Annotated in this window: 74 protein-coding genes and 1 riboswitch (2 of these 75 cut by a window edge); of the genes, 19 read left to right on the forward strand and 55 right to left on the reverse strand. The window is 48.4% G+C overall.

Annotation, left to right across the window (positions count from 1 at the left end; all coding sequences use genetic code 11):
• The 4 genes from ACOZB4_RS09040 to ACOZB4_RS09055 form a co-directional block, all read right to left on the reverse strand.
• Nucleotides 1-805, reverse strand: the 5' portion of a protein-coding gene (locus tag ACOZB4_RS09040) for a LacI family DNA-binding transcriptional regulator (protein WP_379413561.1). The gene continues 203 nt to the left of window position 1, outside the view; the window shows 805 of its 1,008 coding nt (coding positions 1-805); its start codon is at nucleotides 803-805; the stop codon falls past the left edge of the window.
• Between the two features lie 337 nt (nucleotides 806-1,142).
• Nucleotides 1,143-1,979 carry an aminoglycoside phosphotransferase family protein gene (locus ACOZB4_RS09045; RefSeq protein ID WP_379413559.1) on the reverse strand — a complete coding sequence of 279 codons (837 nt, stop codon included), beginning with the start codon at nucleotides 1,977-1,979 and terminating at the stop codon, nucleotides 1,143-1,145.
• A 19-nt stretch (nucleotides 1,980-1,998) separates the two neighbouring features.
• Nucleotides 1,999-2,655: a hypothetical protein gene (locus ACOZB4_RS09050; protein ID WP_379413556.1), complete on the reverse strand. Its 657-nt coding sequence runs from the start codon at nucleotides 2,653-2,655 to the stop codon at nucleotides 1,999-2,001.
• A gap of 121 nt (nucleotides 2,656-2,776) precedes the next feature.
• Complete coding sequence (locus ACOZB4_RS09055; protein WP_379413554.1) at nucleotides 2,777-4,657, reverse strand: beta-L-arabinofuranosidase domain-containing protein; 1,881 nt, start codon at nucleotides 4,655-4,657, stop codon at nucleotides 2,777-2,779.
• A 192-nt stretch (nucleotides 4,658-4,849) separates the two neighbouring features.
• On the opposite strand from ACOZB4_RS09055, the gene ACOZB4_RS09060 reads away from it, so the two are divergent.
• Nucleotides 4,850-5,710 (forward strand): helix-turn-helix transcriptional regulator, encoded by an 861-nt coding sequence (locus ACOZB4_RS09060; protein WP_379413551.1) that lies wholly within the window; start codon nucleotides 4,850-4,852, stop codon nucleotides 5,708-5,710.
• 26 nt (nucleotides 5,711-5,736) lie between these two features.
• Here ACOZB4_RS09060 and ACOZB4_RS09065 read toward each other — a convergent pair whose 3' ends face one another.
• The 3 genes from ACOZB4_RS09065 to ACOZB4_RS09075 all read right to left on the reverse strand — a co-directional run bounded on the left by ACOZB4_RS09065 (nucleotide 5,737) and on the right by ACOZB4_RS09075 (nucleotide 8,827).
• Nucleotides 5,737-6,531, reverse strand: coding sequence for an SDR family NAD(P)-dependent oxidoreductase (locus ACOZB4_RS09065; protein ID WP_379413547.1), 795 nt, complete (start codon nucleotides 6,529-6,531; stop codon nucleotides 5,737-5,739).
• A gap of 119 nt (nucleotides 6,532-6,650) precedes the next feature.
• On the reverse strand, nucleotides 6,651-7,496 hold the full coding sequence (locus ACOZB4_RS09070) for an aldo/keto reductase (RefSeq protein ID WP_379413543.1): 846 nt from the start codon (nucleotides 7,494-7,496) through the stop codon (nucleotides 6,651-6,653).
• A gap of 125 nt (nucleotides 7,497-7,621) precedes the next feature.
• Nucleotides 7,622-8,827: an MFS transporter gene (locus ACOZB4_RS09075; protein ID WP_379413541.1), complete on the reverse strand. Its 1,206-nt coding sequence runs from the start codon at nucleotides 8,825-8,827 to the stop codon at nucleotides 7,622-7,624.
• A gap of 192 nt (nucleotides 8,828-9,019) precedes the next feature.
• On the opposite strand from ACOZB4_RS09075, the gene ACOZB4_RS09080 reads away from it, so the two are divergent.
• Both ACOZB4_RS09080 and ACOZB4_RS09085 read left to right on the forward strand, forming a co-directional pair.
• On the forward strand, nucleotides 9,020-9,424 hold the full coding sequence (locus ACOZB4_RS09080; protein ID WP_076321900.1) for a winged helix-turn-helix transcriptional regulator: 405 nt from the start codon (nucleotides 9,020-9,022) through the stop codon (nucleotides 9,422-9,424).
• Nucleotides 9,425-9,664: 240 nt separating this feature from the next.
• Nucleotides 9,665-10,294: a dihydrofolate reductase family protein gene (locus tag ACOZB4_RS09085; RefSeq protein ID WP_379413535.1), complete on the forward strand. Its 630-nt coding sequence runs from the start codon at nucleotides 9,665-9,667 to the stop codon at nucleotides 10,292-10,294.
• 121 nt (nucleotides 10,295-10,415) lie between these two features.
• On the opposite strand, the gene ACOZB4_RS09090 is transcribed toward ACOZB4_RS09085, so the two are convergent.
• The 4 genes from ACOZB4_RS09090 to ACOZB4_RS09105 form a co-directional block, all read right to left on the reverse strand.
• Nucleotides 10,416-11,414 (reverse strand): ABC transporter substrate-binding protein, encoded by a 999-nt coding sequence (locus ACOZB4_RS09090; protein WP_379413533.1) that lies wholly within the window; start codon nucleotides 11,412-11,414, stop codon nucleotides 10,416-10,418.
• A gap of 33 nt (nucleotides 11,415-11,447) precedes the next feature.
• Nucleotides 11,448-13,163, reverse strand: coding sequence for an ABC transporter ATP-binding protein (locus tag ACOZB4_RS09095; RefSeq protein ID WP_379413529.1), 1,716 nt, complete (start codon nucleotides 13,161-13,163; stop codon nucleotides 11,448-11,450).
• A 90-nt stretch (nucleotides 13,164-13,253) separates the two neighbouring features.
• Nucleotides 13,254-14,288: a FecCD family ABC transporter permease gene (locus tag ACOZB4_RS09100; protein ID WP_213644398.1), complete on the reverse strand. Its 1,035-nt coding sequence runs from the start codon at nucleotides 14,286-14,288 to the stop codon at nucleotides 13,254-13,256.
• Nucleotides 14,288-15,343 carry a FecCD family ABC transporter permease gene (locus tag ACOZB4_RS09105; protein ID WP_379413823.1) on the reverse strand — a complete coding sequence of 352 codons (1,056 nt, stop codon included), beginning with the start codon at nucleotides 15,341-15,343 and terminating at the stop codon, nucleotides 14,288-14,290. The genes ACOZB4_RS09100 and ACOZB4_RS09105 overlap by 1 nt, the downstream gene beginning before the upstream one ends.
• A 232-nt stretch (nucleotides 15,344-15,575) precedes the next feature.
• Nucleotides 15,576-15,636, forward strand: a riboswitch (Fluoride riboswitch).
• Nucleotides 15,637-15,709: 73 nt separating this feature from the next.
• Here ACOZB4_RS09105 and ACOZB4_RS09110 point away from each other — a divergent pair.
• A complete protein-coding gene (locus ACOZB4_RS09110; RefSeq protein WP_379413522.1) occupies nucleotides 15,710-17,032 on the forward strand; it encodes a voltage-gated chloride channel family protein in 1,323 nt (440 codons plus the stop codon).
• A 16-nt stretch (nucleotides 17,033-17,048) separates the two neighbouring features.
• On the opposite strand, the gene ACOZB4_RS09115 is transcribed toward ACOZB4_RS09110, so the two are convergent.
• Genes ACOZB4_RS09115 through ACOZB4_RS09125 form a run of 3 tightly spaced genes read right to left on the reverse strand, consistent with a single transcriptional unit; the run spans nucleotide 17,049 to nucleotide 18,987 of the window.
• Nucleotides 17,049-17,732: a hypothetical protein gene (locus ACOZB4_RS09115; protein ID WP_076321907.1), complete on the reverse strand. Its 684-nt coding sequence runs from the start codon at nucleotides 17,730-17,732 to the stop codon at nucleotides 17,049-17,051.
• The gene (locus ACOZB4_RS09120; protein WP_379413519.1) at nucleotides 17,729-18,619 is read right to left on the reverse strand and encodes an ABC transporter ATP-binding protein; all 891 of its coding nucleotides are present in this window, start codon (nucleotides 18,617-18,619) and stop codon (nucleotides 17,729-17,731) included. Before ACOZB4_RS09120 ends, ACOZB4_RS09115 begins: the two co-directional genes overlap by 4 nt.
• Nucleotides 18,619-18,987 (reverse strand): GntR family transcriptional regulator, encoded by a 369-nt coding sequence (locus ACOZB4_RS09125; protein ID WP_009591066.1) that lies wholly within the window; start codon nucleotides 18,985-18,987, stop codon nucleotides 18,619-18,621. The genes ACOZB4_RS09120 and ACOZB4_RS09125 overlap by 1 nt, the downstream gene beginning before the upstream one ends.
• Nucleotides 18,988-19,220: 233 nt before the next feature.
• Here ACOZB4_RS09125 and ACOZB4_RS09130 point away from each other — a divergent pair, with 233 nt between their 5' ends.
• The 3 genes from ACOZB4_RS09130 (at nucleotide 19,221) to ACOZB4_RS09140 (ending at nucleotide 23,089) form a co-directional block, all read left to right on the forward strand.
• Complete coding sequence (locus ACOZB4_RS09130; RefSeq protein WP_379413516.1) at nucleotides 19,221-20,354, forward strand: phosphodiester glycosidase family protein; 1,134 nt, start codon at nucleotides 19,221-19,223, stop codon at nucleotides 20,352-20,354.
• Nucleotides 20,355-20,658: 304 nt separating this feature from the next.
• A complete protein-coding gene (locus tag ACOZB4_RS09135; protein ID WP_379413512.1) occupies nucleotides 20,659-22,668 on the forward strand; it encodes a restriction endonuclease fold toxin in 2,010 nt (669 codons plus the stop codon).
• 19 nt (nucleotides 22,669-22,687) lie between these two features.
• Nucleotides 22,688-23,089: an immunity 7 family protein gene (locus tag ACOZB4_RS09140; RefSeq protein ID WP_379413509.1), complete on the forward strand. Its 402-nt coding sequence runs from the start codon at nucleotides 22,688-22,690 to the stop codon at nucleotides 23,087-23,089.
• Between the two features lie 155 nt (nucleotides 23,090-23,244).
• On the opposite strand, the gene ACOZB4_RS09145 is transcribed toward ACOZB4_RS09140, so the two are convergent.
• From ACOZB4_RS09145 to pxpB, 4 genes are all read right to left on the reverse strand, one after another.
• The gene (locus ACOZB4_RS09145; RefSeq protein WP_339265786.1) at nucleotides 23,245-23,883 is read right to left on the reverse strand and encodes a pyroglutamyl-peptidase I; all 639 of its coding nucleotides are present in this window, start codon (nucleotides 23,881-23,883) and stop codon (nucleotides 23,245-23,247) included.
• Nucleotides 23,884-23,948: 65 nt separating this feature from the next.
• The gene (locus ACOZB4_RS09150; protein WP_379413506.1) at nucleotides 23,949-24,707 is read right to left on the reverse strand and encodes a LamB/YcsF family protein; all 759 of its coding nucleotides are present in this window, start codon (nucleotides 24,705-24,707) and stop codon (nucleotides 23,949-23,951) included.
• A 6-nt stretch (nucleotides 24,708-24,713) separates the two neighbouring features.
• The gene (locus tag ACOZB4_RS09155) at nucleotides 24,714-25,715 is read right to left on the reverse strand and encodes a biotin-dependent carboxyltransferase family protein (RefSeq protein WP_379413503.1); all 1,002 of its coding nucleotides are present in this window, start codon (nucleotides 25,713-25,715) and stop codon (nucleotides 24,714-24,716) included.
• Nucleotides 25,712-26,431 (reverse strand): 5-oxoprolinase subunit PxpB, encoded by a 720-nt coding sequence (gene pxpB / locus ACOZB4_RS09160; protein WP_339265792.1) that lies wholly within the window; start codon nucleotides 26,429-26,431, stop codon nucleotides 25,712-25,714. The genes ACOZB4_RS09155 and pxpB overlap by 4 nt, the downstream gene beginning before the upstream one ends.
• Before the next feature lie 234 nt (nucleotides 26,432-26,665).
• Between pxpB and ACOZB4_RS09165 the strand changes: the two genes are divergently transcribed.
• The gene (locus tag ACOZB4_RS09165) at nucleotides 26,666-26,842 is read left to right on the forward strand and encodes a hypothetical protein (RefSeq protein WP_179090610.1); all 177 of its coding nucleotides are present in this window, start codon (nucleotides 26,666-26,668) and stop codon (nucleotides 26,840-26,842) included.
• 270 nt (nucleotides 26,843-27,112) lie between these two features.
• Here ACOZB4_RS09165 and ACOZB4_RS09170 read toward each other — a convergent pair whose 3' ends face one another.
• Both ACOZB4_RS09170 and yqeK read right to left on the reverse strand, forming a co-directional pair.
• Nucleotides 27,113-27,844 (reverse strand): metallophosphoesterase family protein, encoded by a 732-nt coding sequence (locus ACOZB4_RS09170; protein WP_379413497.1) that lies wholly within the window; start codon nucleotides 27,842-27,844, stop codon nucleotides 27,113-27,115.
• Nucleotides 27,845-27,866: 22 nt separating this feature from the next.
• Nucleotides 27,867-28,502 carry a bis(5'-nucleosyl)-tetraphosphatase (symmetrical) YqeK gene (gene yqeK, locus ACOZB4_RS09175; RefSeq protein ID WP_379413819.1) on the reverse strand — a complete coding sequence of 212 codons (636 nt, stop codon included), beginning with the start codon at nucleotides 28,500-28,502 and terminating at the stop codon, nucleotides 27,867-27,869.
• Nucleotides 28,503-28,940: 438 nt separating this feature from the next.
• Between yqeK and ACOZB4_RS09180 the strand changes: the two genes are divergently transcribed.
• The 3 genes from ACOZB4_RS09180 (at nucleotide 28,941) to ACOZB4_RS09190 (ending at nucleotide 32,451) form a co-directional block, all read left to right on the forward strand.
• Nucleotides 28,941-30,197: an ABC transporter substrate-binding protein gene (locus ACOZB4_RS09180; protein ID WP_422759532.1), complete on the forward strand. Its 1,257-nt coding sequence runs from the start codon at nucleotides 28,941-28,943 to the stop codon at nucleotides 30,195-30,197.
• Between the two features lie 456 nt (nucleotides 30,198-30,653).
• Nucleotides 30,654-31,613, forward strand: coding sequence for a carbohydrate ABC transporter permease (locus tag ACOZB4_RS09185; RefSeq protein ID WP_098746367.1), 960 nt, complete (start codon nucleotides 30,654-30,656; stop codon nucleotides 31,611-31,613).
• 16 nt (nucleotides 31,614-31,629) lie between these two features.
• Complete coding sequence (locus ACOZB4_RS09190; protein ID WP_379404231.1) at nucleotides 31,630-32,451, forward strand: carbohydrate ABC transporter permease; 822 nt, start codon at nucleotides 31,630-31,632, stop codon at nucleotides 32,449-32,451.
• A 228-nt stretch (nucleotides 32,452-32,679) separates the two neighbouring features.
• Here the strand turns inward: ACOZB4_RS09190 and ACOZB4_RS09195 are convergent, their stop codons facing one another.
• Complete coding sequence (locus ACOZB4_RS09195) at nucleotides 32,680-34,260, reverse strand: MDR family MFS transporter (protein WP_379404830.1); 1,581 nt, start codon at nucleotides 34,258-34,260, stop codon at nucleotides 32,680-32,682.
• Nucleotides 34,261-34,426: 166 nt separating this feature from the next.
• Here ACOZB4_RS09195 and ACOZB4_RS09200 point away from each other — a divergent pair, with 166 nt between their 5' ends.
• Nucleotides 34,427-35,656: an aminopeptidase gene (locus ACOZB4_RS09200; RefSeq protein ID WP_379404233.1), complete on the forward strand. Its 1,230-nt coding sequence runs from the start codon at nucleotides 34,427-34,429 to the stop codon at nucleotides 35,654-35,656.
• 107 nt (nucleotides 35,657-35,763) lie between these two features.
• Here the strand turns inward: ACOZB4_RS09200 and ACOZB4_RS09205 are convergent, their stop codons facing one another.
• The 11 genes from ACOZB4_RS09205 to fabD all read right to left on the reverse strand — a co-directional run bounded on the left by ACOZB4_RS09205 (nucleotide 35,764) and on the right by fabD (nucleotide 87,609).
• Nucleotides 35,764-40,986 carry an S-layer homology domain-containing protein gene (locus ACOZB4_RS09205; protein ID WP_379404235.1) on the reverse strand — a complete coding sequence of 1,741 codons (5,223 nt, stop codon included), beginning with the start codon at nucleotides 40,984-40,986 and terminating at the stop codon, nucleotides 35,764-35,766.
• An 812-nt stretch (nucleotides 40,987-41,798) separates the two neighbouring features.
• Nucleotides 41,799-42,362: a DUF1697 domain-containing protein gene (locus tag ACOZB4_RS09210; RefSeq protein ID WP_379404237.1), complete on the reverse strand. Its 564-nt coding sequence runs from the start codon at nucleotides 42,360-42,362 to the stop codon at nucleotides 41,799-41,801.
• On the reverse strand, nucleotides 42,359-43,756 hold the full coding sequence (locus ACOZB4_RS09215) for a protoporphyrinogen oxidase (RefSeq protein ID WP_379404239.1): 1,398 nt from the start codon (nucleotides 43,754-43,756) through the stop codon (nucleotides 42,359-42,361). The genes ACOZB4_RS09210 and ACOZB4_RS09215 overlap by 4 nt, the downstream gene beginning before the upstream one ends.
• A 542-nt stretch (nucleotides 43,757-44,298) precedes the next feature.
• A complete protein-coding gene (locus tag ACOZB4_RS09220) occupies nucleotides 44,299-45,042 on the reverse strand; it encodes a GTP pyrophosphokinase (protein ID WP_379404241.1) in 744 nt (247 codons plus the stop codon).
• Between the two features lie 349 nt (nucleotides 45,043-45,391).
• On the reverse strand, nucleotides 45,392-46,372 hold the full coding sequence (locus ACOZB4_RS09225) for an acyltransferase domain-containing protein (RefSeq protein ID WP_076321929.1): 981 nt from the start codon (nucleotides 46,370-46,372) through the stop codon (nucleotides 45,392-45,394).
• Nucleotides 46,373-46,389: 17 nt separating this feature from the next.
• On the reverse strand, nucleotides 46,390-47,067 hold the full coding sequence (locus ACOZB4_RS09230; RefSeq protein ID WP_372238791.1) for an MBL fold metallo-hydrolase: 678 nt from the start codon (nucleotides 47,065-47,067) through the stop codon (nucleotides 46,390-46,392).
• A gap of 72 nt (nucleotides 47,068-47,139) precedes the next feature.
• Complete coding sequence (locus ACOZB4_RS09235) at nucleotides 47,140-52,374, reverse strand: SDR family NAD(P)-dependent oxidoreductase (RefSeq protein ID WP_422759533.1); 5,235 nt, start codon at nucleotides 52,372-52,374, stop codon at nucleotides 47,140-47,142.
• A gap of 23 nt (nucleotides 52,375-52,397) precedes the next feature.
• Nucleotides 52,398-65,147 (reverse strand): SDR family NAD(P)-dependent oxidoreductase, encoded by a 12,750-nt coding sequence (locus ACOZB4_RS09240; protein WP_379404243.1) that lies wholly within the window; start codon nucleotides 65,145-65,147, stop codon nucleotides 52,398-52,400.
• The gene (locus tag ACOZB4_RS09245; RefSeq protein ID WP_379404835.1) at nucleotides 65,144-75,478 is read right to left on the reverse strand and encodes an SDR family NAD(P)-dependent oxidoreductase; all 10,335 of its coding nucleotides are present in this window, start codon (nucleotides 75,476-75,478) and stop codon (nucleotides 65,144-65,146) included. Before ACOZB4_RS09245 ends, ACOZB4_RS09240 begins: the two co-directional genes overlap by 4 nt.
• Nucleotides 75,479-75,493: 15 nt before the next feature.
• Entirely contained in the window at nucleotides 75,494-85,207 is a 9,714-nt protein-coding gene (locus ACOZB4_RS09250; RefSeq protein WP_379404245.1) for an SDR family NAD(P)-dependent oxidoreductase, read from the reverse strand.
• Nucleotides 85,208-85,227: 20 nt separating this feature from the next.
• Nucleotides 85,228-87,609: an ACP S-malonyltransferase gene (fabD, locus tag ACOZB4_RS09255; RefSeq protein ID WP_379404247.1), complete on the reverse strand. Its 2,382-nt coding sequence runs from the start codon at nucleotides 87,607-87,609 to the stop codon at nucleotides 85,228-85,230.
• 466 nt (nucleotides 87,610-88,075) lie between these two features.
• On the opposite strand from fabD, the gene loaP reads away from it, so the two are divergent.
• Nucleotides 88,076-88,651 (forward strand): antiterminator LoaP, encoded by a 576-nt coding sequence (gene loaP / locus ACOZB4_RS09260; protein WP_076321935.1) that lies wholly within the window; start codon nucleotides 88,076-88,078, stop codon nucleotides 88,649-88,651.
• Between the two features lie 77 nt (nucleotides 88,652-88,728).
• On the opposite strand, the gene ACOZB4_RS09265 is transcribed toward loaP, so the two are convergent.
• Nucleotides 88,729-89,631, reverse strand: a complete 903-nt coding sequence (locus ACOZB4_RS09265; protein WP_379404249.1) for an EamA family transporter — start codon at nucleotides 89,629-89,631, stop codon at nucleotides 88,729-88,731.
• A gap of 169 nt (nucleotides 89,632-89,800) precedes the next feature.
• Entirely contained in the window at nucleotides 89,801-91,549 is a 1,749-nt protein-coding gene (locus tag ACOZB4_RS09270) for an RNA polymerase sigma factor (RefSeq protein ID WP_379404251.1), read from the reverse strand.
• Between the two features lie 486 nt (nucleotides 91,550-92,035).
• Here ACOZB4_RS09270 and ACOZB4_RS09275 point away from each other — a divergent pair, with 486 nt between their 5' ends.
• Both ACOZB4_RS09275 and ACOZB4_RS09280 read left to right on the forward strand, forming a co-directional pair.
• Complete coding sequence (locus ACOZB4_RS09275; RefSeq protein WP_127593650.1) at nucleotides 92,036-92,608, forward strand: thymidine kinase; 573 nt, start codon at nucleotides 92,036-92,038, stop codon at nucleotides 92,606-92,608.
• A gap of 50 nt (nucleotides 92,609-92,658) precedes the next feature.
• Nucleotides 92,659-92,871, forward strand: coding sequence for a hypothetical protein (locus tag ACOZB4_RS09280; RefSeq protein ID WP_071220380.1), 213 nt, complete (start codon nucleotides 92,659-92,661; stop codon nucleotides 92,869-92,871).
• A gap of 199 nt (nucleotides 92,872-93,070) precedes the next feature.
• Here the strand turns inward: ACOZB4_RS09280 and ACOZB4_RS09285 are convergent, their stop codons facing one another.
• Together ACOZB4_RS09285 and ACOZB4_RS09290 are read right to left on the reverse strand one after the other, a co-directional pair.
• Complete coding sequence (locus ACOZB4_RS09285; protein WP_076321941.1) at nucleotides 93,071-93,937, reverse strand: YitT family protein; 867 nt, start codon at nucleotides 93,935-93,937, stop codon at nucleotides 93,071-93,073.
• A 108-nt stretch (nucleotides 93,938-94,045) separates the two neighbouring features.
• On the reverse strand, nucleotides 94,046-94,654 hold the full coding sequence (locus ACOZB4_RS09290; RefSeq protein ID WP_379404254.1) for a TetR/AcrR family transcriptional regulator: 609 nt from the start codon (nucleotides 94,652-94,654) through the stop codon (nucleotides 94,046-94,048).
• A gap of 123 nt (nucleotides 94,655-94,777) precedes the next feature.
• On the opposite strand from ACOZB4_RS09290, the gene ACOZB4_RS09295 reads away from it, so the two are divergent.
• Entirely contained in the window at nucleotides 94,778-95,044 is a 267-nt protein-coding gene (locus tag ACOZB4_RS09295) for a hypothetical protein (protein ID WP_379404256.1), read from the forward strand.
• 188 nt (nucleotides 95,045-95,232) lie between these two features.
• The gene (locus ACOZB4_RS09300; protein ID WP_076321944.1) at nucleotides 95,233-95,886 is read left to right on the forward strand and encodes a TVP38/TMEM64 family protein; all 654 of its coding nucleotides are present in this window, start codon (nucleotides 95,233-95,235) and stop codon (nucleotides 95,884-95,886) included.
• A gap of 87 nt (nucleotides 95,887-95,973) precedes the next feature.
• On the opposite strand, the gene ACOZB4_RS09305 is transcribed toward ACOZB4_RS09300, so the two are convergent.
• The 7 genes from ACOZB4_RS09305 to ACOZB4_RS09335 form a co-directional block, all read right to left on the reverse strand.
• On the reverse strand, nucleotides 95,974-96,855 hold the full coding sequence (locus ACOZB4_RS09305; protein ID WP_379404259.1) for a GNAT family N-acetyltransferase: 882 nt from the start codon (nucleotides 96,853-96,855) through the stop codon (nucleotides 95,974-95,976).
• Nucleotides 96,856-97,056: 201 nt separating this feature from the next.
• Entirely contained in the window at nucleotides 97,057-97,452 is a 396-nt protein-coding gene (gene mnhG, locus ACOZB4_RS09310; RefSeq protein ID WP_379404261.1) for a monovalent cation/H(+) antiporter subunit G, read from the reverse strand.
• Nucleotides 97,436-97,729: a Na(+)/H(+) antiporter subunit F1 gene (locus tag ACOZB4_RS09315; RefSeq protein ID WP_379404263.1), complete on the reverse strand. Its 294-nt coding sequence runs from the start codon at nucleotides 97,727-97,729 to the stop codon at nucleotides 97,436-97,438. The genes mnhG and ACOZB4_RS09315 overlap by 17 nt, the downstream gene beginning before the upstream one ends.
• Complete coding sequence (locus ACOZB4_RS09320; protein WP_379404265.1) at nucleotides 97,726-98,205, reverse strand: Na+/H+ antiporter subunit E; 480 nt, start codon at nucleotides 98,203-98,205, stop codon at nucleotides 97,726-97,728. Before ACOZB4_RS09320 ends, ACOZB4_RS09315 begins: the two co-directional genes overlap by 4 nt.
• Before the next feature lie 5 nt (nucleotides 98,206-98,210).
• Complete coding sequence (locus ACOZB4_RS09325; protein ID WP_379404837.1) at nucleotides 98,211-99,692, reverse strand: Na+/H+ antiporter subunit D; 1,482 nt, start codon at nucleotides 99,690-99,692, stop codon at nucleotides 98,211-98,213.
• Entirely contained in the window at nucleotides 99,685-100,023 is a 339-nt protein-coding gene (locus tag ACOZB4_RS09330; protein WP_071220369.1) for a Na(+)/H(+) antiporter subunit C, read from the reverse strand. The genes ACOZB4_RS09325 and ACOZB4_RS09330 overlap by 8 nt, the downstream gene beginning before the upstream one ends.
• A 2-nt stretch (nucleotides 100,024-100,025) precedes the next feature.
• Nucleotides 100,026-102,884, reverse strand: coding sequence for a Na+/H+ antiporter subunit A (locus tag ACOZB4_RS09335; protein ID WP_379404267.1), 2,859 nt, complete (start codon nucleotides 102,882-102,884; stop codon nucleotides 100,026-100,028).
• A gap of 242 nt (nucleotides 102,885-103,126) precedes the next feature.
• On the opposite strand from ACOZB4_RS09335, the gene ACOZB4_RS09340 reads away from it, so the two are divergent.
• Nucleotides 103,127-103,336: a hypothetical protein gene (locus tag ACOZB4_RS09340; RefSeq protein ID WP_339265844.1), complete on the forward strand. Its 210-nt coding sequence runs from the start codon at nucleotides 103,127-103,129 to the stop codon at nucleotides 103,334-103,336.
• Nucleotides 103,337-103,354: 18 nt separating this feature from the next.
• On the opposite strand, the gene ACOZB4_RS09345 is transcribed toward ACOZB4_RS09340, so the two are convergent.
• From ACOZB4_RS09345 to ACOZB4_RS09355, 3 genes are all read right to left on the reverse strand, one after another.
• Complete coding sequence (locus tag ACOZB4_RS09345; protein WP_379404269.1) at nucleotides 103,355-103,981, reverse strand: DedA family protein; 627 nt, start codon at nucleotides 103,979-103,981, stop codon at nucleotides 103,355-103,357.
• A 121-nt stretch (nucleotides 103,982-104,102) separates the two neighbouring features.
• Nucleotides 104,103-104,378: a hypothetical protein gene (locus ACOZB4_RS09350; RefSeq protein ID WP_379404271.1), complete on the reverse strand. Its 276-nt coding sequence runs from the start codon at nucleotides 104,376-104,378 to the stop codon at nucleotides 104,103-104,105.
• 28 nt (nucleotides 104,379-104,406) lie between these two features.
• Nucleotides 104,407-104,610, reverse strand: coding sequence for a hypothetical protein (locus ACOZB4_RS09355; protein WP_379404273.1), 204 nt, complete (start codon nucleotides 104,608-104,610; stop codon nucleotides 104,407-104,409).
• Nucleotides 104,611-104,833: 223 nt separating this feature from the next.
• Between ACOZB4_RS09355 and ACOZB4_RS09360 the strand changes: the two genes are divergently transcribed.
• A complete protein-coding gene (locus ACOZB4_RS09360) occupies nucleotides 104,834-105,862 on the forward strand; it encodes a hypothetical protein (protein WP_379404275.1) in 1,029 nt (342 codons plus the stop codon).
• Between the two features lie 109 nt (nucleotides 105,863-105,971).
• Here the strand turns inward: ACOZB4_RS09360 and ACOZB4_RS09365 are convergent, their stop codons facing one another.
• The 9 genes from ACOZB4_RS09365 to ACOZB4_RS09405 form a co-directional block, all read right to left on the reverse strand.
• Nucleotides 105,972-106,817 (reverse strand): M23 family metallopeptidase, encoded by an 846-nt coding sequence (locus tag ACOZB4_RS09365; protein ID WP_379404277.1) that lies wholly within the window; start codon nucleotides 106,815-106,817, stop codon nucleotides 105,972-105,974.
• A gap of 247 nt (nucleotides 106,818-107,064) precedes the next feature.
• Nucleotides 107,065-107,541, reverse strand: a complete 477-nt coding sequence (locus ACOZB4_RS09370; RefSeq protein ID WP_422759534.1) for a hypothetical protein — start codon at nucleotides 107,539-107,541, stop codon at nucleotides 107,065-107,067.
• A gap of 224 nt (nucleotides 107,542-107,765) precedes the next feature.
• On the reverse strand, nucleotides 107,766-108,782 hold the full coding sequence (locus ACOZB4_RS09375) for a hypothetical protein (RefSeq protein ID WP_379404283.1): 1,017 nt from the start codon (nucleotides 108,780-108,782) through the stop codon (nucleotides 107,766-107,768).
• Nucleotides 108,769-109,131, reverse strand: a complete 363-nt coding sequence (locus ACOZB4_RS09380) for a PadR family transcriptional regulator (RefSeq protein ID WP_076321959.1) — start codon at nucleotides 109,129-109,131, stop codon at nucleotides 108,769-108,771. The genes ACOZB4_RS09375 and ACOZB4_RS09380 overlap by 14 nt, the downstream gene beginning before the upstream one ends.
• A 255-nt stretch (nucleotides 109,132-109,386) precedes the next feature.
• Entirely contained in the window at nucleotides 109,387-110,187 is an 801-nt protein-coding gene (locus tag ACOZB4_RS09385; RefSeq protein ID WP_379404285.1) for a Cof-type HAD-IIB family hydrolase, read from the reverse strand.
• Between the two features lie 174 nt (nucleotides 110,188-110,361).
• Nucleotides 110,362-111,783, reverse strand: a complete 1,422-nt coding sequence (locus tag ACOZB4_RS09390; RefSeq protein WP_379404288.1) for a sucrose-specific PTS transporter subunit IIBC — start codon at nucleotides 111,781-111,783, stop codon at nucleotides 110,362-110,364.
• Nucleotides 111,780-113,285, reverse strand: coding sequence for a glycoside hydrolase family 32 protein (locus tag ACOZB4_RS09395; protein WP_379404290.1), 1,506 nt, complete (start codon nucleotides 113,283-113,285; stop codon nucleotides 111,780-111,782). The genes ACOZB4_RS09390 and ACOZB4_RS09395 overlap by 4 nt, the downstream gene beginning before the upstream one ends.
• Nucleotides 113,286-113,464: 179 nt before the next feature.
• Nucleotides 113,465-114,457 (reverse strand): LacI family DNA-binding transcriptional regulator, encoded by a 993-nt coding sequence (locus ACOZB4_RS09400; protein WP_379404292.1) that lies wholly within the window; start codon nucleotides 114,455-114,457, stop codon nucleotides 113,465-113,467.
• Between the two features lie 315 nt (nucleotides 114,458-114,772).
• Nucleotides 114,773-115,343 carry the 3' portion of a bifunctional 5,10-methylenetetrahydrofolate dehydrogenase/5,10-methenyltetrahydrofolate cyclohydrolase gene (locus ACOZB4_RS09405; RefSeq protein WP_379404294.1) on the reverse strand. Its footprint extends 278 nt past the window's final position, so 571 of the gene's 849 nt are visible here — the last part of the coding sequence; its start codon lies beyond the right edge, outside the window; it ends in the stop codon at nucleotides 114,773-114,775.

Raw genomic sequence — 115,343 nt, forward strand, 5'->3', positions numbered from 1 at the left:
GAATCTTTAGTCCACTGCGTACAATCTCAAGCAATACGCCAAGACTCATTCGGTTATTCAGAGATATAATCGCAGTGGGCCGATGCTCCAGCCCCAGAAAATGCCGTACCGCCCGGATTCCGTCCTCTGTAGAGAAGTCGCCATTATACACCATCGGTTCCTCGTGCAGTCCGTATTCCTCCATCGCCTTCCGAACACCGTCAAGACGCTCCCTGCCCGTGCTGGATCTCGTCGGGCCGTTTACCACCCCAATGACCGTATGCCCATCCTCTAACAGTTTTCTGGTTAGACGGGTTGCGCCTTCGGTATTGTCCTCGGCTACCAGATCGAGTCGAAATCCTATTTCAGGCGAGTCCAGTTTTCTGTCTATGAGGATGATCGGCATTTTAGAATCTGCCAGCTGCTTGATCGCCGGATCATTTCCGCCTGACGTCGCCAGTACGACGGCGTCCACGCGCTTTTCCTGCATAAGCTTAAGCAATCGTTTTTCCTTATCCGGATTCTCGTCCGAGCTGCAGAATATGAGCTGAAAGCCCTCTTTGCCTACAATATCCTCAATACCTCTGGAGATTCCCATGAAATAAGGGTTGGAAATATCGGGAACGATGACCCCGATCATATACGTACGGTCCTGCTTAAGACTTCGGGCGATGGCGCTTGGCCGGTAATTCAACTGGTTCACCGCCGCCATTACGCGCTCTTTAATTTCATCGCTTACATAATCGCTGTCGTTCAGCACTCTTGAAACGGTTGCCGTAGATACTTCTGCTGCCGCTGCTACTTGTTTAATCGTTGCTCTTGCCAAACATTGTTCACCTCAAAACGTTATGATTCCCTTATGTAATCGATTACGTAAACGATTACAATCACAGATTACAAGATCGGATATGCTTCTGTCAACCCTCTTTTTTTAATTTTTGGTAAGAAGATTATCCGGCGTTGTCGGGGCTTTTATGACTTAGTGGGCGCACTTCTCCCTGTGCGGCTCGGTGCGTGATCCCGGCTTTGGTGCATCCCGCTGCTTCATAAAAAAGCCCCCTTACCATCTTGTTGGATGGTTATAGGGGGGCTGAATGTACTGCTGTAAATTTCCCAATTCGATCTAACTCTGATCTGAGGGGCGGCTATGTATTTTTGTTGGATCAGACTAAATCAAGCTTGAGCTTTAAATAGTTGCTGCGCAACAATATTGACCTGACCCTTGCGATCGTATCCTTTCTAATGGGGAGGCGGGCCACTTTACTAAGCAAAACCCAGCGCAGACAGGCTATAGCTTCAAAAAGCTCGAGCTCATCCGCTTCGTAACGGTTCTCGGTACAAAATACAGCACGGTAGAAAGAAGCTCGCTTCTCGCTCACATATATCCACATTAAGAATATCGACCAAGCGATGTCATACCTGGGATCGCCCATTTGGACATTCGTCCAATCGATGACGGTCAACTCGTCTTCCATCTCAAGAATATTGCCCAGATGGTAGTCGCCATGGATGACACAATCTTGTTTCATGTTCGCACGCTGAACAAGCTCCATCAATGGCTGTTTGATATCGGGAAACTCATCAATTCGAGGATAAAAATAGGAGATGAAATCATATCTCTTCAACCCAGAGCCTCTCTGGCTATCCAGGGGAAGCTTATGTATATCCATTAGCATCTTAGCAAGTTTCATTAGTTTAGGCTGATTCACATTTTGAACGGGAGTACCATCGTAACTGGTCAGCAAAACTGGGTTGCCATTCCGGTCTGTCCCCCAGCCTAAAGGTTTCGAAACCGCGCTTCCATGCGTGCACAATGCATTCAATATGTGATATTGCATCTGAACGTTGGGCTTGGAATCTTTATTCCAAACCTTTAGTACATAGTCTGCCGTTAATGTGGTGATCATCATCACTTCTGCCTCCATCCCGGAATCTAATGGGACAGCATGGAATGAAGTTTCATGCTTGAGCAATGACTCAAGCGTCTCGTTTTTCTCCAACCAATTTATTTCTCGCAAATTACGTTCCTCCGTCATTATGCAACGACTCGATGGTCGCAAAAATATGGGAATAGACAGCTTGGATATTGGTCTCATTCATTACACCGTTGTATAAACCGTAACCCCAATGCGACGCATCCTTGCCGTAATATCCTGTTGCGTACATATCCGATGAAAGATCCGGAACCTCATCGTAGGACAGTTCCTCGATCGTGAAGGGGACATGAGATTTTTTAGACTCGATATAGAAAAAAGGCACTTCAGCCTGATGATAAACTTTTGTATACTTGGGCTCAGAAGCTTCCACCAGATGTTCTTTGGTTATGAAAACAGCATCAAGCTCCGCGGAAAGGTCTAGATCCTCTAGCTGCTGAAACGTAACCTCCCTAAAACCCACATGCCCCTCCTCCCTAACTTGCGGTGTTTCTCCGATCACACCAATTACGAGGCTTCTGCCCTCATAAAGGGGCATATCGATCGAATCTCGTTGAGCATTGCCATTTATCAGAATAACAAATACAAGCAATAGGACCACTATTATTTTTCTCTTCATGAGATCTCCTTCGGCAAATTTCCCTTTCTCACCAACGCATTCCATGTCCCTTATCCCATTACTCTTTATTTTTTTATGCTTCTTCCTAGCGATAATAACATGCGCAGTATCCAATAACTCCATATTATGTGTGTTTCTGATCTTCGTAAACACTTATATTAAAGTTAAACACATATCTGTATAACTCTGTATAACAAAAAAAACCGCGATCCACGCGGTTTTTCGATGGTTCAATCCATCTTGCTTATTTCTTAGCGCCCCTTCTCCGCTCCCCGATCAGAGGAAATTCACCGATCCGAAGCCTGGCGCTTCCGTACGGAACTAACTCCAATTCCGTAATGGGCTGTCCGTCCGTGTTCGGATGCAGCGGAGGGTTTCCGGCATTATTGCCTTCCATTTTCCAATCCCGAATCAGTTGACCGTTAACCTTCACCCTGACAGGTGCATCCTTCGCCAGGAACGGCTGGCGGACCATATCCTGCTCAAGTACCTCGAATGACGTATCGGCGACCAAACCGTATTTCCAGGGTGAAGCGGGATATACCTCCCAATCGTGGAACATGTCGCGCTGCCGGATCATCTGCCAGTTCTCCTTCACGGGCAGCACATACACCAGTGGCCCTCTTTCAATGCTGGTAGCGTACATGCTGCGTGACACAGTCTTCACTTCCATGGGCAAATGAATGTCCAATCGGTCGCCGTTCTGCCAGTTCTGCACGATTCTTGCATAACCGGACTCCACCTGGAATGGCAATTCGCGCCCATTCAGAGTTATGAGTGGATCGTCGCACCAAGCCGGGATGCGCAGCGAAAGAGGAAACGATGCCGCGGATTCCAACGACAATTTAATTTGAATCCGATCCTTGAACGGATATTCGCCGGTTACCTCGACGACAGCAGGAACATCTTGACGACCGGCCGTGGTCCTCACCGTGCATGGGGCATAGGAAACCGCAACAAGCCCATCCTCCTGATCCTTCATCCACAGGTGCGATGTCAGCTTGGGCCAGCCTTGATGCATATTGGCCGTGCAGCATCCGAAGTTCGGCTCCAGACCGAAGACGTTGGCGTCCGGACTGTTGCTCCAGGCCCGTGGAGCGACATTGCAGATCATCTGGTTGACTTGCTGATCATACTGATGTGAGGTCCAATCCGGGGAGATGGCGGCGGGCAGTGCATTAAATGCAACCTTCTCCAAAATATCCCCGAAACGTCCGTCCCCGAAAATACGCGTTAGCTGCTCCATCGAGAACATATACTCTACAACGGCACATAATTCCACACCTTGGCTCGGGTGGGTGCCGGATAACCACTCGTCCCCGGAGAACATGCCGTGCGCTTGACCATGGTACGTCATCAAAGAATCGATACCCCGATGTACACTTTCCCGCTCCACCGGATTTCCGTTTAATTCATACAGCACGCCCGGCGTTTTGATTCCCATCGCCACATTCACGACATGGGTTGTCCAATCCCATTCTTCAACCTTGCGCCAGAACGGAAAATCATGAAAGATATCGGTCCAGTCCGTTGTTTGTCCGGCAACGATATCCGCAAGCTCTAACAGAAAGGGTTGCGCCGTACGTTTATGCAGCCACACGATGCACAGCAGCATCTCCGCTCCCCTTGTTTGGGCCCAGCCCCGCAGCGGCTGTTCCTCGATAACCGAATGGACATAAGTAAAAAACTTCGTCAGAAAAGGGACGATCCGTTCATCGCCCGTTGCTTCCTCATGCTGCATCATCACTTTCAGCATGATCATGTAATGCCACCAGTCCTGCTCCTTATCGATATCCTGGTTCACGGAGGTAATGCGCACCGGACCGAACATGCCATTCTCCTGCTGGCTCGCAAGCGACCACTCGATCCACCGATTCGCTTTGGCAATCAAAGACTCATCTTCGAGCAAATAAGCTAACGGAAGCAAGCCGTCGACATAATACGGTCCCCGTTCCCAGCTCTCTCCCTGGCCTCCAAGCCACCCGTTCTCATTCCCTACGTCTTTCCACTGTTCTTCCAAATGTCCGGTAAACCCGCTTGCTTGAATCTCCAACTGACTCTTAAGCCAGCCAGCCGGTTTAATTGCTCCTAATGGCAAGCTGTTAAACGCAGTCTCATGCAGCATCAACTTCCACGCTCCTTGTTTCTGTCTTGTTGGTGCACACTCTGGTAGAAATATACCATCTGGGCCAGGCGTTACCCTATACACAGAAACAACATCTTTTTATCCGATTACAACATGCTGTCTTATTGAATCCGGAACAGTAAAACGATTATCATAGAGAAGAGTTCGTTTGAGGAGGAGGCCTGGTCGCAGATGATCTTCCAGTTCACAGCGCCACCGCTACCGCACTATATGATTTGTGGAGAAGATACCTATCAGGTAGGAGACCAACATCCGGATCGCTATAACATTGGGGTCTTTGATCTGATTCTGGTGACAAAAGGGGCGTTATTTCTGGAGGAGAACGGAGTTGCTTACAGGGTAAAGAGCGGCTGTCACTTGATTTTAAGACCCGATGCTGCGCACCGTACGTATCTGCCCTGTCAGGAGGAGACCCACTTTTATTGGCTGCATTTTCAGACGTGCGGTCGTTGGATTGAAACGGAGGAACTGACCCTTTTTGCCTTATCGCAAACCGATCAGCCTATTGTACAGATCGAGAGTTTCTCTTTTTATATACCCAAGTACGGAGAGCTACCTTCGATAGAGCAAGCGAGACTCCTGATAGATCAATTGCAGAACCTTCAGCCATCGTCTTCTTCGGCGGCACGCTGGAAGCAGCAGCAGCTGCTGCATGAGCTGCTCCTGCTGTTTCAAGCCGAAGAGGATGGAATCCAGTATCAGAATCCTCAATATGCCATAGCCGAACGAACCGCCAACTATTTGAGACAACATTACAAAGAACCGGTTAGCTATCAGAGATTATCCGATGCCATGCACTTCCACCAGAACTATCTGTCGATCTGCATGAAAAAAACGTTCGGCTGCACGCCCCTGGAATATCTGACACGGCATCGGATCGAACAAGCCAAGCGATTATTGATCCACACTAACGATCCGATCGGACGCATTGCGGAAGAATCCGGATTCGGCTCTTTTCCGTATTTCATTCGCTGCTTTATTCGTTATACAGGCTTCAAACCCAAATCCTTTAGGCAGAAATACCGTTCCTAACAGAGCGTTCACAACACCTCGGTTGCTTAGAATACGCTTCGTACCAAGCCCCCGTCGATTCGAAGCGCTGAACCGTTAATCGCCGAGGATTTGGGACTGCTGAGATACGTAACAAAATCCGCAACCTCCTCCGGTCGAATCAATCGCTGAATAATGGAAGTCGGCCGATTCTCCTTCATAAACCGCTGCTCGGCTTCTTCGATCGATAGATCCTCATCCGGATATAGCGTATTCAGCATCGTTTCAACGCCTTCCGTAAGAGTGGATCCAGGCATGACGGTATTCACCGTGACGCGGGTTCCTGTCGTCAGCTCGGCCAAGCTCCGGGAAAGGGACAGCTGCATCGTCTTGGTTGCGCTGTAATGCGCCATCTCCTGAGACGGCATGACGGCTGCTTCACTCGCGATAAAAATAATTCGACCTTCATTGCGATTGATCATGTTCTTCAAATAGTGCCGGGTTAACCGAACACCGCTCATGATATTGGTCTCGAAGAACCTAAACCACTCCGCATCAGGGATATCGAAAAATTCAGCAGGCTCAAAGATCCCTAAATTGTTGATTAGAATATCGACGACCGGAGCAGCTTCCCTGACCTGATGACAGCCCTCCTCCGTTCCGAGATCCGCCACAGCAATACGCAGCTCGGCGTCCGGATGCACAGCGTGAATATCATGGATCGTCTGCTTTACTTTGTCCTCATGTCTTCCATTTATTATGACGGATGCTCCCTCTGCTGCAAGCGACATGGCAATCGCTTTGCCAATGCCGGATGTCGAACCCGTTACCAATGCGACTTTTTCCTTCAGATCCAAATTCATTATGCTCTCTCCTTCCGTTATGTAGGAATGGACCCTCCTGATTCCCGTCGTTACCGCCCGAGGTCCAGGAGAGTCACAATATTTATTACACCTACTATCCTTGCGTAAACGCAGATTTTTTAGAAATCAAAATGGTCCGGGTCCGGTCCCACTCTGTGATTTTGATTCAAGCTGTCGATGCGCTGCATCTCTTCATCGGACAATTCAAAATCAAAGATTGCCGCATTCTCGGCAATCCGATGTTCTTTGGTCGATTTCGGAATCGTGACAACGCCGTTTTGTAAATCCCAACGAAGAATGATCTGAGCGATGGATTTATGATGCTTCTCTGCAATGCGCTGAAGATCCTCTTGATCCAGCAGCTGTCCTTGCATTAATGGAGACCATGCTTCAAGCTGAATTCCATTCGTACGGCAGAACGCCTGCAGTTCTTTTTGCGTTAGTCTTGGATGATATTCGACCTGGTTCAACATCAGTTTAATTTCCGTTTCCTTCATTAACTTCTCCAGATGATGGATCTGGAAATTGCTCACGCCAATGGCTCTCACGCGTCCTTCCTTGTACAACGTTTCTAACGCCTTCCACGCATCTATATATTTCCCTTCAACCGGCCAGTGTATAAGGTACAGATCCAAATATTCCAGACCCAGCTTCCGAAGGCTCTCCTCGTAAGCCTTCATAGTCGATTCATAACCTAGATCGGCATTCCACACTTTGGATGTGACAAACAGATCTTCCCGCTTGATACCGGCAGCTTCCAAACCCTCGCGAATGCCTTGTCCGACGCCCTCTTCATTGCCGTATATGGCGGCCGTGTCCACGCTGCGATACCCATACTGGATGGCCGTACGGACGGCATTCACCAGCTCTGGTCCTTCTTCTACCTTAAATACGCCTAATCCAAACCAAGGCATGTTGACGCCATTATATAAAGTGGTTGTATCTTGTAAGTGTTGTGCTGTCATGTTGATAAACCTCCGAACATTTTTTTGGGTTGTGATGTTGTGATGAAAGTTAACCTATATTGAAGTATCTCCGATAAAACGCTTTGACATCACCTCCCTTCACCATAAAATAATCATTCAGGCATTCAGGCCGCTTGCTTTTCCGGCTTCTCCGAGTTCTTCCGTTCCAGCTTCAAGCTCCATCCGGTGAGAACGACCGCGCCGAGCACCATCAGTGCCCCGATCCATGCCGTATGAATCAGGCCCATGGAGTTCGTGATCAAGCCGCCCAGAAAAGCGCCGATGGCGATGCCGGCATTAAATGCGGCAATGTTCAGCGCGGAAGCCATATTCACTGCCCCGGGTGCAAACCGCTCAGCCAGCATTACGACATAAACCTGTAGTCCCGGCACATTCATGAAAGCCAGAAATCCCATGAGAATAATCGTGATCAATCCCGCCACTTGATACGGTACGGTAAACGTAAGCGTGAACAGCACCAGCGCTTGCGCGATGAACATATAGAATAGTGCTCGAAGGGGGTTGCGATTGGCTGCCTTCCCGCCGATCACATTACCGACCGCAATGGCAATCCCGTATACAAGCAGGATGATGGCCACCGTATTTTCCTTGAGGCCTGTTATATCCTGCAGCAATGGGGATAAATAAGTGAAGACCACGAAGGTCCCGCCATAACCGAGAGCCGTAATCAGGAGCATAAGCAGCAGTCTTCCATTCGTCAGCAATTTTGCCTGGTCACGGAATGAAGTTCGTTCTCCCCTAGGTAAGTCCGAAGGGACCAGGATACTGTTTGCGATCAGCGCAACAATACCGACCACAACAATGGCGACAAAAGCAAGTCTCCAGCCCCATTGTTGACCTATAAACGTTCCAAGCGGAACGCCGGTAACCGTAGCTACCGTCAGCCCCGTAAACATAATGGAGATTGCGGTCGCCCTGCGGTTCTCAGGCACCACGCTTGCGGCAATGATCGAGCCGATCGACATAAATACGCCATGAGAAAAGGCCGAAAGCACGCGTGCTGCAAGCAGGATACCAATGGAAGCTGCGCCCGCTGCCAAGCTGTTACCAATAATAAAAATGATCATGATCCAGAGCAGCAAAGTCTTCCTGGACATCCTTGATGTCAGCGACGTAAGGATCGGCGCACCGAAGGTAACGCCAAGCGCATACATCGAAACGGTTAATCCGGCGGTCGTCACGGATATATTCATATCCTCCGCAATCAACGGCAGCAGCCCTACGCTGATAAATTCCGTTGTTCCGATAGCGAAGGCACTGACGGCAAGTGCCAGCAGCGCCAGCAAACTTCTTCTCTTATCTATCATCATGGTGTTGATATTTCCCCCTATCCTATTCTCTTGCTTGTATATTGTAAAAATATTGAGTATGGTGTAATCCAGCTGGCAAATGCTATTATGATCTATATCGTTTCTTGTGTGAAGAACGTACTTTTTTGTAATGTAGGTACCTGACAGTACCCTAGATACTTTTTAGTGCCTATTAGAAATAGGAGGATGAATATGCAAACGAAGAAATACAACATCGCCGTCGAAGCAACATTGGAAGTGATCGGGGGCAAATGGAAATGCGTGATCCTCTGCCATCTGACCCATGGACGTAAACGAACCAACGAGCTGAAGCGTCTCATGCCGAATATTACGCAAAAAATGCTGACGCAGCAGCTGCGGGAGCTCGAGGACGATGGCGTGATCAATCGGATTATTCATAATCAAGTGCCGCCTAAAGTGGAGTATGAGTTGAGCGATTACGGCATGAGTTTGAGTGGAATTCTCGATATGCTCTGTGCATGGGGCGAAAAACATATCACGAAAGTATACGGGGACAAATTCAGCGTGCTTGAGGACAGTATCCTGAATGATAAATTGAAAGTCTCGGACGAGCCCACAACCACAGATACACGCTAGACCTGATTTATAAGCAATACTGATACAAAAACAATGGCAAGGTCCGTGATCACGGACCTTGCCATTTTCATATACACCCTCTTCTATGGCATCTTCGAAGATAGCAAATCATAAGAAATTTAGACATATCGTGAATGCTATACTGATCCCGGAATAAACGTTTCGTAAATACGAGTCAATACAGGGAACTAAAAAAATGTAGGCAACAAGGAAATTCCCGGATGGAAGGTGAACCAATCCATGTCTCAAGTTATTGCTGAAATGTCGATGTCATTGGACGGATATATTACAGGTCCGAATCATAGCGCACGGCTGCCCCTAGGCAAGGGAGGTAAACGACTGCACGAATGGATCTATGAGCTCACCAGCTGGCGCGAACTGCATGGCCTGGCCGGGGGCGAGTTTAATCAAGACGCGGAGTTGATCGCCGAATCCAATCGCAGAACGGGCTCTGTCATCCTCGGTCGTACGATGTTCGATCATGGCCATCCATTTTGGGGAGATACCCCTCCTTTTCATATGCCGGTGTTTATACTGACTCACGAAGCTCGCCCCGCAGAAATCAAGAATGGCGGCACGACTTATACCTTCGTTACGGATGGAATCGAACGCGCATTGGAACATGCCAAAGTTGCGGCGGGGAGTAAAGACGTTAAAATTGCCGGAGGCGCCAACGTGATACAGCAATATATCGGAGCAGGTCTGCTGGATGAGCTCCTGATCACGCTGGTACCGATCCTCCTCGGCAACGGTCAGAAATTGTTCGAACATATCCACTCGCCGAATATCGAATTTGTTCGGACCGCTGTCATCGAATCTCCGAATGTCACGCATCTGAGATTCCGACTGTTCCATCACACGAACGCATAATAGCGGCCCGTATTCCTGGCACTGAACTAATGTTCATGAGAACACAAATGGCAGACCGCTCTTGTTCAGGGTCTGCCATTGCCGTCCATCACTATCCGTGCGGTATCACCGAGCTCGCTGGTTATTTCGCGTTTTCCTTCTCTTTTTGGCTGACGATCATTTCCGTCACTTCCTCCGCCTGAGCTAGGACAGCAATCGGATCAAACGGCCAAAATCGTTTGGCATCGAGATAAAACACGCGATCCTGCTTCACCGCTTCAATCGAAGTCCACACCTTGTCCTTCTTATCCATCTCGGCGCCGTTAGACTCATCAAAGAAGATATAATCGCCTGCATAATCTTTGAGCACTTCCATGGAAACCTCTTTGTAAGTCACGTTGGCATCAATCAATTCTTTTTGGATCGTTGCCGGAGGCGTTAGCTGGAGCTCCTTGTAGATCGCCAAGCCTCCTCGATAAATGCCATCTCCGTAGAGATAGAAGGTTTTGCCGAATGCGCCAAAGATCGAGAACGTCTCTCCCTCTTCCAACACACCGCTCACTTTTGTGCGCAGCGCATCTATTTTTTCATCGAAACCGGCGAGCCATTCTTTTGCTTCTGTTTCTTTGCCCAGTATAGCACCGAGTCCCTCCACTTCTTCGTGCACGCCTCGATAGGTTTCGTAAGGGAGAATGACCGTCGGTGCGATTTTGGACAATTTCTCGTATAATTCCGGGTCCGAGTTAGCGCTGATAATCAGGTCTGGGTTCAATTCCACAATCTTTTCCGGAGCGCTTTCCCCCGTGTTCTCTATGCCCTCAATCATGTCTTGAATATGGATGTTCTCGAGATCCGTCGCTGTCGCGCCGACCGGCTTTTCTCCGAGCAGCAGCAGAGTTGGCAGGTAGGCATCAACTACAATTCGCTCGGGAGCGGCCGGAATTTCGATTTCTCCGTTAATCGTATCCACCTCTCTAGTCGTGGGCGCTGAGGCCTCAGTCTGGGGCTTGTCCGTGCCCGCAGCTGTTTCACCGGCAGAGCCGCCATTATTCACGGTATTCCCATTCCCGCTGCATGCCGAAATAAAGATCGAACATAAAACGAGCGTAGAGAGCATGATGCGTAATTTAGACTTGAACATGTTGATATCCTCCCAAAAAAATGATAGCTGGATTTAAGCCCCGAATTGGGCTCGATGTAATCGGCTGTATATGCCGTGCGCCGCGAGCAGTTCTTCGTGGATGCCTTGTTCGGCAATGCCTTTGTCAGCAACAACCACAATCCGATCTGCGTTCTTGATGGTAGCGAGCCGGTGTGCAATTATAAGTGTCGTCCGACCTTCCGACAATTCGGCCAATGCCTGCTGAATCGCCGCTTCGGTCTCCGCATCCAATGCGGACGTCGCTTCGTCCAGAATAAGAATCGGCGGGTTCTTGAGGAACATCCGGGCTATCGACAGGCGCTGCTTCTGTCCGCCGGACAGCTTGACGCCTCTCTCGCCAATTAAGGTATTCAGCCCATCCGGAAGCGAAGCGACCAACTCCTCAAGCTGGGCACGGCTCATGGCTTTCATAATATCGCTATCGGCAGCGTCAAGTCGGCCATAGGCAATATTTTCGCGAATGCTGCCGTCAAACAGGAATACATCTTGCTGCACGATGCCAATATGGGAACGAAGGGATTGCAGCGTCATGTCTCGGATATCGATCCCATCAATCGTAATCCGGCCACCGTCTGTATCATAGAAACGCGGCAGCAATGAACATAACGTTGTTTTGCCCGCTCCGGACGGCCCCACAAGCGCAACGGTTTCACCGGCACGTATGGACAAACTGACATCCTGCAGCACTTGATCTTTGTTCTCGTACCCGAAGGATACCCCGTGAAAGGCAATGTCTCCCCGCAGATCGTGAACCGGCTTCGCATTAGGCGTATCCGCAACGTCCGGTTCGCTCTCAAGCAGCTCCAAATAACGCTTAAAGCCGGCGATTCCCTTCGGATACATCTCAATGACCGCATTAATCTGTTTAATCGGGCCGAGGAAGACGTTGGACAGCATGACAAAAGCGATAAATTCCCCGTTGGTCATCCGGCCTTCGATCACGAACCAAGTACCGCACACCAAAACGAACAGGGAGATGAATTTCATCAGGATAAAGCTAATCGAAGAGTTCCACGCCATAATGCGGTAGGCAATCAGCTTTGTCACGCGGAAACGGTTGTTGTTCTCGGCGAAACGAGCCATTTCATGCTCCTCATTCGAGAAGGCTTGAACCACGCGGATACCGCTGACGTTGTTCTCCACCCTTGCGTTGTAATCGGCGATATCGGAGAACATGCGCTTGAACGCAGCCGACATTTTTCCACTGAAATAGAGTGATAAATAGACCATCAGAGGTACTATCACAAACGTCATCACCGCAAGCTCCCAGTTAATCCCGAGCATGATGCCCAAGGCACCGGCAAGCGTCATAAGGGCAATGAAGAGATCTTCCGGACCGTGGTGGGCAATTTCCCCGATATCCATCAGGTCGTTTGTCATCCGCGAGACGAGATGTCCCGTCTTGTTATTGTCAAAAAAACGGAAGGATTGCTTCTGAACCCGATCAAACAGCTTTTTGCGCATATCCGTCTCAATGTTGATGCCGAGTTTATGCCCCCAATAGGTGACCACGTAATGCAAGAAGGAACTGACAACATAAATGCCGAGAAGACCCAAACAAGCGTATAAGATCCACTTCCAGTTACCGCTCGGCAGCAAGTCGTCAATCACGCGGTTGACGGCAACCGGGAATATCAATTCAAGTAAAGCCGCAAAGATAGCGCAGCAAAAATCCAGGATGAACAGCCTTTTATAAGGCTTGTAATAGGAAAAAAATCGACGCAGCATAAGGACCTCCTTAATCCGTAATTCCATTATAGAAATGAGCAAGTCCTTTCCTTTAATAAAGCGCACATTTTAGATCAGTTACTTATCCTGTTACGCTCTCGACCTGGATAACAGGTACAGGAAATAGGGAGCACCAATCACCGCAACCACGATCCCCGTCGGAATCTCAGATGGTTGGATGATCCAACGTCCCAGAGTATCGGCTGTGATGACCAGCAGTGCACCGACCAGCGCCGTTACCGGCAGCAGCATCTGATGCTTCGCACCGACCAACCGTCTGGATAGGTGGGGCGCGATAAGTCCGACAAATCCAATTCCGCCGCTTACCGCAACGCACGAGGCTGCCAAGCCAACCGCCGCTGCCAACAGCTTCAGCTGCTCCCTTGTGACGGAAGCACCGAGTCCCGTCGCCATCGGTTCTCCAAGATTGAGCACGTTCATCACCTGCGCTTTATACATGACGAAGGGCAGAAGCACAAGGATCCATGGGAGCAATGCCAATACAAACTTCCAGCTGGAACCCCAAATGCTGCCCGCTAGCCAAGTGGCAACAAACTGATATTTTTCAGGACTCAAGCGCAGCGTTAGCACGATCATAGCCGCACTAATGCCCGCCGCAACGGCAATCCCTGTTAACAGGAGCCCCGTCGGCTTAAAACCCTGATTCTTCTTATAGGCCAGCACGCATATTAATGCAGCGGTTAAGCTCGCCCCAATCAATGCAAGCACCGGCAGTAGATAGACAGGGGCCGCCGTCGTGCTTGGGAAAAATGAAATGAACAGCATCACCATCAAGCCTGCTCCTGCATTAATCCCCAAGATTCCCGGATCCGCCAGCTCATTACGGGATATTCCCTGCATCACACATCCCGATATCGCTAGCCCGGCCCCAATAAGCAGCGAGATGACGATCCGCGGCAAGCGGAATTCGAACAGCACCAGCTCCTGCTTATCCGTCCCGCTGCCAAACAAGGTTTTGATGACCTCAAGCGGCGATAAACGAATGACTCCCGTATTCATACTGATCAGAAATACCAAAACGATCAGTGCAGCCAGCACAGACAGGGTTATGATTTTGCGCTTCCTGTCTTTTCGCCCATGCATGGTGTTTGTGATGGTCTCCATTACAGTTCCCTCCTTTCTTTGCGTGCCAAGTAGAGGAAGAAGGGCACCCCGATCAACGCGATGATCGCGCCCACCGGTGTCTCGTAAGGAGGGTTCACCATTCTTGCTGCTAGGTCGGCAATGACGACCAGCAAGCTCCCAAGAACGGCCGAGCAAGGAATGATGAGGCGATAATCCACACCGACCAGCTTGCGCGTGACGTGCGGAATCATGAGACCGACAAAGCCTACCGCACCGACAACCGAGACGGCAGCCCCTGCCAGCACCAGCACGATCACTGTTCCGGCCAGCTTGACGAGTCCCGTTCGCTGCCCGAGCCCGCGGGCGATCTCATCGCCGAGGCTGAGCATGGTAATGGAGCGTGACAATGCAATAGCTCCCAATATGGCAGCGACGATCCACGGCAGCATAATCTTCAGATGGACCCACTTAATCCCCGCGGTTCCGCCGGCATACCAGAACGCCATGTCCTGTCCGACCTGAAAATACAATGCAATGCCTTCGCTAAGCGCACTTAACAAAGCACTGAGCGCAGCACCCGCCAGAACAAGACGTACCGGTGTCAATCCGCCTTTTGCCATGGAACTGACACCATACACGAGTACAGCACCTAATCCTGCTCCAAGGAACGAGAACAGAATCAGGTACATATAAGGCAGCCCCGGAAAAAAGGAAAAACAGAGGGCAATGGCAAACCCCGCTCCCGCATTTAATCCGAGCAAACCTGAATCAGCGAGCGGGTTCCGAGTCATCCCCTGCATGATCGCGCCCGATACGGCAAAGCAGGCGCCCACCATCGCTCCACCGAGGACTCTCGGCAAGCGCAGTTCCTGTATGATCTGATGCTCCGTCACATCGGGATTAAAGAAAAACACCGCCTCCCATACATTTCGCAGATCAATCTCTGCCGCTCCGAGCGATATCGATAAAGCTATACCAAGCACCAGCGCTGCCACACCTCCGGTGAGAATCAGGGTTGCAGCCCATGGTCGCCCCTTGTGTTTAACGTGGGCCTCGGAATCTGTAAAACTTGGATTGGACGTGTTTGATGACATCATTTTCCCCTCAATACTTTGATATTGATTCTCATTATCATCTGTAACTATAAAATAAAGGTCTTTCCTGCGTCCATGGACATCTTGAATTTCTCACCTGAAAAAAGTCCATGCCCAAGTCAAGCGCTTTTTTCCAAATAAAAGCGGTACCTCTTTTGACTCAACAAAAGCTCCGCGTCTAATGGATTGCGCCATTGACACAGAAACCTCTAATCCATTACAATAAATGCTAATTGAATGAGGCGATGGAGTTCGCCATAACCGCTTCGATAGCTAATGACTCCTACCAGAGGTCGCTTTCCTGGTAGGAGTCTGTTTGTGTATCGAAGGGTTTAGCGGCGAATATATAGAAACGGGTGAATTTGCATGATTAAAAAATGGTTTGAAGTTACCGAAAAATGGCCATACGCCTTGTTGTCCGGTTACTTCATCAAATGGATCGTTCTTGGAAGTGTTGTTGGATTAATGACGGGCAGTGCCTCCGCCTTCTTTCTTTACAGTCTGGACTATGTAACCTCCCTTCGCATGGAGAATCCTTGGCTGCTGTTCTTCCTTCCCTTCGGAGGCGCTGTGGTCAGCTACCTTTATTACAAATTTGGCAAGAGCAGTACCAAGGGGAATAATCTCATCCTTGAACAAATCCATGGCGGTACGGAATCCGTTCCATTGCGAATGGCACCTTTAGTTCTAATCGGAACATTAATCACGCATCTGTTTGGGGGTTCTGCAGGACGTGAGGGTACTGCCGTTCAGATGGGAGGAAGTTTATCGGAGTGGTTCGGGAAGCTTATCCGCGTCACGCCGGCGGATCGAAAAATACTGCTGATCTGCGGAATTAGCGGCGGTTTCGGATCCATCTTCGGCACGCCGCTAGCGGGAACGCTATTTGGACTAGAAGTCCTTGCCATCGGACTGATCTCGCATCAAGCCCTATTACCTGCATTCATAGCCAGCTTGGTCGGGAATCTGATCGCCACCTCCCTATGGGGCGTCAGCCATCTGCATTATCCGATCGGAGAAATTCCGGCTTTGAGTTTCCTGGTGATCCTAAAGGTGATTTTCGCCTCGATACTCTTTGGTCTGACAAGCCGACTATTCAGTGAGCTAACCCATTCCTTGAAGCGGTGGTACAGCTATTTCTTCCGCAATTCGATGATCAAAAGCGCTGTCGGCGGCATTATCATCATTGGGCTGGTTTATCTGCTTGGGACACGCGATTATTTGGGACTGGGTCTCCCCCTGATCGAAGCCTCCTTCACAGACGAGGTATCACCTCTCGCCTTTCTCGGCAAAATCATCTTTACCTCGCTGACGCTCGGGGCAGGGTTCCAGGGTGGAGAAGTAACCCCGCTGTTTGCCATCGGGGCAACGCTGGGTAACGCGTTATCGGAATGGATCGGATTATACGCCCCGTTCCTGGCTGCATTAGGATTTATTGCTGTCTTCTGCGGAGCAACGAACACCCCGATTGCTTGCTTTATTATGGGAATCGAACTGTTCGGCGGTGAAGGCGCCGTGTATATGTTTATGGCCTGTGTGATCAGTTACTTGTTCTCCGGGCACTCCGGCATCTACACATCTCAGCTCATCGGCACTTCCAAACACCCGCTCCTCTCGTTCCCGCTGGGCACCACGCTTGCAGGAGCGAAGACGTTAAAAAAACAGAAGCACAAAAAGACGTCCGAGTAATCGGACGTCTTTTGCCTTACACCGAGCTTTTACGAATCGAGCGGTAGCTGACGAGTGCGAGGATAACCGAGATGGGAATGAGCCACAGGGACAATTCAAAGGCAGTATGTTTGACAACCCAGTCAATCACTTGCCCCCACCAACCGTATTGGGTAACCAGAACGCTGGCCCCCGACAATATAATGAAATAGGCCGCAAACATGACAAAGGTCTTAATGCCGCGATGACGAAGATAGAACACGCCGATTCCTATCCCGATAAAGGCAAATGTAAGAAGCAATATGAAATAAATGATGAATTGTTCAAATAACGTGCCGTCATTCAAATACGGCAGTTTGAAGAACGATATCCGGTCTCCCCAAGAACTCGTAAAGCGTTCAATTTCGGCTAATGCCAATAATATAATCGACGTTATGACGCTGTACGCTACCACCATCAGAACAGAGCCCAGATAGAAGTCCGTTCTTCGAATGCTGAATCCGAGGGAAAAGGGGAACAGCTGCAGCACCGATACAAGAGCCGCGATAAACACATAGATAAAGATTGTTGCCAATCCCCCGGCATAGAACGCTTCACCATTAACCAACACGCTGATAATGTAGTTGATCAGAAAGCTGAATGCCGTGATGGCCCAGGGCAAATAAAACCAGGATAGTTTCTGTCTCGAATAAATATGGATTACGCCAGGAATTCCGTTCATGGTTGGATCCCCACCTTTTCGCGCTTAGTTAAATATACGATCAATTGTTGAAGGGAAACGGGGGTTGTTTCTAAGCCCAATTCCTCCGCCTCTTTATGCAACTTCGTTGTCGCGCTGCCCATCACCGTGACGGATAACATGGAAGCGAACGACTCCCGATGTATCACTTCCAGCCCTTGGATAAACGATTCAACCGTTCCGGAGGGACCGACGATCTTAAACGCACGTCCCCGCAAGTCATCCGTAGCATCGTCAAGTAAAATTCGGCCGGAATCAATGACGATAATATGCTCCAGCAATCTGCTAACCTCATCAATCAAATGCGTGGACAGAATAATCGTGCGCGGATAATTGGTGTAATCCTCGATCAGATGATCATAGAACAGCTCTCTGGCCACGGCGTCGAGTCCGAGGTAAGGCTCATCAAAGATCGTGATCGGTGCGCGGCTGGCGAGTCCGACGATGATGCCTACCGATGAGAGCATGCCGCGGGACAATCTCTTTACGAGTCGTTTCATAGGCAGCCGGAATACCTCGATCAGTTTGTTTGCATATGCCGCATCCCAATTCGGATAAACGTTAGCGGCAATTCCCATAACGTCCTTGACCGTAAAGATATCCGGATATTTCTGGCCTTCCTTAATGAAGCATACCTGCCGGATCACCTTCTGATTTTCGTATGGATGCTCTCCGAATACGCGAATCTCCCCTTGGCTTGGGAACAGCTGCGCCGTTATCATCTGCATGATGGTCGTTTTGCCCGCGCCGTTCCTGCCCAGCAATCCATAGATCTTATTCGCCTCAATGGTAAAGCTCACATTATCGACAGCCGTCGCATCCTTGTATGCCTTGCTCAAATTCTTGACTTCGATCACGGTTTGGCTCATCAGTCTTGCTCCCCTCTGCGGATCATTTCCGATAATTGATCTTTGGTAATCCCAAGTTTGGCCGCTTCCTTAACCATGGCGACCACGTACTGTTCATAAAACTCCGTCTTGCGCTTCTCCATCAGCAATTCACGAGCTCCAGAAGCTACAAACATGCCAATCCCCCGTTTCTTGTACAAAATTCCTTGATCGACCAGCAGATTAACCCCTTTAGCAGCTGTAGCCGGATTGATCTGGTAAAAGGCTGCAAACTGATTCGTTGATGGAACCTGCGTTTCCTCAGGCAGTCGTGCTTCGATGATGTCGTCTTCAATTTTGTCGGCAATTTGCATGAATATCGGTCTGCTGTCATCAATCTGAAATGCCATTTACCTCACCAACTTTCGTTTATAACCTCATTACACCATTGGTTAGTTACTTATGTAATTAACCATATAAGGAATGGAGTTCATTGTCAATGGGTTATCGGAATTTATTTACAAAAACAAGACAGGAATTGGACTTTTGTCCTAAATAAATAGTCCTTATCTTCCGATAAAGTATAGGCACAAATCCTGCGTTGCCCAATACAGATAAAGAGAAGAGGAGCTTGAGAGGAAACATGAAAAGAATTATTGCAATCGTTGTACTAGCCATGCTGACGGTAATAACGCCGCTGTATGCCGCATCCGCACCCAAGAATTTGGCTTATGTGGATAAGAACAGCCAATCCTATATTTCGATTGGGGTACTCAAGACCTATGACGGCGTAAAGGTGGCGTATACAGCCGCTGAAAAAAAACTCACTATTACTCGCGAAGATACAGCTCTCACGCTATACTTGGGCAGCCTCAATGCCTATGTAAATGGCAAGAAGGTTCAGGCTAAAGCAGCCCCGTTCTCCGAGAACGGCTCCACTTATGTACCGCTGCAATTTGTCAGCCAACATCTGGGCTTACAGCTATCCTGGAGCCATAATAGATCCACCCTGAACATCACGGATGGGAATGTAGCAAACACGCTCCCTGTTCTATCGGGAACATTAATATCCAGCCAAACCAAGCCCGTTACGACGGTTAGGAAAACCTTTAAGGTGGGCTCCCGTTCCTTCAGTGCACAGGTGGTTACCGTTTCACTTCTCCATCCGAAGGTGGAACTGGACGTCGTTCTGGCAGGCAATAAAGCAGGGAAGGTCGAGGATTTGCGCAGTATAGCCAAGCGTAGTAACGCCGTAGTGGCTATAAACGGTACGTTCTTTGATGCCTACACTTCCGGCGCATACAAAGCGCCTTACGGCTATTTGGTCAGCAAAGGCAATATTTTGCACAAGGCCTCGGGGGATAATCGGACGATCTTCACCTATGACAGCAACAATCTGGCCACCATGATTCCTGGACTTGATTTCAGATCTGTATATGATGCCGGACATTTGGAAGGGGCACTTCAAGGTGGCCCGCGTCTACTGACTGACGGCAAGGTAACCCTGGACGTCAAGAAGGAAGGCTTCAAAGATCCGAAGATTCTAACTGGCGGCGGCGCACGAAGTGCGCTCGGTATCACGAAGGATCATAAGCTGATTTTGTTAACGACAGGCGGGGCAACCATTCCCCAGCTTGCGGAAATTATGAAACAAGCTGGGGCGTACCAAGCGATGAATCTGGATGGTGGTGCCTCCAGCGGCTTGTATTATAATGGATCTTACTTAACGTCCCCTGGACGGCAGGTCAGTAATGCCATCGTCGTAAAATATAAATAGTTACCTCCTCTCCCCTGGTTATCCGGATATTCTGCCGGCTGATCAGGGTGTTTCTTTTTAGGCAGCACTACCTCTGCTTGGAGCCGCATATGCTGATCAAGAAAATGTTTCACGAAGAGGACCCATTGTGTAAATATATAGCAAACTGTCTTTTGTGAACGTTCTAAGCTAATGGTTCATTCAGCGGGGGGTGGATTCCATTACATCGTCTATTGCGGTCATTCGGACGAGAATCAGAGACACGGTCGAGGGGATATATCGGGTTTGGAGGGAATGGATTGGGAGATACCCTTTCATTGCCAAGGTGTATCACTTATTTTCCTGGCTTTCCCTGCTGGTGCTCGTTTTAAGTCTGATTCTGATTGAAGAATCGCGGACCATGCTAGTTCAATATTTGTGGTCTTTCTACGTACTGCTGCAATTTTGGCTGCTTAGCCGAAGCAAAACCGTTACCTGGAAGCAGGTCAGCTTGTATGTTCTCTCAGGCGTTCTCTTGGTCATTCCCTTGACCAATGGGACCATGCAGGGACTTCATTTGATCTTTGGAGGACGGACTAACGACACATGGTCATTCGCCGTCATGACCCCAATCGTTGAGGAAATCTACAAGCTATTGCCTCTGGGACTGTATTTATTCTTTTCAAGAAGAGCTACTTCGTTAAGTCTGAGCGATTATGTTGTATTAGGGGCTGCTCCCGGCATTGGCTTTCAATTTATGGAGGAGCTGTCGAGGCGCTTAGTCCAAAGCAATTATGGGGTGTCTTTTCTCGGCGGCAAAACGCTCCATTGGGAGTTCTTCGATTTATTTCCGGGCTACTTCGAGGAAAGCTTTATTCCGACCATGATGAATGTTACGCATCCTGTACATAGTGCTATGATTGCACTCGGAATCGGCATCGCTTTCCGGTACGCCAAGCGCCTCTCACGCTGGGCCTATGCATTTCCGGCTTTCCTTCTGCTATGGGCTATCCTGAATCATGCAGCCTGGAATGGACAGAACCGGCTGCCGGAGTGGGTGCTGACTATTCATGAATGGACCGGCGAGGGCTACCGAACCGAAGGTTTCTTCCTGGTCCTGCTGGTTGCAGGGTTGTTCATCGACTATTTCGATCTGCATCGAATCCGTGACCGTCTTCCTGTTCTGAAGGGTGAGGCCCTCATCAATCCATTAACGGAGTGTTGGCAGATGACGCGGGCTCACTTTACAGATAGGAAACGCCTCGGTTACTTGATTGGATTCTACCGAGAACGACGCGAGCTCGGATACTCGATATTATATGGCAATCTCGAAGCAGCAGGCCAAAGGGATCAGGTCCAGGAAAATGTAAGAAAGTATACTGCCGTTCTGGGAGCCATCGGCATTCTCATGCTTGCTGCCGGGATCCTGTCCAGTATCGGCGCTTCGATGACAGCTGGCGACTCCTCTTGTTTCGCGTGCTTGTTCGACTCACTCCAGAACTGGTGGGATCGGCTTAGCGGCTGGGAACAAGCGGGTATCATATTAGGAGCCTTTGCCCTTTCCCTGCTGTTTGTCAGCTTCTGGCCCGCTCTTGGTATTGCCATGACCGGTGCAGGCATTGCCGGTGGCGGACACGAAATTGCCGGATACATCCGCGACCCGAAGAAGCTGCTATCCCCACAAAATGCGGCCGCTGCCGTGTTAGCCGTTATCCTCAGCCGGATTCCGATAGGTAAAGGGGTATCTTGGCTGTCCAATAAGCTGGGTCCCCGTGCAAGAAGGTGGCTGGATGCGCTTTCCGAGAAAGTCGGTTTGAAAACGCGCGATGAGCCGGATACTCCCTCTGGCGGAACTCGCGATCCGAAGCCTGACGGTACGAATGAACAACCGGAAGAGAATCCGCGGAAGCCGGACGCTGACCATGAGAAAAAGCCGGAGGAAGATAAGCCGAAAGACAAACCTGATGAAGAAAAACCTGACGAATCCGGCGACACACCACAAGAGGTACCGAGTTATTCCGGGGAACTTCAGAAGGTCAACAAGCCTGATGCAGCAGCGGATGCGCTCGCGGAGCGACTTGGTGGAGAATCCAGAATGAAATTTAATACCGATCCGAAGGGACATGAATTCGATGCAATCAGTGATGAATATGTTGCCCAGACAAAGCCCGCGCTTCAGCAGCTTAATCGAAGAGCACGTTCTCAAATGAAAGCCACCTTCGAGGCTGCCCAGCAAACCGGGAGAAAGGTCTATTATCATTTTGAAGGGGAGCCTGCCCAATCGGTTATTGACAAATTACATGAATACAGCCAAAGATATGGAATAGAAGTCCACATTGATACCGATCCATTATAACGACAAGGAGTGAGCATTCATGTATGAATTTCACGGCTGGGCTACTATCCAGGAAAATCCTGCGGAAGCGGATGCCGGGCAGCTCGACATGATTATTCAGAAAATACAGCTTAAGATGACCGAATTTGCATGGGGCAGCGGCTTGCTATCCTTAAATGCGGCTAACGGCTTCTATTACCTTCATGTCGGAGGTTTTACGAACCGCAAGGGAGCCGAGGCTGCCGAGATCGTGGCGCTGTACCAATTGATTGGCGAAATCGCTCCCGGTTCATACGGTCTCCTGTATACCAGAGATGATGAGAATCTGGAGGGTTATGATAACCAGTTCCGGGTTCAGGTGCTGGCACGCGGACAATTACGGGAACAACGCGATCCGTTTCTCTCCCCTTGCGTCCCGGTAATCGAAGATGCAGTCGATTAATGACATGATGTATAGAGTTAGAAAATAAAAAAGATCCCGTTACTCGCTATGTCATGATGTTCTCATGGATGGCGGGTTACGGGATTTATTGTTTGTTAATCATGTATTCGATCATGTATCTACAACTCATTGCGTAAGGGCTGAGCGACCGTGACTTAAGCTCGTCCGTTCAATTCATCCATCGTGGCCTGTACGATGATGCGCAGGCCTTTCAACATCGTTTCATGGGATAAAGTCGGCAAGGACGGCTTCTCCACGGCCATCTCTATCGAAGCCGGAAAATGCACAAATCCGCCAATGGCAGATTTTTGCTTAAGGCGAATATCGTTCAAAATCGCATACATCGTATTATTGCAGATATACGTTCCGGCTGTATTGGATACCGTAGCTGGAATTCCCGCTTCCTTCAACCGGTTGACCATCAAACGGATGGGAAGGGTTGAAAACAGTCCGTCCGGTCCGTCAGCGTCTATGGGCTCGTCTTGAGGTCTTACACCCCGATTATCCGAAATCGTCGATTCCGGCGGTATATCCTTGATATTAATGGCGATCCGCTCCGGTGTAATGGCGGTCCGTCCACCCGCTACGCCGCAGGCAATGACCGCATCGGGCTCGTATGCCTTCATCTGTTGCAGCAGTATTTCCGCACACTCATCGTAATGTACGGGAAGCAGCAGCGTTCTGATCTCTGCACCGGGGAAGGATTCGTGCTTGATCTCCTCAACCAGTCTCTCCGTTGGATTGATAGAGCTTCCGCCAAATGGTTCAAAGCCTGAAATTAATATTTTTAGCATATATCATATCTCCTGTACTCGTTTATGTAAGCTGCCGGGTCACGAAAATAGCATCCTAACTTTTATTATAGCAGCGCTTGAACGCTTACGCCTTCTGCTTCAAGCCGTGAACGCAAGGTGCTGGCGAATAACGATGCATTCGCGCCATCTCCATGAATGCAGACGGTATCTGCCGTAATGGGAATCACCTTGCCGCTCAGAGAAACTACCACTCTGTCTTTCACCATCCGTACGACTTGCGTAACCGCAGCTTCGGGATCCGTTATCATGGCATCCGGCAGATGTCTCGGCGTGAGGGTGCCGTCATCCTGGTAGGTACGATCCGCAAACACTTCGCTTGCTGTGCGAAGCCCTGCCCTTTCCCCCGCCGCGATTAACTCGCTGCCCGCCAACCCATACAGAATGAGTGTCGGATCGATATGCTTGATCGCCGATGTAATCGCATCCGCAAGGGGTCTGGAGATTGCTGCCATATTATACAGAGCACCGTGAGGTTTTACATGCTGCAGCCCAGACCCTTCCTGTATCGCAAAAGCCATCAGGGCTCCTATCTGATAGGTTACCATGTCATAAGCTTCGGCAGGCGTTATCTCCATTCTTCTTCTTCCGAAGCCAGCCAGATCGGGCAAGCCAGGGTGCGCGCCGATTGCGGCACCGCTCTCAATCGCTTGACGGACCGTTGCCCTCATGACCGCCGGATCACCTGCATGAAATCCGCAAGCAATGTTTGCCGAAGTAATACAGCGAAGAAGCTCCATATCATGGCCTAACTTGTAAGCACCGTAGCTCTCTCCCATATCGCAGTTCAGGTCCACTCGAACCATGCTGACTCACCACTCCTTTAATTTAAGCTTGATCATGGCCTCCAACATTCGAAACTCTCGAACGTGAGCCGTATAAAGCTGTTCTGCTTCTGCCAACGAAATACCCGCAAAACGAATTGCTGCCCCAGGAGACAGCTGAGCGATCAGCGAAATATCAACGGTCACCACTTGCGCAATTTTGGGATAACCTCCAAGCGTCTGCCGATCCGCCATTAGAATGATGGGCTGGCCATCTGCGGGTACCTGTACCGTTCCAAGGGCTACCGGCTCGGATATATATTCCTTTGCATGGCTTAGTTGAAGCGGCGGACCGGACAACCTGTAGCCCATACGGTCCGATTGCGGAGTTACGGTGAACTGTTCTTCGAACAGCGCCTGCTTGCTGATGGCGTCAAAGTCATCATATTGACGCCCTTTCAGCACGCGTATCACCTCCTCCTGCCCTGAACCAGGATACCCTTCAGCAGAGACGGCCCAATTCACGGTGAGGAAACCGCCGTAATCATCAAGGTAGCGTTCAGACATAACCAGAGGAAGCTGAGAAGGATGAGCAAATAGTGTATCTCCTTTCTTCAACGGCCTCCCTTCATATCCTCCGATTCCGGCCCTTAAATACGTACTCCTGCTGCTCATTACCTGGCAGACATCAAATCCGCCCGATACAGCCATATAAGCGCGGCAACCCGTTACCGGCTGTTGAAAGCTCAGAACACGGCCCGCTTTGATCAGCACGGGACGCCACATTGGAACTTTCACACCTTCAATCGAGGGTGATAGATCCCCGCCTGTAATGGCAACCCACCGATCGCTATGAAATTCAACCGCGAATCCTGACCATGTAATTTCCAGAACGACCTGTTCATTCTCATTGCCAACTAGTCGATTGGCGATCCGATAAGCGGAATTATCCATTGCTCCTGCCGTGATAATCCCGTATCTGCCGTAACCCCGTCTTCCCGCATCCTGAAGAGTAACAAGAAGTCCCGACTTTAGTACGGTTATACTCATAGGCCCACTTCCCTTAACCGTTCAAATTCCTCAACTTGAATAGGCCGAAACCGGATATATTGCCCGCTCTTCAACAGCGTTGGCGGCTCGGCTTCGGGACGAAATAAAACGAGCGGCGTCCGGCCGATAATCTGCCACCCGCCCGGCGTTTCGATCGGATAAATGCCGGTTTGCGTGCCGGCGATTCCTACGGATCCAGCCGGGATTTGCAGCCGGGGAGTCTGTTTCCTCGGTGTCGCAATCTGCTCCGGGATACCTCCGACATAGGGGAAGCCGGGCGCGAATCCGATCGCGTAGATTAAGTAATCCTGCCCGGAATGAATACGAATGACATCTCTGGGAGATAGGTGGTTCTGCTGAGCCACTTCGTCCAGATCCGGCCCATAGTCGCCCCCATAACAAACCGGAATGTCAACAACCTCATATTTCGTGATGGTCTTCTCGCAAGCGCACGCCTCCATCCGCTGCTCCAGCATCGAACAGACGTAAGCAAACACGGTATCGAACCTCTCTGGCTTGCCGATCTTATCATAATCATAGTAAACCGCTACGCTTGTATACGAAGGGATGCATTCGATCCAGCCTGGAAAAGGGTTCTGTTCCATTCGCCTCGTCATAGCTGTGACCTGGCGATGCACCTTCTCGCTCACGATGTCTTCGAATTGAACGAGAACAGCCGAATCCCCTAAAGGGAAGAACGAATAAGACTTGCTCATAGTACATTCTCCGTTCCATATGTACTGCGGATTATCGTCAAACATTGAACGATTATTCCTATGATAGCAGAGAAACAGGCATCCGTTGAATATGAAGTTAAATATTTGGCGATAGAATCAGGAACAGCTGGCTCTGACGGATCAGGCCAAGCGTCAATACTGTCTTTCTGTATAATTTTAGGGAATGGTTGGCAAAATACAGAAGACGTACTTTGATAAGGAGGTGCCACCAACATGAGCCAACAAAACCATAACAGTAATGAACCGACAAAAGCAGAAGTTCAAACCACGAAATTGAACAAAATGCCGATTCCAGGTGAATTTGACACCGAAATCTCCGCAGAAGAAGCAGCCGAGGTGTTTAAACAGCAGCAATCAAACACTGGTCACAGCTCCGAGAATCAACAATAATACAAGTAGAAGACCTCACACATGATCCGTTGATTACAGGATCGTCCGTGAGGTCTTTTTAGGTGTATTATTTTACAAGTCATTCGGGTTTGTGGTTCATGTGATTGCTACCATAAGAAAAACGTCTATCGACGTACTTTCTCAGTAGACAGACCGCATTTAGCGGAAGTTTTTCTTGCGAGATAAGGATGCTAAATCTTAGAAGTTTATACTTTCTTATCTCTTAAAAAAGAGCCGGCATAACCGGCTCTTCAGAAATCGATATTATCCTTAGTCTTTCCTTACTTGATACCGCCCCGTTCTAACCTCGAGAATATATTCCTCAGGGGAAGGCATGCCGGATTCCAAGGCATCCTGTACAGCCTGTTCAATAGGGTATGGCACGCGAATAAATTGAATGTTGAAAGGAGCCGGATCTTCGCTGTCATAGATTCCGTCCAAAATGACATAGGAGGCTTCAGGCATTTCGAGGGGATTGCCGACGCTGCCAGTATTAAACAGCGTTCTCCCGTCTAGATGCTGGTGATATGCATTATGAATATCCGCGTAACCGGCGACGTCCGCGATTCTCGGGTCTCCGCACAGCGGGGAACTGTGAAACAAGGTTTCCAGCTTCTCCTGGTCATCCCATGGTTGTATTCGTTCGTACACGCTGCGGGGCGATGCATGAAACAACCGGATCCATTTACCGCTCATCATGAACTCAAGGATATACGGAAGTTCGGCAAGATATTGAAGCCTCTCGCTTCCAAGTCTATGCTGATGCCATTGGAGGACCGGATCATCGGTTTCCTTGCCTATAAAGTCGTCCCAATTCCCCTTGATGACTTGCTGGCAATGGGTTCTGACCAGATCAACCGCGATATCTCCGTGCGGACCTTTCCCAATCAAGTCACCCAGGCAATAGATGGTTTCGATTTCACGTTGTTTGATATCCTTCAGAACGGCCTCCAAGGCAGGAATGTTTCCATGTATGTCGGAGATCAATGCAATTTGCGTCAATGAACCCGCCTCCAAACTTCGTTTATTTCGGATTGCCGAGGTTATGGTTTAGTGAATCCCGTAATTCATCATATGCGTCTTGAAGCCAAGGATGGACTACCTTCAGCAATTCACGCCGATTCCATAAGTATTGAATATATTCAAATGCGGCATGATCCAGCGAGGTTTGCAACTGCTCCGTAATCTCCTCTAAATACGGGGGGATTCCCGTTTGATCCCATTCCATCTTATCCGCGACGAACAGTACCTTATCTAACAATGTAGCCTTGGATCTTAACGTCGTATGGCAACCAACAGCGTTCAAGATTTCAGGTTCTGTAATTTTGAACAAATCCTCGGCCATATATGCCGATATTTTCTGATGGATGATCATGGGAAATTGCTCTTCTTCAGGCAATACTTCCACCCCGATCTCGCGGGCTACTTGAATGCGGACATGATTCGGAAAAACGGCGCTAATATCATGCAGATACCCGGCATATTCAGCAGCGGTCGGATCGGCGCCATAGAGAACAGCAATTCTGCGGGCTTCCTCCCCCACTTTCAGAACATGCTCTGCTGTCTTTGGACATTGGTGTTTCTGCAGAAAGGAGGCCACGTCATTCCTAAGATTCCCGGTGAGCTCGTGTTCCCCAAGCTCACGGTAGGAGCTGATGATCAAGCGACGGTTATGCGGGTCATTCACTCTTTTCACCTCACCTAACTTCCTTGAATTTACCAATCTAGCACTTCATTTTCCATACAATATTAACTTATACTGAGAATAGTTTGAAGCTATTATACAAGAAAGTCAAAGAAAGGAGGTCATCCGATTCTAAAACTCATCGACCGAACCCATTCGTGTAGGTGATGCAGGATATTAATGACGAGCATGACCTAACGAACCTACAGAAGGAGGAGGCAATGATATATTAGAAAGACTTGATCGATCCGTGATATCGCCCCCAGGTTGTCCATTTATTATTCCTTTTTATGGAATGTTTCGATTTTTAGTCTAATGTTTATAAACGTAATCATATATTTATACTCACGCAAGCTTGGTAACTGAATAAGATTTAAGCATCACCGACTTCACCACGTTAGGAGGCTGACGATAGTGAATACACGCAGGATGGTTAGCTTGGGGTTACTGATTCTTGTTATGATCATCAGCGGTTGCGCTGGAAATGTTTCCACCGAAAAAACGAAAACGCTTACACTCTGGTATTGGAACCGAAGCCTGGACGATGAGCTGATTAAGTCCGTTGAAAAGGAGTTCCCGGGGATCCGAATCGATGCACAAAAAATCGGTGGCGACTTCAAATCGAAGCTAAAAACAACGCTAGCGGCTGGTTCCGGAGGACCGGACATCGTCGCTTTTAACGACTGGGTGGCAGAGCTGTTTACGAGTTCGGATCGTTTCTACGATCTGTATGAGCTGGGCGCCAAGGAGATTGAGCCGGATTTCCTGGATTGGAAATGGAAGCTTGGCGTTACCCCGGAAGGCGCCATGATTGCCCTTCCGATCGATACGGGGCCAACCGCCCTATATTACAGGTCAGATTTGTTCGGGGAAGCCGGGCTACCGACCGAACCAGAAGATGTCCACGCGCAGCTCGGCACCTGGGATCAATATTTCGAAGCCGGGCAGAAGCTGCAGGAGCATTTTGATCAAAAAGTGAAAATGCTCGACAACATCACCAACATTTACACGCAAATGAATGCTCAGTCTGAACGCATATATTTTGCTGAGGACAATACGTTTATCGGCGAAACCCCTGAATCCTCCATGAAGACGGCCTGGGATACGGCGGTGAAGGCTTCACAGATGAAGCTAAGCGCCAACACTAATACTTCCTCCTCAGAATGGAATGCCGCCATGAACAATGGACGGGTCGCTTCCTTTGTCGGTGCGGTGTGGATGAAGGAAATATTGATGCAGGCGGCGCCGGATACCAGCGGTAAATGGAGAGTAGCACGCGCCCCTGGCGGGGACGGCAACAATGGCGGCTCCTTCCTCGCCATCATGAAGACGAGTAAATATCCGCAGGAAGCATTTGAAGTAATGAAATATATTCAGAATCCGGAAAATCAGGTTCAATCCTTCAAGAAGATCAACCTTTTCCCTTCCGCCAAAGACGCGCTGGATGCCCCCGTGATGAAGGAGCCCGAGGAATTTTTCGGGAATCAGGCAACTGGCGAGGTGTTCTCGGACTCTGCGCGTAACGTCAAACCTGCTTATTTCGGCGGTAAATTCGCTAATGTAAACGGCATTGTCAATCGAGAGCTGTCATCCGTTGCGCTCCAAGGCAAAAATCCTGATAAAGCCTGGGAAGACGCGCTGGCCAGAGTCAAAAAAGAACTGCTGCGCTAAACCCGGATCCGGTTCTTACCTGTATGTTTCTCGATTGCTAAAAGTGCGTGTTCAAAAAGGTCGATTTTCAGCACCGAAGCTTATGCTTCCGATGTGCGTTTTTTCAAAACGCTTCAGTTGGATGAAGCTAGGGACGTCAGGAGCGGAGCGTACGTTTTGGAAACGTGAGCACCTAAGATGTTTCCGCAGGAAACATGACTTCGTAAGCATCCGCTTAGGCCCGGCAGAATTCAAGATTCGATGCCGCGCTGCTTCCTGATTCGCTTCGTGTTAGATATAGAATTTATGAGTTATCAGTGGAACTGATGAAATTCTATATCGCAAGAAAACCTACCTATGCATCGCGGTCGCTCATCCTTGAAGTGGCCTCGATAGAGGTTTTCTTATCAAAAGCAGACTTTTTGAACAACCTCTATAAGTACTTAAATACCAACCGCTTGAGGAGGTTACAGTACGATGGATAATCCAATGCTGAATCATACGCCCGTGGAACAGAAGCCTGTTCCTAAGCATCCGAAATCACAAGACCGACTGTCAGCACAGATATGGAAACACCGCAAAGAATATTTGGCGATTTCCCCTTTTTACATTCTATTTGCCATATTCGGGCTCTTTCCGATCGCCTTCTCGATGTTCCTGTCCTTTCAGAAATGGGACGGCATCGGCGAGATGACCTACAACGGGCTGGGCAACTACCAATTCATGCTCACCGATCCGGAATTCTGGAGAGCCGTCGGCAACACGCTGCTCATCTGGATCTACTCCACGATACCGATGCTGTTTATCGCGCTGGTCGTTGCCTTCCTGCTTAATGCATCGTTTGTCCGGTTCCGCACCTTCTTCCGGATCGGTTATTTCCTGCCGAACGTTACCTCACTCGTGGCGGTTGCCATCGTATTCGGCACCGTATTCTCGAACAATTACGGCCTTCTCAACTATATTCTGTCCTTGCTCGGCCTGAACTCTATCGAGTGGTTGAATAAGACATGGGGCATACAGCTCGCCATTTCGGTCATGGTCATATGGAGATGGGCAGGGTATAACGCCATTATCTATCTTGCCGGGCTGCAGAGCATTCCGACCGTCCTGTACGAAGCAGCCAAAATCGACGGAGCTTCCGGCATTCAATCCTTTTTCAAAATCACCATTCCCAATCTAAGACCCATCATTCTCTTCACGGTCATCACCTCGACCATCGGCGGCATGCAGATCTTCACCGAACCGCAGGTGCTTGTCGGCAATGATGGCGGCGTCAGCGGCGGCGGTATGACCATCGTCCTCTACCTGTACCGTGAAGCCTTCGTGAATAACTATTTCGGATATGGCGCTGCCGTCGGCTGGGGAATGTTCCTGCTCATTGCACTCTTCTCCATCGTGAACTGGAAAATGGTGCAGGGCAGTCCGTCCAATGACTGAAATGGGGGTGAATCGTATGTTCAAATGGAAATCCATTTTTCTTCACATCGGGTTAATCGCCGGACTGCTGCTGTCGATTTTCCCCTTCTACTGGCTGCTTGTCATGGCAACGCGAACCACTTCGGACATTTACAGCTTCCCCCCGAAACTATGGTTCGGTCCTCACTTGCTTGATAACGTGTCGAGAGTGCTGAGCAGCATTGATTTCTTCGGCGCATTCTGGAATACCCTGTTCGTTGCTTCCGCTTGTACGCTGTTAGTCTTATTCTTTGATTCCCTGGCTGGATTCACGTTCGCTAAATTCCAATTCCCAGGCAATAAATGGCTGTTTGTGCTGCTGCTTGCCACCATGATGGCGCCTGCCCAGTTGTCCCTGGTACCTTCGTTTGTCATTATGGCAGAGTTCGGATGGGTAGGAACTTATAAAGCGTTGATCATTCCCGGAATGGTAAACGCCTTCGGGATCTTCTGGATCAGGCAATATGCACAGGAGTCGGTACCCTCAGAGCTGCTAGATGCAGGCAAAATCGACGGCTGCGGATTCTTCCGCCTCTACTGGAATATATCGCTGCCGATTCTGCGTCCCGCCTTATCATTCCTGGCCGCCTTCACGTTCATCGGCGTATGGAATGACTACCTGTGGCCGCTTATTATTCTAAATGATGAGAACAAATTCACCTTGCAGGTTGCGCTCTCCTCATTGAACGGAATATACACGACCGACTATTCGATGGTCATTGCCGGTACGCTGCTAGCCGTCATTCCGCTGATCGTTATGTTCCTGTTCATCAGCAAGCAATTCATTTCCGATATTGCAGCAGGTGCCATTAAGAGTTAACGGTAAGAGGGGTGTCCCAAAAGGTCTTGGATCTGGCGGGATGCCCTCTTATTCAGTTAAGAGCAACCGGCCGAAAAGCAAGAAATGGCGGTGCAAAGGATAACATCCTGAGCACCGCCATTACTTCATAGGACATGGTTTTCAACCTGACGAACCATCAGTCCAATGAGCAAATCCGTTTATGAGACAAATCATTTTGATCCGGGTCATACCGCCATACCGTAAACGCTACGGCACCATCAACAGCTTTTCATTATCCGGAGTTTCTCCCTCCTCTTCTGAACCAACCACCGCCTCTCTCTTTAACTCCGCTGTTTCATCCAACTTTTTGCGCCCCATTAACGTTGCTGCCGCAAGCGCTAATGCTGCAGGAACGATAGCCCAGGCAAATGTAATGGCAATGGAGGAAGCGAGGTTGTCGGAGATCGGTTTGAGCAGCTCTGACGGAATCAGCGACCTTGTCTCCGGCGCCAATAAGATGTGGGGATCCTTCAGATCGAATCCTTCAGGAAGTCCGCCGTTGTTCACTGCTCCCGATGACAGGGATCCGGTGAAGGATCGGCTCTGTATCAACCCGAACACGGTTATTCCAATTGTCATTCCAAGCGATCGCGTGAAGTTAAAGGTCGAACTCGCCATCCCGCGCTGTTTATAGGATAAGCCATGCATGACGGCTGTACTCAGCACGGAGAACGATCCGCCGATGCCAAGCCCGATCAGTACCATGTATAGGGTTACGATGAACCTGCTGGATTCCGGAGTTAGCGTCGAAGCGAGCACCATCCCTCCCGTGAACAGGACAAGCGTCGGGATCATGATGTTGCGATACGATATTTTACTCATCAGAAAACCGCTGACTGTAGCCGTGATGACCGAACCCACCATCATTGGCAGCAGGACGAGCCCCGAGTTCGTTGCGCTTCCACCGAGTACCCCTTGAATGAAAATCGGAATATAAACGGAAGCCACGATGAACGATCCTCCGCTGAATAAACCGCACAGCACACTGGACGTATAGAGTTTATTCTTGAATAAACGAAAGGAAATAATCGGTTCCTGCGCCCTTCTCTCAGCAAGCACGAAGAGAACCAGCATGACAAACGCCATAGCAAACAACGCCAGGATAATCCAGGAGTTCCACGCCAACTGCTTGCCGCCAAGCTCTAAAGCAAACATGAAACAGATGACGCCCGTCAGGAGTGTAGCGGCTCCCATCCAATCAATCGGCTGCTTGGAACGTTCATGCGATTCCTTATAAAACAGCGTGACCATCATGAAAGCCACGATACCGATTGGCAAATTAACATAGAATATCCACTGCCATGTAATATGATCCGTAATATACGCACCTGCAAGCGGTCCGAATATGCTGGATAATCCGAACACGGCTCCGAATAACCCGGTGAGCTTCCCCCGCTTTTCGAGGGGAACCGTATCGAACATAATAGCGAATGCAATCGGGATCAGCGCACCGCCGCCGATGCCTTGCACGGCACGATATAGCGCCAGTTCTGTAATGGAGTTCGCCGTACCGCACAGTACGGAACCCAGCATAAATACAATCATCCCGAATACAAAGAACTTTTTGCGACCGTACATGTCGGACAGCTTGCCAAAGATCGGCATTCCTGCAAGCTCAGCGACCATATAAGCGGAAGTCACCCATACGAAATGATCAAGTCCTCCGAGCTCCCCGACGATATTCCCCATTGCGGTCGCTACGATTGTATTGTCCATGGAGGCCATTAAGATGCCGAGCAGCAGGCCTGTGAGTACGATGGGCAATTTGTTGGTCGATTGTGTCTTCACGTTCTCATACACTCCTTCTAAGTAGGTTTCTTTTTTTACTGTCGTCATTGTAATTCAGAAAATATGACAGCTGACTGTCACACTTTTGTCCTGATTCCACTTTTTTTCGAACACAGAGGAAACATGTTAAAATAGAGTGTACATCTGAAATGGAGGAAATCTACATATGGACAATTTCGAGAAAAATCTGGAGAAATACGCGGAGCTGGTCGTTAAGGTAGGCGTAAACGTTCAACCGGGCCAAGTACTGATTGTCAATGCTCCAATCGAAACCGTAGAGTTGACACGCCACATCGTGGCCAAAGCATACGATGCAGGCGCCAAATATGTGCAAGTCGACTGGGATGATGAGAGAATCACCCGCATTCGCTACGAGAAAGCACCCGCTGACTCTTTCGGTTATTATCCGCAGTGGCAGGCCGACGCCATGCAGCAGCTTGCAGAAGGTGGAGGAGCCATTCTGCGCATTAAGGTTCCGGATCCGGAGCTGTTCCGAGGCATTGATTCAGCCAAAGTATCTACAGCCGTGAAAGCCGCTGCCGTAGCTAACGAAAAATACCAAGTTTATGTGCGCAACAATAAAATCAGCTGGTCGCTCATTAAGGCACCTACCCGTGCCTGGGCCGATAAGGTATTCGCGGATCTTCCCGAAGAGGATCGTATTCAAGCGATGTGGGATGCGGTATTCCAGATGAATCGAGTGGATAGCGAAGATCCGGTTGCCGCTTGGCGGGATCATATTGCTCAGTTGAAACTGCGCCAGAATCACATGAATGCCAAACGCTATAAGAGTTTCCACTATCGTTCGCCGGGAACGGATCTGCGCGTGGACATGCCGGAAGGGTATCTCTGGCTTGGCGGCGGTGACGAGAATGAAGCCGGCGTATATTTCGTGGCAAACATGCCAACCGAAGAAATCTACACAATGCCGCACCGTACAGGCGTAAACGGGACCGTAACCAGTACGCTTCCGCTTAATCTGAACGGCCGCTTGGTAGAAGGCATAAAGCTCACGTTCAAGGACGGCAAAGTTGTCGAATATGAAGCCGAATCCGGGCGGGAGCACCTCACGACACTGCTGGAAACGGACGAAGGCGCGTCCTATCTAGGAGAAATGGCACTCGTACCGCATGATTCGCCAATCTCCCAGCTGAACCGCGTCTTCTATAACACCGGTATCGATGAGAATGCATCGTGCCACTTTGCGCTGGGAAGCGCCTATCCTGTCAATATCGAGGGCGGTACCAAGATGAGCAAGGAAGAACTCATCGCTCGCGGAGTCAATGTTAGTCTGACGCATGTTGATTTCATGATCGGTTCGGCTGAACTGGACATTGACGGTGTGCTGGCTGACGGCACGATTGAACCTGTATTTCGCGGTGGACGGTGGGTTTAATTCATTGCTCCATACCCTTAACATGAATCTCCATTAGCCTTCAACCTAAAAAGAGGCTGACACTAAAGCTCCAGCTCTAGTGTCAGCCTCTTATTTGTTCTTATTTCTTACTGCTTCTCCACGTTCTCCAGCATACGAAGAATCATCATGACGGCTTCCGCCCGGGTCGCGGAGTCCCGTGGAGCAAACCGGTTACCCGAGCGGCCATTTACGATGCCAGCCGCAGTGGCGGCAGCGATTTCCTTCTCTGCCCAAGCTGGAATGGCTTGCTGATCACGGAATTCCGTTTCTGTCTCTGGTAAGGCAAGGCCCAGGTAACCTGCGATCATGACCGCCATTTCAGAACGGTTGACGGATTGATTCGGTCTGAATGAGCCGTCTTCATATCCCTTCACAATACCTTCGGATACGGCCCATTGAATCGCTTCAAGCGCCCAGGATCCGATCTGGGAACTGTCTTTGAAATCCAGCTTCCCAGCATCCCTTTGTCCATCGAGTGCTTTGGCCATCATGACCATAAATTCGGCGCGTGTTACTTGTCGGTCCGGTTTAAAGGTATGATCCGGATAACCCCCAACGATACCGAGCTGAACCGCTTCCTCTATCGCCGACGAAGCCCAATGTCCTGCGATGTCTGTTAACATCACCGGCTTTGGCTCCGGCTTCGGTTCTTCGGTGCCCGGCTTCGCCTTACGGTGAATGGTTAACTGGTAGGTTCGGGTCGTCCCGTTCTCCGCCCGAATCACCAGCTTCAACAGGTTATCCCCTTCCTTCAGCTCGATAACCTGATCCTTTTTCAGGGGTTCTTCTCCCAGAAGAACTGCTGCCTTGCTATGCGCCGCATGAACACGGAGCTGCACAGATTCAGCTTCCGTCTCAAGTCGGTACTCAGTTCTGTTCTCATTGAATGCAGGGGTAAGTTCAGCTGCTTTGTCGCCGATGATCACTTCAAGTTCTTTTAAACGGTTGTCTCCAGATAATACGTATCCTCCAGAGGACCCCGATCCTGATTCTGATCCCGATGATGGAGGATTCTCCGTTGAAGGTACAACCGATGCGTTATAGGTACGGATCGCGGCTTGCAGAGCAATGATTGCATCCTGTACTGTCTTGGCAGTTGCATGATCCTGTTGCGCTATGGCGCTGGCTCTTTCAATGGCAGCACGGAGTGCAGACCTTGCTGCGACCGGATATTGCCCCGGCGATGTGCCTTCCCGTGTTTCGTCGAGCCTTTGCTGTGCCGATGCGATTAATCCGATTAACTCGCTCTTGTCTACTGCTGCTGCCGGTGTTGTGACTGTGTTATGAAGTCCGGCGCTCTCTCCCGCAGCGTTATAGGCTTTTACAGTAAAATGATATCGGGTGTCCGGCTCCAAACCGGAAGCGGTATATGAATACACATCATTGGTCACGGCAACAACCGGTTCACTCCGCCCTTTCAGATATACACGATATCCATCCACGCCATGATCTGCGGTCGCCTCCGGCCAGCTCATGGATACGCCGTTTGAAGTAATGTCCGAAAATTCAAGCTCCCCGGCTGTCCATACAGGTGCATCCGGAATTTCTACGGCTTGAGTGATGACCGTTAAGGCCTCACTAGGAGCGGATTCCGTCCCTTGCTTGTCCACGGCGGTTACTTTGAATTCATACAGCGTGTCCGGGGTTAGCCCTGTCGCTTCATATACGCTATCCGTGACCGTTGCCACGCGCTCCCCGTCCTGATACACATTAAAGTTCACGACTTGTTGGTCTGGACTGTTTACGGGATCCCAACCGATTTGAACTGTTGACGATGTCACATTCAGTACTTTCAGGTTGGTCGGAGCGCCTGGATTCCCGCCATCTGTCGTGAATGTCCACACATCCGAAAGGGTTTTCCCCCCGAATTTGTCTTGTGCGACGACATACCACGAATAGGTTCCATCGGATTGCAGTCCTGTCCACGGTTGAGTAACCTCAGTGCCGCTAGCCACGTTCTGCGGTGTACCGATAGACTCTCCTCTCAGATGATTTACTTGGATCGAATCGGTTGCTACGCGCTTTAATTTCGGTTCAAGATCCAGATTCATCTTGAACTCATCCGAGCCATTTGTATAATAATTGTACTTATCCAGATAAGGAGAGTACGTATTTACGTAAATCTGATTGCTATCCTTATCAAAATGCAGCAACCTCAAGTAACCACTCCCGCCATCGGCATGTCCTTGGTAGTCTGCCAGCATCTGATACACGGTTCTGTCCGCAATACCGTCACCATTATCATCCAATTCATTCTTAAGCAGACTGGCTCCCGTGTAATGGCCGCTCAGAACGGCAACCACATTCGGATTCGGAACGACAACTTCCTTGTACAATTTGTTACCTATACCGGAACGAGTTCCGTTCGCGAGCATATAATCATGGAAATTCAGGAATGCGGTCCGGTCCGGATACGCTGCGAGAACCTCGTTCATCCACTTGATGTCCTCGTCTTCAACGCCCCATCCCATATACATCATGATGAAGTCGTTGCCTTCAACGGAGACAAGGTCATAATGTCCGCGATTGTCCTTGTAGGAACCTCCGTAATATGGCTGATTCTTGTAACGCTCCTCCCCGAAATATTGACTGTAGGTCGTGTAATCCCAATCATAACTTCCCACATCATGATTTCCGGCGAGCACGCCATGCGGCAGATTTGCATCCTCCAGCATCTTCATGTAATCATCGGCACGTTTCCATTGATACTCAGCTGTCGGATCATTCACGATATCACCGGTATGGAACAAATATTTGATGTTCATATCATCAATGGAATCGACAATCCAGTCGAATTGCTTCTGCTGAATATGCGGGTACAGCTCCGTTAAGAACTGGGTATCCGATACCCATACAAAAGTGTAATCATAATCCCCACGGGATGGAATTTCGTCCTGTACGATGACATCCACTTTGCTGTTCTGGACGTAGTCTGCTGCCATCAGTTCGCCTCGCAGCGTAAAATCATCTTCAGACTGGGCAATATGTTTGGTAATTTCCGTCCACTTGTTCTGGTTGTGGTTCCACGCATACATCGTGACCTTACGGCCGGGCACCGTATGTCCTTCCCAAGTCACTTCAACGCTGTCACCCGGCTCCACGGCATGCTCCAGCTCTACCTCAAACCGGATATAAGGGAACTGGGACGTGGAATCCACCGTGACATATTGATCGTTGGACTCTGCTACCAGCTTCAATTCCTCTGCAGTTAGCGCAGTTTCGCCCACCGGGAACCTGTCCTTAGGTGGCTCTTCATCCGAGGCGTTCTTGGATAATTTTACTCGATCGCCACTTAATGCATGATACGGATACGCCTGATGGAAGGAGACCTCAAGCTCGTCATCCGATGGATCGCTGACTTGAACCTTCAGTTCCGGCGACAACCCGGTTCCGCTCTCCATATCTGCTGGTGAGACCAATACAGGTGCATTCGGATGCTCCGGTGTCGTGTTAAACGTTACCGTACGTTCCGAGATGTTGCCGATCTTGTCCACTGCCCGGATTTCCAGCTTATGATCACCTGGATCAAGCTCGGATGATGAAGTATCGTATGGCACCTGGATGGTTCGACCATCCAGCAGGACCTTCACCTGTTCCACGCCGGATACGCTATCTTCTGCAGTCACATCGATCGGAATGCTTCCCTTATAGCTCTTCCCCTCTTCAACGGTCACGCTAATTACCGGTCCATTGTTATCTACCTCAACAATGGCAGATGCTTCAGACTTCCCCTTTACATTCAATTCAACGTTGTGCTGCCCGTCTGTAACCGTCGTAGTATCCCATGCGTAAGACAGGGCCTTTACTTTATCGGCTGGAATATCGAATTGAAATGCAACAAAAGGCAGAAACCGTCCATCGTCACCAAGGTCATGGATAAGCGCAGGATCGCTATATTGCGGATCCCGGATTTCTGTCCCATCTCCTAACAACAGCCGTACATTGCGGGCATTAAAGTCATCCATATTTCCGGTCGGCTTGTCATCCTCGAAATAGGTTTTCTCATTATCACCGGCCCGAAGGGTAATTTCGTTTATGCCGCTTATCAACCATTGCGGTTCGATGGGGACAACGATGGTTTGATAGCCGTCAATGTTCGCCTCGGTCTTGAACAGAACATTCTTGCCGATGGTTACCGTGTTGATCCCATCGTCAATACCATCGCCTTCAAAAACAAAATAAGCGGAATGCTCCATAACGGGTGTACCTTGAACCGGCTGCCCGTCGATATGAAGCTCAAGATCTGCAGGTTCTCCCCCACCTGCTGCACCCCGAATATAGGTTATCCCGGTGACGGTCTGTTGATCGTCAACATTCAGGCTGGCGCTGGCACCATTCCCCGTGAGATCGACTTCGTATTTGGGACTCGCTACTTCCTTAAAGGTGTTGGACACCGTGAAAAAATACTCCAGCTTGGTGTGTCCCAGCAGCTCCAGGTAAGAAATCGTATGACTGAGGCCTTGCTTTCCTTCCTGAAGCTGTACGACTTTGTAATCGTTCTGTCCATCCACACGATAAGATAACGCGAGCGACGTAACCATACGATCATCGTGCGCTTCTGCGAGAATCTCCAGATTTTCGCCCGGCGTCACATTCGTCGTTGTCGTCCGGTTGGTGACCGTTGGTTCCTTGGTCACATCAATATGCACCGGCTCCGCAGGTACCTCGGAATGCTGCAGCGAACCCGGCGTAGCCTTATGCTCCAGCTGGGAAATCCGCTGCATCTTCAGGCTGCCATCCTCCGGGTACTTATAGAAGATCCCCTGATCGGCGGCGTTATGAACATCTCCGTCATTGTAAAATGCGGATACGATCGGACGGCCGGTGTTCGTCACAACCACGAGCTCCCGCATGCGTGAATTGGACATGCCGCCTGAGAATATTTTGACGACATCGGTGTCTTCAATCAGGTTGGTGCCGTAATTTTTATTAAAATCAGCAATCGTTGATTTGCTGTTCTGTACGTTAATAATCCAGAACACCAGCGTGCCTCTGGATGGAATCATCACCTCATCGGGTACATGAGCCCAGAGGGTATCACTCTCCAAGTAACGGTAACGAATTTTGTAATGGCTGAAATCGATGTCTTGGTCAGTATTGTTATATACTTCAATAAATTCATAACCATCGGCGGTTCCTACATTCGTAGAATCAGGGACAAGCTCGGTGATCAGCAGTTCAGGTACATTGTTCAGTGCGTTGGATGACTGGGCTGAAGCCTGTCCTGGGAAACCGGCAAACGAGGCCGACAACACGATACAGAGAATCAAGAAACAGGATATACATCGATTCAGGACGATCTTAGACAATGGAAAACCTCCTAGAAATGATTTTTTGAACAATCAATTCAGTTTCCCAATTCTCCAGGTCTCCATGGGATCTCCAAATTTTAATTAAAGCGCTTTCAATATTAAATCCCTCACGATTTAGATTTAGGCTATCTCCTATAAAAGATCCATTTAGCACCTCACCTCCTAAGATCAATAATTGCATATTCCCTTTGATTTTTAAACCGATTTATGTAAAATCTGATAAATGATTCACAAGTCCCGGGATCAGTTAATCATCTAGTAAAATAGGACAATTTGTTAACAGATATTCGTTACTATATATTAAGTAGTTCCCCCTATCTCAAGGTCCACAAGCGGGGGCAGCATAGCGTATAAAACCCATTACTTCCAGACTATTCACGTCTTATCCGACTCATCTTTGGGCAAGCATCCGTCAGGATCCTCTTTCATGGAATGCAGCTTCAGCTTATTCAGATGTTATCAATTACTCCGGTCTCCCGCACAAAAAAAAGACCCCGCGAATAATTTCGCAGGATCCTTATCAGTGGGAAGCGATTTAAAATTCATTATGCAGCCATTTTCCAATTGCTAGGGTGCCTTACCTGAAAAGAATCGAAGAAACTTCGCTCTCCTTCTCCTTTTGCGAGTGTTCATGGTGAATCAACTGCCTTTCGGAATGACATCATGTTCTTCCGTCCGTCGATTGACAATACCACTTCCCACTTGTTCTATATTTACCCGCTCCTCAGGAAGTGAAACACTTTAGCCCGGACTTCCTCTCGAATTTTGAGATTAGCCTATGTACCCCTCATTTGTATAAATGATGGCGACTACTCACTCTTCATTGTCTGGGACAGTTGTACCAGCTTGTTCATGGTTTTCCAGTTCCGCATCGTCATCGGTACGCCGAGCTTCGTCAACTGAACCGCCAGCTTGGAATTCCGAACGCTTTCCTTAAACAGTAAGTAAACCTCTTCACCAATAACCTCGAAGGTTTCCTTTTCGTTTACATAGAGCCTTAATTTCTCCACATCTTCAGCAGCAGGCGCTTCCGGCAGCATGGCAACATAAAGACTCTCAAACTCCGACGCTTCCTCCGCTTGACGTATCGTTTCTTCCGAAAATGGACAGTTCCGAACAATCCCCTCGATTTCCTCAGAGGTTCTAAGGATCACCGATATCGAGAAGCCGAACGTTTCAAGTATGCCTTGTTCCATTTGGACGCGCAGCGTTTCCTTGGATTCCGCAGATTCGAAGAGCACGTTTCCGCTCTGGATGTAGGTCTGCACGCGAGCCAGCCCCATGTGTTCAAGCATTTTTCTTAAATCGGCCATTTTGATCTTGTTATGGCCGCCGACATTGATCCCTCTGAGCAACGCGATATAAATTGTCATCCAAGCATCCTTTCTACGATCAGACCTGCCGTCTTCTCCCCGTTCGCAATGCAATCCGGTATACCCACTCCATAATAGGAGCATCCCGCAAGCATAACGTTAGGGTACAGGTCACCCATTTTATGCTCTAATGACTCCACGATTTGCCGGTGCTTCAAATGATAATTCGGCATATTATCATGCCATTTAGTGACTTCACAAGAAATAGGCTCTGCCTTAATGCCGAGGCTTTGGCTGATATCCTCCATCCCGACCCGCTTCAATTCTTCATCGGATAATCGGATGAACTCCTCATAATGCGGATTGGAGCTCTTGTAGAACAATCGCATTAATAACCGCTTGTTCTCGGAAGTATGCTCCCATTTCCGGCTCGTCCAGGTACAAGCATCACACTTTAACTGGGTTCCCTTAGCCGTAATGAATCCCGTTCCATCGTAGGGAAGCTCTTCGTCTTGAATATCATAGGCAAGATACACGCTGATAAGCGATTTGGTATACAGCTGGTCAAAGTCCTCGTTAAGCAGCGGATCTTGCAGCAGCTCCTTCGCGGCGGATCCCATTGTGCTTAATACAACAAAATTAGCTTCAAGCTTTTCGCCATTTGCCAATGTTATCCCGTAACCGCTAGCCATTTTCTCCAGCTTCTCTGCGGAAACGCCCTTGTATATCTTCGCGCCTGTTTGTATCACGGTCCGTTCCATTGCATCAATCAATACGGAGACTCCGTCTTGGAAGGAAACAAACTTCTTATTACCTGAGCCCAGGAACTTCTGTTTATGCTCGGCTAGACCGCCCATGATACTACCGTGTGCATTTTTGTATTCTAGTAAATAAGGAAACGTGGACGCAATCGTGAGATCATGAAGCTCTCCGGAATATACGCCCGATATGACCGGAGCGATCTGATTCTGAACGATTTCCTTGCCAAGGAAGGCTTCAAGGAACTCGCCTAAAGAATCATCCTTGGTAAACGTTTCATTCGGCGTGTAGTAGTCCTTGAGCGCCTCCACCTTCCCCTCGGCAGACACGAGCTCGCTTTCCGCCAAGGATTTCAGGCTAAGCGGTATGCCGAATACGCTCTCATCCGGGATTCTTTTCAAACCTGCAGTCGTATATATGAACGAAGTCCCCGTGGCATTATACACAACCTGGTCTGTTAACTGAAGCTCCTCCAGAAGTGGTGCCACATTCGTTTTCCGGGATACGATCGAATCCGCTCCGGTTTCCATAATAAATTCACCGTTCTGAACGGTTCGGATTTTGCCTCCCAGCGTTTCACTTGCCTCGATAAGCACCAATTCCATATCTTGTTGATGGCGATTTAACTCTTTTTGCAAATAGTATAAGGTCGAAAGTCCGGTAATGCCGCCGCCGATGACTACGGTAGTTGTCACTGTACATACACCTCTATTATGTAGGTTCATAACATCTTCATCATGTTTGTTACCATTGTATCCAATTTCTAAGTATATCATAGAGTCCGTTCTTTCGAGGGCCGCCAATCCCTCAATATTGTGAACAGAATCGTTCACACAGTCATCGGCTTTCCACTAGGAAAAGGAACACAATTTGTACATCATGCACCATCCTATTCCCTTTGTGCACGTGCAGATTCAGGGGCATGCAAGGATGGTTGTCGACAGCAAAAAAAACTCCGCGAGATCACTCGCAGAGTTTTTTCGTGGGAAGCGGTTATTTCTATTCTAACGCAATCGTTCCATTGCTTAAGGTGTACTTTGGAATAATTCAGGTAGTATCGTCCTTATTCCTCGTTATGCTGTACATGGGTATCAAATCCTTTCGGTAATTCCGACTTAACGTCTTATTATCCGTCTGGTGTTGATGTGTTTCCACTTCCCACTTAGGATATATATACCCGGTGTACGGTTGATGAAACAGGTGAAGCTTTTCTTTTTTTTTGCCCCTGCCAGAACTTTTAATTATCCTCGGTCAACACTTCAAGCAATCCGGCCGGAAGCTCATACTTGCGGTTGTTGATCTGTATGCTCTTCAGCTCCTCCAGCAGCGAATCATTGCTTTCCGAATCCTTAATGGCCTGTACTTCGTGGTGCAATTGCTCCATCTGACGGTCCAGCGCGTTAGCCGTATCCGCCGCCTTCTTAAGCTCTTCCAGCAGATGCTGGGGAACCGACTTATTATATTTGTAGAAAATTTTATGCTCCAGACTCGCCCAGAAATCCATGGCAATAGTCCGAATTTGGACTTCAACGCATACCTTCTCCACCCGGTCGGAGAAAAAAACAGGCACTTCGACTAACAGATGCAGGCTTTGGTATCCGTTTGGCTTCGGATTCTTGATATAATCTTTGACGTTCAGGACCGTTAAGTCGCTCTGCTTCTGCAGCATGTCGCTGATTTTGTAAATGTCGGTAATGAAGGAGCAGGTGATTCTTAGACCCGCGATGTCTTTAATGTTGTCTTCGATGGAACTGAGAGATATGTTTCCGCCTTTGCGGAGCAGCTTCTTCATGATGCTCTCCGGCGATTTCAGGCGGGACTTCGTATGTTCGATCGGACTATAATCATGAAGAGCCTGGAACTCCTCTTTTAATATTTCCATTTTGGTTTCGATCTCATCTAAGGCGAATTTGTATTTCATCATAAATCGGGTAATTTCGTTCCGAATGATTTTGAGCTGTTCGATTTGCATAGAATTCATGGGATACTTCCTTTCGATTGTGTGATTCAGAGCCGTGATGACTCGAGTAGTAAATAAAAACAAAACACGCTGCTAACATTCTAGAAGTTCTGTTCCCTCTTTAAATAGTAGTTGATTTTGAGGTGCGACTGCAACTTTAGTGCAATAACGTCAAAAAGACGCCGCAACCAGGGGGTTACAACGTCTTTTATCATATGCCAGCTTCGTAGCGCTTGATATCGTTGTATAAACCATATCTTGCAAGGCGTTTATGCTCGTATTTTATTATCCTATAAATTTCATGAACGTGGTATTATTTCTCGGGCAATCGCAAAATACTCATGGTTTCGACATTAATTCTTAGTATGACTTAAGTGGTTACTCGTTCCATTTTTATTTTGGATATGACTTGTTCCAATCTATGGATATCCTTATGAAAAGGACTTAGAACGGTATATATATTTTGAACTTCATGTGAGCCAAACATTTGATGATTATGCTTAATGAAGGTGGCAAGTGTTCCTCCAGGGCCTAAATCTACAAAAATCTTATCTTTCAGGGGCATCAAAGATTTCAATGCATTGCGGAATTGGATCGGTTCCCTCACCACGTTCCATAAGTATTCGGGTTCGAAAGCAGCCACCCTCTGCCCGCTAAAAGATGAGATTACGGTCGTATGGGGAGACTTTAAAGCTAAAGAGCTTACATGGCGCTCATAATACGGGCCTGCCGGGTCGATCCACTTGGAATGGAAACCATGACGAATGGGTAATCGCTGAGCCATGATATTACAATCTTTTAAATAAGACTCCACTTCGGAAAGAGCCGCGGCTCCTCCCGAGATGACAAAATGCGTATCAAAATTAACCGATGCAATCTCACAGTTCTGATAAAGTATCGGTTCGCTGCGGTATAGAGATACCTGATCAAGAATAGCGATCATGCCCCCGGATTCGCAATGATTCTGAACGATTTCAGCTTGAGCGATCACATGCTCCAATGCTGAAGTGTAATCCATGGAACCTGCGACCGTGCAGGAAGCAAATTCCCCCAAGCTTGTGCCTAACACATAATCAGGGAAGATCCGATATTCCATAAATACCTGAGCTAAGGCATACTCGATCATGAATATTGCGGGATGTGTGAATGGTAATGAATCAAATGGCTGGCTGATCGGATAATCATTCTCGTAAAGCTCGCGGGTTACCGATTTCCCGGAGATTTGATAATAATATTGATCCAGCTTCTGAATCCAATGACGGAATACCGGCTGATCCCGATATAACTCCTTGCCCATTTGGTAATATTGCGATCCTTGCCCCGAAAACAAAAATACGATCGATTTCCCCACTTTTTTTCACTCCCATTTTATCGAAAATTAAATATCCCTTCTTGATTTGGCCTCATTCTGAAATTGACAAAATGCTTGAGCGAATCCAATTGAAAATAGATGTTCTGATCGTACAACATACTTATCGTTTGACCAGGAGGGGTACCATAGGAATGACCAGGAAATACCCGCAGTTCCGGAGCTGCAAAAGATTTGATTTTTTGAATGCTATCAAACATCGCCTCAGCGGATCCCCCCTTGAAATTGCATCCCCCGCAGCCTTCAATAAAGAGTGTATCCCCCGTAAAAATACAGTCTTCAAGCAAAAAACACATACTTCCCGAAGTATGCCCGGGCGTCCACAAGCACGTCACGTTTGTCTCCCCGAACATGACGACCTCATTATCGGATAAACTTGTCAAATTTCGGCAATTAAAACCATAGTCTTCAATTTCCACGCTCGACATGAATACATCACATTCATAAATTTCGGTTAACACCGACGCCAAATTTACGTGATCGTAGTGGGAGTGGGTCAGCATAATCCCTTTCACATCTGCGTTTAAATAGTTTAGCCTGCCTATTATGGTATCGAGTTCCCATGAAGGATCAATGATGATGGCAGAGCGGCTGCTTTTATCAAAAACAATATAGCTATAATTAATAAAGGGATGCGAAACCGTTCGCAGTACAAACACTTCGTAATGAACCATGATTCCTCCCCTTTCGCATCGGGCATAAAAAACTCCCGGCTAAGCGCCGTTTACTGCAGCTTAACCGGGATTCGTTCATGCCTTGACTCCGTGTAATTCTTTCGTCTTCTCTTTAAACATGTGGAGAAACTCTTTGGTCATGCCATGTTCAGAATATAACTCTTCGCAAAACGCAAAAATCGTTTCATAAGATTTGGCTTCTGATAACAGCACCATATGATTGGAAGGATCTATATCCATCACATGCAGTTTAGGAAATTGACGTTCCCATTCCTTCCAGTAGGTTGCATGGTCTAGAGCTGAAGAATCTTCCGTTGTAGAGAAATAGGGTTCCAGCTCTCCAAAGATCAGTCCACCCTTATTGCGGAAATAGTAGCAGGTTACAGCTTCGGGGTCGGATAGTGGCCTCACCGAAAACCGATCAAATTGGTATGCATGTTGTATCTTGATATTCGCTTCAATCATCGACATGATTTGATCCTCCGTCTTGGTGAGTCCGCGGGTGTTTCCAAGCTTAATTAACTGTTCAAACAATTCCTCTTCCTGAACATTCAGATCCAATTCATTCCGATGGATGAGCGTCTGCATAAATTTATCCGGTTCCTGAAAATTCTTTGAAGCAAGGGCCAAATTAACGGCTTGCAATACGGCCGTCTTTCTGGAAACGGCTCCTTGCTGAAACTCTTTTCCATATGGTGAATCCAGCATCACCACTGAATTCACCGAATGTCCAAGCTCCTGCAATTGACGTGTCACTTCATACGCCAGTACTCCGCCTAAGGAGTAACCTCCCAGATCATAAGGCCCGTTAGGCTGAACGGATTGAATAATATGGGCATAGTACGCAGCCATCGCCCCAACCCCTTTTAACGGGGATCGATCAGTTAACCAACCTCTTGCCTGGATGCCGTAAAATGGCCGCTCGCTCTTTTGCGCGAGCTTTTGATACATTTCCACGCCACCCAAGCCGCCATGGAACCAAAATACGGGCGATCCCTGCGAGCCATTGTTAAGAAGGATTAGCTCGGGAAACTGCGGCCAACTCCCAGGCACTTCGGACTTGCCTTGTCGGCTGAAGATGCTTGATCCATCCTCTTTCATTAGCGATTCGATCATTGTAATGATGTGCAGAAGCGTCCTGCATTCCTGAAGTTTAACGAGATCCACCGCCGGAGCCAGCTGATTCTGCAATTGCTGCAAGAGCTGCATCAATAGAATGGAGTCAAGCCCATATTGATCCAAAGGCAGGTCTGGACTCAACTCATGGGGGGCCAATCCCAGTATTTTCGATACGATATCGATAACACGGCTGCTTACATTAAGGTCCGTCTCAGCCATTATCGATGTGGTTACAGTGAAACGATGGGTTGAAGCTGCACGTTTAAGCTGTCCCGGATGGATCTCTTGTGCTCCATCGCCATCAAGATCGGGCCAACACCTTCTCCTCTCAAACGGATAGACAGGCAGTGACATTCTACGAACCTCTTTTGCATCGTGAAGTGTTTCCCATGGAAATATGCCGCCTCTTGTCCATTGGAGAGCGATATCCGTCAGGTTGTTATCCACAAATAATGTTAGGACAGCATCCGAATCCATTTTGGACTTGGAATTGACTGTCTCCCCTGTAAAAATGACAGGATGCGAATCTTTCGCCATCGGGACGACTTGCGATGTTTTCAGGAATTGCCTGAAACCACTAATCAGCTCCTCGCGGCTGCTTGCAACAAAAGCCAGCCGGGATTCCATCTGTTCTCTGCCTATCTGCAAGGTGTATGCGAAATCCGATAAAAAGAATTCCGGCGCACGTTCTGCATATTCAAGCATGCGCCGAGCATATTCTACCAGTCGCTCTGTACTTTTTGCCGAGAGAGCTACGATCTGAGGTTTCCTCGAAGGTTCCTGATGCTTACCGGCAGCCACCGGAATATACTCTTCCAGGATGACATGAGCGTTCACACCGCCGATGCCATAGCTGTTTATCGCCGCACGTCGCGGTAGCACCTTTCCATGCGTATCGGTTAACGGCTCCCATTCATGATGCTCTGCAGAAATTCGAAGCGGACTTCCTTCCAGCGAAATATGCTGACTTGGACTCGTAAATCGTTTCACTCCAGGGATAAGTTTGTGTCTTATCGCCTGAATGGACTTGATCAACGAAGCCATGCCTGAAGCAACTTCCCCATGACCCAGCGAAGGCTTCAGCGTGCTGATATAACAAGCACTCTCTCCCCATGAATCAGATGAAGATGGATCGTTTGACGCTATCTCCTGATAACCCGTCTTCAATGCATTGACTTCGATGCCGTCGGCGATAGGCGATGCGATACCATGAGCTTCAATATAGGATATCGTCCGGGGGCTAACTCCCGTGCCTTTAAATGCTTGGGCCATGGCTGCCTTCATCCCAGCAGCATTGGGTGAGGTCAATGACATTCCTTTGCCCCCATGGGACACGCCGGTCCCTTTGATTACAGCATAAATTAAATTATTGTCCTCAATCGCTTTCGACAACGGCTTGATGATGATTGCACCAACACCCTCGCTCCGAACAAATCCGTCCGCGTTGGACTGAAAGGATTTAGCTCTTCCATCCGGGCTTAGATATCCCATAGCATCAAAGCCTATGAAGCCTATAGGAGAAATCAGCAGGTTTACAGCGCCTACAATCGCTTGCTCGCATTCTTGGTTATATATGGATCGGATCGCTCGATGTAACGCCACCAATGTAGAAGAGCAAGCCGTTTCATAGTATTCACTGGGTCCTTGCAAGTTTAATGCATATGAAATGCGGTTCGGAATCAGGGATGGGACCACGCCCGTCATCGCTTGGGGATTCCCTTGTGAAATCGAAGTGACGTTCATATAATCGCCTGGGCCTGCAGCTACGAAAACGCCTGTAGGATGTTGCGAGAGCTTGCTCGGCGAAATGCCGGCATCTTCAACCGCCTTCCAAACCTGAGTCAGCAGGAGACGCTGTTGGGGATCCATCATTTCGGCTTCTCTCGGAGAAATACCGAAAAATAACGGATCAAACTCTTCCACGCCTTGAATAAAGCCTCCCCATTTCAGACTGGTTTGCTCTTCGTCTTCAGAAGGATCGTCCAAGCATTCTCTCCAATCCCAGCGTTCTTTCGGTATTTCCGTTATACAGTCCTTGCCCTCCACGATATTCTTCCAAAATTCATCCACATCCTTTGCCATCGGAAACAGGCCACTGATGCCCACAATCGCAATTGGCTCAGATTCAGAATCGCTGGCCTCCGGGTCCGGAGACGGCGACTCAGACCGAACTGCTATCCTTCCCGGTCGAGAACGTGATTTTCTCAAGAGAATCTCTTCTTCTTCGGGCCCCCTTGTCTTCGGTACGGTTAGATCCTCCTGGACGGTTAATGAAGCCTTTTCATCAAAGGCAGTCCGATGTTCCGATAACAAGTATTCGGCAAAGCTATCCAGCGTCGTATATTCAAAGAACACGGTAGGCGTCAATTCAAGATGGTATTCCTCATTCAGAAGATTGGCAAATTGCGTAAGCGAGATCGAATCAAACCCATACTCACTTAACTCCGATTGCATATCGATATCTTCCAGCTTGACCTTTAGCAGCTTGGATACAGTCTGGACCAAGGCTGTCTCTACTCTTGCCGGCAAGTTGGTATCATCTGACTTAACGGGTGCTGACATGTTCTCATGCTGAACGGATGCGGCTGCCGGCAGCATTCTAGGCTTCACTCGGGACATGATGCCTGTCATTACTACCACCTGGTTCCTTCCCGAGGCCAACCCCTGATACAGCGCTTGGATACCTGTCGAAGTCTGCATTGGGACAGTACCGAGGCTCTTCATCATGATTTTTTCGACTTCCTCGTCAACACGCATCCCGCCTTCTTTCCAGAGCGGCCAACTGATGGATAACATGCGTCCATGCCTTTGCCTGGAAGCCGTAAGCGCATTTCTATACTCAGCGTAAGTATCCATGAAAGCGTTAGCGGCCGAATAATCCGCCTGTCCCGGATTCCCCGTTGCCCCGGCCACAGAAGAAAACGCAATGAACAAATCCAGTTGAATGTCTTTGCTGGCTTCGTCCAGATATACGAGTCCCCTTACTTTGGGTGCCATCACGTTTTCCAGCTCTTCGACATCTTTTCTAAGAATTAGATTGTCCCGGATAATGCCCGCCCCATGAATGATGCCGTTCATGCTTCCGTATTCCTCATGAATGCTCTGAATCAAGGAGGTAACCTGCTGCTTATCTGTCACGTCGACTTGTCGATAATCAACCTTGGCTCCAAGAACCCGCAGTTCATCCAGTTCGGCATGCGTACCCTCATGCAGTGATGAGCGTCCGGTAAGAATCAATACGGCCTCTTTCGCTTTATGGAGAATCTCTTTGGCAAAAATGATGCCAAGACCTCCTGCACCACCTGTGATCAGGTAAATGCCTCGGTCTCTCCAGGGAGCAGCCGCCTTCATAACGTCAGCTTGGAGTTCATCCCATCCGGCAACCCAACGTTTGCCGTCCCGATACCGAATACGTTGATCCATTGGATGGTGACTGTTCTCCATGAATACGTCCGTTATATTAGTATCAACGGATTCTATTTCGATATATTGACATACAAGCTTGGAGTTTTCCGACTGTGCAGCCTTCATCAAGCCGGAGATCCCCGATAACAATAGCTGATCGTGTTGTGAGAGTGACAACACCTGGATAAGGATTTTATCTTTGGGCTTGTCTCTCAGAATCGCTTGAATTTCCTCAAAGATTCGGGCCGAATACGTTATAAACCGCTCTTCTATTCGTTCCTGATATGATTCCAGCGTAATGCAACGGGCCTGGCTCAACTGATGGTTTAAACTCTGCATGCCCGAACCGATCTCACACAGGAACACCAAGTGTTTGGCATACTCCGGGGCACTGCCAATCCGAGCAACTGGCTGGTCCCGCCAGATCGGTTCCAGCATGAGGGTACCAGGCGTTTCCGAAACCGTCGATGATTTCACCTCTCCGTCAAGCACCCTGGTTGAAAACCCCCTCATTTTTACATAAACCTTACCCTGAGCATCACATAGGTCGATATCCAGTTTCTGCACTTTACTCTCTGGTTTATTTCCGTCACTGTACCGGATTCGTGCCCACATCTCGGAAGGACAGCTGCGGAAAACCTCCAGCTCATGCAGGGCAAACGGAAGCCCCGGCTTCAACGAAGCGCTCGACGCTGAATCAGAGCTCATCATCATGGATATGGTGGCCTGCAGAGCAGAATCCATTAGGCTGGGATGCATCGTAAAAGGAGAAGCTGCATCTGTCACTCCGGATGGAAGAGACAGCTTCGCTAACGCCTGGCCGCTGCCCAGATAGACTTTTTTATGCCTTGATGTGCTGGACCGTATTGTATACCCATTGCGCTATAGGTTTCATAGATCTTGCTTGATGAAATGATGTCCAGGTTGCATTCAGCCAAAAGCGATTCAATATCCAACGAAGCATGATCATTCATGCTGCATACTTCCGCACTTCCCTGACTGTGCAGCACCGGTTCTCCTCCCGCTTCAGACACACTGTATACTTCATAGGCAATTTCACCATTGTCCTCATGATATAGATCCAAATGGACTTGAACCGGTTGATCTTCCGCCACAATGGGCCGAGCCCATACGACATTTTTAAGGCGAATTCCTGTGCGACCTTTCTCCAGCGTCTCTCCGGCAATTTGTTCTACGGCCGATCGCGCCATTTCAAGATAAGCCACTCCAGGCAGAACTCGCTGTCCCTTCACAACATGATCCTTTAGGAAAAACTCACTCCCCGTAAAGACCGAACTGAAACGCAGCCCCGAAAGATCTGAGGTATTCCGGTGAAGTAAAGGATGAACAACAGATACGGCCGGAACTCCAACAGGTTTTGTTGCATCAGTATCCTTCTCGGTCTCAGGGATCCAGTAAGGTTCACCAGCAAACGGATAAGTTGGCAAGCCAATGCGACACGGCTTAACGTCTCCATAGATCTGGTTCCAGTCGACGCCCAGTCCTCTTACCCAAAGGTTGAGAAGTTTGGCGTATTTTCCGCGTTGGATCCATTTGTTAACGGCTTCCTGAAACTCTTCATCCGCTTCGAAGACTGACATCGTCTCCTTATTGCGTTTGACCTGTCCCCGGAACATATCCTTGATATGACCACGGCCCTCAATGAATCCTTCCAGCTTCATCTTAAGATCGTCCATGGACCCTACGATCCATGCCAATCGTTCTTCCATTGCTTCACGCCCCACTTGAAGCGTATAGGCAATATCAGGAAGCGCAGCGTCCGAGAACTGTTCTTCCGTGAGAGCATACAATAACTGCCTGGCCTGTTCCCGGAGCCTGTCTTCGTTTTTAGCCGATAAGAGAATCAACGCAGGACTTTGCGAACTGACGGCAATGCGGGCCCGTTGATCGTTCACCTGGACATACTCTTCAACTATGATGTGTGCGTTAGCTCCCCCTGCACCGAAGGACGAAATACCGGAACGGCGAGGAACTTCCTGTCCATGAATCGTTGGACGTTTCCAATGAGCGGTATCACGCTGCACAACAAATGGCGTACGATCGAAGTCAATATTAGGGTTTAATCCATGCCCGTGCATGACATTTTTCACTAAGGTTTGATGCTTCAATTGAAGCAGCACTTTGGTAAGCTGCGCAATACCAGCCGCTGCCTCTGCATGTCCAATGTTGGATTTGACAGAAGAAATGGAGCAATATCCTGTATCTTCGGTATATTTGCCGAATACATCCGTCAAACCTTTAATCTCAATCGGATCCCCGAGCGACGTTCCGGTGCCGTGAGCTTCAATGGAACTGATGCTTCTTGGATCAATCCCGCTTTGGATAAGCGCCTTTTCAATCGCCTGAGACTGGGACACTGGACTTGGTACCGTATAACCGTTCGTCCTGCCCGCATGGCTGACCGCGGTCCCTTTTATGACCCCATAAATGGAGTCCTGATCCTTGATTGCCTCCTGCAAAGGCTTCAAAAAGAGGGCGCCTACCGCCTCAGACGGCACATAACCTGTTCCCCCTTCGCCAAAAGCGCGGCATCTGCCGTCGGAAGCGCTGAATTGTCCCTGGCACAACGTAATATACTTGCTAGGATGAAGCGAAAGATTTACACCGCCGGCGATTGCCATCCGGGACTGCCCATTTCGGATGCTTTCACAAGCCAAGTGAACTGCATATAGGGATGAAGAACAGGCTGTGTCCACCGTTAAACTTGGACCTGTAAAATCCATGATATAAGACACCCGGTTTGCGATCGAGAACATCTGGCTTGTCGCCAGGTACATCTCTTTATTGGCTTGCCCGGCATCATCGGCCATAAACAACTGATAGTTGTTAAAAGTAGCACCGACAAAGACTCCGATTTGATTTCCATACCCATCCCGCTTCAGCGATTCCCGGGTATATCCCGCATTCTCCATACATCCCCAGGCAACCTCAAGAAACAGGCGTTCCTGTGGATCCATGTATATAGCGTCTCTCGGTGAGATATTAAAAAACAATGGATCGAAATATTCAATACGATCCAAAAAGCCTCCCCACTTGCTATAGCTTAAACCCTTCGCTACCGCTTTGGTCCGGTCCGGTTCATAGAAGCCGTCTAAAGACCAGCGGCTCGCCGGAATTTCTTCTATGGAGTCCTTTCCCGCGTACAGGTTATTCCAAAACTGCTGAAGCGTATCTGCTTTCGGATAGCGGCCAGCTAACCCGATAATGGCAATATCGGTCGAGGCGTTTGGCTGCCGATCCGTTAATAAGAGAGAGCGGCTTGAAGGTATCGCTGCTGGATTAGAGGCTTGAGGAGGCTGTTTTGGGGCCGGTCCCGCCTGCTCAGCCTGCCTCAAGCTCTTCCGAGACGCCCCATTCACGGCCATATCCACATGCTTGGAAACCGCTTCATGATATTCCTGTGCCAAATAAGCGGCTAATGCTTGGATGCTGTTGTACGTATAAAAAAGAGTCGCGTCTAACTGTCCGATCCATAGCTCAATTTTTTTATTTAACGCATGAATCATCAGGGAATCCAGTCCCAATTCTTCAAAGGAAGCTGCATCTTCTAATTTTTCATGGGGAATCCCGGTTACCTCCATCAAGAGGGTTCTTAGTTGTACGGAAACTGACGACACCAGCGCATCTGAATCCATTTCGGCTGAATGATGTGGAATCTCAACATCAGCTTCGATCTCCATTTCATATGTGCGGCCAACTAACGGACTCACCTCGACTTCTACTGAAGGATGAGGTTCAGGTTCTGTGTCATTGCCCCTCCTGATTGTTTGTTCATCAGTTTCCGCTTCAGCAGTATCCACCCAATAGCTGTCTCGTTCAAATGGATACGTTGGCAGCTTGACCTTGTAAGGTCGAACATGACCAAAAAGTTGACCCCACTCGATTTCATATCCCTGGCAGTAAAAGTCCGCCAGGGCATATAGCGTCTCTTGAAATTGGCTTTTGCCAAGATGCTGGGTACGGCTCTTCGCAAGAAGTTCCTGTATATACAGTTGCATCACTTTTTGTCCGGTAAAATCGCGGGGAACCCTGCCTTCGAAAAGATTCGGCACTTTCTCGCGGTTCCCAGCCTGTTTCATTACATACACAGCATCGCTTAAATCCTGTATGACAACGGCACAGCGATAACTGAAATGAACGCGGCCATTCAGCAGCGTATAGCTGATATGCTGAAGGTCCTCTTCACCCCACTTCTCATTAACGAGTGCATGAAGCATATCCCGGATTTTTTCCTCGAGCGCTTCTTTCGTTTTGGCTGAAAGTGCAAGCACATAGTACGGCGGTCGCTCCGTGGACACAGCAACTTTTTTCCTCGAATAACTCTCGACAACCATGTGTGCGTTAGTTCCGCTCATTCCGAAAGCGCTAACGGCTCCTTTTAGGGATGCTCCGTTAGCTTGACTCCAAGCCTTCGCTTTCTTGTTCACATAGAACGGGCTGTCCGCCCATTGGATATAATCGTTCCCTTGCTCAAAATTAAGACTTGGCGGAATCATTTCATGACGCAGGGACATCACGAGATTAATCAGGCTAACCAGTCCGGAAGCCGCAAAAGTATGGCCGAAATTCGTCTTGGAAGAGGTAAGCGCGCAGTACCCCTGTTTCTCGGTATGCGCTTTAAACGCTTCATTCAAGGCATTAATTTCTACTGGGTCGCCCAATTTTGTCCCGGTGCCATGGGTTACAATGTACTCTATTTCTGCTGGATTGATCTGATATTGATGGTAAACTTCTTTCAACAGATTGGTTTGGGCAATTCCGCTGGGAGCTGTGATCCCATTGGTTCTCCCATCATAATTAACTCCGCTTCCGCGAATCACCGCATGTATAGAGTCCCCATCCGCTTCGGCTTGTGACAAGCGTTTGAATACCAAAGCGGTAACAGCTTCACCGGGAACCGTTCCGTTAGCCCGTTGGTCAAATGCATAACACTTGCCGTCTGCAGATAATATCCCAGCCTGACTAATGCCAGCGTATGCATTGGGTGTAAGCAGCAGATTGACTCCTGCCACGATGGCCGCGTCGCACTCTCCATTACGTAGGCTCATACACGCTTGATGAGCTGCAACCAGTCCCGATGAACACGCTGTATTAATGGCCATATTCGGCCCGGTCAAGTTCAAAAAATACGATAATCTCGCTGCCAGAATAGCATTATGGTTAGAGGTTATACTCCCTTTGTCTTTCACAAGCAGATGATAGTCGCCGTCTTCGACTCCAACAAACATCCCGATCTTGCATCCGCCGAGCTTGTCCTCCCCATACCCGGCATCTTCCAACGCCCTCCAGGATTCCTGAAGCAAAAGCCGCTGTCTCGGATCCATCGTTTTCGCCTCATTAGGCGAAATCTCAAAAAACATCGGATCAAAATCACGGACGCCCGGAATGGTTCCGCACCATTTGCAATGGATTTGCGCAGATTCCTGCTCGCCATCCCCGTAGTATCGCCGCCAATCGAATCGCTCGGCAGGAACTTCCGACACGGCATTTTTGCCTTCCGCCAGGATCGTCCACATCTCATCGATGTTTCGGGCTTCCGGGAACCGTCCGCTCATGCCAATGATCGCAATAGGCTCTTGGAGGTTTGATGATGATGAAGCTATTCGTTCCTGCACCCTCGCTCTCTTGAATGCTTTTGGCTCAGATGAAGTTGTGTCCGGGAAGTTTGGCGATTCCGTATCTACGGTCTGACTTTCTCGATAAAATTCTGTCGTCATTTCGTTATGCTCTTTCAAAAAATAATCGATTAACTTTCCGATCGTGGATTGTCCGAAGAACAACGAAGGTGTGATATCCAAGCCATAATGCTCGGTCAGCACATTTGCAAATTGTGCAAGATTGATGGAATCAAAGCCGAATTCCGCCAAATTTTCGTCTAAATCCAGCTTATCGCGAGGAATTTTAAGCAACTGGCTTACGATTTCCTTCATATCCCATTCCAGGCACTGCGCAAGACTCAAACCCTTCATTTCATTCCGCCATCCCTTGCCTGGAGCAGCATTCGCATTTGCGGTATTTGGTGTTTGTCTATTTGCTTCAAATGAATTCTCGTTGTTGGCAAGCCCCAGGAATCGATGCACCCTACTCCGCTGACCAACCAGCACTAGATGCTGCGAAAGACTGTGGGAAAGAATACGCTCAAATACTTGTAAGCCCTCTTCGGTCTCCAGTAAGCGCTGACCGCTGGATTTCAAATACATCTCGGTGTTATTCTGATCCTGAAAGCCCATGCCGCCTTCCTTCCAAAGCGGCCAATTGATCACGATGGAGCGACCGACTCGGTTCTGTTCGTTCCAGTATCGCGCATATGCCATCTGATACCGGTTTCCAATGGCGTAGTCGCATGAACCAAAATCGCCGATCACAGCCGAGGTGGATGAGAAATAACAGATAAATTCCAACTGCTGCTCATCCTGAAGTATTTCATCCAGTGCGAGTGTTCCTTCCACTTTAGGAGCGAGCACTGCATGGAAATCTTCCAACTCTTTTTCAAGTATATTTTGACTGCTTGACATACCGGCCGCCTGAATAACCCCATGAATAGGTCCGAAACGAGCCTTTGCAGCGACCAAACCTTCACGCATATGTTCTACATCACAAATATCGGATTGGACATATAGAACTTGACTGCCCAGTTCCTCCAGCTTCTTGATGCCGGCCCGTATTTCATCATTCATTGGGGATCTGCCTGTAAGGATTAAATTCGCAGCATATCGGCTTGCGATATGTCTGGCAAAGAGAAGCCCCAAGCCGCCGCATCCGCCGGTAATCAGATAGGTTCTCCCTCGCTTCAACATGATGGAATCATGCTCCAGCATGGTGGGCTTGACTCGGCAAATATACCGTTTTCCGTCCTGATACAGAACACTTGCTGATTGGTTGGCTCGAAGTTCCGTCCACAGCTTCCCAATCGGGACTATCAGAGACTCCGTTCGCTCCCGGGCCTGCAAGTCAATGGAAACGACACTTACGCTAACATTTGGCAGTACGAGACCTAAAGATCGCTCAAAGCCAATCCATGATTCCATATAACATCGCTCAATCGGATTCTCGAATTGGCCGGCAAGCAACAACTGCTTCGGTTTTAATTTTGCGGCAGCGATAGCCTGAACCATATGCACGATGCTGGAATAATCTTTGATGTATGCAGCATCTTCAATAGGCCATAAATACAGCACGGCATCGATTTCTTTGAAATCCTCGCGGATACCCGACAGCGCCTGTACATATGAATCCCTATTCGTCGCGGGAATACTGTAATCGTGCCTGGATTTCTTGTCAAAGACGGTACTTCGCCAAACAAAAATAACCTGCGTGTCTCCACCCAAGGCTGTGGCTTTGTCCGTAACAATCTGTTTGCTCTCCTCTTCTGTTAGAAAACAAACCAGCGTCTTTAAATCGGCGTTATGGATATCCTCTAAAGCCTCTTCTTCCCAGACCTCTTCAAATGTCATCAATTCGTAAGCTTCTTGCGGCGCCGCACCTTCTGTTATTCGAAGCTGATCTTGTCCCACAGAAGGCCCAGGATGTGCATCTCTTCGGGGCCTGTTTATGATTCGGAAGCGCCCGGGTTTCGTATTTGGAACGCCAGCGGTCGCGTCTTGGACAGATGCCCAATAATGCTCTCTGGCGAATGGATAAGTCGGAAGCTCTGTCAGTTGGGCCAGTGCACCGTCATATAAACCATCGCCACTGATCTCATACCCTTGGCAGTACAGATCAGCTAATGCATAGAGTGCTTCCCGGTATTTATCCGGATTTTCCTTTAGAGATTGGGCAGATCTCAGTAGATCGTTGACGTACTGCTGAATCAAAGCTTGGCCTTCAAAATCACGTGGCACTTTTCCAGCAAAGCGATTGGGCAGCCGTAAGGTATCCCCGTTTGCCGATAATATATATTCAGCGTCCTGTTTATCCCCAGCAACAACTGCCATACGATGGTTAAAATGCTGACGTCCTTCCAACAAGGTATAACTTATTTTGCTCAACGATTCCTGTGATGCATCCGCTTTTCCTAGCATGACAACCATATCTTGAATCTTCTCTTCCATTGCTTCCTTCGTTTTGGCAGAGAACGTAAGCAAATGATAAGGGGGAATGCCTGTTGGCTCTTCTACGGAAGCTGTAACGTAGCTCTCCAAAACCATATGAACGTTCGTTCCGCTCATTCCGAACGCACTTACGGCACCCAGACGTTTTTTATTTCCGCTGGCTGGCCAAGGTTTATTCGTTATATTGACATAAAAAGGACTTTCCGTCCATCGAATATAATCATTCTCCTGCTCAAAATTCAGGCTTGCAGGAATCGTTTCATGACGGAAAGCTTGTATCAGATTGATCATATTGACTAACCCAGAAGCGGCAAAGGTATGCCCAAAATTCGTTTTATTGGAAGTAATTGCACAGTATCCTTGTTTATCCGTATAGGCTTTGAATGCATCTTGAAGGGCGTTTACCTCTACCGGATCCCCCAGCCTCGTTCCGGTCCCGTGTGTTACGACATATTCAACATCACCCGGGTTAACACGAGACTGTTCATAAACGGCTTTCACAAGCTCGGTTTGCGCAACTCCGCTCGGAGCCGTGATTCCGTTTGTTTTGCCGTCATAGTTAATACTGCTGCCGCGGATCACCGCCAAGATCGAATCCCCATCGGCTTCTGCCCTGGATAAACGCTTGAGCACAACCACGGTGACCGCTTCTCCAGGAACAAGCCCGTTCGCCCGTTTATCAAATGCAAAGCATGTACCATCCCTGGAGAGCATCCCGGCCTGACTCATTCCAACGTACGGGTCTGGAGTAAGCATCAGATTGACACCGGCAGCAATGGCCGTATCACACTCATCATTGCGAAGGCTAAGACAAGCTTGGTGTGCTGCGGCCAGCCCAGAAGAACATGCCGTATCCACCGTGAGTACCGGACCATTCAAATTCAGAAAATAGGACAGCCTTGCCGCTAGAATAGCATTATGGTTGGAGGTAATCCCTGCCTCTCCTCTAACTAGCTGCTGGTAATCTCCTTGCTCAGCACCCACAAACATGCCAATTTTCCCAGCTCTGATTTTTTTGTCTCCGTAGCCAGCATGCTCCAACGCCTTCCAAGCTTCCTGCAGTAATAAACGCTGCCGCGGGTCCATCGATTCCGCCTCCTTGGGTGAAATCTCGAAGAATAACGGATCGAATTCGCTAACGCCCGGGATACAACCGCACCATTTACCGTCTGTCTTGTGAGGACCCTTGCCAGAGGTACTGTAATAATGGCGCCAATCAAATCGGTCAGTGGGAATTTCTCTCACTGCGTTCCTTCCCTCGGTCAGAATCGTCCACATTTCTTCAACATTTCTCGCTTCCGGAAATCGTCCGCTCATGCCGATAACGGCGATGGGCTCAAGGGCATCATCAGATACGTTGCTGCTTAGCTTCACCTTTGACTGCGCGATTGGGCGTGCTTTGTGAGCGATCTTTGCTGGCCTGTGCTCGTCAGCCTCATAGTAGAACTCGGCAAGTGCTTCTTGATGCTCCTTCATCAAATACTCCATTATTTTACTTATCGTGGAATGACCGAAGAATACCGAAGGTGTTAGTTCCACCCCATAATGCTTAGACAGCCTGGTCGCCAAATGGGTTAAACTTATGGAGTCAAAGCCAAAATCAGCAAGATTGATTTCGCTGTCCAGCCTACCCTTCTGAATTTGGAGCAATATACCGATCTGCTCCTTTAAATCCCATTCAATGCACTGCTTCGTGCTCATGCCTCTCATTTCTCTTCGCCGGCCTTTACCTGACACAGCACTTCGATGACTTGCCGCGTGGTTTGTTTCCTTGGAGCTTCCATCCATCTCCATCCTTGCAGACTCATTCACATCCGCAGAATCCACGAGCGACTTCCGGGTTGATGAAACAACGCCTTCTTTAATCAGCTGTTTCTCTGCAATATAATATCGTTCCCTCGCAAAGGGATAGACGGGCAGACTTCGACGGCGTGGTTTAACGCCATTCCTATACAGGATATTCCAATCCACGCGCAGGCCCTGAACCCATATCATGGCGATGCTATGAAAATTCCGCTCCAGTACCAGCTTCTCCATCGCTGAATCCGCTTCTTCTATACTCTGTTTCTCTTTACCCGGATCCATCTGTCCCCTGTAGAGTCCATCAATATCGTTGTGTCCCGTCACATAACGTGTTAGCTTAGCTCGAAGATCTTGAATCGATTTCGCAACGACTGCAATCCGTTCTTCCATGCCTTCTCGCCCAACCTGAAGAGTGTAAGCCATATCAAAGAGCTGACTATCCGATAAAATCTCCTCATCCATCATCTCCAAAAGCTGTTTCACTCTCTCGTTAAGGCATGGTTGGTTTTTGGCTGACAACGGAATAACCACAGGAAGACCATCTTGAGAAGACGGAGCCGGGCGATACGTCTCCTCAGGCGTATATTCTTCCAAGATGACATGGGCATTGGAACCGCCTGCTCCAAAGGACGAGACACCCGCCATCCTAGGAAACTCTATAAGCTCTCCATCCATATGAATCACCGGTTTTTGCCATTCCTGAAGCGATTGTTGGACGACAAAAGGCGTGTTGGAAAAGTTAATGTTCGGATTCAGTTCTTTGGCATGCAGACTGGGTACCAGCATCTTATGCTTCATTTGCAAGACGATTTTGGTTAGACCGGCCATGCCGGCTGCCGCTTCCAAATGGCCGATATTGGATTTGGCTGAACCGATGGAGCAAAACCCCGTATCCCTTGTATCTTTGGAGAATGCTTGGGTAAGCCCCGTTATTTCAATGGGGTCGCCGAGATCGGTTCCTGTTCCGTGCGCTTCGATATAACTGACCGCTCTTGCATTTATTCCTGCTTTATCCAGTGCAGCACGGACGAGATCTCCCTGTGCTACAGGATTGGGTACAGTATAGCCGTTGGTTTTACCGCCATGATTCGTACTGGTGCTTCTAATCACGGCATGAATATGATCTTCATCTGCAATTGCACGTGACAGAGGTTTCAGAAGAACGATCCCCACGCCTTCGCCAGGAACGAATCCGTTTGCGCCTTGGCCAAAACTTTTGCATCTGCCATCCTTCGAGAGCATTTGTTGAACGCTAAGCCAATGATAATTGGAAGGGTGCAAGTATAGATTCACGCCGCCCGCGATCGCCATTTCACATTCTCCCAGATGAAGATGCTCACAGGCTTCATGAATCGCGGTCAGAGAGGAAGAGCACATCGTATCAATCGGCATGCTCGGTCCTTGTAAATTCAGATAGTACGAAACTCTGTTGGCGACTGAGCTAAAGGAGGTGTATGGGTTAACATGTTCCCCCTGCTCCCATAAACCGGGGCCGTACAGATCGTAACCCGTCTTCGTGATCCCGGCAAAAACGCCTACCCGGCGATGATGCCTGATCGCCAGATGCTCCCGCGTATATCCCGCGTCTTCTAACGCTTCCCAACAGGACTCGATGAACAAGCGCTCTTGAGGGTCCATCATCATGGCTTCACGGGGAGAAATATTGAAAAACAAAGGGTCAAAATCTGCAAATCCCTCTAAAAACCCTCCCCATTTACTATAGCTCTTGCCTTGCGCCACCGCTTCCTGTGGATCCGGATCGAAGAAGTCTTCCATCGGCCATCGGTCACCAGGTATTTCAGTAATACAATCTCTGCCTGCCTTAAGATTCTCCCAATATTCGTTGAGATTGCGGGCAGAAGGATAGCGTCCGCTTATACCGATAATAGCAATGGGTTCTCGCGATTTAAGCTCAGGTTTATGGATTGGAGAGCGGGTAGAACGGTTCTTCTCTTTACGGAATGAAACGAGAACAGGAAAAGGTTCACCGGAACGCGAATCCACCGATGGTCTTGCAGATCCCTCCTCACTCTGCTCTCCCAACCCTGTCCACCACACACATCGTTCCGCGTGTTCGGCAGTCAGATAATCAAGGACTTCACCTAATGTCTGGTACTCGTAGAACAATGTTTTGGAAAGCTCCCCGAAGATCCCTGCCATTTTTGCATTCAATTGGTTGATCATGATCGAGTCGATTCCATAACTCTCAAGGGGTTCATTCGCATGTAATTGGGTAACCTCGAGCCGTGTCACTTCTCCAAAGAGGACTTTGAGTTGACGGCCCGTTCTGTCTCTTAACAAGCCCTCATCGACTTGGTGACGCTTCATTGGTTCAGAAGCTGCTGATTTAGGAGTGGGACCGGGTAGCAGCTTCTCTCTGATCTGATCTACTTGACCTGACACGATGAGGACTCGATCATGACCGGAAGCCAGTGCTTGATGCATAGCCTGTATACCGGTTTTCGTGTCCAGAGCCGTCATTCCCCAGCTTTGCATCATCGATTTCTCCGTTATTTCATCAACTTCCATTCCGCCATCCTTCCAGTATGGCCAGTTGATGGACAACGATTGGCCTTGACGCAGTCCGGATGCTACGAGACCGTTTCTATACGCCGCATAGGCATCCATAAATGCGTTCGCAGCAGCATAATCCGCTTGTCCCGGATTGCCGAAACAGCCCGCGATCGACGAGAAGAAAATAAAGAAATCCAGCGGCAAATCCTTGGTGGCCGAATCTAGATATGTCGTCCCTGACACTTTGGGATTCAGCACTTGCTCCAATTCATCCCCGGTCTTTTTAAGTATGAAATTGTCACAAACGACACCTGCACCATGGATGATCCCATGCAGGCTTCCGAATTCCTCCAGGATGTCATGAATCAGGGGTTCTACCTGATCCTTAAGAGACACATCCGTTTGTTTATATTCGATTCTGGCTCCTGTTGCTCTCATCTCATGCAGTCTGGCTTCTTTATCCATAGAAAGTACAGAACGACCGGTAAGAATCAATACTGGAGCGTTAACTCGCCGGATAATATCTTCCGCAAACAGGAGTCCGAGTCCACCTGCGCCTCCGGTAATCAGATAAACCCCGTTGTCTTTCCATGGAATGCTCGCCTCCACCGGCGGAACAATAACTTCATTCCACCCTGCCTCCCACCTTTTTCCTTGATCAAAGCGTATGATATCTACTGCCAACCCCTTGCTGCGGTTAAGCATTTGCACGAGTATTGATGCCTCTACATCCGGTTCTATTTCTATCAGTTGACCGCTTAATCGCGGGTTTTCCATATGGGCTGTTCGTAGGAGGCCGTAAAGTCCGGTGAACAGCTTCTGCTCACCCTGAACCGGCACCACAAGTTGAATAAGCACCTCGCCGGTCACTTTCTGTTCCATTATCGTTTTTACAAGGTCAAGAAACTGCTGTGCATAAGATTGGAAGCGTTGATTGATCTCCAGGTAAGAAGGTGACTGAAGCATCAGGCACTCGATGCCTGTCAGCCCACTCTGTAGACTTTCGAAGGTTGAATGATCCATCTCACAAAAGATGGCTAGATGCCGGACATAACTCGACGGATTCCGACCATTCATGGTCTCTGATTCTTTATAGATCGGTGTAAACAACTGGACCCCTGAAGCAGAAACTGATCCTTTTGAACTTGAAAGAGCATCCTGATTTCTCATATTTGTAATCCTCCTCCAACCTTTGCGTGTTTTACGGTATGCTGTCCGTTGCTCTCCAATCGCGCTGTAAGTCCTCTCATGGTTGCGTATAACGCTCCGTGATGATCGCAGAAGTCAATATCCACTTTGATATTTGTCCCTTGAACGCCATACGCACTGTTTCGTACGTGAACCCATGACAATGGAGTTGGCTTACCGATTATGTGAACCTCCTGCAAGGATAGCGGTTGTGCAGAACTCACGATTCCGCTACCCATTTGCTCATCCCAATCTGGCAAGAGGCCTAACGTCGCTTGCATAGCTGCCTCGGTTACACTTGGATGCAGTATGAAATGATGGGATGAAGCCCGGAAAGCAGAATGCATTGAAAGCTTCGCGAGCAGCTGGTGGTGTCCGATAAACATCTCCTCTACCACTTGCTGTTGAGGACTATGAATTATTCCTGCTTCCACATATACCTTGTACCACTCAAACTTCGAGAAATATTTCACATTGCATTGTGCCTGTACAAGACTCATATCAGCCCGCAACGCCTTGCTTTGAAGGGCAGTTGTCGACACCCGTCCCTGATTGTGTATAACCGGATCTATGCTATTCTTGTCCGCTGTACTGTAGATTTCATATGAAAGGTCTCCCGCATCCGGGAAGATACCAATATGGAGCTGCAAGTCTTCTTGCACAAATTCAACCGGTTGGGACCAAACCACATCCTTGATCTGAATCTCTTCATGGGGGTCAAGGAAAACTCCCCCCGATAACTCCGCTGCTTTCCTGGCCATCTCCACATATATCATCCCCGAGAGTGTGTTCCTTCCTGAGACATCAGTTGAAGCCAGTAAAGGTTCGCCTCTGTTAAAAGTCGAGCTGTAGCGGACTCCCGAAAGATCCGATGTGTTCTGATGAAGCAGAGGGTGCAGCATGGCCTGCCCTTGTGGGGCTGATTCAATAGAAGAGCTGCCTTTGCCTTTTTCTTCCGGTACCCAATAGCGTTCAGTCGCAAAGGGATAGGTTGGCAGAGATATGATGGTATAGCGTTCATTCGAGAATAACGCTTCATAATCAAGCCCATATCCTTGAATATATAACTCAGCAATCGTTGTTAGCCGCTCCACATATTCGGTGGGTTCGACCGAATGGCATTCCTGGATGCATTGGTTTCCGTATCGCTTTAAGGAAGGCTGTTCCCGGCGATCATTTTCATTCAGTTCCGACACATAAACCTGTGGTACCTTGCTTTTGGCCAGCCATTTACCAAGGAATGTCATTAACTCATCCAAGCTCCGAACTACGCAGGCTAAGCGGTTGTTAAAATGCTTTCTTCCTGCCAACAAGGTATAGCTAAGGTTTCCGCAGTCTGCTTGTCTGTCATCTTGGCAGAAATTCAGCAGTTGATTCGCCTGCTTGCGCAGCTGCTCAGGCGTTCGTGCAGATAACACAATCAGATATCCCGGTTTGTCGGTATGACTCCCTGTTGGTTCCGGTGCCTCTTCTATAACAATATGGGCGTTTGTTCCGCTGAATCCGAAGGAGCTCACGGCTGCTCGTCTTTTACCACTCCTTCCTTTCTCCCAATCCCTGAGGCTCGTATTTACATAAAAGGGGCTGTCCTTAAACTGAATATTCGAATTCCCCGTTTCAAAATTTAGCGTAGGCGGAATTTGCTTATGCTTCAAAGACAGCAAAACCTTAATGATTCCCGCGACGCCAGCCGCATGGGCCGCATGCCCGATGTTGGTCTTGATCGAGCCGATCGCGCAGTACTCTTTGTTGTCGGTATAATTTCTAAAAGCCTTCGTTAGTGCCTGATACTCAATCGGGTCTCCCAGCTTCGTGCCCGTTCCATGAGCTTCTACAACCTGTATGTCGCCGGGATCAATTTGGAAGGCATCATATACGTTTCGTTCCAGGCGTTCCTGAGAGACGGCGCTTGGCGCCGTTATGCCGTTCGTCGTTCCGTCCTGGTTCATTCCCGATCCGCGAATGACTCCATAAATATGATCTCCGTCATGTATCGCTTCCTGAAGACGCTTCAGTACTAGAACGCCCGCCCCTTCACCAGGGATAAATCCGTCAGCACGCTCGTCAAAAGTATAGCTGTGGCCCGTTGTCGAAAGCATCCCCGCTTTGTTGGTGCTCAAGTAGTACCATGGCGTAGACTGGATAAACACGCCTCCAGCCAATGCCATTTCCGTCTCGCCTGACCATAACCCCTGACATGCCATATGGACGGCGACTAATGAGCTGGAACAGGCCGTATCAATGGCAATGGCCGGTCCCTTGAGATCAAGATAATACGCAATCCGTGCCGGAATGACCGACCCGGCTATGCCCCAGAATGCTTGCGCCGGCGCATCATCTCCGAAGAGCTGTTGGTAATCGCCCGCACCTCCAAGGCAGCCGACATAAACGCCGCAATGGCGTCCCTGAATCCTGGATCCGGCATAACCTGAGTCCTCCAGTGCCTTCCAGCATTCCTCCATAAATATCCTTTGCTGAGGATCCATATAGCTGGCTTCCAGACCATTAATATTAAAAAAGAATGGGTCAAACTGATCTATATTCTCTACAAAACCTCCGCGATCGCAATACTGGGCCTCTTTCGGATAATGTGCCGAGAGATCCCAACGCGGAGACTCTCCAATAAGTTCTGCTCCGTTGGACAAGTGCATCCATAGTTCGTTCACGTTAGCTGATTTAGCATACTTTCCGCTCATTCCGATAATGGCAATCGGTTCTTTATTCATGGGTGTCATAGGAGCGACCTCATGCTTAACGAGATCAGGTGCTTGCTTGCCTGATAAAGAAGCCTTGTCGATAAACCGGCTGGAATAAGATGGCGATGCTGCTTCAACTAGTTCAGGTATATCCAGTCGATTGTCATCAGAGACGACTGGTTTGTTTAAATTCTGCCCAAGCAGGCCAGCGACTGCATCCCTGTGATCCGATAAAATATAAGCTGTAAGCTGCTTAACTGAACTGTAATCAAATAGGCTCGTGGTATCGAGTTCGATGCGTAAGGCTTGATTAAGGACTTGTACCAGATGAACCCCGATAATGGAATCCAGACCATAGTCGGCGAAGGACTCCTCCAATTCGATTTCGTTCCTATTTACTTTTAATGCCTCGGAAAGCTTCTCAATGATGGTCTCCTTCACATGATCTTCCAGCATCTGTTCGGTCATGACCGTGCTGGCCTGTTTAGCGGCAACGATCTTAACTCGAGGCTGCTCTTCCACTGTGGCAATCGTTTCTAACCTGTCCCTCGTATCAAATGGTTTGGCATTAAACGTGCGTTTGACCTCCGCATCGGCTCTGTCTGAATGGGGCACCTGTTTCACTCGGACCACCCCGTTACTACTAGCCGCAATGATCTGCTGTCCCCATTCATGAGACTCTTTTGCCGGAAAAAAAACCGCTTCGTAGCCTTCGGACTCCAACACGTCCTTCCAGGTTTCGGGATACAGACCCGGACTACCAGGAATGCGTAAAGGTGCATCTTCATAAAGCCACCAACCTTCCAGGAGTCCAAAGGTTAAGTGCGTAAATAATCGGTTATCGCTCAGCTCATTGATTAGAATCAAACCGTTCTTTTTCAAGACGGATTTGGTATTGCCTAAAGTTTGGCGGATATTTCGGGTCGCGTGAAGCACATTTGTTGCAATAGCTATATCGAATTCACCCAAAGGGGTGTCCGAGCCGGCAACGGGCGCATCAACATTCAATATTTTATAAGTCAAAAAGGGATTGTGCGGACCGTACTCCTTCTCAGCAAATAATAAAAACGCTTTGGAAATATCGGTGTAGCAATACTCCTCGATATAATCATTGTAAGGCTTTAATTTTTGGAAAAGCCTGCTGCTCGTTCCTCCCGTGCCGGCACCAATTTCAATGATCCGGATTTTAACGGCAGGAGATTCGTTGATCCGTTCCTCCATATAGGCCAATAAGGCATCGGCAAGAACTTCATTGAAATGATCGGCGACGGGATTATTTTTATAGATGCCCTCCACTAGGTTCATGGAGGAATTCGGAAACATAATATCGGTGGCCAGGCGTTTACCTGTCAGAATTTCAGGCAATGCAAGCATGACCTCTTCAGCTAGTGTCATCCATGCCTTTAAACTCGGATCTTCCAGCCATTCGACTTTTTTCAGTTCCCATTCCTTCCATAACAAGGCCTTATCAACGGATAACGGATCCGTTACTTTGTACATTTCACCATCCTGATAGAGGTAATGATGCTGCACAAGGACGCGCAAGCTTTCCTCAAACCACTTTTGGTACATTGGGATTATTCCAATATGGGCATTGCTCTCGGCTGACTTCGTATCCTTTTCCAATAATCCCATTGAGGATATCTCACTTAGCAGCATTCTTGATAGAAGGCTGATCATTTCCTTATTTAAGCTTTGGGCCTCATTCATGTTCTGGAGCCGATCTGCTGTTCCCGAATTATAGTCCCTAATTTTGTTGATCACTGACGGTATGCTATCCGATCGGATATCGATGCGCTCTTTAGGATTCATGCCTTCCACGATAAGAGGTTTGGTCGTTGTAATCATCGCCATTTGATGAATCGGATTGGAAACCAATCGTTCCAAAGCTTTCATGCCAGCCTCAGGCTCAATGAGCCCCATCCCGATCCGGGACAGCTGCTGTACATCCTCTGAAGCAGAAGCGTCATCGCTGCTCCAATATCCCCAATTCATCACCTTTACCTTGCACGGCCATTCATGCGAAAGCCGATGTGCGAACGCATCCTTGAACGAACAGCCCGACGCGTAGTGGCTCTGTTTTGGATTTTTAATGAAAGCGATCAAGGAAGAGAAGAACATAACAAAATCCAATGGTTCCTTACGGAATACCTGGGCCATCCGAACGGTCACGTCAATCTTGGCCGATAGTCCTGATCTGAATTGATCCTCTTCCATGTCCAGGAGACTTCGATTCGACAGCACCATCGCCGAATGCACAACGCCGTTAATTCTTGAATATGTCTGCTTTATTTTTTCATAAGCTGCTCTGAGTTCTTCATAATCGGTTGCATCTGCTGAGATATAGACGGGTCTGGGTCCAAAACGAGCAATTCTATCCAAATCCGCCCTTATATGTTCATCCATCTGTCTGCGGCCGATCCACACCACATGGGCTCCATAAGCACGAACCATATACTCGCTCCATGCCTTGCCGATACCGCCAGCCCCTCCAATTACGACATATACGCCACCCTGCCTAAAGCTTGATTCCGCCGTTGCAGGATTATTCAATGGTATGAGCTGCTGTCGGTACCACTGCTGTTTCCGGTACACCCAAGGGTGTCCGCGCCGATCAGCAGGGAGAGTGAATATATCGGATACAGGCCACGGACTGCCGGCCTCCAAATCGATAATTCGGATATTCCAGCTCGGATATTCTTTTGCCATTGAACCTACCAGACCGTGAATGCCGGCATGCGAAGGATCGACCTTGCGAGATTCGTTAACCCTCTGCGTATCAAATGTGATCACTGTCCATCCCAAGGCGCGGGCAGAATAACCCAATCCAATGAACGCCTTAATCAAGCGGAACAATGGGATAACGCCATGCTCCTGTCGTTCAATCAGTTTTTCATCTTCCAGGGAAGTTGACGGACCTGCAGGAGCAACCCACACGATATGATCAACTATGCCGAAAGCTTCTAGTTTTACAGCAATTTCTGATATCGTATCTGCTGGATTCAAATCAAAAAAATGCACCCGCGGGTACATCTGTTGAATCATGCTCCTATTCTCTTCCCCACCAACATATATCACGTGATCGGAATCATGCGCCTGCCATGTGCCATTCTCTGCCGGAACGGCCTCCCATACTGGCACAAGATGTATATTTCCGACAGGCGTTTGTACCATTGCCTCCTGTGGAGCCGCATTAGACCGACTGCTGGCCTCAAGCTCCCCTTCCAGCACCCTTGTTGAGAATCCTTTGATACGAACACAAATATTGCCCTGATCATCACATATATCGATATCCAGCTTTGGAGTTAAACCTGTCTTTGCAGCCTTATCGTTGTTTCGTATCCATGCCCACATATTCGGCGTGCACTCCCCCCGAATATCCAGTTCCTGGAGGGCAAAAGGCATCACCGGGTTCACCGAAACCGGGGGCATGCCGCCAGAATTCATAGAATAAGCGATCGTCGCCTGTAAAGCTGAGTCCATTAGGCTTGGGTGGAGAACATACTCCTTCAAGGTATTAGAAACGGATGACGGCAAGGATAACTTAGCCAATATTTGTCCCGCACCTACATACGCTTTCTCTATTCCCCTGTGGGCCGGGCCATACTCCATCCCCGTCTCATGAAAGACCTCGTAGAATTGGGAGGATAAGAAGCACTGTTCGCCGCAATGCCTCTTCAAATCTTCAATATTCAAGACATCCTTCGTTCCAGCTGGTAGCAGCTCCGCACTGCCTTTGCTGTGTACAACAGGCTCTGCCCTTGTGCTCTCCTGAACTTGACTATATATTTCGTAAACGATCCCTCCATGCTCAGCGGGAAGCAGTCGGATATTCACTTCAGCATATTCCTCCCCCACGGAGACAGGCCGAATCCAAACCACATTTTTCAGACGGATTTCCGTATGATGCTCCGCTCGGCTGCCAAGGGATTCCATGACTGCCATACGCGCCATCTCCAGATAGGCAACACCCGGTAATATCTTCTGCTTCCCCACGACATGATCGGATAAGAAAAATTCATTTCCCCTAAAAGTGCTGCTAAATCGCTGCTCGGTAAAGTCGGACGTGTTTTTGTGCAGCAAAGGGTGTATCCCTGCTTCAGCAGTCGCAGCAACGATTGGTTTTCCGGCAGCTGGTACCCAATAACGCTCCCGTGCAAACGGGTAGGTCGGTAAACTGATCCGGGAAGGCCTGGTGCTCTCGCCGTATAATAAATTCCAATCTAACTCCATGCCCGAAGCCCACCCTTCAGCCAATTCATTCCAATTCCCCTCATCGATCCATTGGCTGACGGACTGCTTATTCCTATCACCTGCAGAGGAAGATGCAGCTGTATCCTTCATTAACTTGGCCTTGCCTCTAAAGCCGTGTTTAAGTTCTTTATTCTCCAGAAAAGCTTGAAGCCCCTGAATCAATTCGAGGATATCCTGAGCGACAAACACCACTCGTTCTTCCATGGCTTCGCGTCCGACTTGCAGTGTATAAGCCACATCTTCGATGGAGATTATCGAGCGGTTCTGTCCCCGCTTGTCCTGATCATCGGATCCGCCATCATGATCAGTTCCAACGTTAGGAGCCCCCATCACTTCTGGGTGCTCATTCAGAAGATGAGCGGTTACGGAAGCAATCGTGCTTCTCTGCCCCCATTCCTGATCATCGATCTCAACGAGGAAATCATCCTGAATTTTTCCCTTTAATAATCGAATATGAACAGGCTCGACTCCATATTCACTCCACGGAACATCTAGTTCAATGAGTTCTTCATGAACATGCATGATATCAGCTAATAATTCCTTCAGTTTACCTTGTAGACCGACTGTAAATCCCGGCTCTTTATCCTGCTGTACCGGCTCGCTCTCAGGCAATCCTAACAGATAATCGAGCATCTCTTTTGCGTAGGTTTTGAGCCTTTCTTCATTTTTAGCCGAAACAGGAACAATCACAGGTCGCTCTTGTCCATGGTTCGCCTGCGTTGTATCGCTTACTTTCGCACCTATGTATTCTTCTAGAATCATATGGGCATTTGAACCAGTGGCTCCAAAAGAACTTAACGCAGCTCTCCGCGGATAGCTAATCTTGCGCATGCCGTCCATGGTCACAGGTTGTTTCCATTCCTCCTTGGTGTGCTGCACATAGAATGGAGATTGTTCAAAATCAATATAGGGATTCAATTGCTCGGAATGCAGGGAAGGAACCAGTGTTTTGTGATAGATTTGGAGAGCTGCCTTCTGGAGGCCGATAACTCCCGCGGCCGACTCCGCATGGCCTATATTGGACTTTACTGAACCAATCGAGCAATACTGCCGCTCTCGGGTATACAACTCGAAGGCTTTCATTAACCCTTCGATCTCAATAGGATCCCCCAGCGAGGTGCCTGTACCGTGAGCTTCGACATAACCGATCATTCGCGGGTTTATGCCTGATTGTTCGAGACAATCGGCGATCACTTCCCCCTGAGCCACTGGGCCAGGCACCATAATGCCGCTCACAGTCCCTACATGGTTGATCACGCTGCCTTTTATAACCGCATAGATTCGGTCATTGTCTTGGACTGCTTTATTTAATGGTTTTAAGAGGACCGCCGCAACGCCTTCGGCTGAAACGTAGCCGTCGCCTCCTTCGCCGAAGGTATGGCAATAACCATCACTTGAATGCATACCCCACAGCCCGTATGTCATATACTTCGACGGGTGCAGAGATAAATTCACCCCACCGGCCAATGCAACTTCGCTTTCTCCACGTTTCAAACTCTCCATCGCCAGATGAACGGCGGTGAGGGAAGATGAACATAGCGTATCCACGGTCATGCTGGGGCCATGGAAATTGCAAAAATATGAAACCCGATTGGCAATAGGGCCTGCATTCAGCGAAAGTGGAAATGCTTCCCCTTGGGAAGCAGCCTCAGCGCCCACCAGGGAATAATCCTTATGCATCACACCCGCGAAGACGCCTACCTTCCGCCTATTATTTTTACCTCGGGGCGGGACTAATGATTTAGGGGTATATCCAGCATCCTCAATGGCTTCCCAGCAAGTTTCCAGGAACAACCTTTCCTGGGGATCCATCGTTTCTGCTTCACGAGGGGATATTCTAAAAAATTTCGGATCAAAACAATCCGGATCGTCTATGAATCCTCCCCATTTGGACATCGCTTTCCCGCCAGCTGATTTAATACCATCCATTTTTTTCCATTCCCAGCGGGATTTTGGAATTTCGCTTATGCAGTCCTTTCCCTCCTGCAAATTCCTCCAAAATTCGTGAAGGTTCCTAGCTTGGGGATATCGGCCGGACATACCGATAATGGCGACGTCTCCTTCCGTTGCCGGATTATTAGAAAGATTGGAACCGGAAGGCGAGCGCTTAAATGAACTCTGAAATTCCGGATCTGAAGCGGTATCAGGTACGGATATTACCGATGCAGCCTCGGATTGCTTAAATTTTGAAGCATAGTTTTCTTCGAGATAAGAAGCAAGCTCGGCAATTGTTGTGTACTCAAACAACAAAGTCGGCGATAACGAGTTATTAATGCTGGTCTCAATCGCCCTCACAATCTCTAACAATCCGGGGGAATCCAGTCCCATCTCATAGTATCCGGATTCAGGATGGATATCTTCCACCTTACAGTTAAGTGTGTCCGCCATGAGTTGCCGCAGGAACTGTTCGATCGAAATAACGGGTGCCGTTTCGTCGGCACCCGTTATTTGAACCTGCTTATTGGAGCTGACCCGAGGCGGCTTGCGCCGCTCCGTGATCTGAGATGATGAAAGGGACCCTTTCCGCTCCGGATGGATCAACCCGGCATCGCGAACCAGTTTCGTAGATAAGTTTTTCAGTTCCCCGACTTTTTTTCCATCCCCGTTAAAAAACTCCATCGTCCAAAACATCAGCTCATTCTTATGAAGAACAGACGACCTCTGCACCCTTGTAATACACCGTTCCTGGAGCGGTTCCGAAGCATTAAAAACGGCATAACTCAGAGGCAAGAACAAGCGCTGTTCCTCTTGGGCAGAAGGAGCATATATTCTTCCGCCCCCTACGCCACTGCCGTCGATCAGAGCAGGATGAAATAAGAACTCTTGCGAGCTGGCCATCGCCTCCCGACTAATAGAAAGATCTAGAATTGCTGCTGTATCCATCTCATAAATCTGGCCTTCCGCCTTCATAAATCCGGTATGCACCAAATCCTGGCTTCGGTACTCTTCATAAATGTCATGGATAGGGAGCACACGGTTTGCTGCCCCCTTCACGAAGCCTAAATCCAGCGTTTCTGAGTATGACACCTGATCTCTTGCATGCATCTCGGCTGTGGCATAAAGTGTTTGCTCTGGTTCTTCCATACCGTTACGACGATTCTGTCCCTCCAACCGAATCCTCCATCTACCAGGAGAAGCCTCATCACATTGAATGCCGAGTCTTACAGTAACATCCCGTCCGACTATGAGCGGTTTATATATACTTAAATGACGAAGCTCAAGTTTGTCGAATGCATAGTGATGTTTCTTATAAACCTGGTAGATAAGATCAATATAGGCCAGTCCAGGCAATAATTGTTGCCCGTATACCTTATGATTGCTAATAATCGGGTTCTTGGCGGACAGGTTAAACTGTTCGTACATCACGTTTGCTCCCTCCTAGTCGAAATTTTCCCAAAAAATGCCCTGTGGAACGTTTGCTGCTGTTTTTCTGCCGCTTGATAAGGTTTTGGAATGAGATTGAGTCTCCCATAACTGCCGCCTATTTAATTCCGGAACCGATAAAGGCAGCCTTCTAACACGTTGAAGAGGCACCCCTGCGCCATCCTCCAGGATCACATGAGCGTTGGTTCCTCCGTCCGCAAAACAGTTAATTGCCGCCACTCTGGATGTATGCGCCCACTCGGTTTTTTCTCTACTAAAATAGAACGGAGATGATTCCATATCATAGTGAACCATCGCTTCTCCGCCTGATAAAAAAGGAACGAATTGCCCGTTATGCAGCATCAACACCACTTTAATAAAACTGGCAATGCCTTCTGCACAAAGTGGATGTCCGATATTAGGTTTCATCGATCCCAGCCCCAGTGGAACCGTGCTCGATTCCCGATAAATCGACTGAATCGCTTTAAGCTCCAGCAAATCGGTCACCGTGGTACCCGAACCATTCGTTTCAATATAACTGATCTCCTCGGGATGCCTTCCACTCTTCCGCAAGGCAGTCTGTAATACATCCCTTTGCGCTTGAATATTCGGAGTTGACGGTCCTGCCGTTCGCCCGTCGTTATTAACCGCCAAGCCCTTAATGACTGCATAGATCCGATCGCCATCGGCAATGGCTTGCTCCACCGTTTTTAACAGAACCATACCTGCGCCTTCTCCCAGCACGATACCTTCAGCCCGTTTGTCAAACATATGGAAGTCCTGTACCGGACTTAAGATCCCGCGTTGTTCAAAAATTTTGTGTGCACGGTCAGTGGTTAGCAGACTCGCGCCTCCGACAATCGCCGAATCGATATCGCCTGCTCGCAGAGCTTGTACCGCCATGTTCATCGCTACCAGCGCCGAAGAGCATGCTGTATCCACTACAACGCTTGGACCACGAAGGTCAAGGAAATGTGAAATATTGGCAGACAAATAGTTCTGCCCAATCGCCACAATAGGATTACGCGCTTGGTATAAGTAGGATTCCTCCGGTTGATGCTGCGTTCGGGCTCCAATATAGACTCCCATCGGCTTGCCCTTTAATTCTTGCCACGAATATCCAGCATGACATATCAGCTTCAGACTTTCTTCCAGCACCAACAGTGCCTGCGGATCCATGACTCTGGCATCTTCTTGCGGGATCAGGAAAAAGGACGGATCAAAGCTTGAAATTTCCTCAAGCATTCCAGCGTAATATGAGGTGGAGTGCCCCCACCGTTCATACGGAACCTGCCGAATGGCCGATATCCCTTCGGACAAAATCCTCCAATAGTCCTCAAGTGAACCGGCACCAGGGAATCGGCATGACAATCCTACCACCGCTATACCCGTGGCAGGTTTGCCTGGAAGTCCTTTCCTTGATGCTCCGCTTTCTAACAAAGCCATCGGTGCCTGAGGTGATGATGCCTTTACATCAGACATGGATTCACCAATATCCGCAGTCTCCAGCATCTGCGATACCGCAGCAGAATGAGCATTGACCATCCAACCGGCCAATGATTCTATGGTTGGATATTCGAATAGCAGGGTAGGCTCCAAATCTAACCCGGCCAGCTGATTGATTCGGCGAAGCAATTGAGCAATCATGATTGAATCTACTCCATAATCTTGGAAAGCTGTATCGGGCTCCAATTTCGAAACAGGAATTTTCAATTCTTCGGCCAGCAGCTCCGTAAGCCATGCTTGCGTCTGATTCAACAAGCTGGGACTCCTGTTCGAATTGGATTCCGGCTTTTGCCCGCTTTGCCTCATCCTGCCTTGCAGGCTCCCCTTCTCGGCAATCTGCATAAGCATGCCGGGATCCCATAATTCAGGATTGACCACAGCCGGCAACACCACTGATTGTATTCTGTTTGAAAGAATCTGATCCAACAGCTGTAAGCCCTCTTCATTGGTTATGCTTAGCAAACCCGTCTGCTCGTAAGCCCTGCTTCTCACTTCGCCCATTCCCGCCTCCTTCCAACTCGGCCATTGGATGCTGGTAATGGGCACTGTATGTTTCGCTTTCTCCGCAAAATAATCCATATAGGCATTCGCCATTCCATAATCACTCTGTCCGGAAGCTAAAGCAGGAATCGTGGACGAAACCGAAGAGAAGAGCAGAAAGAACGATAAAGATTCATTTCGGAAGCACTCGCAGAGTACACGAAGGCCTGACACTTTCGGTTCGAAGACCTGCTCGATTCCTTCAACGGATTTTCTAATAAACGCTGGATTATGGGTGTCAATCCGCCCCGCACAATGAATAACGCCTCCGATGGGCCCCATTGTCCTTTTGACCGACTCCATGCTCTGCCGAACAGCTTGCTCATCCGATAATGAGACCGACAAGATTTTCACGTCTGCTTGAAGTTCTTCCAACGCCTGAATCGCCTGAATTTTTTGTGCTACCGGCGTTTTTTGTCCCTTAAAGAGACTCCATTCTTCACGTGAAGGCAAAACCTCCCGACCGGTCAGGACCAGCTTCTTAACGCCATATTTCTGTACAAAATGCCTGGCGCATAGGTAACCGATCCCCCTTGTTCCTCCTGTAATCCAAAGCACATGGCCCTCGGGGAAAGCGAACGTTTCTTGACCTGGATGTATCTCCTGCAATTCTTCCAGCGTAGCTCGATATCGCTTACCGCTCCGGTAACAGATTTCCGTGTCCCGACTCTCGGCAGCATATTCGTTAACGATCTGTTCAGCAATGAATTGAACATCCGACTCAGCATCCACATCTACATGACGCGAGTTCAGGCGGCTATATTCACTCTGCAGCATTCTGTACAGTCCGGCTCGTTCAGCACCTGACAAGTTAACTTCAGCATTCCGGAAAGACTCCAGGCATTTCGTTACCCCAAGAAGTGTCAGGTCGTCTGCGTCAGCATGCTCGATCCATTTCTGGAGCCAGGGAATCCATCCGGTCAGCCCCGTTGTATTCAAGCCGCAACCCACAACGTCGATACAGCCGCCATATTGCTTCCAATCCTGTTCAGTCTGATGAAATTCGCGTATCATATCCTGAATATCAATGATCCGGCATTTCTCGAAATACCTGGATACATGAATAGCTAATTCCATCGTTTCCTGCGTAGTCAATATCGCAATGGTTTGCGTTGCGGACTTGTTTCGGTCAACTGAATCATCTACGGCAGCAAGTTCCCACCTTTTATTCAAATAGCTCACTTTTCGCTCAACAGGACTTATTTGCCGATTAGGGACGACCAGTTCTCGCTTTGACTCCGGATTGCTCAACGTCTGAACGTTACTCGGTCCGGGAACCCAGTAGCGGTCTTCGGAAAACGGATAGGTGGGCAAGCTGATTCGGCGTGGCTTCATATCCCCGTAAAGCCGGTTCCACTCCACATCCAGTCCTTTAACCCAGAGACTCGCGAGCTTGTCATATTTTCTACGCTGAATCCATTTAGCAATGGCTTCCTGCAGTTCTTCGTCTCTTGTAAATACAGATAACGCTTCTTTGTTCCGTCTTACCTGACCATAATAGATACCGTCCACATGATCGCGGCCTTCGATATATTCCCCCAGTTTATCGGTCAGCTCTTTCATCGTAGATACAATCACAGCCAATCGTTCCTCCATGGCTTCCCGTCCTACTTGTAGAGTGTAAGCCATGTCAATAAGGCTGGAGTCTTCATGCGGTTGGTCGCTGATATCCGCGAGAAGACGCTGCGCCTGTAACCTCAGCTGTTCTTCGCTTTTGCCTGATAGCACAATGATGACCGGATTGAGACCTTCCATGATGATTGGTGAAGACTCCTCGACTCCGGGGATATACTCCTCAATGACGAGGTGGGCATTGGACCCTCCCGCACCAAAGGACGATATTCCTGCAATTCTTGGGTACTCCTTCATTACTCCATTCAACTCGAGGACAGGTCTTTTCCACTCCGCAAGCTCTTGCTGCACAACAAATGGAGTCTGGCTAAAGTCGATGTTGGGGTTCAAAACCCGCGAATGCAATGAAGGCACCAGCTGCTTGTATTTAAGCTGAAGCAGAACTTTGGTCAAGCCTGCGATTCCAGCCGCACTCTCACAATGTCCAATATTCGATTTTGCAGAACCGAGCGCACAAAACTGCTTATCCCCCGTGTATTCCTGAAAAATGTTGTGTAATCCTGTTATTTCAATCGGATCCCCAAGCGAGGTTCCCGTTCCGTGCGCCTCCATATAACTGATCGTGCGCGGCTCAATCCCCGCCTTCTTGAAAGCTCGTCCAATTACGCTGGATTGGGCTTTGGGATTCGGTACCGTGTATCCGTTGGTTTTCCCCCCGTGATTAATAGCAGTAGCCTTAATAATTCCATAAATCTGGTCCCGATCCGCAATGGCTTTGGACAGCGGTTTAAGAAGAACCGCCCCCACTCCCTCACCAGGCACGTATCCTTCTCCTCCCTCACCAAAGCTCTCACATCTTCCTCTGCCGGAGATAAACTTCCCCTGTGACAGATACAGATATTTATTGGGATGAATCGAAACATTCACCCCGCCCGCGATCGATACCTTGCATTCTCCGCTCAGCAAGCTTTGACAAGCCAGATGAATGGCCGTCAAGGATGAAGAACACATCGTATCTATGGTCATGCTTGGGCCATGGAAGTTGAAGAAGTAAGACACGCGATTGGCAATGGATGCCGGCAGTCCGGGAAGCGCAAGAGGATTCCCCTTTGCTTGCTCCTGGGCACCGTAGAGCTGATACTCCTGATACATGGCACCGACATAGACGCCCACGCTACCTTCCAAGCCATAATCGCTGTATAAGCCCAGAGCTTCCCGGGTATATCCCGCATCTTCAAGGGTTTCATAAACACATTGCAGAAACAGGCGTTCTTGCGGATCCATCATCTCCGCTTCCCGAGGGGATATATTAAAAAACAAGGGATCAAATCGATCGACCCCTGTGATAAATCCTCCCCATTTACTGTTGGCTGTTCCTGGTTTGTTGCGATCCTCGTCATAATACAGATTGTAATCCCAGCGATCGTTCGGTATTTCCGTAATGCAATCCTTGCCATTCTTCAACACCTCCCAGAACTGCCGAACATTCTCGGCACCAGGATAACGCCCGGACATCCCGATTATGGCAATATCCATCGCCTTGGTTGCATGTTCATCCTGTTGCTTAATAGTTGGCTGCACAAACCGTGAACGTCTAAGACTTGCAGGATGAGGTACATCCGGCCATTTCGTTGGAACAGAAGGTGCAGCGTGCTGAATTAGAGGTTCTGCAGACAGGCCCTCTCCCAGCACGCTCACCAACTTATCACGGTATGATTTGATGAAATACCCGGTCAATTCCCGGATATTCTGGTATTCGAAAAACAACGTTTTGGACAGCGAGCCAAACGTCTTCTCCAATTCGTTCGTCAATTGGGTGGTCATGATGGAATCAATGCCGTAATGCTCCATGGGGGCATCCGTTTCAATTCGCTGTACGGGCAGCTTCAAGACGGTTGAAATCTGCTTTTTCACGAAACGAATTGCTCTTTCCGTAAAATCGTCCTCGCTCATATCCGGGAGGGATTCATTATCTTCATGTCCTACCGCTTGAATCGGCTCGATTTGCTTAGGTTCCACAGTCTGTTTTTCTGTGAGTTGTGTATAAAAATGCTCCAAATCACCTGCCATGACCAGAACCTGGTCTTTACGGGAAGCCCATGCTTGATAGAAAGCAAGAACTGCCGAGCCTGTATCGATAGCCGCCATGCCTAACTGCTGCATCATCATCTGTTCGGTCTTCTCATCGACGTGCATCCCGCCGTCTTTCCATAAAGGCCAATTCATGGACAAGGTGTGACCGCTTCGCTCCTTCGAACGCACAAGCTCGTTTCGGTACGTGACATAAGCATCCATAAAGGCATTGGCCGAGCAATAGTCAGCCTGCCCCGGGTTGCCCACGACTCCGAATACCGATGAAAAAACAACAAATAGATCAAGCTTCAAATCCTTGCTCGCCTGATCCAAATTTACGATACCTTTCACTTTCGGTGCCAATACGGCCTGCAGGTCTTCTACAGTTTTATTAAGAATAAGACTGTCTTTAATCACTCCGGCACTATGTATGATTCCATTGAGACCACCAAACTCAGTTGTAACACGCTGGATTAAGTCATCTGCTTCCTTGCTATTGGTCACATCGGCCCGCCTGTATTCCACTCGTGCCCCGCGTATTCTTATTGCCTCCAGTTGAGTCGCCATTTCGTTGCTGAGCGCAGAACGGCCGGTTAGAATCAACGTCGAACCCTTCGTGCGTTTGGCAATCTCATTGGCAAAGATGAAACCGAGACCGCCCATCCCACCCGTGATCAAGTACGTCCCTGTGTCTTTCCACGGATTGCTATCTTCTGCCTGCAAAGCTTCAAACGCATTCCAGCCTTTGACCAATCGCTTCCCTGCCTCATACCGAATATGGAAATCCCGGGTGTGAAGATTGTTTTTCAGCTTGGATACAAGCTCCTCTGGTGTTTCTTCCGAATCAACCTCAATCATCTGGACCCCAAGGTTGGGATTCTCCAGTCTGGCCGTCTTAAGAAGCCCCGCCAAACCGGACATTAGCTGTTGGTGTCCTTGCCTGGAGAATACGACTTGAATAAACGCTTTCGTCCTCGTTCCGACTTTAAGAATGCTTTGAAGTTCATATAACAACTTTACCGAGTAGTCTTGAAACCGCTCCTTCATCCCGTTCCGGTTGGATTGGAAGGACAGAATGCGAGCCCCTTCAACATCGGTTTCCATGCGCTTCTTCATCGCATCGTCCATTTCGCATAGCACGATACAATAGTCTTGATCGTTCGTGTAAGTCATATCCCTGGAAATAACCTGTTCTTTCCAAATGGGGTGCATCATGAGCGTGTCCGAATCGGTCCGTGATTGGAATAAGGTCTCCTCTTCACTTTGTTCTCTCCAGGATAATTCCCTCATCCTCACGCATAAGGTTCCTTGTTCATCATAAAGGTCAATATCAACTTTCTTCGACTGTCCTCCAGTGGCATCTTGATCACTGTATTGAACATGTGCCCACATGACTGAAGCGCATCTCTGTAAGACATCGAGTTGTTCAAGTGCAAACGGGAGAAAAAGCCGTGATGAGCCTTTGCCGTCGGAAGTGCCTTGCTTCTCCGAACCAAGCATCAGAATCATTGCGGCTTGTAAAGCCGAATCCAACAGGCTGGGATGCAGAATATATCGAGCTGCTGTACTCTCGATCAAAGAAGGTAACAACAGCTTGACCAGTACACGGCCGCCTCCGTTGTATACCTCTTCCATCCCTCGGTGGGCTGGACCATAATGGATTCCCGAGCGGTGAAAAGTCTCATAAAAATCCTTGACCGTATCGTTTGCTCTCGTTAATTGCCCTTTCAATCGATCGATACTCACGCTGGTCGTTTCGCCATCCAAATCTATGTTTATCCGAGCATTGCCCTGACTGTGTATAATAGATTCCCCGCGACCCTTTTCTGTTTGGCTGTAAACTTCGTAGGTAACGTCACCGTTTTCACCTGGAAAAAGCGTAATATGAACTTGAACCGGATGTTTCCCAACGATGACCGGCTTGGCCCAAACCACATGTCGAAGCCGAATCGGCGAATTAGCACGAGTTGATAAACCAGATGCCTTTTCAACCGCTTCCCGTGCCATTTCAAGGTACGCGACGCCAGGTAGAACATGGCGCCCTTTCACAATGTGGTCCTTCAAGAAAAACTCTTCTCCCGTAAAGATAGAACTGTAGCGCTGTTCTGAAAAATCGGATGTATTCTGATGCAGCAGCGGATGAACATAGGAGGATTCAGTCCTCGCTACTGCTGCTGTAGCGGCATGATCCGAGGCGCCTTCCACAGGGATCCAATACCGCTCCCGCGCAAAAGGATAGGTAGGCAAATGCACATGCTGTATCTTTCCCTTCGGAAATAAATCCTTCCAATCCACCTCGTGCCCTTTTACGTATAATTCTGCTAATGCCTTCAATTTGCTGCGGTATTCCTGTACATCGCTCCTCTTGAGGGACAACAGTTCTGTTACCAACACTTTACCCAGATGTTCAAGCAGCGGTTCTTGTTTCTTACCGATTAACGGAATTTGATCTTTACAGTATCCATCCGGTTTACTATTCTCGAGCACCTGCTTTAATTTCTCCCGCAGTTCCTGCACATCCTTAACCACATAGGCGGACCTAATTCCGAAATGCTCCCGCTGGAGCAAAAGAGTTGCGCTTACATCCGTCAGGCTGATTCCAGATCCGTTCCTATCGATCCACCGTGCTAGATCCAGCTCCCTCTGCCGCAAAGATTCTTCCGTTTTAGCAGATAAACAGATGAGATAGTGGGGGAGCTTCTTGGCGGTTTTTTTCTTCACCGCGGGTGCTTCTTCGAGGACGATATGCGAATTCGTTCCTCCGAACCCGAAAGAACTAATGCCTGCGCGTCTCGGAAAGCTTTGTCCATCCGTTCCCTCCAGAAGTTTCCACTCCTGCAGCTTGTCTACCATGTAGAATGGGCTTCCTTTAATTGAAATACGATGATTCAATGTTTTGAAATTTTGCAGTCCAGGCAGCTGTTTATGCTTCATGGACATCAGAACCTTGATCAGTCCGGCAATTCCGGCGGCAGATTCCAAATGCCCGATATTTGTTTTAACCGAACCCAGGCCGCAATAATTCTTGGAAAGTATTTGATCCTGATTCGATCGTAATTGAAAAGCTTTGAGCAGTCCTTGAAACTCCATCGGATCTCCCTTTGGAGTTCCCGTTCCATGAGCTTCAATATAACTTATGCTTTCCACGGGGATGTCCGCTTTCTTATGGGCCTCAGCTATGACATCTGCCTGGGCTTCAGGGTTGGGATATGTAAGTGTATGGGTTCTGCCATTATGGTTTACGGCAGTTCCCTTTAATACGCCATAGATGGAGTTCCCATCTTCAAGGGCTTGTTCTAAGGGTTTTAGCAACACGACTCCGGCCCCTTCACTGCGCACATACCCATCTGCACTGTCGTCGAACGTTTTGCATGAGCCGGTCGGGGACAGCATCCCAGCTTTGGAAAAGGAGATATGACGCGAGGGGGTAAGAATAAGGCTGATCCCTCCAGCCAGAGCCATATTGCTCTCTCCGAGAAGTATGGACTGGGCCGCCGAATGAATGGCGTTAAAGGAACTTGAGCATGCTGTGTCTATCGGAAAACTCGGTCCTTTAAAGTTAAAGAAATGGGAGATTCGGTTCGCTATGACGGCAGATGCCGTTCCTATGGAATGATAGGTTTCGATAATCTGGTTCGTCTGCTCCTGCAGTCCTTTATAATCAAAATTAAAAACTCCCATGTAAACGCCGATTTTGTCCCCTGATATCTCGGAAGGAAGGATCCCGGCGTCTTCCAAACAGGACCATGATAATTCCAGCATGATCCGCTGCTGGGGATCGGTCGCTTCTACTTCCCTTGCCGAAAGTCCAAAAAAGCCCGGATCAAAAGCGTCTGCATCTTGTATAAAGCCGCCCCACTTGCTGTTGCTCTTGTTGTCAGCCTGCGGATCGCCCCAATACTCCTTCCAATCCCAGCGCTCCTTGGGGATTTCCTGAATGCTTGAACGACCTTCTTTCAGATTGTCCCAGAATTCTTCATAATTCTGTGCTCCCGGAAACCGGCAAGCTATACCAATAATCGCGATTTCATTGTTCATTTATATGGTACACCTCACTTTTAATAAACCTCTTGAGCGCTTCGAATGTCCTGAAATTCTGCCATACCAGGTTCCTCCGAAGACATGCGAAAGCTGTTAAATCTCCGGTTCAACAATGCAGCCGTTTCCGTCATCAGTTTCTCGGCAATCTCATCTACATGCCGGTTCCGCCAATCCTCGAGCCTCGTTCCCTTTACCCATTGATTGAATGCGCCTAAGGCTGGCCCGCAATGAATTTGATAATCTACTTTATTCTCCTGATCCCCTTGCAGAGCCAATCTCGTGCTGTAACTGAAATACCACCTGAAGATCAAAGCCATTTTATATTTTGGATTTCGTTCTGCCTTCTCGACGACTTGAGGGTAGCGCGTTCGGACCGTTTCGTACACACTCTCAAAGCTGCGCTTGAAATATTTTTCTTGGATTTGCGCCTTTGTCTTGTCGTCAATTTCATCAATGGAATTGTACTGGCGGTACAAATCGTACAGTTTATTGGATCGTGCCGGGAAGAAAAGTCCTTTCTTCAGCACCTGCACCCGAGCCCCCATCTCAAACATATCCCCGGCAGGCGCGTATTCCGTATCCTGCACATTCATTTGCTGGAGCAAGTCCTTTACTTCGTCGCTAGTTCCAGCCTCGACAGTGCATTGGTTAATTGAACCTGTCACAATGAAATCCGCACCTAATGTAAATGCCGCCGATATTGCATCCGGGGTGCCAATCCCCCCTGCAGCACCTATCCGAATTCTTGTAGGGTATGAATACCTTTGCATGATCTCATCCCGTAATTTAATCATGGCCGGCATTAATGCATAAGCCACTGCACCGTCCGTATGACCACCGGAATCTGCCTCGGCACAAATATCATCGGCAACAGGGACTTCCCTGAGCATAAGAGCTTCTTCCGGCGTAATCTTGTTTTCTCCCCGCAGTTTTGCAACGATTCGCTCGGGTGCTGGACTAAGAAACGCTTCGGCGACTTCCGGCCGCGATACCTTGGCAATCAATTTATTTATCGAAATCACCCTTCCATCGGCATCGCGGGTTAATCCTTTTGCTCGGAATTTGACCAGAGCTGGAGTGATATTCATGAAAGCAGCCGCTTCCATAACCTTCACGCCGCTCTGAAGGAAAACGTCCACCGTTTGCTCTTCGATTTCAGGCTCAGTAGGATTGTGCACCAAGTTCATGCCGTAAGCCTGACCTTCAGAAAGCTCTTGCTGTATGTATTGAATCGCCTCCACAATTTGGGGTAATTTTAAACCTCCAGCTCCGAAAAAACCCATCATTCCGGCCTTTCCCATTCTTACAACCATTTCTTTGGAAGCAATTCCCCGGTACATAGCGCCAGTCATATAGGCGTATTTAAGATTGTAATCCCTCCTGAAAGCTGCGCTCCCCAGCGAACTTGGTTTAATTTCGGATGATTGAAGTTGTTCGACAGCTATCGTTTCAGATTTATGGGACATCTCGAGATGGCACTCGTTCAGCTCCTCATGCAGGTTTTCAATTACGGCTTCATCAACGAAAGCAGGTTCATCGACAATTAGAGGTTCTGCCTCGTTCTTGATTCTCCCTATTAAATCGGTTAATACCCTTCCCGGACCGATCTCCTCAAAATGGATAACACCAAGCCCCATCAAGTATCGAATACTTTCCGTCCATCTAACGGAGCTAGTCATTTGTTGAACCAGATTTCGTTTGATACAGGATGACTGATATCGCCTGGCATACACATTGGAGATCACCGGAATACGCAATTCATGGAACGTGAAGTTCTGGAGAAAAGCTTCATATTCTCTGCCTGCCTCTTCCATATGACGAGAATGAAAGGCACCGCTCGTTCGCAGGGGGATAAACATCATGACATCCTTAAGTGATTCAAAGACCTGTTTGGCGAGATCCATGTCTTCCCTCGCTCCTGAGATTACGATCTGATGAGGGCTGTTCAGATTGGCAATATCGATGGTTTCAAGCTTATGTTCCTGCAGCACCTCTGCTATTTGTTCCTCGGTTAGCCCGATGACGGCGGCCATGCCGCCCCCCGCAGCCCGGCTCATTAACTGCCCTCGCTTTTGCACAAGCCTTAGACCTGTAGCAAAATCAAAGGCTCCGGCGGCCAGCAGGGCGTTATATTCCCCCAGACTGTGTCCGGCAACAAACTCTTCCCTTCTTCCCGAATGCATCTTGCTGAAATAGCTTAAAGCATTTACGGTATATAATGCCGGTTGGGTATATTGTGTCTTATTCAGATTAAAATCAGGATCTTCCAAGCATAATTGTTTGATAGAATATCCTAGAATATCATCCGCTTGTGCAGTCAATTCTTTAAACTCGTCGAAAAGCTCCTCGCCCATTCCTTTTTTTTGGGCACCTTGGCCGGGGAATACATAGGCTAACATATGCTTGTACCATCCTCCCAAATCGATAATTATTGGTGCTTTTAACCCCCGCTTATTCCCTGTTTGATGGTTTCAACTCATAATTTAAAGCACGCCTTATGTGCCTTATACCAGCTGTCGTTGATCAGTCACAAGCCATCTAGTTTGAGCTGTTTGAAATTGAACATAAAAATGCCTACGAGGTCCCCCAGCTAACTGGAGGCTTCGTAAGCATTCACACGAAAATACGCGTATCATTATGACCCTTAAATGTGCTTAACGCGCCGAAACGTCGATTAAGTCAGTTTAAGTTGTTGTTAAATTAAGTCATTCATTACCAATATATTATTATATAAATATTTTTTTGTAAACTATTACTCTTATAAGATTAGTTGATTATTTTTTGTTCGAATTCCGAGTTTCGACATTAATTTCATGAATTGTTTGGTATTATTTTCTTCATCAAAAGGAAGTGAGGGAGCAATATATGTCATGGTATGCTTTATTTGTTAAAACCGGATATGAGTCATCAATTAAAAAATGGCTTGATGCCAGATTCGATGATAGCTTGCTAACCAGCGTGATTCCTAGAAGGAAAGTACCGGAGAAGAAAGACCGCCAGGAATACCATGCGATAAAAACACTTTTCCCCGGCTACGTGTTTGTTGAGACAAAAATGAATTTTTCCATATATTATACATTAAAAGAGAATCCCTTCATTTACAACTCGCTAAACTATCTCAATAACAAGGATAAAGGGCTCCTCCCACCGGATGCGCAGCAATTCCGCCTTTCATCTCAAAAACCGGACGAGTCTTATTTTTTCAAAGAGATCCCCACAGATGAAATGCTGATCGTTCTCAAACTAATCAGTGAAAGTGAAGTTATCGAATATTCCCAAGTCACGTTCCAAGAGTCCAATGTCATCGTTAAATCGGGTCCGTTAAAAGGAATGGAAAGTCTTATTAAAAAAGTCGATAAGCATAAAAAGCGCGCTAAAGTGCTCATGAACATCATGGGAAGAGAACAGCTGGTCGATTTTGGAATTGAGATCATTAGATAATTGATACATGGACCTGTTCCCCACACAAAAAAAGGAGCTGCAAGCAGCCCCTCAGCGTTATTATCTTCTTCTGAATCTCATCTTTGTACCGCTGGCACCCTGCCCCGCTTCTGCGCCGCCATCTGCGGATACGCAATGCCCAGCAGGATCACGATAACCCCGATCCATTGCAGAGCAGTCACCTGCTCGCTCAGCACCAGCACCGAAGCGATAACAGCAACAGGCAGCTCTCCAGCCCCAAGGATGGTTGCCAGTCCTGTGCTGATTTTGGGTGCGCCCAGTGCGAATAGCAGTACGGGCAAAACAACACCGAATACGCCTAGGATTAAGCCGAACAGCCATAACCCGTTGTCAAACAGGGATATCTCCGTGTACACTTTCGGCGTGAACAGGATCGTCAGCAGAATCAGACCACCCGTTGAGGTATAGAAGCTCCGGGTAATCGGTGACATCTGCGTCTCGACCCGGCCGCTGAAGAAGACAAACAAAGCCATCATCAAGGCCGCAGTCAGCCCCAATAAAGTCCCTTTCCAATTCAATTGAAGCTCGCCTGCACCCAAAATCCCCCCAGCCATAATCGTTCCTGCAAACAGGATGATAACGGAGATGATGGTGGATTTATCCGGCCATTGCCGTTTTACAATGGCTTCAATAATGACGCCGATCCAGGTGAATTGAAATAGAAGAACGACGGCAATCGATGCCGGAATGCTCTGAAGGGCAAGGTAATACGTGACGCCTGTAAGACATGTACATAACCCAACCCCAGCTAGCCTTAGGAATTGCTTGCCCGTAACCTTTTGACGTCCAAAAAACAGCATTAACAACAGCAGAATGAGCCAGCCTGTCCCGAATTGGCTGATCATAACCTCCTGAAATAGGAACCCTTCCTGGTATGCAAGTTTAACCACCGTTGACAGAATACCAAAACAGCAAGCTCCCAAAAATACGTAGAATGAATTTTTTAATACATGTAACAATTCCAACTCTCCCTCTACAACAAAAAAACCCCACTTTCACTGTTTTGGAATCCAGAAAACAGTAAAAAGTGGGGTTGACTCTGTTTGATATTGAAATTATGGTCTTATCTTAAGACAAAACCTCAACATTGTAAATACCAAATGGGGTAAGTTTGTATCCAACCACTATTTATGAAGACAACTTTGCAAAGATCTCTCTCAATTTAGCAACAGCTTCGATCTCCAGAGCTTTAATATCCTCTACCAGTGATATCGCCTTCGTTGCTTGCTCCCCCGAATTAGGCTCTCCACCTACCGGGAATGGGAACATCTGATGCAGGACACTGAACTTCTCACACATTCCTGTATATAACACGCTGGCTTCTTTAAACTGCTGCGTGAGCTCCGATCCTTCCTTATTCGCATCCGGCCAAGCTGCAATCAGTTCCTTAAAGAACTCAGCAGCGTAATACCGGGCATCTCTTAATACCTCGATGTTGTAAGCATGACCGTTCGGTTCTATCTTCCGCCCCTGCAGCGATTTAACCCAAGCATCATATGCTGCAATCCCCTTCACTGCCGTCGGCACCACGCTTTCATTCCCCTCATATTGCTCGATGGCGGTTTCAAGCGCAAGTCGAAGCTGCTGCTGAAGCGTTAAATCAACGGAACCCTCAATAGCCAGAACAAATAGATCTTCCATCACGCTTCTGCCGAGATTTTCGTAGGGCAGCGTATCCACTCTGCCGCATACTTCCCCATAGAGAGTTCTCGTTTCATCGTCGTAACCATACAGTGTACCAAATTCCGGGAAGAATATATCCCAAGCCAGCACAGGGTATCCCCGGTCTAGTGAAGCATGAATCAGATCAAGGGCCCTTGGCAGCTCCTGATGAATACTGCGCTTGCTCATGGCACTCTTCTCCAAAGCGGTTGGATCCAGCAGATTGGCATTGGTGCCGACGCCGTCCGACATGCCATCTACAAACTTGGAATGGAACCCGATATTATGAAGGCCCCGAGATAATACTTCACCAAAAAAGTACGACGTTGGACCTGCAATGTGAACTTCATCCGGGATGATGTTGATCCGGAATGCATGACCTGTAAGCCCCATGACCATCGGCAGGGATAACTTCCGATCTGTAAATTGAAGCATTTTATACGTGGCATCCGCAGCGGTTGTCCAAGTTTTGATTTCTTTCAACGGTCCTTCATAAGGCAGAATCTTCTTTTTCATAATTCCCAAGTCCCTTCTCATCTTAATATAAGAGTCAACGGTGACGCGGATTTTTTCTTGGATCACTTTCTTCCGTGATCTCGAAATAATCTGATACACATTGGCCGAAGAGAGCTGAAACAAGTTAGCAATTTCTTGCGGAGACAGCTGATCGAAAAAATGGGATTCGAAAATAAGCCGTTCGCGTGGCTTCAGACATTGAATGATGTCCGTTAAAAAGCGCAGCGTCTCTTGCTGGACGATCCGTTCCTCCGGAACGTGAAATCCAGCGGCAGCTTCGGTTGCAGAATGACGGAGCCTGCCCAGAATACTGTCCAGATTGTTCCACTGATCTGAACTCCCGGCACCATCAGCTCTTCCCCTGCCTTCAAGCTCGGTGAATGTCTGCTCTTTCATCGCAGGGCTTCCCTTAAGGCGGGTATAGGCCTGATTCCGGACGATTCGCTGCACCCACGGTAAGAACCGCCGGGCATCGACCAGTTTCCCCAGATGCATGAACGCACGGATAAGTGCATCCTGTACAACGTCCTCTGCCAGGTAGGACTCCCGGGTTATAGCTCTGGCATAGCCATAAACCTTGGACCGATGACGCCGAACAAGCTCCCCGAATGCTTCCCGCTCCCCTGCCTGCGCATATTTCACCAACTCCTGATCCTCCATCTCATCCCACTGGACCCTGCTGTCTGCTGTCGTTTCCAATTGCTCAAACCCTCTTTCGTATCGTTGACTACTTATATGACCAGAGAAGTTCGTTTTTTCTGACAAAGTAATTGAGAAATATGATCTGACTTCTATAATACATAAAAAACGTTCCAAGATGACCCCTAAACCTCGGTCACTCGAAACGTTTTTTTAACAACATGGCTCGCTTAGATTACATCCGCGGCCGCTTGGTGAACTTCCCGGCGAAAATGCCCGGGTTCAGGATGTGTTAGGCCCAGGTGCTCCCGCAGCGTCGTTCCGCTGTATTCGGTACGGAACAAACCCCAACCGCTGGTAAATTGTCAAACCTTTTTTTCATTCCACGCCCAAGTCATTATGCCAGAATATAGTCCTTACAGGCAATGGACAAAAGCTGCCCAATAATGCGACAATATAATCTGCATGTCATATCTTATATTGTAAGAATTTTGCACAACTAAACGCGAAGAAGCAACATTGCATTTATAGGAAGGGAACGAAAGCATGGCTCAATTATTTTTCAAATACGGCTCCATGAACAGTGGTAAATCCATCGAGATTTTGAAAGTCGCCCATAACTACGAAGAACAGAACAAACCGGTACTCCTCTTTACGTCCGCTATCGATGACCGGGATGCCGTTGGATATGTATCCTCACGAATCGGCCTGCGCCGCGAAGCGATACCTATATCCGATACAACCGACATCTACGGGATTGTGAAGGATCATCAGCCTAAGCCATACTGCGTTCTGGTTGACGAATGCCAGTTCCTGTCCAAGGACAGCATCCTGCAGCTCGTACGGATCGTAGATGAGCTTAATGTGCCTGTCATGGGCTTCGGGTTGAAGAATGATTTTCGGAACGAGCTGTTTGAAGGCAGCCGCTGGATGCTGATTTACGCTGATAAAATCGAGGAAATGAAGACGATCTGCTGGTTCTGCGAGCGCAAAGCGATCATGAACCTTCGCGTCATTGACGGTAAGCCCGTGTATGCCGGCGAGCAGATCCTGATTGGTGGGAATGATACCTACTTCCCTGTTTGTCGCAAATGTCATACCAATCCCCCTTTATCATAGGACGTTTTCACAAGCAATCCACCATTCAAACGTAAGGAGTAGGATGACCCATGCCGATAGTCAGACCGCTATTAACCGACCAAGACTTTCAGGAAGTGATGGAGCAGCAGATCCGTATACGCATCTTCAAGGATAATCATCTGATTGATTCCGGCAGTCTCGTCATCCGCTTCACTGACGAAACCGTCATTACACAATCCAGCGTCAGCTCGCTCGGCTATCATAAGCGGGATGAATGCGAATTTTTTGAAGTACGGAAATGAGAAATGATAGATGGATTGCCTGAGTGATTCATGATAGACCTCTTCTACGAAGATCTATCAGGGCCTCAGGCAATCCTTCTTTATCTCAGGGAGAGAGCCGCATATAGCGGCCACAAAAAACAGCGGCCTTCTGCAGAACGATCTGCAAAAAACCGCTGTTCGTTAATCAACCTATTACACTAAGAGCGTCGCTTGTACCCTAGTGAATATCAGACTTCGCCATGCTCCCACCCAGCACATCCGCGACATTTTGAATCGAAATAAATGCGTTCTTATCAATTTCCTGCACAACCGTCTTCAGCTTCGCAATCTCCAGCCGGGTGATGACGCAATAAATCATCTGCGTATCCTCTTTGGAATACCCGCCCTTGGCATAGATCATGGTCGTGCTGCGGCCCAGACGCTGCATGATAGCATTTGAAATTTCTTCGTATTCATTGGATATAATCGTAACGGATTTGGACTCGTCCAAGCCCTCTACCACTATATCCATCACTTTTGCCGCTATGTAGTATGAGAAGATCGAATACATGGCCGAATCTGCACCAAATACAAACCCTGCCGTAATAAAAATAAACACGTTGATAATCATGATGATTTGTCCGACCGGCATCCGCAGCTTTTTGGACAGCAGGATAGCAACGATCTCCGTACCGTCGAGCGCTCCGCCATAACGGATGACAAGACCTACCCCCAGCCCGAGAACCAAACCACCGAACAGCACCGCTAAAATTTTCTCGTTCGTAAACGGGTCTACATGATGCAGGAAGGTTGTCGCCACTGACAATACCACAATCCCGTATAATGTGGAAAATGCGAACGTTTTACCGATCTGCTTGTAACCGATGAACAGAAACGGTAAGTTGATAATAAATAGGAACACACCCAGATTGATGGGCGTAATCGATGATAATACGATGGAAATACCGGTAATACCACCGTCGATAATTTCGTTGGGCACCAGGAATATTTCAAGCGCCACAGCCATCAGAATTGCACCGATGGTGATAAAGATGAAACGTTTCAGAATTTCGCCGACTGTCAGATTTTTGTGTTTTTTGACCATGCCATTCTCCTTTTGTATCTTTTTTCACACGAAGTGCCTGTCGAAGAACCATTGTATTAAAAAAAGGAATGACATGTCAATGTTGACACGCAAAGTGACATGGGTCTTTTAGGCCATTGCCTTGTCATCCAGACATAAAGAACGCAGATGCTGATCGATAATCCTCTCGATCTTTTCTGTGGCGAGCTGCTGCGGCCTCATGATATGGTGTATCGCTAACCCATCCACCAATGCGTATATTCGCTCCTTCTCATATTCAAGATCCAACTCCGGTTTAGCCAGCTTATGGGCAACCAGCGTATCCACCACATAATGGCACGCCTTGGTTAAACCATCGTACATATGATCAGTCATTATTCTTAATTCGGGATAGACTAGCGCTTTGGCAACAAACGACATCCACACCTCCATTTCCATCGTCCTATCCTCATCCATCGGCAGAAATTGCATCAACACTTGCTTTACATCATCAAACACGGGTCCGTTTAAGGATAGTGAAGAAAAACGTTCTTCAATCCGTTCGATAATAAGCTTCATACAGAAAACCAACAGCTCAGCCTGGCTGATAAAATAGTGCCTCAGCGAACCTACGGATAATCCCGCCTCTTCTGCGATATTGCGCACCGTCGCTTTTTCGAGTCCACCCCTCTGAATCACCCGCAGGGCAGCCTCAGCGACCCGTTGTCTTTGTTTATCATGATCTACGATTTTCGGCATAATCCCATTATACACTTTCGGTTTTTTTTAAAACAACGTACTATAAACAACATTTCAGTTTCCTAGGTTTGCTTCTACAATGCCTACCCTCGTAAAAATAGGTTCTCTCTATGCAATCTATGGATGAATATTGGCTTTCACCTGGCCTGGCTGGAGATGATCCGGTATGTCGTGGTGCCTTCGAATTATGCATTCATCGAGATTGAATACCTTTCTATATGGGGCAATTATATGGTCACGATCGGTTCGGTCATCATCGGAATTATTCTCTTGGTCGTGTGGTCACTGCGGAGCAAGAATCGAATCGATTGGAATGGGGTCGAGCCGGATCTTCCTCCGAATTCATATCCGGAAACCAAGAAAGCTGCGCTGCCCACCCATTCTGGGTAACAACCGTTAACGGTTAAAGCTCAAACTCACCGCTGCTTACGGGGAGTTTGAGCTTTATTTGTGTTCATCCATCCGGTCCAATACCTGCAATTTATAATATTGGTTTCCGTTATGCTATAATATATTCCATCCGAGATCGACCAGAAAATACATAATTTTACCCTAGGCAGGGAGAGGACTTACTCATCATGTTGGAATGGCTTCAGAATTTATGGACCCATATAAAGGAAATTGACATGGATCAAGTACAAGGATGGCTTGAGCAGTATTCTCAGCTAGGTCCCATTCCAGGTATTTTGCTTCCATTTATAGAGGCGTTTCTGCCCATACTGCCCCTTATCGTCCTTGTAATGGGGAACTCCGCAGCCTACGGTTTATGGTGGGGATTCTTACTTTCCTGGATCGGCGTTTGCCTTGGATCCATTACCGTGTTTTGGATCGTTCGCAAGCTGGGCGGCAAGCTGGGATTGCTTATTCAAAAAAGAATGCCGGGATCCCAGCGTTTTTTCCATTGGATCGAAGAAAAAGGCTTTACGCCGATCTTCATCCTGTACTGCTTCCCCTTCACGCCTTCCTCGCTGATCAATATTGCATCCGGCATCAGTACGGTATCGGCTACGACATTTACGATAGCCGTTATGGCGGGGAAATCCGTAATGATCTTCATGGTCGCTTTTATCGGACATGACTGGCAAGCGTTTATAACACAGCCCTGGCGTATTCTAATCGCAGTCGTTGTTCTATGGCTGCTGTGGTTAACCGGCAAAAAGATGGAAAAACGTTACCATCATGAAGATCAGCCAGGAAGTATCGTGATAAGCAACAAAAAGACAAAGCGTTAAATCCATAACAAGACCCGCCCATCCATTGCAACCGGGACTGGCGGGTCTTGTTATAGTAGACATGCTTAGATGCGGGACAAACCCATCTTACTCCAATACGTAAGCCGCCAGTTTATGTATCGGGTCGAACCCCGCACGTTGATACAGCTGGATCGCGCTTTCATTCCTCTGGTCTACGCATAACGAGATGTCCTCCAGCTGTACGATATGGAACAGATAATGAAGCGCTTGGTCAAGAAGTGCCCGGCCATAGCCCTTCCCCCGGAAATTTTCGGATACTGCGATGTATTCAATGCTGCCTTCCTTGAATTCGGGTTCACCTTCCACATAAACATAGCCAACGAGCTCTCCTAGTTCCGTAAACATAAAGAGTCGATGATCCTCATCCAGCTGCTGCATAATATCCTGAGCGCTGAGGTAGGTATTAGGGAAATTCGTACCATGCAGCTTCGCAAATTCATCCGCATACTCGGGTGTGAAATCCTGGAGTCCCGAAAGGCCATCCGTTAATAGAGCAGATTTTCGGAGTCGTAGAACATGATGCTCTCCTGACTTTCTACCCCCTTTGTCTTCCATAAAGCGTACAGCGGATTGATGATCCACGTTATAAAAACCGTAATAACGATTTACGCAGCCTTCCAGCTTCGAAGTCCCTGCATCCCATAGCTGCTCCGCCAATCGATTCCATTGCTCACCTTCCGCGTCGATAAAAGGTCCCCATAATTCAGCGGACCGTTCTTCTTCATTTACATCGAACCCCAATGCCCCCACAATCTGATCTTGATCATATATGACGGTGAATTTTTGACTGCTCAGTTCGCCATTCTCCGTGAATTCCGTCTGAAGCGTGCTGTAAATCTCGCCTTCCTGTTCACCGCAATATCCGACATGATGATGACGAATCCCATTTAATCTTGCAAGAAAGGAAGATAACTCTCTAAGTTTCATATCAGCTTGCTCTAAAATCATCTGTAAATGTGCTCCTTGTTCATATTCTGCTGGAAGTGTTACAGCTAACGTTCATTGCCAAGCTTTTCGAATATGTTTGGGTCAATTCTACCATATGGTGATGCCCACTGACCAAGTTTTAACAAAAAAATGGGCCTCCCAAGTTCATGGAAAGCCCATCTTGTCTTTCGTCAATATGTCAGTGTGAGGCTCCCTGTTCGGTCATCCCTTCTCGGAGCGTTCCCTTTCCTGGGAAGCGCGCATCCGTTCACGTTCGCGCTTGAGTTCAGGCTTGAGGTCATCGTGGACGCTGTTCTCCCACATGGACACGCCTGACCGATACGCCGCCCTCCCATTCAAGTGACCCGCTACCGGCCCCGTAATAAATACGAATACAATTCCCAGCAGCAGTTTTGCACTGACATGCTCCAGGTAGAAGGTGAAATACAGAAATGCACCTGCAAGAATCAAGAGGACGCCTAGCGTAGCACTTTTCGTTGCTGCATGAGACCTCATATAAACATCCGGCAGACGAATAAGGCCAAATGCACTCAAGGCACCAAGTAAAGCTCCGAGCAGCACCATCAGCGCGATCAGAAACTCACCGATCTGACTCATCGTTTGTGCGTTCAATGACATCACCCCTCTCAATATATCTGGCAAGCGCAGTTGTTCCGATAAACGTCAGTATCCCGATCAGCAGAATGATATCGAAATAGACAGTTGTCCGGAATAGCATGCACAGAACAGCGATCATGGACAACATTATAATTCCAATCGTATCCAGCGACATGATCCGGTCGTTCATGGAAGGTCCCTTGATTAATCGGTACAAGCAGCCCAGTATAGCCAGCGACAAAATCACCAGAGAGGCAATCAGGATGCTATGAATCATGTGCGGGTCACCTCCTTGATCGCGCGTTCGAAAGTATCGCGGATCTGATTCGACAGCTCTTCGACATCTTCAATATCCATCGCATGAATATATAGCGTCTGACCATCGCGAGACACTTCTAGGGTAAGCGTTCCTGGCGTCAAGCAGATCAGGCACGATAACACCGTAATCTCCCAGTCGGATTTCAGCTCGGTTGAGTAGGCGAAGATGCCTGGACGAACATTCAGCTTCGGTCTTAGGATCTGTCCAATTACCGTGATGCTCGATTTTAACAGCTCCCTTAGGAACAAGAGCAGCAGCAGCATGATGAACCACAGCTTGCGCAAATAGAAATCGTTCGGCCAGAAGCGTCGCAACAGAAAAATCAGCAAGATTCCGATCAGATAGCCGATGATCAATTGCTGGGGGGACCAATTATTGTTCAGGAACATCCAGACAACGGCAATGATGATATTTAACAGAATTTGATGGCCCATATCCACTACTCCTTTAATACAGCATTAATATATAGTGATGGATCGGATAATACGGCGCCTGCTTGAGAGGTGTAGGAGTATATCCACTCCGAACCCACCCCAAGGACAATCACCATAACCGTTAGCCCAATAGCTGCCGCATAAGCTGTCTTGTGAATTCTGACCGGTTTTGATTCTTGGAGTCGAGGTGATTCGCCCCAGAATGCCCCCATAAACACTTTGATCAAGGAATACAATACCGCCAAACTTGATGCCAATGCCAGTCCCGTAAGCACATAATGGCCTCCGCTCAATCCGCCGCGAACGATGAGGACTTTGCCGAGAAAGCCGCTAAGGGGCGGGATGCCGACCAGAGCTAGTGCAACGATAAAGAACATCCATCCCACCAAAGGATGGCGCTTCATCAACCCGCCCATATCGCTCAGCTTGTTCGCGCCTGCACTGGCGATGATGATACCGCCCAGAATAAAGAGCAGCGCCTTTGCTATCATGTCATGCATCAAGTAGAATACGGCTCCGTTCAAGGAGTCAGAAGATGCCGTCGCTATGCCGAAGGCGATAAAGCCAACACTAATAATAATGTTATAGTTCAGGATTCGTCCAAGATCCTTATACGCAACCGCGCCCAAACTGCCCAGAATCATCGTTGCCGCAGCCATCCAGCCGATGACGGCGTGGATGCCGCCGGTATCGTGATAGAAGATCAACGTAAAGGTACGGATAATCGCATATAACCCAACCTTCGTGAGCAGCGCGCCGAACAAAGCCGTAACTGCCGCCGGAGGTGCGCTGTAGGAACCAGGCAGCCAGAAGAACAGGAACAAACCCGCCTTCAAGGCAAATACAATCAGGAATAGAAGGCCGATGACCGACAAGATTCCATCCTGCTGAACTTCGGCCACGCGCAGAGACAGATGCGCCATATTCAGCGTTCCGACTGTGCCATATAAATAAGCGACAGCTGCAACAAACAAGGTGGATGAAATAATATTAATCAGCATGTACTTTAAGGTTTCCCTCAGCTGGCGCTTGGTGCCGCCCAGCACGATCAAGGCGTAGGAAGCGATCAGCATAACCTCAAAACAGACAAACAGGTTAAACAAATCCCCTGTTAGGAACGATCCGATCACGCCAGCCAACAAAAATTGAAAAAAAGCATAGAAGTAATGCTTCTCTCTCTCTTCCCCGATGCTCCGGAAAGAATAGAACAGACAGGCAGCCGCGACAATCAACGTCGTAAGCACCAGCAGTGCCGCAAGCATGTCGGCTACAAATACGATTCCATACGGCGGCTGCCATCCACCCATGTGAAGCGTCTGGATGCCTTCATTGTTTACCTGACTAACAATGAACAACGCCACAAGCAGGTTTACTGTGATACTAACCGCACTGATCCAACGCTGAACACGAACATATTTGGAGCAGAAAATAAGAATAACAGCTGTAACCAGCGGAATAAGGAGAGGAAGAACAATTACATTATTCATCATCCATCCCCCTTAGCTCTTCCATGTTGTCCGTACCCAATCGTTGATAAGCTTTATACGCCAGTACGAAGAAGAACGATGTGACGCCAAAGCTAATGACAATGGATGTCAGAATCAACGCTTGCGGAACAGGGTCAACGTAGGATGAAGCCTTCTCGCCAAGCAGCGGAGCAGCACCGGTCTTCAGCCGCGACATGGTGAGCAGCAGCAGATGAACGCCATGGGTCAACAGTGAAGTACCGAGAATAATCCGCAGCAAGCTTTTGGATAAGATCTGGTATATCCCAACCGCAAAAATAATCCCGATGGCAAGCGACATATAAAGTTCCATGGTCAGTTATCCCTCCCAATCGAATTGATGATGGTCATCGTCACGCCAACGACGGCTAAATAGACGCCGAGGTCGAAGAGAACCGCAGTAGCCAGCTCGGTTTCCCCGAGCAACGGCAGGTTGAAATAACCGAAGGAATGACTTAAGAACGGTGCGTCAAAAGCAAAGGAGCCGATCCCTGTAAGGAGTGCAATCGCAAGTCCAGTGGCCGTAACCTTTCGAAATTCGAAAGGTACGATCTTCCTGGTCATGTCCATGCCGAAAGCCATCGATAACAGAACCAGTGCGGCTGAAGTCATCAGCCCCCCGATAAATCCTCCTCCCGGCTCATGGTGTCCCGAGTTGAACAGGAACCATGAGAAGGTTACGACGATAAAAATAACCACCTTGGATATGGTGCGCAGAATGACATCATTGCTGTTAGGCAAGTATGCCCCTTCATAACGATCCCGTTCACCCAAAATGCCTTCACCCAAATCGATTTTAATCAAGGCATAAATCCCAAGGGATGCTATGCCGAGAACCGTAATTTCAAGCAAGGTATCAAATCCACGGAAGTCCACCAGAATGACGTTGACGATATTTTTACCGCCGGCCAAATGGTAGCTCTCTTTAATGAAGTAATCCGCAATGGAGTCAAAGGTTCTGCCACTGCTCGCAGCCAATGCGATCAAGGTCACGACAGCACCGACGCCTACCGAAATGAGCAAATTTCTCCACTTCAGGCTCATCGGTACCTTCTCCCGCTTCAGCTTCGGAAGATGATAGAAACAGAGCAGGAACAGCATGACCGAAACCGTCTCGACAACCATCTGGGTCAGCGCCAAATCCGGAGCCCGGAACAGAACGAAGAACAAGGTCACCATATAGCCGGCAGCACCGGTTAATATAATCGCCATCAATCGTGTTCGTACGAACGGAAGCACAACGACCGGGATGACCAGACCGAGTATGGCAACGGCCTCATAGAAGGACATCGGTGCGTAGTCCGTCATATCAAATCCAATATGATCGACCAGCAGGAGCCCCCCACCAAGAACGGCTATGAAAAATACAAGGATATAGATCACATAGTGACGGAGTGAACCTGTCATGTAGGTGGAGGTCAGCGATTTACCGCCTCTTTCGAGGACTCGCAATCCCCCGTCATACAGATTGTTCAATGTGAATCGCTTGAAAAGCGTTGTATTCAAGATACGCGCTCTGCCATGAAGCTTATACAGAACGGTACCGAGAACAATGATTCCGATGGTCATGAAAATTTCCGTTGTCCACCCATGCCACATCTCGATATGCACGTGGAAACGATCCTCTGCCACGAGCAGCCCCGGATGAATGGCGGCCATCGCCGGTTCAATGAGTGCATGAGACAGCAGGTTCGGAAACAGCCCGAACACGATGGCCAGCGATGCCAGAATAACCGGGGGAATCAGCATCCCGAGCGGTGCTTCATGCGGCTTCTTCTCCAGTTTTTCAGGCTGGAAGCGTCCGGTGAAGGTTTTGAAGACCAGGATCATGCTGTACAGGAACGTAAACACGCTTGCTATCCAGGCAACGACCGGTATCAGCACCCCCCAGGTCTCGGCATTCCAGAAATTCATGTGAGGCGCTTGAAGGACCGCCGTAAAGAACATTTCTTTACTCAGGAATCCGTTAAACGGAGGCAGACCGGCCATGGAAAATGCACCAATGACAGCCACGGTGAACGTGATTGGCATGAGCGACATCAGACCTCCGAGTTTCCGCAGATCGCGGGTGCCCGTCTCATGATCGACGATACCGACAACCATAAACAAAGCGCCCTTAAATATCGCATGGTTCATCAAATGAAAGATGGCGGCTGTCGTTGCTTTCGTATAGAGCAGCGTGTCCACGCCGCCTCCATAATAAGCTGCGGCAGAGCCCAGACCGAGCAAGCTCATAATCAGCCCCAACTGGCTGATGGTGGAGAATGCCAGCAGTGCTTTTAGGTCCGTCTGCTTGATCGCACGGATCGAAGCGTATATCAGCGTGGTCAAGCCCGTAATCGCTATGATCCAGAACCAGGAAGCTTGCCCGGCAAACACCGGGCTAAAACGGGCCACCAAATAGATTCCGGCCTTGACCATCGTAGCGGAGTGCAGATAAGCACTAACTGGAGTCGGTGCTTCCATCGCATCCGGCAGCCAGATATGGAACGGGAACTGCGCGGATTTGGTGAATGCTCCCAGCAGGATCAGAATCATGGCCGGAATAAACAGCGCGTCTCCCGTAATGCTACCCACATTCGCTACAATCTCCCGCACGCTAAAGGTGCCTGTCATGATAAAAAGGAGAATAAATCCTGCAAACATGGCAAGTCCGCCGAACACGGTAATCAGCATGGATTTTAAAGCTCCGTATCTGGAGCGGTCGCGATGATGCCAGAATGCAATCAGCAGGAATGACGAGATGCTTGTCAGTTCCCAGAAGCCGTACAGCACCATCAGGTTATCGGAGAGCACAACACCAAGCATGGCGCCCATGAACAGAAGCAGATAGATGTAAAATCTATGAACGGCTTCCTTGTTCTTGTCCATGTAGAAGATGGAGTACAGTACAACGAGTGAACCAATACCAGATATTAATAGTGCAAAAATTAAACTTAATCCATCCAAATAAACGGTAAAGTTTATTCCCACGCTTGGAATCCATTCCAGGACAGCTTGAAGCTGTTCACCTCCCTGAATGGTTGGGATAAGTCCCAAGAAATAGGCGAACAGGACAACCGGTACCGGCAAAATCACCCATCCGGTGTGAACACGGCCGATGAGCTTGTAAGTCAACATAACCACAAGCGCTACGATAAAAGGTGCCATAACGGCGATGTGCAGCAAAGACAAAGTCTACTCCTCCTATAGTCCGATTTTTCCTTCATTAGTAGTATTTCCCCATTATTTAGGCATAAGTCCAAAAAAACACAAAAAGAGCCCGCTGTTGGCAGGCTCCTCCAGGTAAAACCATATGGTATTTTTTCGAATCACACTGAAAAACAGTATATCTTGAGATCAAAACTTTGTCAAAGGGTATGTTGGAATGAAAAAGGGACAATCAGGAAATCACTGTATATAAAGGAGTGGTTCCCATGTTGATCAAAAAAGCGGTTGTTTGCGCTTTCATCTTTCTCGCTATTTTAGCAGCCGCCATCGTAACAAATACTCGTACACATCCCAGTTATCAGCAGGAAAACACGTCAACCAGAGTTTATCAAACTCAAGAAACCCCATGGTTCTTACCCCGAGAATACGTAAAAATCATCCGAACATCACCCGAGCCCCTGCCGGATGAGCCCTAATTCACAGACATGCGGCATTTATCCGTGAAACTGAATTTCATTCTTCTCCTTGTTTCGTTTATTTCTTCGAATCACCCACGAAATGATCAGAATGATGGCCAGCACCACGACGATTCCTGCTGCATAATAACCGTACCGGTTAATCAAGGCTCCAATATGATCGACGACCTGATCTCCGACAAACATGCCCAAAGAGAAATAACCGATGGTCCATACAAAGGACGCGGAATACGAATACATCGCAAATCTGCGATACGGCATCCCTTTCATTCCTACCGCATAGGGCGTCACATTGCGCAAGATGGGCAAAAAAGCGCTAATGCATATGGCGTAATTGCCGTATTGGCGGGTCAACCGTTCGGATACATCAAGAAACTGGCGGATTTTCGACTTTTCCTGGGCGCGGTTTAACAGCTTGCTCGCGGTAAAGCGACTAAGCATGTAACCTACCGTCGATCCCGAGCATACACCAAGAAACGTCATGATAAAAGACGGGAACGGCGTTAAAATCTCAGATGCCGCTAACGCTCCGCCCGTCATTGCCACGACTTCATTAGGCACAGGAAGACCGACCAATCCAAGGCACAATACGAGGAATAATGCATAGTGCCCGATCTGTTCAATAAAATCTAATAGCGTATCCACCCCTGTCCCCCTAATCCGTCCCTAGAATAGTATCAGCTTATATGACAACGTAGTTTTCGCAAACGTGCTGCAGGCGAGGATATGAACTGGACCTGAGACCAGTTTTATTATGGATCTGCCATTAGAGATTTTTAAATGCCGATATGAAAGAATCCGGAGCATCCTTCACCGTGTACGAATACACTCCTTGTTGGGTGTGCAAGTATAAGAAACCGCCGCCGTCTCCCATCGGCCGATACGACAGGTCAAAGACCTGCTTGATGGGGAACTCCCGGTATTTCGTTACGATGCGATCCTCGTACAGGAACATCTCCCGCCCCTGCTCTTCCGTTCGTTGTTCGATACCATCCACGACTCGGTTGATTTTGTAGTACGGCTGTACAGCTACCCAATTCACAAGCTCCCTCCTTGCTGTCTTTACAATTTTATTTGGAAGATTGTACTTCCCCCTTCTTCTTTCTTCGGCTCCTGATTCGTTCCAGCAGCTCCAGCGCCCCGATAAATAGTACGAATACAACGAAGAGTGCAATCGCCCGGCCAGGCTCGATCAGACGGGTAATAGACGCAACGATGCCGGTAATGCCTACAATAATAATACCTATTACGGATAGTTTCCAACCTGTTAACATATGTATGCTCCTAAAGTAAACGTAATTGCCACCCATCAAGATCACAGCTGCATGATCAAAAAACGTTAGACACACACGGAATGTATCATAAAGAAGTCCTTATATTCAAGTTATAATCGATTTTCAATTTCAATTGCCAACCCTCGTGACATTTGCAATAATTTACTCAGGAGAGAATGAATAAGCCCACCTCCAAACACTAAAAAGACAGGAGGAACACGGTATGAATTCAACAACCTGGATACTGATTATTCTATTCGTTGCGGTGGATGTATGGATTATTTCTTTTTTCGTGAAACGCTCGTTGCGCAAACACAGCAGCCAGTCACTCCCTAATGGCAATAAGCTTCTACGCGGGAAAATACCCGAACTGCCGCCGATCGTCAAGGCAGGAAGCCCGGCGAGTGAGCTTGTCGGCAAATTGGAGGCTGCGCTGCCCTACACCTATCAGAGCATGCTGAAGCAACGAGTAATGAGTGAGCATCCGAATCTGTCCGAACAGGAGTATGAATGGAGATGGCAGGAGCTTAAACGGTTCTTCATTATGTGCGCCGTGCTGGATCGTGTCCCAATGTTCAGCAAAGACGTGGATGAAGTATGGCATGAAATGTTGATGTATACATACGAGTACCAACAATTCTCGGAACGCTTTCTTGGCAAAATGCTTCACCACGCTCCAAATACCGGAAGCGAGCATATGCCTATTCCGAATGAACGCGCGTGGTTTGATACGGTATATGTACAATTATTCGGTTGGCATGAATACAGCGCCAAGCTATGGGGAGCTTTCTTTCGTGTCCCGCTGCCGCGCGAAGAGCTGGAGGTCTACACTTCCCACCATTTCATCGTGAATCATGGCCAGAAGCGCTTTAATGCCTGGACCTATGAGAAGATCCCTGCAGCGCGTACGACCATCGATGCAATCATTCTGGATCTGCAAGATCGGGTTCGAACTGCCCAGGAGGAGCCGGCGCGTCATGAGAAGCTGGTCAATTTCCGGAATAGCGATGTGCTCCTGGCTGCGGCCGTCTATTTTGCCTGGAACGCACCGGAACAATTTGGTGACCACATGATCCCTGATGAACGTGAGCTTCACAAAAACAGCAGCAGCTCCTCCTGCACGTACGCATCGGCATGCGGATCTGGCGGATCGGATTCGGGCGATGGGTCATCAGGCGATGGATCGGGCGGTTCATCCTGCAGCAGCGGGTCCTCTTGCGGGAGTGGCTGTGGCGGCGGCTGCAGCAGCTAAGTTGCAAACTTAACATGAACATGAGCGCCTGCTTATTAATACATGAACAAAAAGCAGGAACCTGAGATTCAGGCCCCTGCTTTGTTTTATCTTGCGTTCAATCCACGCCCTATACAACTTGGCCTCGTCTTACCTTGATACCGCCAAGCCAGTTGATGTTAAGAGACTTCGTATTTACCCCAAACAAATCCGGATGATCCGACACTTGAAAATGCAAATGAGCTTCGGTTGAATTGCCGGAATTGCCGCATCGACCTATCAGATCGCCTGCTTCGACCTCAGCGCCTTCCTTCACGCATACCGACCCCTTCTTTAAATGTGCATATAGACTATATTCTGAAGTTCCATGATCGATGATGACATAGTTACCGACGGGTTCAGTTTCGTTTGTTATACCCACTGGCTCATTGTCCATGATGTTATTCTCGGTACCCAGCACCTTCCCACGGGCACCAGCAAGAATCTCTTCCCCAAACGCAAAGTAACTCTCATTCTTGTCGGGATCTCCTTTATAAGACATCGCGTTCTCAGTCTTTATGACGTCTATGGCGTACCGCTGGCTTTCCTCTACGTAATGGTAATTATCCACAACATTCTCGCCGCCCCAGAACACATACCATTTTCCGTTAAAAGGAAGTCGGAAAACTGAGTCTGTTTGCTTGGCATCCGATTCAGGAAATCTCACAATAGGCGATAACATAAGCCCTCCAATCGTCCCCTTTTCATCGATCATCGCTTGAATGCCTTTTTGCCCGCTATCATCCAGCCAGTTTATCATTCGGATCCTGTTGAGCGTGTCGTCCATCGTGATATGGAACGCGTTTACGCCTGCTGTGTATTCCTCTGCCATCGCTTCAAATTGTTCGACCGTTACGAGTAAACGTAAATCCTCTCCAAACAGCTCGTACAGCTTGCGGTATTCCCCATTTAACAAGAATCTCGAAACTTCTACCATATTCAAACCTCCTCATGTATGGCAACCCAATATTATCCATAGTATATCTTACGAAATTAACCTGCATCGAAACAAAAACTTAACATTGGTTAAACTTTCAGCTCCCTTAGGTGCATGGGGTCCATGACGAATACGCCGGGATAACAAAACAAACGATCATTGCATACATCTCTAACCAAAACAAAGAAGCGCCTGAACCCATTCATCGATGGTTCAGGCGCTTCTATTCATGATATAAATTGGCATATTAATTGTTAGACGAGAGAACCAAACCGGAACGGGTTTGCGGTCCAACCTTACGCACGGAAACCTGGTTCCGCTCGGCCCAACGCGTAAGACTCCGAATCCCTTCACAATTCTTCTCTTCAAATTTAAAGCAGCAATACATCGGATTCATGTTCTTGTCCTTGAGGTTGATTTGGAATGCGGTTTTATGGCATCCGGAAACCTTGATCTCACGAATCTGGTCGGCATGAATTTCTACGCCATTGATGGTAATCGTATCCGAATTCTCCTGAATATTCACTTCCCGTTTCACCAATCGGGCATACCCTTCAATCGCTAGTGCCGCAACAACAACGACGTTCACCGCCATCTGCATATAGAATAGGACAGGATAAGAATATTCGGTCAAAGTAGCTACTTGAAACAGAATAATGCTAATAACAAAGGAAAACAAAATAACGTCTTTCATTCTCGTAGAGTAATGGATTGCGTATTTCATCATAATCAGCTCCGTTCATTCTGTAAGGGTTTTCATTTAACTCTTACCCTATTATAACACCATTGTACATAATTTTGACACATATCATTCACATTTTTGTCAAAAAATTATTTGCGTCGTTCCATATCCTATGCTTATCCGATGGGTCGCGTGTCGTTCATGGTCTAACTGAACAGAAAAAGGAGCTACCCCTTAAGGGATAGCTCCTGCTGCTTACCTATGTCTTACTTGGTTAACGCCGTATTTCCTTCCTTTCCCCGAAACCGCTTCATCACGACAGATACGGTATCAATAAGGGTAATGACCACAATGATGTAAATGAGGCCGTCCCTGGATCGATCCCAAATTGATTTTACGGTCTCATATGCTTCATCTCCCGGCGTTACGAGACCCGCTTGAACGAGCTGATCCATGAATGTCGGATTCCAGATCGTTATATCGGAGAACAGGATCACCGCAACGATAACAGAAGCGACGTTAAATATGACATGCATGACGGCAAGCTGCGGCGTCCACTTTCTTGTGATTAATTTCATGGCTTCATTGAATATGCTGAAGGCGGTTAGAAGCCAGATCAGCGGCAAATACTTGGCAAAGGCAGTCTGCTCAAACACCGGAATGGCGATCGAGTTTTCATTGAATCGATGAACACCGATCAGGTTAATGGAAAACGTGAACAGGACGAAGAACAGCACGGAAAACAGGATGCCGAGCACCGGCTCGGTCGGTTTAATCCGAGTGGCTGGTTCCGGAATTGCAGGCAAATCCGATGGTTTCCATGGCTCTTTGGAGACATGGCGAGCACCGCGGTATTCGATATAGGCAAAGATAACGGTAACCCAAGCGAACCCGTGGATACCCACGCTCAGCAGTGAGACGAAGTACTCCAGAAGCTGCTCGGCGGTGGGTTCCGGGCTTGTAAAGAAATCAATGATATAGACGATGCCAAGAGCAACGGCTATCGAATACAGAACGATCCTCAGGACGGACCAATAGCTGTCAATCAAACCGGGACCAATGAGATACCTTTCCCTTCCTTTGTATCTGGCTGCCATTTCCCCGGGCGGCCCGAGCTCAAGCAGCACCTGTTCTACAGCTTCAGTGCTTGCGATCTCACCACCAGCGCCCCTGGCTTCCAGCATATCTTCGATGAGTCCATGAAGTTCCTTTTCAATATCGGCCCTTTGCGATTCGGGCAGTTTCTGCGTCACTGCATAAATATACCTGTTAATCAGATCCATTACCTGAGTCCCCCTTGTCATCAACAAGTCCCTCCAGACTTGTCATCATAACCTTCCATTCATGATATAGCTGCCGATATATATCCTTACCTGTCTGACTTATGATGTAATATTTTCTCGGACGAGCCTCATTCGTATCCCACTCGCTATCCAGCAAGCCTTGTTTCTCCAACCGCCGCAGCAAGGGATACAGGGTACCCGCTTCCACGCTGATCCCCTTCTCCTGCAGTATGGTCACCAATGAATATCCATACTGAGGTTCCGACAATTGGCTGAGGACACCAAGAATGATGGTTCCTCGCCGAAGCTCCTGCACCAAACTGTGCAGAATGTCTTGATCCTCTGACATATCATCAACTCCTGGAAATTATTATACTGTATGCCACACACTAATGTATATAGTCGAATAATAATTATTTAAAATTCTTGTTGCAAGGCTCCTGAACCAGACAGCAGGCCACATTAAAGCCTACCCTTTCATGTAAAAAAGGTTATCCTACGACCGGGACTGTCCCAGGTCATAAGATAACCTTCTTACTTGCTCTCATCTCATTTAACATTTCCAGCGATGTGTTCCGCGTCAATCCTGCCGCTTTTCGAAAAACTATACGATCTCCTGCGCTTCCTTGCCAAGCAATCCCAACATACGAAGGCCGTACTGTATACCATCTTGATCAACATCCCGGGTTATATATCTGGCCGCCTGCTTGACAATCTCCGGCGCATTGCCCATCGCCACACCGTAACCCACGTATGACAGCATCTCCAGATCATTCAGATAATCGCCAAATGCGATGCTATCTTCCAAATCGATCTGAAGCAGCTGAATCAATTGTTTGATCCCTCCGGCTTTGGAGCCGCCAGCCGGCAACACATCGATTCCATAAGGGCCCCATCGAACGAAATCGAACCGACCTTCGAATCTCTTCACGTAAGCAGCTTCCTCTTCCTCCGTGCAGAATACAATAGCCTGATAAATATCTCTGCCCAAGTAATATTCGGGATCATATTCCGGGATCGTGAGTTTCAGTTCCCCCCAGCTTGAATCGATATGAACATGCTGAGTTACGTTCATCTTCATGGCCTCACTGCCGGCATATATGATCGGATGATCAAGCTCCACGGCCTGCTCTGTCAGCTGCTGCAAGGCGTCTTGTGCTAATGGATTTCCATATATCGGTTTGCCTTCATGAACCACATACTGACCGTTCAAACAAACATAAGAATTGATACCGAGCTCTTCCCGCAGCTCTTCAAAATGATAAGGAGCGCGTCCTGTCGCTATGGCGACGATGTGCCCGGCTTCCTTTAACTCACGAATGGACTCCTTGGTTGTAGCTGGAACCTTCTTTTCATGATCCAGCAGCGTCCCGTCAATATCAAAAAATATGATTTTCTTATTCAATGAAACTCGCCCCTCTTCCGTATATTCTTGCCAGTAACCATATTGTAAATGATGAAAAGCATTTCAGAGCAAGCCATTATTTCTGCAAGGTCGATCGGACGCTTCCCGATCATGCATAAAAACCGCGCCGGAGCGCGGTCTTTATGATATCAAAAATCGAATAAATATAAATAATTATTTCGCTTCCGAGCGAACCTCATCGAGCATTTTATCATTGAATCCGAACAACCAAGTCAACACAAAAGTTAGAGCCATCGCTGTTAAGTTGCACAAAATGTAAAGTGGAATCTGACTGTTCAAGTATAAGAGCGTACCGGGAATAACGGTAATCGCCATACCCGTAGCCTCAAGCTGGAAGATGGAAGCCATGAAACCGCCCACGCCACCGCCGATCAGGGCGATAACGAACGGTCTGACGTAACGGAGGTTGACCCCGAAGATCGCCGGTTCCGAAATTCCCAGCATGGCCGAGAATGCGGATGGCAGCGATAATGCCTTTAGTTTTTTGTTTCTCGTCTTGAGTCCGACAGCCAGACAAGCTGCGCCTTGAGCTGCCATGGCGCTTGTCACGATCGCATTAAACGGATTGCTTCCTGTCTTTTCGAGAAGCTGAATTTCAAGAAAATTAAAAATATGATGCACGCCGGTGACCACAATAATCTGATTGAAGAAGCCGATCACAAGACCCGCAATGCCGAACGGCAATTCCAGCAAGAAGGTGGTCACGTTCATGACTACCTCTTCCAGAGAGTGGAACACGGGTCCGATTGCGAACAGACCAAGGATGATCATAACGAGCAGGGTTAAAAATGGCGTAACGATCAAATCAATCGCTTCAGGAATACGCTTTCTCAAAAATCTCTCGAATTTCGCGCCCAGCAGTCCGATGAAGAAGGCTGGCAGGACCGAACCCTGATATCCGACAACCGGAATGAAATCGAAGAGCATGAGTGCTTCGGCCGAACCGTTCGCCACGCTATATGCGTTGGGAAGAGCCGGGTTAACCAGCATCAAACCCAGCACGATACCAAGCACGGGGCTGCCTCCGAACACCCGGAATGCGGACCATGCCACCAATGCTGGCAAGAAAGCAAAAGCCGTATCCGTCAGTACCTGGGTGAAAAGCAGAAAATTAGGCGAAATATCGTCGGGCGTCGCTCCAAACCAGGCGAGGACGGTTTCTTGCGTCAATAATCCCCGTAATCCCATGAATAAACCTGTGGCGACTAATATCGGGATAATCGGCACAAAGACATCACCGAACGTGCGAATCGCCCGCTGAAACGGATTTCCTGATTTTTTCGCCTCGGATTTCAACTCATCCTTGCTTGTGCTCTCAAGCCCAAGCGATTCTACCGCTTCAAAAATCTGATTAACGGTTCCTGTTCCGAAAATGATTTGATATTGGCCGGAGTTAAAAAAAGCGCCTTTAACCTTATCGATATTCTCGACCTTCTTCTGGTCTATCTTCTTCTGATCGTGAACCATAATTCGGAGTCTCGTAGCACAGTGGGCAAAGGAAGCGATGTTCTCCCTGCCACCGATGGCTTCCACTACCTGCTTTGCAATTTTCCTATGATCTGCTGCCATGTTCATTCATCCCCTTCTATATCTTTTACGGCTTGGGCAAGATCCCACTTCGTGACCTTCAAGCCAGTGCTGCCGTTTTTTGCGAAAAATCGAATATGACGGCTGTCCTGCTTTGGAAATATCCGACTCGTAAACACTTCTTCGCCATCATTGACGAACACTTCTGCCGAAGAAATATCCACAAAGAGATGAAATTTGATTGAGTTTACTTTGGCATGCAGCATACAGGTACGTGTCGTTCCGTAATCACTCACAATCGTTGCACCCGATGATGAGCGATCTAGCGTAACCTTTTGCCTGACGGCGTCATACCAGATGACGGTCCGCTCCGTTTCGCCAGCTCGAAATTCAATGCCAACAACGTCCGCTTCGATCCCATGAAACTCACATGTCATCTCGAATACGGTTCCCTCAACCCCTGCATAACTCTTCACTTCGCTGTAAAGCGTATCCGCTGCTTCCATAGCTGTCGTCTCACGAAGAAGTTCCAACTCGGGGACAGGCAGCTGAATCAGCTTACCCTCACGAAACGAGAGCGTACGTGGAAGCGTCAAACAATGCGCCCAGCCATGCGAGTCGGTTGGATAGACGACCTCCGGCAAGCCCATCCAGCCTACCATGATGCGCCGGTCTTTCTCATCCACCATGGTCTGTGGTGCGTAGAAATCAAAACCTCTGTCCAGTTCGTAAAAGGAGCCGTGTTCAAACTCCAGCGTCCCCCGATCCAGAGGCTTGCCCGCGATGTAGCCAGATTGGTAAACGTTCCGGAATTCGTCGCCTTGCGGACTCAGCCCCTGCGGCGAAAACAGCAGCACGCCCTGTCCTTCCAGTTCAAAATAATCGGGGCATTCCCACATATAGCCGAAATGTTCAAGACGGGTCTGGATTTCCCCTTTGCATGACCAATCCAGCAAATCCGGTGATTCATACACGACAGCCGTTCCTGTTTGATCGTCCCTTTGGGCGCCGATGACGAACCGGAACAGGTCTTCGTCTTTCCATACCTTCGGATCCCGGAAATGCTCGGTATATCCGTCCGGCACACGGTCAATCAGCGGCTTATCGAGCTTCGTGATGGTGCCAACACGGTCCATCACGGCCATGCATTGATAAGAATGCCTGTTCCATTCCTCATCCCGGGTATTCCCGGTATACATCAGATACAGTTTGTCGTCTTTCACGATCCCGCTTCCCGAATAGGCGCCATATGCATCATGCGAGTACCCGGGCTCAATGGCGATGCCTTTGTTTTGCCAGTGCACCAAGTCCGTGGAGGAGGTATGGTACCAGTATTTCAGGCCGTGAAACGTGCCCAGAGGAAACCATTGATAAAACAAGTGGTATTTCCCGTTATAATAAGAAAATCCGTTGGGGTCATTCAGCAAGCCCATGATGGGCTGTACGTGAAACCTCTGCCTCCATTCGCTGCGTTTTGCTTGCTCCTTCAAGGAGGCAATCTCTTCAGGAGAGGCCTGATCCAGGCGTCGGTATCTCCGTTCTCTGTCCATGTCTCTTCTCCTTGTATATAGGCTTTCTCAAAAAACAAACTGATCATGCTATGCGTGAACATCAGCCTAACCCATTTATAACGGAACCGGTTCCAATCAGGGTTAAAAATAATGAACTCAGCTCCAATACCAAGCAAAAGCAGTATTGGAACCGGTTCCTTTTTTCCAGTATAAAATACCTATTTTAGATTGTCAACGCTTTCCCGATGAATCATATCGCAATTCATGACCGTCAGGAAATCCACAGGCTCGTCGTTGACCAGCTTTATGATATGCTGAGCGGCGAGGTGGCCCGCTTGGGAATATCCATATTTAACCGTTGTCAATCCGGGATGAATTACCTCGGTAACGTCGTATCCGCCAAATCCGGTAACGGAGAGTTCGTTGGGGATCTGGATGCCCTTCATATGAGCCGCTTTCATAACGCCTAACGCGATGTTGTCGGTAGCGCAGACCATTGCAGTTGGCAGCGTTCGGTTCAACTCAAAAATGGACAATGCGGTCTTTACACCATCCGACATCTTAAACCCACTCTCATAGAGAACCGCCTCCACCTCGTCATACTCGCTTAACGCCTTCAGAAACCCTTCCTTCCGCTGAACTCCGACAGCAACGTCTTTTTCCGTCACGCCGATATAAGATATATGACGGTGTCCCATGGACAGCACATATCGGCCCATGTCATAACCTGCGGCATAGTCGTTATATATCATGCTGTGGACATCCTTATGCTGTTGTCCGAGCAGGATGACGGGGATGCCGATCTCTTTAATCGCGGCAAGATGCGTTTCCGTCACCTGAGTGGCGAATAAAATAATGCCAGATATTTTTTGTCTGGCGAGATCATACAGCGCTTCAATCTCCCTGGATAAGTCCTGGCTTGCATTAATAATGAGAAGCTGATAACCGTGTTTCCTTAATTCTTCATCCATGCCGGCAACGGTCTGCGATGCTGAGAATGAATCCAGACGCGGCACAATGGTGCCGATCATGCTGGTTTTTTTCGCTTTCAAGCTCTGTGCGAACGAATTCGGAATATAGCCGGTTTCCTGAATGACCAGCTCTATCTTACGGCGTGTTGCATTACTGACAGAACCTCCGTTTAAGAAACGGGAGACCGTGCTTTTGGCAACTCCGGCTTTTTTGGCAATATCTGCAATCGTGTTCTTCATTCGGTGCTCCCGGGAGCCGCTTGCGGCGCTGCAACGAACAGATTATCCTCCACAGCTCCTTGCTCCGCAGCACAACTGGAAATGAGTTGTTTGTGCATGAATCTCTCCCCTTCGATTTTGCTTTTTCCTAACTATACCATGACTTCCAGGGATCCGTGAAATGCAGACTCCACCCCGAGCATTTGATGGGCAATACTTTTCTGCGTTCCAGATTCTAGCGAGGAACGAAGCGATTCAAAGGGGGATTCTTCATGCAAATCCCCTTTCGGGACGCGCAAATGGACCGTGCCTTATCCCGTTATTACATGGTTACTGTTAACCTTGCACGGTTCGCTCAGCCGATTCGACGGTATGCTTCAGCAATGTAGCAATCGTAACGGGGCCAACACCGGCAGGTACTGGTGTAATTGCGGATGCCAACTTCGCGCAGGCATCGTAATCGCAGTCGCCGATATTGCCTGGATTATAGCCGGCATCCAATACGACGGCTCCCGGCTTGATCCAGTCCCCTTGAATCAAATTAGGCTTGCCTACGGCCGCAACCACGATATCTCCCTGGGACACAATCTCCCCAAGGTTCTTCGTTCTCGAGTGGCAGATCGTAACGGTAGCATTGCGATTAAGCAGATTCATCGATACCGGCTTACCCAGAATCGGACTGCGTCCGACCACCACGGCATGCTTCCCTTCGATCGGCAGATCATAATAATCCATAATCGCAATAATCGCAGCAGGCGTACAAGACGGATAATCGGCAAAACCAAACGCATTTTGCGAGAAACCGAGCGTGGTTACTCCATCCACGTCTTTTTTAATGTCAATGGCATCAAAGGCTGCCCGTTCATCGATATGATGCGGTACCGGATGCTGCAGCAGAATACCGTGG

The sequence above is a fragment of the Paenibacillus sp. NPDC058898 genome, assembly GCF_049316025.1.
Taxonomy (GTDB): domain Bacteria; phylum Bacillota; class Bacilli; order Paenibacillales; family Paenibacillaceae; genus Paenibacillus_AQ.

Excerpts from the sequence above, each read along its gene's own strand:
- ACOZB4_RS09050 (WP_379413556.1), bottom strand. The coding sequence starts at position 2,655 with ATGGAGTTATTGGATACTGCGCATGTTATTATCGCTAGGAAGAAGCAT.
- ACOZB4_RS09055 (WP_379413554.1), bottom strand. The coding sequence starts at position 4,657 with ATGCTGCATGAGACTGCGTTTAACAGCTTGCCATTAGGAGCAATTAAA.
- ACOZB4_RS09060 (WP_379413551.1), top strand. The coding sequence starts at position 4,850 with ATGATCTTCCAGTTCACAGCGCCACCGCTACCGCACTATATGATTTGT.
- ACOZB4_RS09065 (WP_379413547.1), bottom strand. The coding sequence starts at position 6,531 with ATGAATTTGGATCTGAAGGAAAAAGTCGCATTGGTAACGGGTTCGACA.
- ACOZB4_RS09070 (WP_379413543.1), bottom strand. The coding sequence starts at position 7,496 with ATGACAGCACAACACTTACAAGATACAACCACTTTATATAATGGCGTC.
- ACOZB4_RS09075 (WP_379413541.1), bottom strand. The coding sequence starts at position 8,827 with ATGATGATAGATAAGAGAAGAAGTTTGCTGGCGCTGCTGGCACTTGCC.
- ACOZB4_RS09080 (WP_076321900.1), top strand. The coding sequence starts at position 9,020 with ATGCAAACGAAGAAATACAACATCGCCGTCGAAGCAACATTGGAAGTG.
- ACOZB4_RS09085 (WP_379413535.1), top strand. The coding sequence starts at position 9,665 with ATGTCTCAAGTTATTGCTGAAATGTCGATGTCATTGGACGGATATATT.
- ACOZB4_RS09090 (WP_379413533.1), bottom strand. The coding sequence starts at position 11,414 with ATGTTCAAGTCTAAATTACGCATCATGCTCTCTACGCTCGTTTTATGT.
- ACOZB4_RS09095 (WP_379413529.1), bottom strand. The coding sequence starts at position 13,163 with ATGCTGCGTCGATTTTTTTCCTATTACAAGCCTTATAAAAGGCTGTTC.
- ACOZB4_RS09100 (WP_213644398.1), bottom strand. The coding sequence starts at position 14,288 with ATGGAGACCATCACAAACACCATGCATGGGCGAAAAGACAGGAAGCGC.
- ACOZB4_RS09105 (WP_379413823.1), bottom strand. The coding sequence starts at position 15,343 with ATGTCATCAAACACGTCCAATCCAAGTTTTACAGATTCCGAGGCCCAC.
- ACOZB4_RS09110 (WP_379413522.1), top strand. The coding sequence starts at position 15,710 with ATGATTAAAAAATGGTTTGAAGTTACCGAAAAATGGCCATACGCCTTG.
- ACOZB4_RS09115 (WP_076321907.1), bottom strand. The coding sequence starts at position 17,732 with ATGAACGGAATTCCTGGCGTAATCCATATTTATTCGAGACAGAAACTA.
- ACOZB4_RS09120 (WP_379413519.1), bottom strand. The coding sequence starts at position 18,619 with ATGAGCCAAACCGTGATCGAAGTCAAGAATTTGAGCAAGGCATACAAG.
- ACOZB4_RS09125 (WP_009591066.1), bottom strand. The coding sequence starts at position 18,987 with ATGGCATTTCAGATTGATGACAGCAGACCGATATTCATGCAAATTGCC.
- ACOZB4_RS09130 (WP_379413516.1), top strand. The coding sequence starts at position 19,221 with ATGAAAAGAATTATTGCAATCGTTGTACTAGCCATGCTGACGGTAATA.
- ACOZB4_RS09140 (WP_379413509.1), top strand. The coding sequence starts at position 22,688 with ATGTATGAATTTCACGGCTGGGCTACTATCCAGGAAAATCCTGCGGAA.
- ACOZB4_RS09145 (WP_339265786.1), bottom strand. The coding sequence starts at position 23,883 with ATGCTAAAAATATTAATTTCAGGCTTTGAACCATTTGGCGGAAGCTCT.
- ACOZB4_RS09150 (WP_379413506.1), bottom strand. The coding sequence starts at position 24,707 with ATGGTTCGAGTGGACCTGAACTGCGATATGGGAGAGAGCTACGGTGCT.
- ACOZB4_RS09155 (WP_379413503.1), bottom strand. The coding sequence starts at position 25,715 with ATGAGTATAACCGTACTAAAGTCGGGACTTCTTGTTACTCTTCAGGAT.
- pxpB (WP_339265792.1), bottom strand. The coding sequence starts at position 26,431 with ATGAGCAAGTCTTATTCGTTCTTCCCTTTAGGGGATTCGGCTGTTCTC.
- ACOZB4_RS09165 (WP_179090610.1), top strand. The coding sequence starts at position 26,666 with ATGAGCCAACAAAACCATAACAGTAATGAACCGACAAAAGCAGAAGTT.
- ACOZB4_RS09185 (WP_098746367.1), top strand. The coding sequence starts at position 30,654 with ATGGATAATCCAATGCTGAATCATACGCCCGTGGAACAGAAGCCTGTT.
- ACOZB4_RS09190 (WP_379404231.1), top strand. The coding sequence starts at position 31,630 with ATGTTCAAATGGAAATCCATTTTTCTTCACATCGGGTTAATCGCCGGA.
- ACOZB4_RS09200 (WP_379404233.1), top strand. The coding sequence starts at position 34,427 with ATGGACAATTTCGAGAAAAATCTGGAGAAATACGCGGAGCTGGTCGTT.
- ACOZB4_RS09210 (WP_379404237.1), bottom strand. The coding sequence starts at position 42,362 with ATGACAATTTATATCGCGTTGCTCAGAGGGATCAATGTCGGCGGCCAT.
- ACOZB4_RS09220 (WP_379404241.1), bottom strand. The coding sequence starts at position 45,042 with ATGAATTCTATGCAAATCGAACAGCTCAAAATCATTCGGAACGAAATT.
- ACOZB4_RS09240 (WP_379404243.1), bottom strand. The coding sequence starts at position 65,147 with ATGAGAAATCAGGATGCTCTTTCAAGTTCAAAAGGATCAGTTTCTGCT.
- ACOZB4_RS09245 (WP_379404835.1), bottom strand. The coding sequence starts at position 75,478 with ATGTACGAACAGTTTAACCTGTCCGCCAAGAACCCGATTATTAGCAAT.
- ACOZB4_RS09250 (WP_379404245.1), bottom strand. The coding sequence starts at position 85,207 with ATGAACAATGAAATCGCGATTATTGGTATAGCTTGCCGGTTTCCGGGA.
- fabD (WP_379404247.1), bottom strand. The coding sequence starts at position 87,609 with ATGTTAGCCTATGTATTCCCCGGCCAAGGTGCCCAAAAAAAAGGAATG.
- loaP (WP_076321935.1), top strand. The coding sequence starts at position 88,076 with ATGTCATGGTATGCTTTATTTGTTAAAACCGGATATGAGTCATCAATT.
- ACOZB4_RS09275 (WP_127593650.1), top strand. The coding sequence starts at position 92,036 with ATGGCTCAATTATTTTTCAAATACGGCTCCATGAACAGTGGTAAATCC.
- ACOZB4_RS09280 (WP_071220380.1), top strand. The coding sequence starts at position 92,659 with ATGCCGATAGTCAGACCGCTATTAACCGACCAAGACTTTCAGGAAGTG.
- ACOZB4_RS09285 (WP_076321941.1), bottom strand. The coding sequence starts at position 93,937 with ATGGTCAAAAAACACAAAAATCTGACAGTCGGCGAAATTCTGAAACGT.
- ACOZB4_RS09290 (WP_379404254.1), bottom strand. The coding sequence starts at position 94,654 with ATGCCGAAAATCGTAGATCATGATAAACAAAGACAACGGGTCGCTGAG.
- ACOZB4_RS09295 (WP_379404256.1), top strand. The coding sequence starts at position 94,778 with ATGAATATTGGCTTTCACCTGGCCTGGCTGGAGATGATCCGGTATGTC.
- ACOZB4_RS09300 (WP_076321944.1), top strand. The coding sequence starts at position 95,233 with ATGTTGGAATGGCTTCAGAATTTATGGACCCATATAAAGGAAATTGAC.
- ACOZB4_RS09305 (WP_379404259.1), bottom strand. The coding sequence starts at position 96,855 with ATGATTTTAGAGCAAGCTGATATGAAACTTAGAGAGTTATCTTCCTTT.
- mnhG (WP_379404261.1), bottom strand. The coding sequence starts at position 97,452 with ATGAGTCAGATCGGTGAGTTTCTGATCGCGCTGATGGTGCTGCTCGGA.
- ACOZB4_RS09315 (WP_379404263.1), bottom strand. The coding sequence starts at position 97,729 with ATGATTCATAGCATCCTGATTGCCTCTCTGGTGATTTTGTCGCTGGCT.
- ACOZB4_RS09320 (WP_379404265.1), bottom strand. The coding sequence starts at position 98,205 with ATGGGCCATCAAATTCTGTTAAATATCATCATTGCCGTTGTCTGGATG.
- ACOZB4_RS09325 (WP_379404837.1), bottom strand. The coding sequence starts at position 99,692 with ATGAATAATGTAATTGTTCTTCCTCTCCTTATTCCGCTGGTTACAGCT.
- ACOZB4_RS09330 (WP_071220369.1), bottom strand. The coding sequence starts at position 100,023 with ATGGAACTTTATATGTCGCTTGCCATCGGGATTATTTTTGCGGTTGGG.
- ACOZB4_RS09340 (WP_339265844.1), top strand. The coding sequence starts at position 103,127 with ATGTTGATCAAAAAAGCGGTTGTTTGCGCTTTCATCTTTCTCGCTATT.
- ACOZB4_RS09355 (WP_379404273.1), bottom strand. The coding sequence starts at position 104,610 with ATGTTAACAGGTTGGAAACTATCCGTAATAGGTATTATTATTGTAGGC.
- ACOZB4_RS09360 (WP_379404275.1), top strand. The coding sequence starts at position 104,834 with ATGAATTCAACAACCTGGATACTGATTATTCTATTCGTTGCGGTGGAT.
- ACOZB4_RS09365 (WP_379404277.1), bottom strand. The coding sequence starts at position 106,817 with ATGGTAGAAGTTTCGAGATTCTTGTTAAATGGGGAATACCGCAAGCTG.
- ACOZB4_RS09370 (WP_422759534.1), bottom strand. The coding sequence starts at position 107,541 with ATGAAATACGCAATCCATTACTCTACGAGAATGAAAGACGTTATTTTG.
- ACOZB4_RS09375 (WP_379404283.1), bottom strand. The coding sequence starts at position 108,782 with ATGGATCTGATTAACAGGTATATTTATGCAGTGACGCAGAAACTGCCC.
- ACOZB4_RS09380 (WP_076321959.1), bottom strand. The coding sequence starts at position 109,131 with ATGTCAGAGGATCAAGACATTCTGCACAGTTTGGTGCAGGAGCTTCGG.
- ACOZB4_RS09390 (WP_379404288.1), bottom strand. The coding sequence starts at position 111,783 with ATGAACATGGCAGCAGATCATAGGAAAATTGCAAAGCAGGTAGTGGAA.
- ACOZB4_RS09395 (WP_379404290.1), bottom strand. The coding sequence starts at position 113,285 with ATGGACAGAGAACGGAGATACCGACGCCTGGATCAGGCCTCTCCTGAA.
- ACOZB4_RS09400 (WP_379404292.1), bottom strand. The coding sequence starts at position 114,457 with ATGAAGAACACGATTGCAGATATTGCCAAAAAAGCCGGAGTTGCCAAA.